At 48.7% G+C, this 115,343-nt stretch carries 94 protein-coding genes, 2 tRNA genes, 1 rRNA gene, 1 pseudogene and 1 riboswitch (1 of these 99 running past the window's edge); of the genes and pseudogenes, 36 read left to right on the forward strand and 62 right to left on the reverse strand.

The window, feature by feature from the left end:
- Positions 1-95 (reverse strand): 16S ribosomal RNA (locus tag NXS08_RS05685); the annotation flags it as partial.
- Between the two features lie 672 nt (positions 96-767).
- Here NXS08_RS05685 and NXS08_RS05690 point away from each other — a divergent pair.
- Positions 768-2,264 carry a DUF1846 domain-containing protein gene (locus tag NXS08_RS05690; protein WP_259138318.1) on the forward strand — a complete coding sequence of 499 codons (1,497 nt, stop codon included), beginning with the start codon at positions 768-770 and terminating at the stop codon, positions 2,262-2,264.
- Positions 2,265-2,512: 248 nt separating this feature from the next.
- Here the strand turns inward: NXS08_RS05690 and NXS08_RS05695 are convergent, their stop codons facing one another.
- From NXS08_RS05695 to NXS08_RS05705, 3 genes are all read right to left on the reverse strand, one after another.
- Positions 2,513-3,604, reverse strand: coding sequence for a hypothetical protein (locus NXS08_RS05695; protein WP_259138320.1), 1,092 nt, complete (start codon positions 3,602-3,604; stop codon positions 2,513-2,515).
- 86 nt (positions 3,605-3,690) lie between these two features.
- Entirely contained in the window at positions 3,691-4,356 is a 666-nt protein-coding gene (locus NXS08_RS05700) for a GNAT family N-acetyltransferase (protein ID WP_259138322.1), read from the reverse strand.
- Between the two features lie 15 nt (positions 4,357-4,371).
- Positions 4,372-5,310 carry a UTP--glucose-1-phosphate uridylyltransferase gene (locus NXS08_RS05705; RefSeq protein ID WP_259138325.1) on the reverse strand — a complete coding sequence of 313 codons (939 nt, stop codon included), beginning with the start codon at positions 5,308-5,310 and terminating at the stop codon, positions 4,372-4,374.
- Positions 5,311-5,339: 29 nt separating this feature from the next.
- On the opposite strand from NXS08_RS05705, the gene NXS08_RS05710 reads away from it, so the two are divergent.
- The 3 genes from NXS08_RS05710 to mscL all read left to right on the forward strand — a co-directional run bounded on the left by NXS08_RS05710 (position 5,340) and on the right by mscL (position 7,109).
- The gene (locus tag NXS08_RS05710) at positions 5,340-5,879 is read left to right on the forward strand and encodes a 5-formyltetrahydrofolate cyclo-ligase (protein WP_259138328.1); all 540 of its coding nucleotides are present in this window, start codon (positions 5,340-5,342) and stop codon (positions 5,877-5,879) included.
- A gap of 90 nt (positions 5,880-5,969) precedes the next feature.
- Positions 5,970-6,635, forward strand: a complete 666-nt coding sequence (locus tag NXS08_RS05715) for an SAF domain-containing protein (RefSeq protein ID WP_259138331.1) — start codon at positions 5,970-5,972, stop codon at positions 6,633-6,635.
- A gap of 60 nt (positions 6,636-6,695) precedes the next feature.
- The gene (gene mscL, locus NXS08_RS05720) at positions 6,696-7,109 is read left to right on the forward strand and encodes a large conductance mechanosensitive channel protein MscL (RefSeq protein WP_259138335.1); all 414 of its coding nucleotides are present in this window, start codon (positions 6,696-6,698) and stop codon (positions 7,107-7,109) included.
- A gap of 162 nt (positions 7,110-7,271) precedes the next feature.
- Here the strand turns inward: mscL and NXS08_RS05725 are convergent, their stop codons facing one another.
- Both NXS08_RS05725 and NXS08_RS05730 read right to left on the reverse strand, forming a co-directional pair.
- On the reverse strand, positions 7,272-7,466 hold the full coding sequence (locus NXS08_RS05725; protein ID WP_259138337.1) for a hypothetical protein: 195 nt from the start codon (positions 7,464-7,466) through the stop codon (positions 7,272-7,274).
- Positions 7,467-7,510: 44 nt separating this feature from the next.
- Positions 7,511-11,761: a prevent-host-death family protein gene (locus NXS08_RS05730; protein WP_259138340.1), complete on the reverse strand. Its 4,251-nt coding sequence runs from the start codon at positions 11,759-11,761 to the stop codon at positions 7,511-7,513.
- 331 nt (positions 11,762-12,092) lie between these two features.
- On the opposite strand from NXS08_RS05730, the gene NXS08_RS05735 reads away from it, so the two are divergent.
- Positions 12,093-12,473, forward strand: coding sequence for a phage holin family protein (locus NXS08_RS05735; protein WP_259138342.1), 381 nt, complete (start codon positions 12,093-12,095; stop codon positions 12,471-12,473).
- A gap of 93 nt (positions 12,474-12,566) precedes the next feature.
- Here the strand turns inward: NXS08_RS05735 and NXS08_RS05740 are convergent, their stop codons facing one another.
- From NXS08_RS05740 to NXS08_RS05825, 18 genes and pseudogenes are all read right to left on the reverse strand, one after another.
- Positions 12,567-14,372 (reverse strand): hypothetical protein, encoded by a 1,806-nt coding sequence (locus tag NXS08_RS05740; protein ID WP_259138344.1) that lies wholly within the window; start codon positions 14,370-14,372, stop codon positions 12,567-12,569.
- Positions 14,369-14,626: a hypothetical protein gene (locus tag NXS08_RS05745; RefSeq protein WP_259138346.1), complete on the reverse strand. Its 258-nt coding sequence runs from the start codon at positions 14,624-14,626 to the stop codon at positions 14,369-14,371. The genes NXS08_RS05740 and NXS08_RS05745 overlap by 4 nt, the downstream gene beginning before the upstream one ends.
- A gap of 275 nt (positions 14,627-14,901) precedes the next feature.
- Positions 14,902-16,374, reverse strand: coding sequence for an adenylosuccinate lyase (gene purB, locus NXS08_RS05750; RefSeq protein ID WP_259138349.1), 1,473 nt, complete (start codon positions 16,372-16,374; stop codon positions 14,902-14,904).
- Between the two features lie 231 nt (positions 16,375-16,605).
- Positions 16,606-17,514 carry a carbohydrate ABC transporter permease gene (locus NXS08_RS05755; protein ID WP_259138352.1) on the reverse strand — a complete coding sequence of 303 codons (909 nt, stop codon included), beginning with the start codon at positions 17,512-17,514 and terminating at the stop codon, positions 16,606-16,608.
- Positions 17,504-18,442 (reverse strand): carbohydrate ABC transporter permease, encoded by a 939-nt coding sequence (locus NXS08_RS05760; protein WP_259138355.1) that lies wholly within the window; start codon positions 18,440-18,442, stop codon positions 17,504-17,506. The genes NXS08_RS05755 and NXS08_RS05760 overlap by 11 nt, the downstream gene beginning before the upstream one ends.
- Positions 18,443-18,555: 113 nt before the next feature.
- Positions 18,556-19,881, reverse strand: coding sequence for an ABC transporter substrate-binding protein (locus tag NXS08_RS05765; protein WP_259138357.1), 1,326 nt, complete (start codon positions 19,879-19,881; stop codon positions 18,556-18,558).
- 980 nt (positions 19,882-20,861) lie between these two features.
- Entirely contained in the window at positions 20,862-21,254 is a 393-nt protein-coding gene (locus NXS08_RS05770) for a hypothetical protein (RefSeq protein WP_259138359.1), read from the reverse strand.
- A 199-nt stretch (positions 21,255-21,453) separates the two neighbouring features.
- Positions 21,454-21,638, reverse strand: a pseudogene (locus NXS08_RS05775) (terminase); the annotation flags it as partial.
- 611 nt (positions 21,639-22,249) lie between these two features.
- Positions 22,250-22,429 (reverse strand): hypothetical protein, encoded by a 180-nt coding sequence (locus NXS08_RS05780; RefSeq protein ID WP_259138361.1) that lies wholly within the window; start codon positions 22,427-22,429, stop codon positions 22,250-22,252.
- A gap of 141 nt (positions 22,430-22,570) precedes the next feature.
- Entirely contained in the window at positions 22,571-23,224 is a 654-nt protein-coding gene (locus NXS08_RS05785; protein WP_259138364.1) for a hypothetical protein, read from the reverse strand.
- On the reverse strand, positions 23,190-23,969 hold the full coding sequence (locus NXS08_RS05790) for a hypothetical protein (protein ID WP_259138366.1): 780 nt from the start codon (positions 23,967-23,969) through the stop codon (positions 23,190-23,192). The genes NXS08_RS05785 and NXS08_RS05790 overlap by 35 nt, the downstream gene beginning before the upstream one ends.
- Positions 23,970-24,238: 269 nt before the next feature.
- The gene (locus NXS08_RS05795) at positions 24,239-24,418 is read right to left on the reverse strand and encodes an HNH endonuclease (RefSeq protein ID WP_259138553.1); all 180 of its coding nucleotides are present in this window, start codon (positions 24,416-24,418) and stop codon (positions 24,239-24,241) included.
- A gap of 165 nt (positions 24,419-24,583) precedes the next feature.
- Positions 24,584-24,659 (reverse strand) — tRNA-Thr (locus tag NXS08_RS05800).
- Positions 24,660-24,756: 97 nt separating this feature from the next.
- Positions 24,757-26,355, reverse strand: coding sequence for an alpha/beta hydrolase (locus NXS08_RS05805; RefSeq protein WP_259138368.1), 1,599 nt, complete (start codon positions 26,353-26,355; stop codon positions 24,757-24,759).
- Positions 26,356-26,374: 19 nt separating this feature from the next.
- Positions 26,375-27,532, reverse strand: a complete 1,158-nt coding sequence (locus NXS08_RS05810) for a DNA polymerase III subunit delta' (protein ID WP_259138371.1) — start codon at positions 27,530-27,532, stop codon at positions 26,375-26,377.
- 42 nt (positions 27,533-27,574) lie between these two features.
- A complete protein-coding gene (gene tmk, locus NXS08_RS05815; protein WP_259138373.1) occupies positions 27,575-28,234 on the reverse strand; it encodes a dTMP kinase in 660 nt (219 codons plus the stop codon).
- Between the two features lie 13 nt (positions 28,235-28,247).
- Positions 28,248-31,040: a type I DNA topoisomerase gene (gene topA / locus NXS08_RS05820; protein ID WP_259138376.1), complete on the reverse strand. Its 2,793-nt coding sequence runs from the start codon at positions 31,038-31,040 to the stop codon at positions 28,248-28,250.
- Positions 31,041-31,094: 54 nt separating this feature from the next.
- Positions 31,095-32,708, reverse strand: a complete 1,614-nt coding sequence (locus NXS08_RS05825; RefSeq protein ID WP_259138378.1) for a class I SAM-dependent methyltransferase — start codon at positions 32,706-32,708, stop codon at positions 31,095-31,097.
- A 212-nt stretch (positions 32,709-32,920) separates the two neighbouring features.
- Here NXS08_RS05825 and NXS08_RS05830 point away from each other — a divergent pair, with 212 nt between their 5' ends.
- Both NXS08_RS05830 and NXS08_RS05835 read left to right on the forward strand, forming a co-directional pair.
- Positions 32,921-33,544, forward strand: coding sequence for a superoxide dismutase (locus NXS08_RS05830; protein WP_259138380.1), 624 nt, complete (start codon positions 32,921-32,923; stop codon positions 33,542-33,544).
- Between the two features lie 278 nt (positions 33,545-33,822).
- Positions 33,823-34,161: a YjgN family protein gene (locus NXS08_RS05835; protein WP_259138382.1), complete on the forward strand. Its 339-nt coding sequence runs from the start codon at positions 33,823-33,825 to the stop codon at positions 34,159-34,161.
- Between the two features lie 150 nt (positions 34,162-34,311).
- Here the strand turns inward: NXS08_RS05835 and NXS08_RS05840 are convergent.
- Together NXS08_RS05840 and tadA are read right to left on the reverse strand one after the other, a co-directional pair.
- A tRNA-Ser gene (locus tag NXS08_RS05840) sits at positions 34,312-34,397 on the reverse strand.
- A 43-nt stretch (positions 34,398-34,440) separates the two neighbouring features.
- Positions 34,441-34,908, reverse strand: a complete 468-nt coding sequence (gene tadA / locus NXS08_RS05845) for a tRNA adenosine(34) deaminase TadA (RefSeq protein WP_259138384.1) — start codon at positions 34,906-34,908, stop codon at positions 34,441-34,443.
- Positions 34,909-34,985: 77 nt separating this feature from the next.
- Here tadA and upp point away from each other — a divergent pair, with 77 nt between their 5' ends.
- Complete coding sequence (gene upp, locus NXS08_RS05850; protein WP_259138386.1) at positions 34,986-35,624, forward strand: uracil phosphoribosyltransferase; 639 nt, start codon at positions 34,986-34,988, stop codon at positions 35,622-35,624.
- A 127-nt stretch (positions 35,625-35,751) separates the two neighbouring features.
- Here upp and NXS08_RS05855 read toward each other — a convergent pair whose 3' ends face one another.
- The 3 genes from NXS08_RS05855 to NXS08_RS05865 form a co-directional block, all read right to left on the reverse strand.
- Positions 35,752-36,594 (reverse strand): MetQ/NlpA family ABC transporter substrate-binding protein, encoded by an 843-nt coding sequence (locus NXS08_RS05855; protein WP_259138389.1) that lies wholly within the window; start codon positions 36,592-36,594, stop codon positions 35,752-35,754.
- A 174-nt stretch (positions 36,595-36,768) separates the two neighbouring features.
- Positions 36,769-37,473, reverse strand: coding sequence for a methionine ABC transporter permease (locus NXS08_RS05860; RefSeq protein WP_259138391.1), 705 nt, complete (start codon positions 37,471-37,473; stop codon positions 36,769-36,771).
- Positions 37,470-38,468 carry a methionine ABC transporter ATP-binding protein gene (locus tag NXS08_RS05865; protein WP_259138395.1) on the reverse strand — a complete coding sequence of 333 codons (999 nt, stop codon included), beginning with the start codon at positions 38,466-38,468 and terminating at the stop codon, positions 37,470-37,472. The genes NXS08_RS05860 and NXS08_RS05865 overlap by 4 nt, the downstream gene beginning before the upstream one ends.
- Positions 38,469-38,688: 220 nt before the next feature.
- Here NXS08_RS05865 and gluQRS point away from each other — a divergent pair, with 220 nt between their 5' ends.
- Positions 38,689-39,600, forward strand: a complete 912-nt coding sequence (gluQRS, locus tag NXS08_RS05870; RefSeq protein WP_259138397.1) for a tRNA glutamyl-Q(34) synthetase GluQRS — start codon at positions 38,689-38,691, stop codon at positions 39,598-39,600.
- 219 nt (positions 39,601-39,819) lie between these two features.
- Here the strand turns inward: gluQRS and NXS08_RS05875 are convergent, their stop codons facing one another.
- The 10 genes from NXS08_RS05875 to NXS08_RS05920 all read right to left on the reverse strand — a co-directional run bounded on the left by NXS08_RS05875 (position 39,820) and on the right by NXS08_RS05920 (position 52,285).
- Positions 39,820-41,241, reverse strand: a complete 1,422-nt coding sequence (locus NXS08_RS05875; RefSeq protein ID WP_259138399.1) for an MFS transporter — start codon at positions 41,239-41,241, stop codon at positions 39,820-39,822.
- Between the two features lie 68 nt (positions 41,242-41,309).
- The gene (locus NXS08_RS05880; protein ID WP_259138401.1) at positions 41,310-42,422 is read right to left on the reverse strand and encodes an ABC transporter ATP-binding protein; all 1,113 of its coding nucleotides are present in this window, start codon (positions 42,420-42,422) and stop codon (positions 41,310-41,312) included.
- Positions 42,415-44,163: an iron ABC transporter permease gene (locus tag NXS08_RS05885; protein WP_259138403.1), complete on the reverse strand. Its 1,749-nt coding sequence runs from the start codon at positions 44,161-44,163 to the stop codon at positions 42,415-42,417. The genes NXS08_RS05880 and NXS08_RS05885 overlap by 8 nt, the downstream gene beginning before the upstream one ends.
- Before the next feature lie 10 nt (positions 44,164-44,173).
- Positions 44,174-45,241, reverse strand: a complete 1,068-nt coding sequence (locus NXS08_RS05890) for a thiamine ABC transporter substrate binding subunit (protein ID WP_259138405.1) — start codon at positions 45,239-45,241, stop codon at positions 44,174-44,176.
- A gap of 134 nt (positions 45,242-45,375) precedes the next feature.
- Positions 45,376-45,503: riboswitch (TPP riboswitch) on the reverse strand.
- Positions 45,504-45,581: 78 nt separating this feature from the next.
- Positions 45,582-46,910, reverse strand: a complete 1,329-nt coding sequence (locus tag NXS08_RS05895; protein ID WP_259138407.1) for an ABC transporter permease — start codon at positions 46,908-46,910, stop codon at positions 45,582-45,584.
- Positions 46,910-47,749: an ABC transporter ATP-binding protein gene (locus NXS08_RS05900; RefSeq protein WP_259138410.1), complete on the reverse strand. Its 840-nt coding sequence runs from the start codon at positions 47,747-47,749 to the stop codon at positions 46,910-46,912. The genes NXS08_RS05895 and NXS08_RS05900 overlap by 1 nt, the downstream gene beginning before the upstream one ends.
- Positions 47,750-48,073: 324 nt before the next feature.
- Positions 48,074-48,334, reverse strand: a complete 261-nt coding sequence (locus NXS08_RS05905) for a DUF4235 domain-containing protein (RefSeq protein ID WP_259138413.1) — start codon at positions 48,332-48,334, stop codon at positions 48,074-48,076.
- 122 nt (positions 48,335-48,456) lie between these two features.
- Positions 48,457-49,347 carry a sugar ABC transporter permease gene (locus NXS08_RS05910; RefSeq protein WP_259138415.1) on the reverse strand — a complete coding sequence of 297 codons (891 nt, stop codon included), beginning with the start codon at positions 49,345-49,347 and terminating at the stop codon, positions 48,457-48,459.
- Complete coding sequence (locus tag NXS08_RS05915) at positions 49,347-50,951, reverse strand: ABC transporter permease subunit (protein ID WP_259138419.1); 1,605 nt, start codon at positions 50,949-50,951, stop codon at positions 49,347-49,349. Before NXS08_RS05915 ends, NXS08_RS05910 begins: the two co-directional genes overlap by 1 nt.
- 95 nt (positions 50,952-51,046) lie before the next feature.
- Positions 51,047-52,285, reverse strand: coding sequence for a maltose ABC transporter substrate-binding protein (locus tag NXS08_RS05920; RefSeq protein ID WP_259138422.1), 1,239 nt, complete (start codon positions 52,283-52,285; stop codon positions 51,047-51,049).
- Positions 52,286-52,642: 357 nt separating this feature from the next.
- On the opposite strand from NXS08_RS05920, the gene NXS08_RS05925 reads away from it, so the two are divergent.
- Together NXS08_RS05925 and NXS08_RS05930 are read left to right on the forward strand one after the other, a co-directional pair.
- Positions 52,643-53,650 (forward strand): LacI family DNA-binding transcriptional regulator, encoded by a 1,008-nt coding sequence (locus NXS08_RS05925; protein WP_259138426.1) that lies wholly within the window; start codon positions 52,643-52,645, stop codon positions 53,648-53,650.
- 29 nt (positions 53,651-53,679) lie between these two features.
- Positions 53,680-55,419 carry a glycoside hydrolase family 13 protein gene (locus NXS08_RS05930; RefSeq protein WP_259138429.1) on the forward strand — a complete coding sequence of 580 codons (1,740 nt, stop codon included), beginning with the start codon at positions 53,680-53,682 and terminating at the stop codon, positions 55,417-55,419.
- On the opposite strand, the gene NXS08_RS05935 is transcribed toward NXS08_RS05930, so the two are convergent.
- From NXS08_RS05935 to NXS08_RS05990, 12 genes are all read right to left on the reverse strand, one after another.
- Complete coding sequence (locus NXS08_RS05935; protein WP_259138432.1) at positions 55,411-55,830, reverse strand: sterol carrier family protein; 420 nt, start codon at positions 55,828-55,830, stop codon at positions 55,411-55,413. The genes NXS08_RS05930 and NXS08_RS05935 overlap by 9 nt on opposite strands.
- 24 nt (positions 55,831-55,854) lie before the next feature.
- Positions 55,855-57,192 (reverse strand): NADP-specific glutamate dehydrogenase, encoded by a 1,338-nt coding sequence (gene gdhA, locus NXS08_RS05940; RefSeq protein WP_259138434.1) that lies wholly within the window; start codon positions 57,190-57,192, stop codon positions 55,855-55,857.
- A gap of 169 nt (positions 57,193-57,361) precedes the next feature.
- Positions 57,362-59,716, reverse strand: a complete 2,355-nt coding sequence (gene purL, locus NXS08_RS05945) for a phosphoribosylformylglycinamidine synthase subunit PurL (protein ID WP_259138555.1) — start codon at positions 59,714-59,716, stop codon at positions 57,362-57,364.
- A gap of 140 nt (positions 59,717-59,856) precedes the next feature.
- A complete protein-coding gene (gene purQ, locus NXS08_RS05950; RefSeq protein WP_259138437.1) occupies positions 59,857-60,552 on the reverse strand; it encodes a phosphoribosylformylglycinamidine synthase subunit PurQ in 696 nt (231 codons plus the stop codon).
- Positions 60,549-60,806: a phosphoribosylformylglycinamidine synthase subunit PurS gene (locus tag NXS08_RS05955; RefSeq protein ID WP_259138440.1), complete on the reverse strand. Its 258-nt coding sequence runs from the start codon at positions 60,804-60,806 to the stop codon at positions 60,549-60,551. Before NXS08_RS05955 ends, purQ begins: the two co-directional genes overlap by 4 nt.
- A gap of 174 nt (positions 60,807-60,980) precedes the next feature.
- The gene (locus tag NXS08_RS05960; RefSeq protein WP_259138443.1) at positions 60,981-62,948 is read right to left on the reverse strand and encodes a G5 domain-containing protein; all 1,968 of its coding nucleotides are present in this window, start codon (positions 62,946-62,948) and stop codon (positions 60,981-60,983) included.
- 419 nt (positions 62,949-63,367) lie between these two features.
- Positions 63,368-65,200 (reverse strand): phosphoenolpyruvate carboxykinase (GTP), encoded by a 1,833-nt coding sequence (locus NXS08_RS05965; RefSeq protein ID WP_259138446.1) that lies wholly within the window; start codon positions 65,198-65,200, stop codon positions 63,368-63,370.
- Between the two features lie 285 nt (positions 65,201-65,485).
- Complete coding sequence (locus tag NXS08_RS05970) at positions 65,486-66,355, reverse strand: anchored repeat-type ABC transporter permease subunit (RefSeq protein WP_259138449.1); 870 nt, start codon at positions 66,353-66,355, stop codon at positions 65,486-65,488.
- A complete protein-coding gene (locus NXS08_RS05975; RefSeq protein WP_259138452.1) occupies positions 66,352-67,101 on the reverse strand; it encodes an anchored repeat-type ABC transporter ATP-binding subunit in 750 nt (249 codons plus the stop codon). Before NXS08_RS05975 ends, NXS08_RS05970 begins: the two co-directional genes overlap by 4 nt.
- Positions 67,098-68,153: a choice-of-anchor M domain-containing protein gene (locus NXS08_RS05980; RefSeq protein WP_259138455.1), complete on the reverse strand. Its 1,056-nt coding sequence runs from the start codon at positions 68,151-68,153 to the stop codon at positions 67,098-67,100. The genes NXS08_RS05975 and NXS08_RS05980 overlap by 4 nt, the downstream gene beginning before the upstream one ends.
- A complete protein-coding gene (locus NXS08_RS05985) occupies positions 68,153-69,733 on the reverse strand; it encodes an anchored repeat ABC transporter, substrate-binding protein (protein ID WP_259138458.1) in 1,581 nt (526 codons plus the stop codon). The genes NXS08_RS05980 and NXS08_RS05985 overlap by 1 nt, the downstream gene beginning before the upstream one ends.
- Before the next feature lie 343 nt (positions 69,734-70,076).
- A complete protein-coding gene (locus tag NXS08_RS05990; protein ID WP_259138461.1) occupies positions 70,077-71,363 on the reverse strand; it encodes an adenylosuccinate synthase in 1,287 nt (428 codons plus the stop codon).
- A 450-nt stretch (positions 71,364-71,813) separates the two neighbouring features.
- Here NXS08_RS05990 and NXS08_RS05995 point away from each other — a divergent pair, with 450 nt between their 5' ends.
- From NXS08_RS05995 to NXS08_RS06020, 6 genes are all read left to right on the forward strand, one after another.
- On the forward strand, positions 71,814-72,497 hold the full coding sequence (locus NXS08_RS05995; protein ID WP_259138463.1) for a DUF6318 family protein: 684 nt from the start codon (positions 71,814-71,816) through the stop codon (positions 72,495-72,497).
- The gene (locus NXS08_RS06000) at positions 72,494-73,300 is read left to right on the forward strand and encodes a hypothetical protein (RefSeq protein WP_259138465.1); all 807 of its coding nucleotides are present in this window, start codon (positions 72,494-72,496) and stop codon (positions 73,298-73,300) included. Before NXS08_RS05995 ends, NXS08_RS06000 begins: the two co-directional genes overlap by 4 nt.
- Positions 73,301-73,375: 75 nt before the next feature.
- A complete protein-coding gene (locus NXS08_RS06005; RefSeq protein WP_259138467.1) occupies positions 73,376-74,059 on the forward strand; it encodes a DUF6318 family protein in 684 nt (227 codons plus the stop codon).
- 35 nt (positions 74,060-74,094) lie between these two features.
- The gene (locus tag NXS08_RS06010; protein WP_259138468.1) at positions 74,095-74,778 is read left to right on the forward strand and encodes a DUF6318 family protein; all 684 of its coding nucleotides are present in this window, start codon (positions 74,095-74,097) and stop codon (positions 74,776-74,778) included.
- A 35-nt stretch (positions 74,779-74,813) separates the two neighbouring features.
- Positions 74,814-75,500 (forward strand): DUF6318 family protein, encoded by a 687-nt coding sequence (locus NXS08_RS06015; protein WP_259138469.1) that lies wholly within the window; start codon positions 74,814-74,816, stop codon positions 75,498-75,500.
- 87 nt (positions 75,501-75,587) lie between these two features.
- Positions 75,588-76,271, forward strand: a complete 684-nt coding sequence (locus tag NXS08_RS06020) for a DUF6318 family protein (protein WP_259138470.1) — start codon at positions 75,588-75,590, stop codon at positions 76,269-76,271.
- 463 nt (positions 76,272-76,734) lie between these two features.
- Here the strand turns inward: NXS08_RS06020 and NXS08_RS06025 are convergent, their stop codons facing one another.
- Together NXS08_RS06025 and putP are read right to left on the reverse strand one after the other, a co-directional pair.
- Entirely contained in the window at positions 76,735-80,322 is a 3,588-nt protein-coding gene (locus NXS08_RS06025) for a bifunctional proline dehydrogenase/L-glutamate gamma-semialdehyde dehydrogenase (protein ID WP_259138471.1), read from the reverse strand.
- A gap of 285 nt (positions 80,323-80,607) precedes the next feature.
- Positions 80,608-82,101 (reverse strand): sodium/proline symporter PutP, encoded by a 1,494-nt coding sequence (putP, locus tag NXS08_RS06030; RefSeq protein WP_259138472.1) that lies wholly within the window; start codon positions 82,099-82,101, stop codon positions 80,608-80,610.
- Positions 82,102-82,580: 479 nt separating this feature from the next.
- Between putP and rlmB the strand changes: the two genes are divergently transcribed.
- Both rlmB and NXS08_RS06040 read left to right on the forward strand, forming a co-directional pair.
- On the forward strand, positions 82,581-83,561 hold the full coding sequence (gene rlmB, locus NXS08_RS06035; RefSeq protein WP_259138473.1) for a 23S rRNA (guanosine(2251)-2'-O)-methyltransferase RlmB: 981 nt from the start codon (positions 82,581-82,583) through the stop codon (positions 83,559-83,561).
- 227 nt (positions 83,562-83,788) lie between these two features.
- Positions 83,789-84,721, forward strand: a complete 933-nt coding sequence (locus NXS08_RS06040; protein WP_259138474.1) for an endonuclease domain-containing protein — start codon at positions 83,789-83,791, stop codon at positions 84,719-84,721.
- A 47-nt stretch (positions 84,722-84,768) separates the two neighbouring features.
- Here the strand turns inward: NXS08_RS06040 and cysS are convergent, their stop codons facing one another.
- Complete coding sequence (gene cysS / locus NXS08_RS06045; protein WP_259138475.1) at positions 84,769-86,229, reverse strand: cysteine--tRNA ligase; 1,461 nt, start codon at positions 86,227-86,229, stop codon at positions 84,769-84,771.
- Between the two features lie 254 nt (positions 86,230-86,483).
- Here cysS and ispF point away from each other — a divergent pair, with 254 nt between their 5' ends.
- Positions 86,484-86,972 carry a 2-C-methyl-D-erythritol 2,4-cyclodiphosphate synthase gene (ispF, locus tag NXS08_RS06050; RefSeq protein ID WP_259138477.1) on the forward strand — a complete coding sequence of 163 codons (489 nt, stop codon included), beginning with the start codon at positions 86,484-86,486 and terminating at the stop codon, positions 86,970-86,972.
- A gap of 147 nt (positions 86,973-87,119) precedes the next feature.
- Here the strand turns inward: ispF and NXS08_RS06055 are convergent, their stop codons facing one another.
- The 4 genes from NXS08_RS06055 to NXS08_RS06070 form a co-directional block, all read right to left on the reverse strand.
- Entirely contained in the window at positions 87,120-88,502 is a 1,383-nt protein-coding gene (locus NXS08_RS06055; protein ID WP_259138479.1) for an MFS transporter, read from the reverse strand.
- Between the two features lie 162 nt (positions 88,503-88,664).
- Entirely contained in the window at positions 88,665-89,402 is a 738-nt protein-coding gene (gene ispD / locus NXS08_RS06060) for a 2-C-methyl-D-erythritol 4-phosphate cytidylyltransferase (protein ID WP_259138481.1), read from the reverse strand.
- A 6-nt stretch (positions 89,403-89,408) separates the two neighbouring features.
- The gene (locus NXS08_RS06065) at positions 89,409-89,927 is read right to left on the reverse strand and encodes a CarD family transcriptional regulator (RefSeq protein ID WP_259138483.1); all 519 of its coding nucleotides are present in this window, start codon (positions 89,925-89,927) and stop codon (positions 89,409-89,411) included.
- 245 nt (positions 89,928-90,172) lie between these two features.
- Positions 90,173-90,907 carry a phosphoglyceromutase gene (locus tag NXS08_RS06070; RefSeq protein ID WP_259138485.1) on the reverse strand — a complete coding sequence of 245 codons (735 nt, stop codon included), beginning with the start codon at positions 90,905-90,907 and terminating at the stop codon, positions 90,173-90,175.
- A 473-nt stretch (positions 90,908-91,380) separates the two neighbouring features.
- On the opposite strand from NXS08_RS06070, the gene NXS08_RS06075 reads away from it, so the two are divergent.
- From NXS08_RS06075 to NXS08_RS06085, 3 genes are all read left to right on the forward strand, one after another.
- Positions 91,381-92,652: a YibE/F family protein gene (locus tag NXS08_RS06075; protein WP_259138488.1), complete on the forward strand. Its 1,272-nt coding sequence runs from the start codon at positions 91,381-91,383 to the stop codon at positions 92,650-92,652.
- 43 nt (positions 92,653-92,695) lie between these two features.
- Positions 92,696-92,929 carry a heavy-metal-associated domain-containing protein gene (locus NXS08_RS06080; RefSeq protein WP_259138490.1) on the forward strand — a complete coding sequence of 78 codons (234 nt, stop codon included), beginning with the start codon at positions 92,696-92,698 and terminating at the stop codon, positions 92,927-92,929.
- A 285-nt stretch (positions 92,930-93,214) separates the two neighbouring features.
- Entirely contained in the window at positions 93,215-95,668 is a 2,454-nt protein-coding gene (locus NXS08_RS06085) for a heavy metal translocating P-type ATPase (RefSeq protein ID WP_259138493.1), read from the forward strand.
- A gap of 191 nt (positions 95,669-95,859) precedes the next feature.
- Here NXS08_RS06085 and NXS08_RS06090 read toward each other — a convergent pair whose 3' ends face one another.
- Entirely contained in the window at positions 95,860-96,519 is a 660-nt protein-coding gene (locus tag NXS08_RS06090) for a DedA family protein (protein ID WP_259138557.1), read from the reverse strand.
- 336 nt (positions 96,520-96,855) lie between these two features.
- Here NXS08_RS06090 and NXS08_RS06095 point away from each other — a divergent pair, with 336 nt between their 5' ends.
- The 3 genes from NXS08_RS06095 (at position 96,856) to NXS08_RS06105 (ending at position 99,415) form a co-directional block, all read left to right on the forward strand.
- Positions 96,856-97,689, forward strand: coding sequence for a DsbA family protein (locus NXS08_RS06095; RefSeq protein WP_259138496.1), 834 nt, complete (start codon positions 96,856-96,858; stop codon positions 97,687-97,689).
- Positions 97,689-98,582, forward strand: a complete 894-nt coding sequence (locus NXS08_RS06100) for a cytochrome c biogenesis CcdA family protein (protein ID WP_259138559.1) — start codon at positions 97,689-97,691, stop codon at positions 98,580-98,582. The genes NXS08_RS06095 and NXS08_RS06100 overlap by 1 nt, the downstream gene beginning before the upstream one ends.
- 62 nt (positions 98,583-98,644) lie before the next feature.
- Complete coding sequence (locus NXS08_RS06105) at positions 98,645-99,415, forward strand: hypothetical protein (protein WP_259138498.1); 771 nt, start codon at positions 98,645-98,647, stop codon at positions 99,413-99,415.
- A gap of 172 nt (positions 99,416-99,587) precedes the next feature.
- Here the strand turns inward: NXS08_RS06105 and brnQ are convergent, their stop codons facing one another.
- From brnQ to NXS08_RS06120, 3 genes are all read right to left on the reverse strand, one after another.
- Positions 99,588-100,937, reverse strand: coding sequence for a branched-chain amino acid transport system II carrier protein (gene brnQ, locus NXS08_RS06110; RefSeq protein WP_259138501.1), 1,350 nt, complete (start codon positions 100,935-100,937; stop codon positions 99,588-99,590).
- Positions 100,938-101,028: 91 nt separating this feature from the next.
- Entirely contained in the window at positions 101,029-101,907 is an 879-nt protein-coding gene (locus NXS08_RS06115; RefSeq protein ID WP_259138503.1) for a class I SAM-dependent methyltransferase, read from the reverse strand.
- Between the two features lie 22 nt (positions 101,908-101,929).
- Positions 101,930-104,641 carry an alpha-1,6-glucosidase domain-containing protein gene (locus NXS08_RS06120; protein WP_259138505.1) on the reverse strand — a complete coding sequence of 904 codons (2,712 nt, stop codon included), beginning with the start codon at positions 104,639-104,641 and terminating at the stop codon, positions 101,930-101,932.
- 735 nt (positions 104,642-105,376) lie between these two features.
- On the opposite strand from NXS08_RS06120, the gene NXS08_RS06125 reads away from it, so the two are divergent.
- The 10 genes from NXS08_RS06125 to NXS08_RS06170 all read left to right on the forward strand — a co-directional run.
- The gene (locus NXS08_RS06125) at positions 105,377-107,026 is read left to right on the forward strand and encodes an L-lactate permease (protein WP_259138507.1); all 1,650 of its coding nucleotides are present in this window, start codon (positions 105,377-105,379) and stop codon (positions 107,024-107,026) included.
- 107 nt (positions 107,027-107,133) lie between these two features.
- Positions 107,134-107,922: a (Fe-S)-binding protein gene (locus NXS08_RS06130; RefSeq protein ID WP_259138509.1), complete on the forward strand. Its 789-nt coding sequence runs from the start codon at positions 107,134-107,136 to the stop codon at positions 107,920-107,922.
- Positions 107,922-109,463 (forward strand): LutB/LldF family L-lactate oxidation iron-sulfur protein, encoded by a 1,542-nt coding sequence (locus NXS08_RS06135; protein ID WP_259138562.1) that lies wholly within the window; start codon positions 107,922-107,924, stop codon positions 109,461-109,463. The genes NXS08_RS06130 and NXS08_RS06135 overlap by 1 nt, the downstream gene beginning before the upstream one ends.
- The gene (locus tag NXS08_RS06140) at positions 109,463-110,128 is read left to right on the forward strand and encodes a lactate utilization protein C (RefSeq protein WP_259138511.1); all 666 of its coding nucleotides are present in this window, start codon (positions 109,463-109,465) and stop codon (positions 110,126-110,128) included. Before NXS08_RS06135 ends, NXS08_RS06140 begins: the two co-directional genes overlap by 1 nt.
- A 337-nt stretch (positions 110,129-110,465) precedes the next feature.
- Positions 110,466-111,938 (forward strand): NAD(P)/FAD-dependent oxidoreductase, encoded by a 1,473-nt coding sequence (locus NXS08_RS06145; protein WP_259138513.1) that lies wholly within the window; start codon positions 110,466-110,468, stop codon positions 111,936-111,938.
- A gap of 5 nt (positions 111,939-111,943) precedes the next feature.
- A complete protein-coding gene (locus NXS08_RS06150) occupies positions 111,944-112,120 on the forward strand; it encodes a hypothetical protein (protein ID WP_259138515.1) in 177 nt (58 codons plus the stop codon).
- A 134-nt stretch (positions 112,121-112,254) separates the two neighbouring features.
- The gene (locus tag NXS08_RS06155) at positions 112,255-113,250 is read left to right on the forward strand and encodes a stage II sporulation protein M (protein ID WP_259138517.1); all 996 of its coding nucleotides are present in this window, start codon (positions 112,255-112,257) and stop codon (positions 113,248-113,250) included.
- A gap of 171 nt (positions 113,251-113,421) precedes the next feature.
- Positions 113,422-114,426 (forward strand): efflux RND transporter periplasmic adaptor subunit, encoded by a 1,005-nt coding sequence (locus tag NXS08_RS06160; RefSeq protein WP_259138519.1) that lies wholly within the window; start codon positions 113,422-113,424, stop codon positions 114,424-114,426.
- Positions 114,423-115,190, forward strand: coding sequence for an ABC transporter ATP-binding protein (locus NXS08_RS06165; RefSeq protein ID WP_259138521.1), 768 nt, complete (start codon positions 114,423-114,425; stop codon positions 115,188-115,190). Before NXS08_RS06160 ends, NXS08_RS06165 begins: the two co-directional genes overlap by 4 nt.
- Positions 115,183-115,343 carry the start of an ABC transporter permease gene (locus NXS08_RS06170; RefSeq protein WP_259138523.1) on the forward strand. It continues 1,315 nt past the right edge of the window, so only the first 161 of its 1,476 coding nucleotides appear in the window; its start codon is at positions 115,183-115,185; its stop codon lies beyond the right edge, outside the window. The genes NXS08_RS06165 and NXS08_RS06170 overlap by 8 nt, the downstream gene beginning before the upstream one ends.

Genomic DNA, 115,343 nt, shown 5'->3' on the forward strand with positions numbered 1-115,343 from the left:
AACAAAGCAAAAAGCCCCATCAGATCCCGTTCGACTTGCATGTGTTAAGCACGCCGCCAGCGTTCGTCCTGAGCCAGGATCAAACTCTCCAAACAAAAACATGTCCAGAAAAAACCCCCCACAAAAAGAAGGAGGCAAAATCCCAACCAAAAAAACAAAAACAAAACAAAAAAGCGTAAAACAACAAAAAGTACACTATCAAGTTCTCAAACAACACCCACACAACCAAGCCACCCCCACACCCAAAAACAGGCACAAAAGCAACCCAGAAGGATCAGCCGCCAAACCAGATTGACTGCCCGGCGGAACATATTTAACTCTACTCTCATCCCCCTTTAGAAAACAAATCCACACAACGTGAACACCACCACACCCCACACAAACCCCCAAACCACAACCAAAAACCACCCCCAACAACCCACACCAAAAACCAGCTCGGCGAGTTACGCTCCTGCATGGTGTCGCACTGACTATTACCGACCTTGGGGGCGTAATCCATGCAAAAGTGACACACTACACGGCGCTTTTTGGGTGTAGAAACTTCCCCCTCGCCCCGCCGGAGGATTAAGATTGCTAAGTTAAAGGATATAGACGGTCAGCCCGGTGCCTTTCGGTTACTTAAGCAGAACGCTAACCGAAACTCCTGCCGGACTTTCTGCCTGACTTACCCACTTGGGAAGTCACCAACTGAAGTTCTTTCGGACGTAGCTTCCCATCACGGGAAGCCCACCCCTTTTTCGCTCTGAAAATACAACCCGAAGGAAGTCATGTTTCCAAATCGCCCCGGTTTTGATCCGCACCGCTATATTGAACTGCAGTCAGCACAGATTAACGCTCGGCGTAAACAGCTCGGCGGAAAACTCTACTTAGAAATGGGTGGCAAACTTTTCGACGACTTCCATGCCAGCCGCGTATTGCCTGGTTTCACGCCCGACAATAAAATCGCCATGCTTGAAACACTTAAAGATGAGCTTGAAATTTTAGTGGTTATCAACGCTAAAGATTTAGAACGTAAGAAAGTGCGCGCTGACCTTGGAATTCCCTATGAAGAGGACGCTTTGCGTCTGATTGACCGTTATCGTGAACGCGGTTTCTTGGTTGAACACGTGGTGCTCAGCCAGTGTGAGAGTGGAAATAAAGCGGCAGTTGAGTTCCGTAAGCGTTTAAAGCGTTTGGGACTGAAAGTTTCCCGCCACTACAGCATTAAAGGCTATCCGACTAACACAGATTTGATTGTCTCCCCAGCGGGTTTTGGGAAGAACGAGTGGGCGCAGACAACTCGAGATCTGGTGATTGTTACTGCACCGGGGCCAGGGTCGGGGAAGTTGGCAACTTGTTTATCGCAGATTTATTTGGATCGTCAGCAGGGAATTCCTGCCGGTTATGCGAAGTTTGAGACTTTCCCAATTTGGAATCTGCCGTTGGATCACCCGGTGAATTTAGCTTATGAAGCTGCTACTGCTGATTTGGATGATGTTAATCTGATTGACCCGCATCATTTGCGTGCTTACGGCGAGCAGGTGGTTAATTACAATCGCGATGTGGAAGTTTTCCCGCTTTTGGCGATTTTATTGGAAAGGGTTGCGGGAAGCGCCCCTTATAAGTCCCCTACTGATATGGGGGTGAATATGGCTGGTAATGCAATCATTGACGATGAGGCGTGCCGAGAAGCTAGCCGTCAAGAGGTTATCCGCCGCTATTACAAGGCTTTAGTAGAGGAAGCTGCGGGCGAATTGGATTCTCATTTGTCTGATTCGATCGCTTTGATTATGACGAAGTTGGGGATTACGACTGCTAACCGCGCAGTGGTGCAGCCGGCTTTGGATTTAGCGAAGACAACCGGCCAGCCTGCGGCGGCTTTGCAGCTTAATGATGGGCGGATTGTTACGGGGAAGACCTCTGATTTGCTGGGCTGTTCGGCTGCGGTGGTCTTGAATGCGTTGAAGTTGTTAGCGGGGATTGATCCTAATGTGACGCTGCTGGCGGCTTCTTCGATCGCGCCGATTCAGACGTTAAAGACTCAACATTTGGGGTCGCGTAATCCTCGTTTACATACGGATGAGGTTTTGATTGCGCTGTCGGTTTCTGCTGACACTGATCCGAATGCAAAAGCGGCGTTGGATCAGTTGCAGAATCTGCGTGGGTGTGAGGTGCATACTACGACGATTCTTGGTTCCGTAGATGAGGGGATTTTCCGTAACTTGGGTTGTTTGGTTACCTCTGAACCGGTTTTCGCGGTGAAGTCGCTCTACCGCAAACGCTGATTTGGCGGGTGTTTAGTTAGCATTTTCCCGAGGGCGGTTGGCGGACCTGTTTTAGTTCCCTATACAGATATAAGTATTTCCTTTGGGTAAAAGACTCTTTACTTACTTGGCGGAGCATAGCAACAAAAATAGTAGAACTATTGAGAAATAGAATAATAGGTGTGCGCGGGAATCTCAGTTCCCGCGCACACCTATTTATCTTTAAATGAGACTTTTATTTAGCTTTAGAAGCTACTTTTGCGCTGCATCTACTGCGCTCTGCGCACATCGAGGATTTGCTCTAAATTCAAAGCCTCCTGTGCGGCTTCATTCGCTACTTCAGCGCTGCTTCGCGCATTGACTGGCATATTGCGTGCCACTACTGGACGTTTTGGAGTTCCCACGGTAGGCATCATTCCTGTATCTGTAGCTACCGTACGGGGAGCATTTCGGCGACGCACCACGGAAGATTTGTGTACCAGTCCTGGAACGGCCAGTGAGTCGATCATATCCTGAGCAGCTGCAGAGGGAACTGTTGGTTTAGCTGACACGCCTTTAGCGCGAGTTCCAACTACTGCGTCTTGCACTGCCCTGTGGTTAGCTTCAGCTTCACTGATTTCAAGTTCCGCCTGCTTTGATAACACTGTTTCAGCTTTTTCTAAAGTGGGAACAGCTACTTCTGCCGGCAGGTCAATCTGTTGCCCCGCTAAAGTAATGGAACCGGTAACGATTTGCTCAGAGCGTGCGCGCGCAGCAGCTCGTTCTCGTTTTAAGGATTCTGCTTTTTCGTGGATTTTCTGAATCGCTGCTTCTTCAGCTGCAAACGCAGCATACGACTTTTGGTAGGCGATTCGTCCTGCAACTAGGGTCATTACCAAGGTGCTCGCCGGGAGAGCTAACCAGGCAGCTGAGAAAGTGCCTGTAAAGGCGGTGATTCCAAAGGCGACTAGCAGAGTTAATGAAATAGCTACGCTTAAAAATCGGCGTTTACCAGCGGTAGCTTCAGTAGCTAAACGTACTTTTCTGGCACTCACAACCTTTGCAAGTTGTTTTTGCGTGGACAGTGCTTTTGTCCCCCTACGCCCGGTAGGTGAAATGGTTTTTGTACGTTCCATCTCTTGACTCCGTTCCCCGGTAAATACATCTATTTTTGAGTGTGGCAGAAGTAGAGGTTGGGAGCGGGTAGACTCGCCGTAAACACGTGGGCAAGCTCGGGTCACATCAAGAACTGTTAAACCGTCAGAGAACCGATCTTCAACCGGATTATCAACACTATGCTGTTTAACGCTGATCAGGGCAGGCATAATATAGGCCGCTACCAGAGCCAGCGTTACTACGATAATCCATCCACTAAAGGTCACTCGCTAATTTTTTCACGAATTCCCCTGTATTTCAGGGAATTAGCAGGGCGTGTTAAAGAATGCTAATTCAAATACTTGACGATAGGTCACTCGAACCAGGTTTCCGCCCAGGCAGTATAAACTCGATGATCTCTCCACTGCCGGTCAATATAAAGATAGTTTTCGCGGACGCCCTCGAATTTAAATGGTAAAGAAGAGATTAAGTTTATCGAAGCAGTATTTTCAGGGCGGATATAAACGTCAATGCGGTGTAGTTTTAGTTCTAAGAAACAAAAATCTATCACTTCACGCACAGCGGTGCGCCCAATCCCTAAGCCGGTGTAGGCTTCAGCTAGCCAGTATCCCAAGGTGGCGCTTTGCGAAGCCCCTCTTTCAATATTCGTTAGGGAAACTACTCCAACCGGTTCGGTGTCCAGGTAAACCAGATAGTTGAGGGATTCACCTTTTACGAATTTCCAGTCTTGGATGCGCCTATATTGCGCTAAAGTGGGTACTTCTGCGGGATATTCCGGGGGTGGTTTAACTTCCCAAGGGGACAGCCAAGCGGTATTTTCTGCGTGCAGAGCGGCTACTTGCTGATGGAATGAACCTAAAACTGGTTGCATCCAAAGATATTTAACCGGATAACCGGGGTCTTTGATTTCTTCGGCCTCCACCGGGTTGGGGATTACTAGCTGATATTCTCGACTAGGTTTTCCCCAACCCTGGCGGGGTGCGAAGCCTAAGTTGATGAGGATTTTTTGGAACCACATTTAAGTGTTTGCGGTTTATTTGATGAGGCGCTGTTGGTTTTCTACTAGGTATTCGCGGAAAGCTGCTCCCAGTTCGGGGTGTTCTAAGCCGAGTTCTACCTGTGCTTGGAGGTAACCCAGTTTGTCGCCGGTGTCGAATCGGCGTCCGCGAACTACCACTCCGTAGACTCCGCCGCCTTCTTCTTTTGGCACGTCAATGAGTTTACGGAAGGCGTCAGTTAGTTGGATTTCTCCGCCGCGCCCAGCTGGGAGGGTTTCGAGGATTTCGAAGATCTTTGGGTCAAATACGTAGCGTCCCACGGTGGCGTATTTTGAGAGGACGTTTTCAATCGCTGGTTTTTCTACTACATCAGTTAGCTCGAAGAGATCTCCGGCAGGAACTGCTTCAATACCTAAGTCGGCGGGTGATAGTTCATTGACGGAAGCTGATCCGTAAGCGGTTGCTTGTTCAGGAGTTACTTCCAAAAGGGCAACTACGGAACCGCCAAGTTTTTCTTGTACTGCGATCATCTTTTCTAAGATTGGGTCTTCGGGGTGGAAAAGATCATCTGGGAGGAGCACTGCAAATGGCTGGTTGCCAACGTGCTGCGCAGCTTGGTATACCGCATGGCCGAGGCCTTTAGGGTGCCCCTGGCGCACGGTATGCATCCGCGCAAGTTCCTGATAGCGGTTAATGGAAGCCAAGATTGTTTCTTTACCAGAGTTAGCCAGAGCCATTTCCAATTCTGGTTGCGCGTCGAAGTGGTCTTCTAATGCGTGCTTTGCGCTGGAAGTGATGATTAGCAGGTCGGTTAATCCGGCGCTGGTGGCTTCTTCAGCTACGTATTCAATAGCTGGCTTGTCTACTACTGGCAGCATTTCTTTAGGTACTGCTTTGGTAGCTGGTAGGAAACGGGTGCCGCGCCCTGCTGCGGGAACCACGGCGTGTTTGATTTTCTTATTTTCTTCTCTCATCTTTCTAGGTTATATGACAAACTGAAGTTATGAGTGTGTTTCCCAGTAAGCAAGTTGCCCGCGCACATTTTCGTAAGCTCCGCCCCCAGGTTGGTTTTTCTAAAAACGGTTCGGAAGCAGTGGCAGAGTTCTTGCGAACACATTTTAAGGGGGATTTGCGTCAGCTAAGGTTGGCTTCTTACCAGCCTTTGCCGGGCGAGTTAAACATTTCTGAGTTCAACCAAAGTTTCGCTGGTAAGCTATTTTTTCCCCATTATGACCCGCGCTCAGGGATTTCAAAAGCTCCGGTTTTCACTTCTGAAAAGGAGTTTTCTTTTACCCCGCAACAGCTGGTTTTAGATATGATTTTGGTTCCCGCGTTGGCAATGGAGCCTACTGGAGCACGTTTAGGCCAAGGCGGTGGCTGGTATGATCGCGCCTTAGTTGGGTTGTGTGAGGCGAACCCGCAGCTGATTACAGTTGGGTGCGTACCCTCTGATTTTTTGGTTCCAGTGGGGACTTTGCCGGTGGAGTCGCATGATTTTGTTTTAGATTATTTACTTACCGAGGGCGGTTTGGTTTCCGCTTAGCTTGTCCCCAACCGGTTTAGTCCGATTACTTTTCCACATTTTTCCGAGGGCGGTTGGGGTAACTGATACTTTATTCTTCAAGCTAAGCTCATGAGAGCATTTTCTAAACCACCTAAAGTAGCCGACCAAAAAGATCCTGCCGTGCCCCTTAGAATCATTGAAGCGTTTCATAATTTCTTCGGACGGTTCTCTCATTTTCTACTGGTTGGATTCTTCGCGTTTACTGCTTTTATCTTTTTCCTACTACTTTTTTCTACCCCAACGACGCGAGTTTTGGTGAGTACAGAGGATTTAGCTGCCGGTCAGTTAATTACTGAAAAGGACTTAACTGTCACCCTCTGGGAAGGTAACGTTCCACCGGATGCAGTAAATGAAATTACAAGCGCAGTAAATAAGCGTCTTTTAGTTGATTTACCTGCAAATACTCCGCTGCGAGAAGCCTATTTTCAAAGCGGCGACCCTACTGCGGAAGCAAATCGAAGTAGGCTTACCCTGCCTATTACTGCTCCGGTAGCACAGTTGCTAACCACCGGAGATCATATCGATATTTACCTTCCGAAATTATGTGCTGACGAAATGCAAACTTGCGCACCCCAAAGAATCGCACATGATGTAATTGTCATCCAAGTGTTAAAGAACGGGGACCACAACTATAGTAACACTGAAGCGGCTCTGATCTTAGATGTCATTAAAACTGACATTCCTCACCTAATTGGAGTAGCCGATACCTCACTTTTAAAATACATACTCATTTAACAATTTAGTTAAACTTAAAAAGTATTATCAATACACTATCAAAATAGATTGAAGGAAAAAATGTTAGAAGGTTTCAAGAAATTTATTCTACGTGGAAACGTAGTTGATCTGGCGGTTGGTCTGGTTATTGGCGCCGCTTTCGCAGGAATCACCACTGCCTTGGTTGAAAAAGTAATCAACCCATTCATTGCTGGTTTAGTTGGACAGCCATCATTCGATAACGTCCTAGCTTTCCAGTTCGGACTATTTGGAGATAAAGCTACCATTCAGTTCGGTGCGCTTTTAACCGCAATTGTTAATTTCATTCTTGTAGCTGCAGCCATCTACTTCCTGGTTGTTGCCCCAATGAATAAGATTGCTGAAAAGCGTGCTGCAAAAGAAGCTGCCGAAGCTCCTGCAGAAGCTGCTCCAACTGCTGAAGAACAACTACTTGCTGAAATCCGTGACCTTTTGGCTTCACAACAAAATAAGTAGTCTGCCAACAGTAGCTAACAAAATATGAAACTTGCGAAATAAGTAATTGCAAAATAAGTGATTGCAAAATAGCTTACTCGCAAAACATATTTAAATAGTGGTGGGGGGAATCCAAAAAGGATTCCCCCCACCACTATTAGTTTCACTTAAACTATCCCTACATCACCAATGCGGAGGGACCTCAGCTTGAATCTGTTTATCTCTTCCCGAAAGAGGTGGCTCTACCTGCGGTTCTTGACTAATTTGCCTTACCGAAACAGCGTCCCAAGCAATCGCTTCACCGGCAGAAGCAATCTCTTTATCTGCATCTGAGATAACCACTACTCTGCGAGGAGTTTTCTTCCGTTCCTGCTTCACTTGCTCACCTTGCTTCAGCGGTAGTCACGCCCGTCAGTTAATCGCTACTTTTCTAAAGAGGACAGACTGCGTTGCGCCACATTGTTTAACACAGCTTCAACCTGTGTTCCTGTCTGCGGAAGTTCCAGATGATGGATTAGTTCCTTTACCAAATCCGCTGTTTCTCTTTCAACTCCATCAGAAAGAATCCACTTAGCAATATCATCTAACTGTTCATCAGAGTAGGCAGCTAAAGGAAGCCCCACAGCAACCGCTGGACGTACCTTACGTGGCTTACCTTCCACCGGCTGCCAAACTTCTTCAGTTACTTCTGAGGCAACTTCTAAAACTTCAGACTCAGCCACTGGAACTTCAATTCCAGAAACTTCACTCTCACCAGCAACTACCTCAAGTTCAGCTTCACCAGTTTTCTGCGCACCAGGTTCCTGAAGCTGATTTTCCTGCGGCGTTTCATTTTTCTGCGGTTCAGCATCATCTAAGGTTTCCCTAGCGTCAGATTCTGCTGTTTCAGTTTCAGTAGCGCCCTCGGAAAGATCTGCTTCTGGCTCTCCAACTGCAACCCCAGCAGCCTCAGCTTGCTCAACGAAAGCTGCTGCTAAAGCCGGATCAGCTGCCAAGCGTTCATCAACTGCGTCCAGCACCAGCTCAACAATTGCATCTGCTTCTTTTTGCGGATCGATAAATACCGCCATAGAAAGCTCGGTGCGGCTCTTCCACCCGTGCTTTTCAAGCAGGGCGGGCCAGTAACGATCTCGGCGACGCAGCGACGCTTCATTTACGTAAACTGTGTCATCTGTGGAAATCGCCACCAGTAATTCGCCCGGAATAAAGGGGTGTCCCACTGCCAGCGGAACTCGCAACGCCCCTTCACCACCGACGTTAGGAATCACCTGCAAACCGGTAGAGTAAAGACGCTCAGCTAAATCAATCAAAAGCTGATCAGGTTCAGCCTGCACCACCTGCCACTGCATCGGGCCAGAATCTGCCGCTGCGTCAGCCATTTCCAGTAAATCCAAAAGCATAAGCGCCCCGGGAACGGAAAAACGCGACCGGTCAAACTCATCAGCTTTAACTGAAGAAACAATATGCAGATCGTCGCGGGCTACAGAAAGTAAAGTCGCTAAGAAATCTTGCCCGCCCGCTTGAGAGATACCGCCAAAGTTATGCAATACCCGCCCATGCGGAGTTTTCGCATAACCCAAAGCAAAAATAACCTTATCTCTTTGCTTCCCCTGCACCGTATCCGGATGCAAAATCACAAACGGTTCCGCCACGTCACCGCGGAAGAAATCAGCTAACGCCGGAGAAGTCATCATCACGGTACGCAAACGTTCCCGAATTCGCTGCGCGTGAATCCGGTTAGCAGCAACTACCGCTAAAGAACGCTCAGGGGACATCAAGCCATGTTCCAGCACCAAATCAACAACTGTTTCAACTTCCACTGCGGTTGATTCAATGCACTGGGCGTCCGGAGCTGGCATACCACGGCCATCTACAAAGGAAACCGAAAGTTTCGATCCTAAACGCGGTACCGGCACAGACTGGATAGTGTGGCGCACTCCGTAAGTACGGCACAGCTGGCTCACCTGCCCATTGACTCGCAATGGCGCAGGCATAATCTGCAACTGGGTTAATACCAGCTGTAGTTTCGTCACCGTGTCAGAAGTAACCGCACAATCAGCGGTAACCACTACCTGACGAGCGCGCGCCAGTAAAGGAATAATCTCTACCAGAGGAAGATCCTCAACTGAATCAATCACCAGTAAATCAATGCGATCTTGGAGCGTGTATAAAGCAGGGATTAACGCCGGAGAAGAAATAGCTATCGGGAACAGGTCGCGCACCAGCTGCGAACCACGATATACCCGCGAGATATTCTGCTCCGTGACAACCCCATCAGCTAAGGCTTTACGCAGCTGTCCTTCTTCAGCGTGATACTGAACTAAAACCTCGGCGCGGTTACGACGAATCGCATCAGATGCCAACGCCGCTAAGGACTCCACCTGAGCTTGGTCTAAACGACGGAACTCCACGATCTGGTCTTGCAACTTAGCAGGATCAAAACCACCCAAAGATGGCATATTCGCCAGCATTACACCCAAAGCAGAAGCCCACCAAGCCAACTCTAACTCTGGTTCAATCAAAGACGTCGGCACACACCGAGAACGCATATCTTTAATGAAAGCGTCCAACCCAAAGCCATGTAGCTTTTTCAAAATCTCTAACCGGCTTGGAATCTGAGCAGCTCCCCCCGGATCTTGCGATAAGCGAGTCAATAGTAGCCCCAACTCGCTCACGTCCATCCGCGTTAAGTTGCCATGCGCGGTTGCTAACGTAGGGTTCAGCTTCTCTAAGATAGTTCTTACCTGCGTGGCCTCAGCCAACATTTCATTTAGATTCGCAGGAACTTTCGGCCAACCGCCTGCTTCACAATGGCGGCGCCACACTTCACGTTGCTTCTGCACCTTCTTTAATTCGCCATGTAAATCTTCCACATAGCGACCGGGGCGCAACATATCCTGAGCCTGTTTCACCAGACGGATCCGCTGCGAACGCTGCATTTCTGCCCCGTTATCTCTGCGCCACTGTTTCGACGCAGTAGCGCGCACCATATCCGCTACTTCACGTTCAAAAATAACCGGTTGGAAAACATCTAACGCGTCACGTACACCGTGTAGCATTCGCAGCTGTTCTTCCCACTGCACGAAAGTGGTAGCTACTTGCAAACCAGTCTGGCCTGCAGTTGAGCTCATATTCACTCGCATCGTCGGAAGTTTATCTTTAACCAGCGTATTAATCCGCTCCAGCACCTTAGTTACCTGCTCCGGCGCAGAAATCACTGCCCCGAACCAAGCATCTACAGAATCAGAGACTTGGAAAATACCAGCTTCAGCTGCTTCAAGTAAAGCATTGCGAGCCACTTCATCCGTATCATTAGCCAGCTTCGTTAAAGTGTCAGCTGAAAAACGCACGGAAGTACGCGGCCCAGGACGCGTAGAAGTTAAATCAGTTAAAACCTGCAGAGCATCATAAGCTGAAACTTCCCAAGCCGGGTGGGGCTGATGCAAATCAGCCGTATATTTTTCTAACGCTTCCCTAATCTGACGTAGCTGTTCACGTTGCGCCTCAATCAGCGCCCGATCAGCCCAAACCGCGTCATCAGCAAAAACCTCTTGTAAAGAACTGTAAAGAGCACCGGCAGCTTTATTGGAAGCATCTACTCTTGCTACCGCGTGAGTTAGCCCTTGGGCTGCAAAATACTCCCACAATTGCACTGTCCGACGCCGATTAGCTGAAATATAAAGGGAACTCTTCCCATTCACCGCAGCCGCAGTCAAAACGGAAGCTACCGTAGGGGTAGGATCAGCACCACCACTGGTATCTAAAATCGCGTTCAATCCCGTTGCGATAGCTTCCACATTATCTAACTGTTCTGGAAGCTGATCGCCAATCCCAATTTCTGCCCAGGGATCGCGGTCACGTGGATTTGGTTCAGGAGCGTCCTCGGGAAGATTCTGCAGCGTGGCGGGGTCTTCTGCCAACCCACGAATAATTGGTGAATGCTGCAAAGCTGCCGCGTCTGCCAATTCTCCGATTAGGCTCTGAGCCGGATGTAAAAACTGTGCAATCTCAATGAACTCAGTGTAAGTAAAATCTGCCAGCACCTGTCCCAGCGCAGATTTTAAACTATGCAAAACTGGCTCAGGGTAGAATCCCTGCTTTGAGCGGGTGGAAGCCACCAGCTGTGCCTCATTGAGATCTCTACCAGTGGCTCGCACCGCACGTAAGATTTCCGGCGCTACCTGCACTTCACCCACCAGCTGAACAGTAACTTCACCGTTGGTATCGAAAGCTAAATTAACGGGACGGTAAAGTAAGGGGGACTCAAAAACCGTGTCATTTTCAGTCCAAGTAGCCAATCCCCATGCCAAATGAATAGCTGAAACGCCTCTACTAATCGCCGTATCCAAAGAGGTCGTATAAACCAGGCGAGCGCTTTCTTCGGCTCTTTCCAACTGCCTTTTGTCACGGATTAAAGAACTTAGGCGGGTTTCTCGCTCTGCATAAAGTTTAGCTAAACCACTTGGATGCGCTCCGGTCATGGTTAAGCGAGCAGGCAGAGATTTTAAATCCAGCCGAGTGCGCTGCACCAGCTCAGCCTGCCAATCTGCTACTGCCTTTACAAAGTTCCGGCTGTTAAAAACCAGTTCTTCAGTTCCTGCGGCTTCAGTAGCAGCCACTTCCTGCGTCTCATCGGACACAGATTTTGCACGTGAGAAAAAATTAGATACCACATTCCAAGGCTAGCAACTTTTCTGGATTTTCCCGCCTGGGCACGGCGAAACACCCAGTTTTTCTCAGCGCTGCTATGATTCCTCTTCCCGAGGGCGCCACCCACCTGTTTTGCGCCCATGCTTTGAACGAGTTCGGCGTGTTACGCTCCGCGGGTTGGTGCCACCCACCTGTTTTGTGCCCATGCTTTGAACGAGTTCGGCGTGTTACGCTCCGCGGGTTGGTGCCACCCACCTGTTTTCTGCCCCATGCTTTGAACCCATTTTTCGAGGACGCTATAAACTCTGCCTATTTCCGGAAGAAAAATGGCTTTCCTTTGCTTAAACTTAAAGTATGAAGTTTTTATTAAAGCTATTAGGCACGTCCATCGGAGTTTGGGTCGCAACCTTAGTTGTTCCCAACCTGCATATTACCGATAACACCTCGACTGAAAAAACCATTATGTCAGTGGTCATCTTTGCACTGGCACTGACTATAGTGAACTCATTTATCCGCCCGATCGTGAAGTTCATTTCGATACCGCTTTATATTCTCACTCTGGGAATCTTCTCATTAATCGTCAATGCTTTAATGTTCATGTTAGCTAGTTGGATTTCTACCCACACACAAACCGGCATTGTTGTAGAAACCTTCTGGGCCGCTCTATTTGGCGCTTTAATCACCTCAGTGATTAGCTGGATTCTCTACGAAGTACTTGAGCGAGAAAACAAATAACCCATACTTATCTTTACAGGGGGAGCCTAAGCGGCTCCCCCTGTTTTATTCTTCACCCACTCGGGACTTATATTCTTCACCCACCCGGGACTTTTATTCTTCACCCACCCGGGACACTTGAAAACGGTATACGTACCCTTTTGTGTGCTCATCAATCCTCAATCTTGCTAACCTCTCCTGATTATGCTCAGCAATCCGTGGATCATCATTTAACTCTAAGCGACGCAACGCTTGTAAATAACCAGTTAAATCATGATTAACATAGGCAGCCGCTCCACTTGCTTCCACAGTTTCCTCCGTTGGCCTCCCCGCCACAGAATAAGTAAGCCAATTATTTTTCACCGGATTATCCGCAGCATCCAAATTTGGCGTAGGATCATTCAAATGCTCGAAAGACAGCACCCGAATAGAATCCGGAATCTTAAACCTAGAAATCGGAGCCCCCGCCGAAACTACACTAACCACCTCATATTTACTTAAAATCTCAGAATTAACACTCAAAGCCGCACTTTCCAATCCAGCTTGAGAATGCCCCACAAACTCAATCCGATCACCCGGTTTTGCTCCCGCTCTTTCTAAAGCAACCATTACTGCCGCTTCCTGATCACTCCGAACCCCTCCTAAAGCCGCAAAATTCGTACTCATATCCTGAGGGTTGCTTGACCCAGGTAGCCACTCTTGCGTCCCGTACATCACCACAGAAAATGAAGTTCCTTTACGCCCTCGGAAATAACTAGCTGAAGCTGAATTCGACTCATATCGAATAATCTCAATCTCCCCCGCCCGCCGTTTGCCGTCTGCATCAGGCCGCGCCAAAGGAGCCAGCGGAGTATTCTTCAAAGTATTAATCCGCTCCATTAAATCCGAAATAGCCAAAGGCGCACTAATCTTATCCACCACCGGCGCACTCACCTGCCCCACCTTTGCAAGCCCAGACCCGTTAGCATTGCGCAACATCTCCTGAATACTCAAATCCGAAAAGTTAATTTCTTCTCGATTCAAAACCACCGAATGATGGGTAAAAGGCACCGCCGACACCGCTTCAATTTTCAAATTCGGCAGGTAAATACCCTGATTTTTCTCAGACATCTTATAAATGTTAAACAGTGAAGCCGCGCTACTTTTTAATCTATCTTGCCTATTTTTCCCCTTCCGACGAAAGTGTAAATTACCCTCGTGTAGCGCCCTCGTAAAATTCTTAAAAGAGTTCTCAGAAGATAAATCATTCAACGAAAAGAACAAATAGGTACCTACCCCCGGCAGGATTTTACTCCGCAAATGGACAACCTTAATCTTAGGTTTCAGATCCTTATAAGCTGATTTAGCTAAATACAGGTAAAAAAGGGCAAGATCAACCGTCTCTATTTCATCACTTATATTATTTTCCGCCCACTTCACTCCGGATTTAGTTAAATTACCTAATGAACGATTAGGCAGATTTAGAGGAAAACTATTAGAAGAAAACGGAAACAAAGCTGCAATGGATTCTTCCTTTTCTCCGTATAGTTGCCCCGCGTGGCGCAGTAAAGCCTCCAGGTCTTGCGTTTTATCAACCATTGACAGTAAAGCTAACTGCACTGCGCTAACCGTATCTTGAATTGCTCCTGTAAGCTGATCCACCGGATAAATAATCTGTTCTAAAACCCAGTAAAGGCTCTTAACTTTTTCACAAATATCCTGATAGGCTCCGGCTGCATAAAACAAACTTCTACTATCAACCGCTAGCGGTGGTTCAACTAAAATCGCCGAATATCTAAAGTCCGCCTCATTAGTGTTTTCCATAGACGGAAGATAGTATTGCGGATTATCCGATGGAGGTATCTTCCCAAAGTCATCTAAAGGATTCCTTATCAACAAGGGATCAAAGTAGCTATTCTCTGTAGGGATCGGTGTGCTCATAGTCCACCGCCTAAAGCTGTGGCTAGATTAACCTGGATTTGTTTTTCTAATGCGGCAATCTGAAAAATCGCTTCAGCACTTTGCTCGATTACCGTCTTATACTGTGCTTCTAAAGCTATTCGGGTTTGTTTTGCTTCTTCACTGGCTCTGCCTTCCCACTGCCAGTCGATGGTAGTGCTCTGCCAATAGATGTTCTCTAGTTCTTGGGCGACGCCTACCATAATTTGGGAAACTGGTTTTCCAAAAATACTCATGTAAGTAAACTAGCGAGGATTCTCAGCTTTCAATTTTTTCCAAGTATTTTCCTGTGGGTAAAACACGCAGAAAAATACTTGGGGACAAGTTTAACCACCGAGTGAATACCTAAAGAAAAGTTCAACCACCCCACAAACAAACAAACCCCCCTAAAAATTATCGGAGCGTAACACGCCGAGATGAATATCTACGGCGTGTTACGCTCCGAGGAAGAAGAGTTACTTCACAGGTAACGCAAAGCCCTAACTGGGGTACTTTCTAACTCAGGAAATCTCTAGCTGGGCTGAGTCTCTAACTTTGGGAGATTCTCCAACAGTTGCGGGGCTATTCCGATGTATGTTCCGGGAGTAAGTGCCACCAGTCGCGCTTCATATTCAGCAGGAATCTTCAGGGAAATAATAAACTCCCGCAGCTGTTCTTCAGTTACCCGATTACCGCGCGTGAGTTCTTTCAAACGCTCATAGGGGTTTTCCATTCCCGTCGCACCCGCAATGGAAGCAACCCGCATAGTTTGTTGGATTGCTTCACCCAGCACTTCCCAATTTTCATCTAAATCAGCTGCCATTTTCGCCGCGTCAAAATCAACTCCTGCAAGCCCCTTCCGCAAATTATCCAACGCCAGATACGAGTGTCCTAAAGCAGAGCCAACATTTCGTTGTGTTGAAGAATCAGTCAAATCACGTTGCATTCTGGAAGTCACCAAAGTTTGCGCCAAAACATCTAGCAGAGCACAAGAAATTTCCAGGTTCGCTTCCGCATTTTCAAAACGAATCGGATTTACCTTATGCGGCATAGTAGATGAACCGGTAGAACCTTGAGCAGCCAAGTTCTGATGGAAGAAACCCAGGGAAATATAAGTCCAGGCATCGGTGGCAAAGTTATGGGCAATTCGATTAAACCTGGCTACGTCAGCGTAAAGTTCAGCCTGCCAATCGTGGGATTCAATCTGGGTGGTGAGTGGATTCCACTGTAATCCCAATACATCCACTACAAATGAACGAGAGATTTCCCGCCAATCAACCTGTGGCAACGCGGTCACATGGGCTGAGAAAGTGCCGGTAGCTCCGTTGATTTTCCCAAGGTATTCGGTGGTGGCCACTCGCTTTAATTGTCGCCCCAATCGATGCGCAAAAACTGCAAGTTCTTTCCCTAAAGTAGTTGGGGTGGCAGGCTGCCCGTGAGTGCGCGATAGCATCGGAATTTGCGCTGCCTGCGTGGCACGTTCGCGTAAATCGTTTACAAATGCGGTGGCCAGAGGAAGCCAGGATTGTTCTACCGCAGATTTAATGATCAGGGCATAGGCAAGATTGTTAATATCTTCTGAAGTGCAGAAAATGTGGACTACTTCGTGCAGGCTTGGCAATACGCTTCCGGGAAGAGCATCGGTTGCCGCGTCTAGTTTTTCTTTTAGATAGTATTCGACTGCTTTTACGTCGTGGCGAGTTTCAGCTTCGATTTCCGCTAAGGCTGCTACTGCTGCGCCGTCAAATTCTGCGGTGATTGCACGCAAGTAGGTGCGGTCAGCTTCGGTTAGTTCTGGCGCTCCGGGGAGGACTTTTTTGTCTAGTAGATGGATTAGCCATTCAACTTCAACAAAAACACGAGCCCGGTTAAGGCTCGCTTCAGAAAGGTGGTTTACAAGTGGTGCCACTACGCTGCGGTAACGGCCATCTAATGCCCCCAGAGCAATATGTGGTTCAACAGCAGATAAGTCAATAGCGCCTACAGGCGGAAAGGTTTCACTCATGTTTTTAGTTTCGCATATTCGTTTCGTTGGTGAAATAAAGTACGTTCTTTGAGACAGCGTATCTTTACCCCTATCGGCGGAGCGTAACACGCCGAGATGAATATCTACGGCGTGTTACGCTTTGCCAAATGAGAGGCGGAAGATGGGCGTGCGAAAACGCCCTCGAGAATCTTCCCGAGGGCGCTTTTTTAGCTAACTGAAAATACTAACTACATATTCTGTTAGCGTAAACTATCCTTTCACTGAGCCAGCTGCTAGACCAGATTGCCAGTAGCGTTGTAAGCCCAAGAAAAGTACGATAAGTGGAACCACACCCAAAAGCGCGCCCAGCATGACCGCTCCACGTTCGGGACCGAAGTAAGACATCATGCCGTATAGCCCCAAGGTAACTGGTTTCAGCTCTTCTGAGTTCAACATAACCTGTGGAAGTAAGAAGTTATTCCAGGTAGCTACGAAGATGAATAGGAAGATAGTTACCATTGCGGGAGCTAAGATTCGCAATACCATGGTGAAGAAGATACGCGCTTCCCCTGCACCATCAATACGTGCGGCTTCAATCAATTCGGTGGGAACTGAGGTTTGCGCGTAAACTCTGCCTAAGAATACGCCGAAGGGACTGATTGAAGACGGAATGATAATTGCCCAAACCGTGTTGGTGATACCGATGTTATTGAAAATCAAGTACAGCGGAATAGTTAGTAGTGCGGCGGGCATCAGCAAACCGGACATGATTAGGCTAAGGGTGAAAACTTTACCGGGGAACACGAACTTTGCCAGCGCGTATCCGGCTGCTACTGACATGAGCGTACCTAAAACACCGGCAACGGTGGAATACAGTAGGGAGTTCCACACGTATAGCCAGAAGTTGTTGTTAGTCCATGCCAGGAGGGTTTCGTAGTTCGTTGACCAGTTGAGAGTGTCAAACCAGAGTCCGTTAGTTCGGGTGAGTTGCTCGTTCGTTTTTGAAGAAGCGATCACTACCCAGTAGATCGGGAAGATGAAGTAGAACAGCACCATAAGTAGTACGCCGGCGGTGATCCAACGGGCTGCGGCCGAGGGCGCTACCGAGCGTACCGGGTAGCCTTCTTTGGAAGGGCGGTAGGTGGTGCCATCTGGAAGTGTTTTCAGTTTAGAGGTCATTTCCGTTCACCTTCCGATCTGTTATTGCGTAAATGACTGCCAAAGTACCTGCAATCAGCGCGATCATTATGGAAACGGCTGAGCCAGGACCTGTGCCGCTTGGTGAGAGCTTACCGTTTAGGGTGTTGTAAGCGATCTGCATGGGCATGTAGTCCAGTTCCATCCAAGTGTTGATTACGGCCATCACAGTTGGTTCTGAGTACAGCTGGATTGTGCCAATAATTGACAGGAGGACGGTTAAGAGGGCGGCGCCGCGAACCATTGGGATCTTGATCTTAGTGACGATTTGGAATCCGGAGGCTCCGTCTAAACGTGCTGCTTCTGAGAGGTCATTCGGGATAGCTTGCAGTGCAGCTAGGAAAATCAACATGTTGTAGCCGGTGTAGGTCCATGTGGTCATATTCGCCATTGAAGCTAGAACCATATTGCGGTGGAAGAAGTCTGCTTCGATACCGAGGTAACGTAGACCATCTACTAGTGGTGAAATTTCCTTCGTGTAGAGGTAAACCCAAACCATGGCGGCAACGATGCCGGGGATGGCGAAAGGAAGGAAGTATCCTAGGCGGAAAACAGTTACGCGCCGTACCAGGTATGAATCTAGGATGAGAGCTAGGATTAATGCAGAAATGATCATGATGGGGACTTGGATTGCGGTGTAGATCAATACACGGCCTACCCCCACCCAGAAGCGGCTGTCTCCGGCGATATTCTTGTAATTTTCGAAAGCTACGAATTCGTCTACGGTATTTCCTCCTCCGTATAGGCCACCTCCGGCGGCGACTTGTTGGAAGAATGAAGCGTAGATTGAGGTGGCGATTGGAAGTAGGAATACCAGGGCGAAGCCTAGGACAAAGGGCAGCATGAACAGCCAACCGGTGATGGCGTCACGCCGTTCTCGGTTACCTGTCTTTTTTGTTATAGCTGACATAGTTGTTCCTAAATTTTTAAGGTTTTTACGTGTTTGGGGGGCATTCGAGGATTCGAATGCCCCCCAATTCTAGAAGAAGTTTGTCACTTCAACTATTGAGTTAAAGCTCGTTATCATTCGGATACTGGGAGCTTCAGATCCTTTAGAACCTTAACGGATTCGTCTTGGGCTACCTTGAAGATGTCGATAACCTTTGCTTTGCCTTCAGCAACTTCTGCTGCTTTAGCGTTCATCTGGTTAGCAACTGCGGAGTAGCCTGGGATGTATCCGAAGTCAGCGTTCAAGGTGTCGTTTGCTTGGGAAAGTACGGTGTAGACTTCCTGTCCACCGAACTGACGCTTTGCCTTTTCTGGGGTAGCTACGTCACCCTTAGCTGCGATAACTAGACCTTGAGAAGCTAGGTCGTTGTTCTGGGTGTTGAACCAGTTGTTGAATTCCATTGCTTCAGCAACGTTTGCACAGCCCTTCATAACTGCTACGCCGGAGCCACCGTCTGGGCCGGTCTTTACGCCTTCACCGAAGTCAGGGAGTAGAGCTACCTTCCAGGTGCCTTCCTTATCTTCTGGAACAACGGAATCCAAGAAGAAGCCTGCTTCCCAAGCTGGGCCGATGTTACCGATTAGTTTCTTGTCCTTTAGAGCTGCTTCGTATTCAGGTACCCAGCGTCCAACTACCAGAGCGGACTTGTTGTCGATCATTTCTTGCCAGAAGGAAGCTACTACTTCAGATCCGCGGTTTACAGCGTTTACTTTCCACTTGCCGTCAGTTGCGGTGTACCATGGTTCACCTAAAGCTGCGGACTGAGCGGATAGCCAGTAGCCTGCTTCGTCTGGTTCGAAGGCCAGAATGTACTTGCCCTGTTCAGAGGCTTTCTTTGCTGCGGCTTTGAGTTCATCTAAAGTCTTTGGAACTTCAATGCCCAGAGCTTTGAATTCTGCTTCATCGTAGTAGTAAACCAGTGGGCCGGTGTCCTGTGGTAGACCTACTACTGCGCCACCTACGCTCATTTGACCGTATGCGTTTGAGAAGTTCGCCTTGTACTTTTCAGCTTCTACAGTTACGTCTTCGAGCATGTTCTTGACGAATGCGGTGGGGACTTCACCGTAGCCGAGCTGTGCTAAACATGGAGCGGTTCCGGCTTTTACGTCGGCTTCGAGCTTGGTGAACATTTCGCCAGCTTTACCGTCGAACTTAGTAGCCTTAACCTGCACATCTGGGTGTTCTGCGTTCCAGCGCTTTACGATTTCTTCGACCTTTACCATTCCGTCGCCGTCTGGGAGACGGTGTAAGTATTCGATGGTTACAGGTTCGGTCTTCTTATCAGCACTTGGTTTATCGGCTGGCTTTTCAGCGGTTCCGCCACAAGCAGCAAGACCTAGAGATGCAACTGAAGCAAAAGCTACCATTGCTAGTGCTTTATTACGGCGTACAGATGCCATATTTTATTCCTCTCCTTCGAGTTCCAGAATGCGAAATTCTGATTACTTCTATATGATAACGCGCAACTTAGATAGTTTCTACCCTCTTTTAGGCAAATGATTAGTAACAATTAGATAACAGCAGAGCTTCACAAAATGACTACGAGCATCAATAACTGACTCGGGGAAAACTTCTACGAGGGCGAACCAGTTTCCTATTAGTTTCTTCAAAGTTGCACTGGATATGAACTACTGAAGTTAGTCCGAGGCCTCCTCATTTGCAGCAGGCGTTTTCCCTTATTTACCAAAGAAAGAGTCGAATCAATATGCGGATGGTTAAGCGAGTTTAGGTCTGGGCGAATCACTTTGTTGCGATGGTTTATCGGACTTCACCCCCTATTGGTGGCGCCTAATGCTTCAGGCCAGGTTCGGCGCTTCCTGCCTCAGACTCGGCTACCCTGATTGATTCAAACCTACGAATGATTCAACTCTGCGATTGATTCAACTCTGCGATTGATTCAGCCCCACGAAGCGGATGCTCAAACATGAACGATTGCCACACCAGAGTATTTGGCAAGCGTGGTAGAGGTGCTATGGGTATCGCGTTTGACTACTTCTATCGAAACCGAAGTCTCTTATAGTGTGTGTTATCAGGGAAGTTTTCAGCATTATCGCTTTAAGACGCAATTGAACTATTTTCTAGCCCAAGACCACATAACTTTTCCAACACAGGTTGAGGTAACTTTCAACCCAAAAGAAATCGAGGTAAATCCCCTAGTCAAAGTCAGGTTACTCCCCAAGCCCGATTTTTACGCTCCTGAAGCAAAAATTTTAGGGCACTGACAAATTCCATCAAAATAAGCACCTTAGTGGATGTTTAGTCACCTATTTGGATACAAAGCTCTAGGTGGATGCCGAATACAGATAGATGGCATAAAACGACCAAGAGCAAGCGCAAGTGTTCATACTCCAAGCCATAAGATAACCATAATTTACGTTATCTACCTCAGTTTTGAGCTCTTAATCGCCTCTTTCCATTCACGCCCCGACACGCCGCGATACTCCAAATATTCAGAGATTAATCGTTTCCTCTCTGTATGCAACCACAGTTGAATACCACCCGGAATTCCAAGTACAACAAGATCATTCTCATCTAACTCACTAATGGGATACGAAAAAGCAAAACCAGTAGGAGTAAACTTTTTCCCTCTGAATTGATACTGCAAAATTTCGAAGTATCCCTCATTAAAATTACATGCATAAATAGTTCCATCTGGATCTAGAATAACTTCATCGGCTTTCGGTAAATCAATAGACCTCAGAATAGAATCAGTCCCGAGACTACTCGCTCCCATCGAAGTCAGCAGCAATACATCTGAGTCTGAAATCGCCACAGGCTTCTGTCTGTACGCGAGTATTTCATCCTCAATTGAACTTAGTCTATAAGTGATCGGGAATGACAACTTAATTCCCAAGTTCAATCACATCAGCGAACATGTCAAGGTTCGAACGCGAATGTAGCACAACGATAGCTTGCCGGTTTTGCTCAGTAAGCGAACGGCTCAAATTAACGAGTTCTTCCCGTTCTTGCGCAGGCATGACTTCGCCAGCCAATACCGCCCCCTCACCAACATCAGCGCCAGTAAAATCAAAACATCCTCAAGCGGGTCATGCAACCTGGTAGCTGGCGCGCCTTTAGCGAGCTTTTCACTGAGCGGATCAGGCTTCACGCCAGCCCGAACACGCCGCCCACCACGATTCGTACCGTCTTTAGCCATGGTTTCTCCTGACTATTATGGTGAAATAAAGATGTGAAACACGCAAAGTTACTGCTACAAGAGGCCTTAACTTAACTTGAAAAGCGTTTGTCGCCTCGTGATCTCCAGGTACTGAAATTTGTGCTTCTTTTTGTTGCTCTGGCGGCCGTCATTAGTTGGCTAAACGCAAACCGCGATGCGATTTTTATCGAACCCAGCGCTGAGATCGGTCTTTTAAGGGTATATGTGTGTGGTTCTTCTTGGCTCTATCATCCATTGCGGGAATATTGAATGTGGTGGGCTATGCCCTGATTGCGACTCGCAAGCTTTTCGCCACGCTTAACATGAGCATCATTATCTTATTGACCACGCTCTCGGCAGGAGCAAGCACAGGCCTCGGTTAGGAGGACGTCTAGTGTATTACCTCCACCCAGGCAGGGTCATTCACTTTCTCTACCCCGTTATTGTGTCAGTCGCAACCGTACTCACGCGATACTTCGGGTTTAGGAGGAAGGGGCAGTTGGGTGCGGCAGAAAAATACCCCCTCCGCCACACCCAACTAGACCGTGCGTCTCTAGTGTGAGCGAGCCAGTAGGTAGCCCGCCAAGGCATTACAGCAGGCTTGGCGCTCTTCACCAGTGGAGTCCCCCAGCAAGTTCGAGTAATCCAACCCACCAAAGGCCTGTGCCGGAACCGTTCATGGCATTCCAGATACTGAAAGCTAGCAAGTCTTGGGAGGAGCAGTCCAAACCATCTGCTTCAAAGGCTGTGTAGCGGTTCTGAACGATAATCTGACTATAGTGCGAGTTCATTGCATCAGAAAGTGCGTGCAGATCTGTTGGTGGATTTCTCTGTAGTCTCTTACTTAGCAAGATTGCGTCGGCATCATCACACATGTCAGTGAAGTTGCATCACACTTGAAAATACGAGCTGGTTAAGACTATCGATAAAAGTTAGTACGGCAGATGATCTGGAATGGAGTCAGTTGGCGAAATAGGGAACACGTCACCGAACTCATGGGCCAAGACTGTAGCCAGTCTGTGTTCACACGAAACATAAATTCGATCTCCGTAAATTGGTTGAGTCACCACACACGAAACCGAGTCATCAAAAAGTATAGAAGGTAAGTGTTCTTGCAATAAAGTTCCCAATTGCGCTGACGGAACCTTAATCATAGAATATGGTTCAGGTCTAAGGAACGCTGAATCTTCTGGACCCATAATATTAGCTCGACTTTGCTGTTCAGCATATCCACCCCAAAAAATTCCAGTCCAGGAAGAACTACCAGAAAAATTTGACAATACAGCAGCTAGCTTAGATGCATATTGACTATTAGGAATCTGTCCCTCCGGATAATAAATACCTTCAGCACCACAATTCTGGAATGTTTTTTGAGTTAAGCAATGACCAGGGGCAGAGATTTTATATCTAGACGCTAGAGTTTTCCAAGTAATCTCTCCATCGTCGGTTGCTAAGGGCAATAAAACAACTATTCGTGCACCAAAACCGTTAAAAACCAAATCTGAAACAAGTCCGGAGCTATACTCATTTGCTCTCGATGCCAGTTGTGGGTTAATTGTCTGTAAAAACAAAGGCGTAGTTTGCATGATTCACAGGATTCCCTTCAGCAACCCGATCCCAACCATTAGCATTAGGGTACTGAATCGTTACAGTAACATATTTTGATTTTTCCGTGACAGGAACGACTAGCTCCAAACCTGAATTAGCCCTCTTCCAATCAACCCGAAATTGCGCTCCGTACTCCAGATAGGTGTATCCTTCAAGCTCGACCGTTTCTGTGTTATTAATTCTTTCACATTCTCGAACCAAGGTATGATAAGGAGACACAGTTTCATTCATTCGGATCAATAACTCATCGGCCCCTTCCGTGCGTTTCACACTCCGAATACCTTCGCTGGTTGGCGGCGCATCAGCCGTGCGCAACTGCCCCCTAGAGACCCAATAAAACTCAATAGGAAACAATACGCTTCCACTAACCAACAGTTCTGGCGTAGAATCTCTTTCCACCCTCCAGCGTATAATGGTTTGAAAATCCCCAGTAAATGTACGTGCCCGTCCCACTGCAAGTCCAATGAGGATGCGCATCATAGCTAGTGTACTTATTTGACGTAGTTGAACTATCGCTTGCAAGCGCCTGATATCAGTACCACCTCTAGTGGCAGACAAATCTGTCGTTTTTAAAGCAGTTTCTGCTGGTGCAACTTCCATTAATTCACTAACCGATACAATCGTATCATCGTCCTTGAAAGGCTCTACGGTCTCATTTGTTATTCCTAAAATACCTAGCGTTGCTGATAGTGCAACCACAAGGATAGGCTTTGATAGAAACATTTCTAGCTTCTTTGCAGAAATTTAGTGTTGACATACTCCATTCTACAAGAAGAGCTTTATAAGATAATGAGGTAAATTTAGATTCTTCTTGATTTTGTCAAATGAATGCTAGATGCAAGGCTAGCTTTTGGTCAATACCCTGTTTGATTCGCTGTTTTGTGCACGGTGGGCCCCGCCCGCTGAGGAACCCAACCCTTGTAGAGATCCGAAGCCCCCTACCCCCTCAAACAAAACCACACAACAGGAAAGTCGAAACCTTGAATAGTTGGCTAAAACAGGTATTCGTAAGTCTTTGGTCTCCAGCGATCCCCATCACGGACGGTCTTTGCTGAGTGACACGACTTGCACAACGCCTGTAAGTTCGATGTGTCGTGGGTCCCGCCCAGCACGGTAGTCCTTGGCTTCGGTTTGTTCAACGTAGAAGCGGTCGCAGACCTGGTTGACCGCATCTTCCTGAGAGCCGCCACAGCAGCCGCCCGACGAACATCGCACCTACTTTTAGACAACCTCCGCGAACTCTACCAACCGCCAGAAACCCGCGGTAAGAAGCAAAAACACCCATCCTGATACGCTGCCCGATCGCGCCAGGCGTTGTATCAAAATGAGCGTCTTAGTGGAGCCACCTGTGGGAATCGAACCCACGACCTATTCTTTACGAGGGAATTGCTCTACCGACTGAGCTAAGGTGGCGGCACCTGCAGTTAAAGACTGAAATCTAAAACTTTAGGCACGTCTACAACTGTAACGAATGAAAGCTACAGGAGCAAATATTAAATCAGCTTGAGGTTTACTTCTCACATCGCAGGTCTTTTGCAGGAAGCACATTTTCTAAGAAGTAGTTATCAACAGCGTCAGTTACGCATTTGGAAGCTAACCTACGATAGGCCCCGTGATCCCAACTCTCAACCGTGATTAGCTGCGCTGATTCAAGCTGATCAGCTAAGCTAACTGACCACTTATAAGGGGTAGCCGGATCGTACGTATTTCCAATTACTAATACCGGTGGGGCACCTGCTCCCTTAACAGTACGACGAGTATCTCTCGATGGGATCATCGATGCGCTTAGCATTGCTGAGCTACCCGCAAACTGATCTCCAACTAAAGGATACTTTGCCTTTAATTCTTCAGCCTGCTTGAGCCAGTCAGCTTCAGTACCTACCGGCACGTAATCAAGATAATTTACTACTTGGAATGCATCAAAAGAGTTTGTCTTATAGGTTCCGTTAGTGCGTCGCTCATTGAGCAAGTCTGAAATGTTAAGCAATACAGTACCGTTATTCTTCAATTTCGCTTCAACAATGCCTTCAGAAATGAACTGGTAGAAATCTTCTGAGTACATTCCCCCCATAACAGCGCTGCGAAGCAGTGAGCCTGTTAAGGGACGATTCGGATCGTGAGTTGGAATCGGAGTTTTATCAACTGCCTCTATCCAGGCTTTGAAATCTTCAGCTTGTTTCGGTCCGCGGAAAGGGAATTCTTCATTGTTCAGCTCACTACTTTCTAAAAAGTGACGCATAGACTTTTCAAAGCCTTCTGCCTGACCTTCCGCAATTCCTTCTGCTGTTAAAGCAGTATCAACTGCACTGTCCAAAACAATGTGATCGACCCGATTTCGGAACGTATCAGTGTATAAGGCTCCAATAACAGTTCCGTAAGAGTAACCAAAGTAATTGAGTTTCTCTTGTCTTAACGCAGCCCGAGCAATGTCAAAATCGGATACTACCGAGTTAGTGTCGATATTTTTTGCTAACTCACCAGAGTTATCTAAACATTTTTTGGTATATTCAGCTATCTGTTGCTGCGCAAAATCCGCCTCATCGACGCCCTCGGGAATGTCTTCGCCGGAACGCTGCTTATCGATTTCTTCCGGGGTTAAACACTTAACTGGGGTGGATGCTCCCACTCCGCGAGGATCCATCGCTATCAAGTCGTATTTTTTCAACAGTTTAATAGTAAAGCTCCCTGTAGCCACGTCATCTAAACCAGAAATAGCTGAACCACCTGGTCCACCTGGGTTATAGAAAAGTGGGATCTTAACCTCACCGTCACTCGAATAGCGAACCAACTGCAGTTTAATCGTTTCTCCCGCTGGCTTATTGTAATCCAACGGGACTTCTAGCTGCGCGCAAGTGTAGTTTGGGGTTTCAACTCTGCCGTCAGTAATATCCATTACCAACCCATTATCGACACAAGAATTCCAAGTAATCGTCTGGTCGTAAAACTTTTGCAATTCCGGAAGAGGAGCTTTTTCAGCTGTATTTTGACCGTCGGAACTGGGAGTCAGCGAGCTGTCTGCCGGACTTTTCAGACCTATGGCTCCACAAGCTGAAAGAAACAAACTTGCGGCTAAAAGGCCACTTGCCCCTACTAACATTCTTTGTTTCACAAAAATTCCTCTCCGTATTTCACTGAATCAGTTCAACAGCTAAAGCTTCAAAGATTAGATTTACTGAAGTATTTGATTGCAGACGTTTCCGCGCTATTTCAATCGCATTAACCTTACGATAAGTATCTTGTAAGGTAGAGCTTAGGGCAACAGCTACCAGAAGATCCTGGTAGCCCTGGTTGATCGGCGGGTGATTAACACCAGCTTGCATTACTACTACGTCTCTGAAAAAGCTCAGTAGATTAACTAAAAGCTGATCCAAAGGATCCTTAACTGCCCGCACTGCGCGGCGTTTTTGTTCCTCTTGTAGCTGAGTTAATTGTGAGCGCATTGCCGGAGGCACTTTTTCACGGTCGGTTAATCCCAAAATACGTTTTAGTTCGGCTTCTTCGCGGGCGTTACGAGTTGCCAGTTCTTCTTCTACCTGCTGCTTATTTTCTTTCAGCATTTCTTCAACGTAGAAGATGGCTTCTCCTACGTTTTCTATCTGCAACAGGTCGGCAAGCTGCTGGTAACGTTGTTCTACCCGCCCTTCTTCGGTAATCAACCGGTGGGCAATACCAATGTGAGACTGTGCTAAAGAAGCCGCTTGGTAAGCTGTTTCCCATTCCACCGCGTGTTTTCGCATCAGCAGTTGGGCTACGTCTTTAACTGGGGGGACCCGTAAATTTACCTGCCGGCATCTGGATCGAATTGTGGTGATTAAGTCCTCGGGGCTGGGAGCGCACAGTACCCAAACGGTGCGTGCGGGAGGTTCTTCAATGGCTTTCAAAAGTAGGTTGGAAGTGCGTTCAACCATGCGGTCTGCGTCTTCTAATAGAATTACTCGCCATTTCCCGCGGCTGGGTGCGGTTTGCGCAGCGTGCATAAAACTGCGGACTTCTTCCACGCTGATAATTGATTTTTCGGTGGCAAAGTCGGTTACGTCCGGGTGCGTTTTCGCCCAAACTTGCCGACAATCTTCACAGTTTCCGCAACCATTTTCAGTGGGGTGACTACACTGTAGGGCGGCTACAAATGCACGGGCCGCCACAGAGCGTCCCGAACCGGGCGGGCCGGTAATCAGCCAAGCATGGGTCATGGCGCGTTGGCTTTGCGGGTTACGCGCTGCTTGGGCGGCTGCTTGCAAAACACCTACTGCCTGCTCTTGCCCTACGACTTCTGCCCAGCTACTCATTTTTCCCCACTTAAAAGACTTCTCTCCGTCTTAGTTTACGCTTTAAAGTTTCTCGGGGCTGAGATATGCTTCTTTCTTCCCGAGGGCGGTGCTAATAACTCTTTGAATTTCGGTTTGTACCTGCGCGATCGACTGACCGGCGTCAATAATGTGGAAGCGGTTTGGTTCCGCGGCAGCTAATTGCAGGTATTGTTCCCGAACTTTAAGATGAAAATCGTTTGGTTCTTCTTCAATCCGATCGCTAGCTCCCTGCCTGCGGCGCATACTTAGCTTTGGTTCAATATCTAACAGGAAAGTAATTTCTGGGATTAGCCCTTGGGTGGCCCAGAGGTTTAGTTCTCTAACTTCTGCGGTGCCAAGTTTTCGGGCGGCGCCTTGATAGGCGATTGATGAATCAAAGTAGCGGTCTTGAACTACCACTTTCCCTGCTTCTAAAGCTGGGCGGACTTTCCGTGCCACATGGTAGGCGCGGTCAGCTAAATATAAGGATAGTTCGCAACGCGGATCCATATCTTTTGGACCGTGTAAGATCAGCTCACGAAGTTTCTTTCCCAGCTCAGTTCCTCCCGGTTCACGGGTGATAACTGGGGTGTAACCACGTTCAACTAACCACTTGCTAGTAAGTTCAATTTGCGTGGTTTTACCGCTGGCTTCGCCGCCTTCGAAAGTTATATAAAGACCGGGCGCTTGCCTTAGTTCCATCGCTCTTCAACTCCTAGCTTTCTTTAGCAGCAGCTTTTTTCGCTGTAGTTTTCTTTGCTACAGGCTTTTTCGCGGTGGTTTTCTTCGCCGCCGGCTTTTTTGCCGTAGTTTTCTTAGCTGTGGTTTTCTTCGCTGTAGTTTTCCGCTTTACCGGCCCTTTAGCACGCTTTTCCGCTAAAAGTTCATAGGCGCGTTCTGCTGTAATTGTCTCTACAGTTTCCGAACGTGGCACAGTAATATTAGTTACCCCATCAGTAATGTAAGGGCCAAAACGCCCATCTTTAATGGTAACTTTCTTACCTGATTCCGGATCTAAGTCAAACTCACGCAAAGGCGGTTTCGCAGCTGCTCGCCCCCGCACCTTAGGTTGCGCTAAGATCTCTAACGCCGCTTCTAAAGTGAGTGTGAAAATCTGTTCTTCAGATTCCAGTGAGCGCGAATCTGTACCGTGTTTTAGGTACGGCCCAAACCGACCATTTTGAGTGGTGATTTCTGTACCGGTTTCAGGGTGAGTCCCTAAAACTCGCGGTAATGCTAACAGTTGCAAAGCTTCGTCTAAAGTAATAGTTGCTAAGTCCATGGACTTAAATAAAGAACCAGTACGCGGCTTTACTTTAGCGGCACGTTTCTTCGGTTTTTCTTCACCCTCATTTACTTCTGGCTCAGGAATAATTTCGGTAACGTATGGGCCAAAGCGTCCTGCTAAAGCTTGGATTTGATAGCCGGTAGCCGGATCTGTTCCTAAAATTCGCCCATCATTTTCGGCGGCAACGAAAAGTTCCTCAGCCTTTGCAAGATCTAACTCATCTGGAGCTATCTCTACCGGAATATTGGCTCGCTTACCGTCCTCGCGCTCTAAATATGGACCGAACTTACCAACTCGCACAGTTATCCCGCCACCCAAATCTAATGAGTTGATGGCGCGCGCATCAATGTCACCTAAAGACTCAACTGTTTCCCGCAGTCCTTGCCCCACGGTAACTTGCGGAGCAGTATCATTTATTCCCAGATAGAAGCTTCGTAGCCATTCCACCCGGTCAGTTTCTCCCGTTGCAATCCGGTCCAGGTCCGCTTCCATAGAAGCAGTAAAGTCGTAGTCTACTAACCGCCCCAAGTTTTCTTCCAAAAGACGAACCACAGAAAATGCTAACCAAGTGGGAACCAGAGCCTGGCCACGTTTATTCACATAACCGCGGTCTACGATCACTGAAATAGTTGCCGCATAGGTGGAAGGCCGACCAATTCCGCGTTCTTCCATTGCTTTAACTAAAGATGCTTCCGTATAGCGTGGAGGGGGTGTAGTTTGATGTCCAGCGGCAGTAGCTTCATGTACTTCAACTACATCGCCTACCGCTAGTTTCGGCAAACGTTGTTCTTCGTTCGCCTCGTCGTAACGGGAAGCGTCCTTACTTTCTTCATAGGCAGCTAAGAAACCTCGGTGGGAAATAACGGTTCCGGATAAGGTCGCATTCACGTGTACACTGGCTTGTTCCAAAGTTTTTTGGATCGCTTCACTGGCAATGTCCATCCCTAAACGCAAGGTATCAGTAGTTCCGGTTGCGTCAGTCATTTGTGAAGCCAGGGTGCGCTTCCAAATCAAATCGTAAAGTGCCAGCTGTGAAGCGTTCAGTTCTCCGGCTACCTGGTCGGGGGTGCGGAAGTGGTCGCCAGCTGGGCGGATAGCTTCGTGGGCTTCCTGGGCTCCCTTAGATTTTTTCGCGTAGGCGCGCGGAGTTTTAGGGATAAAGTCTTTCCCAAATAGGGCTTCTGCTTGGGTGCGGGCTGCCCGCGTAGCTTCTTGTGAAAGTGCCGTAGAGTCTGTACGCATATAGGTGATGTAACCGTTTTCGTACAAGAACTGCGCGGTACGCATAGTGTCGCGGGCATTCCACTTTAATTTACGCCCAGCTTCTTGCTGCAAAGTCGATGTGGTGAAAGGCGCTGCCGGGCGGCGCGTATAAGGTTTTTGCTCTACCCCTTCTACAAAAGCACTTTCTTTAGGTAAAGCGCTAATTGTTTCCGCCACTGCCACTGCAGCGGTTTCATCTAAATGAAGTACGTCTGCGTTTAGTTTTCCATCGTCAGTGAAATCTCTCCCCTGAGCGATTCGCATTCCGTTAATATGCGTTGCTTTTGCAGTGAAATCAGTGTTTTCAGCGTTAAAGTCGATTTCTAAGTCCCAGTAGGCGGCACTCACGTGGCGCATACGTTCTCTTTCACGCTCTACAACTAAACGGGTTGCCACTGACTGAACTCGTCCCGCTGACAGACCGGCAGCTACTTTGCGCCACAGCACCGGAGAAACCTCATACCCTACTAAACGGTCTAAGATTCGACGAGTTTCCTGCGCATCAACTAAAGACGCGTTAATCTCCCGCGTATTCTCTAACGCCCTACCGATAGCTTCTTTAGTGATTTCATGAAAGACCATGCGTTTTACGGGTACTTTAGGCTTTAACACTTGCAGTAAATGCCATGCGATAGCCTCACCCTCACGGTCCTCATCAGTTGCCAGGTAGAGTTCGTCAGCTTCTTTAAGGTGCTTCTTTAGTTCAGTGACTACCTTTTTCTTTTCGGGACTTACTACGTAGTAGGCGTCGAAACTATCTTCAACATCTACCGCGAACTTTCCGTAAGGTCCTTTTTTCATGGTAGCCGGCAGTTCAGAAGGCTGCGGCAAATCGCGGATATGCCCTACTGAGGCTTTGACGGTGTACTCCGAGCCAAGATAGTTAGCAATAGTCTTTACCTTGGCGGGGGATTCCACGATCACGAGCTTTTTCGCCACCGCTATTCCTTCTTTCATTGTTTAATAATTCTGCTAATAATATACGGCATGCTCCAAGATACACAATAACAGTCATTTAGCCCTGAACAACATTCCAGCCAAAATCACCTGTGGTAGTTGCCCGTACACGGCTGTTTCCACTACCGCGTGTTCCACTCCGGTAATGACACTAATCGCAGTGACAATCTGGCCGATATTTAATTCCCCATCACACGCCCCTAAAGCGGCAGCTAAGTGCGTATTTAGCTGAATTCTCTGCCCAAACCCATCCCCTTGAGTAGCTATGATTATCTGCGGATCAGGTTCACCCGGCAGGTAGTGGCGCTCTTCGCGTACGTCCTCGGCACGGATAAAGAAATCAGTATTGCGAATCTCTAATTTATTTTCTGCCAGCTCTTCTAGCACCCGTTTAATATACGAACCGTGCGCAGAAATGCCGGTGGAGATTTCACTGAACTCAAAATGTGTGGGATTCGTAGCTTCCGCTGGCTTCACTAACGCAACCAGCCCTAAGCCGATGGCTTCAACTTTGCGAGCAGCAAAATCACTTACCCAATTAATGTAGTCAGTCTCGTAATCTATCTGACTGCGCATCCAAGCGGGTGCGTTATCGCGTAACCACATCTGCACGTACTGGTGCGGGGTGAGCTTTTCGCGTTGCACTACCCAGGCGGTGACTGGTTGAGAGGTGAGCCACTGCCGCGGATGTATTTCCGAGGTTTTCCCCTGCGGAATCTCCCAGTTTCCCAACATGATGGCAACCCCGTTGGGGCGCAAGCGGGTGGCAGCTCCTTGGATCACCTGTTCTAAGAGTGTGTCCGCGGGCAAGCCCCCATCACGGTATTCCAACACGCCGGTTTCACGCAAACTAGCTGGAGTAATCACAAACGGCGGGTTAGAGAGGATCAGGTCAAAATCTCCCTCTACCGGTTCAAATAGGGAACCTTGAATAACCTGCATCGGCACTTGATTTAAGGTGGCATTAAAACGCGCTATCTGCACGGCTCGCGCGGAAATGTCGGTAGCAATCACTTCGTCGGCGTGTAAAGCCGCGTACATGCCGATAATCCCACAGCCAGTTCCCAAGTCTAAAACTCGCTTCACCTGCCCTCTTGGGGTGGCTTGTAAAAGCGTGCGAGTTGCCCCGCCGATTCCTAAGACATGGTCTTTTTCCACTGGTTTTCCAGTTACCGAGGACGGAAAGTCAGACGCAATCCACCAGTTAAACTGCTGCTCATTAAACTCAACGCGATGGGGTTCAAGTTTCACTTTCGCCCACACCTGATTAGCTTCTTGACAGAGCAAACCTACCGAAACTAAATCGTCAATAGTTACTTTATGAAGGATTTGCGCTAACCACTGTGCTTCGACGGCTTCACCTAAAAGGAAAAGTAAACTGAAGACGCTAAGTTGCTCAACAGTTTGTTTTTCTTCTTCAGTAGCTACGGTTTGCCCGCCTCCGCTGGCTTGGCGTACCGCGTGTAGTAAGGCAACGCGCTGTTCTTGCTGATAGGCTTCGTAGGCTTCTTGTGAAAATACTTCCACCAGGTTTTCCACTGTGTAAACAGAAAGTTCTTCTCTTAGTAAGGGAATAAGCTCGTCAGCTAATTGCAGTTCAGTAGGTATTTGCGTCATAACTACTAAATGTAGGCGGGACACCGGTAGGGTGCAATACTCTGGGCGCATTTGTGGATTCTTACCTAATTTCTTTGCAATTGTGAGGCAGTTTTTCCGCCCTCGGGAAAATTTGTAAATAAGTGAAATGCACCTAATATATTCGTCACAAATCACCACTTGGGAATTTTCGCGCTAAGGTGGAACTGTTGGACGACTTTAGTCCCACCTGACCACTTCCGTTACTTTCCGAAAGATAAGTAACAAAACTCCAAGGAGCAAACATGGCTGTTTACACCCTGCCTGAACTGGGCTACGACTACGGCGCGTTGGAACCACATATTTCCGCGCGCATCATGGAACTACACCACTCTAAGCACCACGCTGCATATGTTGCGGGCGCAAACTTGGCTTTAGAAAAGCTGGAAGCTGCTCGTGAAGCTGGCGACCATGCTGCCATCAACCTGCACGAAAAGAACCTGGCTTTCAACCTGGGCGGTCACTCCAACCACTCAGTTTTCTGGTCTAACATGACCGGCGCGGGGGCTTCCCGTCCAGCAGGAGAACTGGCTGCTGCTATTGACGAATTCTTTGGTTCATTTGAAAAATTCCAAGCTCAGTTCGCTGCTGCCGCTCTGGGGATTCAAGGTTCCGGCTGGGCCGTGTTAGCTTGGGATACTCTGGGTCAGCGTCTGGTTACCTTCCAGCTATTCGACCAGCAGGGTAACATTCCTGTGGGTACTGTTCCATTGCTCATGCTAGATATGTGGGAACACGCTTTCTACTTGGATTACGTAAACGTAAAGGGAGACTACGTAAACGCCTGGTGGAACGTAGTTGACTGGGCAAACGTAGCAGCTCGTTTCGATGCAGCTCGTTCCACTTTCGGTGGCCTAATCACCCTGTGATTTAACGTTCACCCGCCGGTTTGCCCCAGCAATCCGGCGGGTTTTCGCTACCCAACAACCTCCCCGGAGCGTAACACGCCGAGATAACCTCCCAACTTCCCCTCCCGGAGCGTAACACGCCGAGATAACTTCCCCACTCCCCCGGAGCGTAACACGCCGAGATAACCTCCCCGAAACAAAACAACACAGATTCAACTCACCATTAAACTCACCTTGAGATTCCTCAGTAACGCACATACGATAATAGAGATTTCCCAAAACAACCTAAGGAAAATAAAATGACAAACCCAGCATTCGCATACACTGACCCACACGCATATCCCTCATATTTCGACGGAGGCCTGCTCCAACTAATCGGTTGGCGAATCCTAGGTTTTTTAATCACCATTCTCACTCTGGGAATCGCTTTCCCCTGGGCATTTTGCATGATTTACTCTTGGGAAGCCTCCCACACCGTCATCAACGGCAGACGCCTAAGATTCAACGGAACCGGCGGACAATTATTTGGCAACTGGATTAAATGGCTCCTACTCACCATCATCACCCTTGGAATCTACAGCTTCTGGGTAGAAATTAAAATCCGCCAGTGGAAAGTAAAACACACCCACTTCGCCTAAACCATCTTCCGAAAACAACCGCAAAAAATACGGAAACTTCCGGCACCGCCCTCGGAAAAATAAAAACTCATAAAAATAGGGTCATACAAAACAACCCACAATAAGATTTACCCCGGGTCTTACAAACCATAAGACCCGGGGTAAATAATGCGGTGACGGAGGGATTTGAACCCTCGGTGGCTATTAACCACACAACATTTCGAGTGTTGCACCTTCGGCCGCTCGGACACGTCACCAAAATCCTGTACCAAAAGTACAGAACACTAATCCAGTCTACACTCAACGTTTAGCTAAGAAAAACCGGCGCAACTGTGTTTCACATTCCACTTCCAACACACCCCCATAAACTTCCACCTGATGATTCACCCGCGGATCACGCACCACATCCCGCAAAGACCCACAAGCCCCGAAAGCCGGATCCCACGCTCCAAACACCACCCGCCCCACGCGAGCAGAAACCAAAGCCCCCGCACACATCGTACAAGGCTCCAACGTCACCACTAAAGTACAGTCCGAAAACCTCCACCGCTGCAACTTCTGCGCAGCCTCTCTTAAAACGTTAATTTCCGCGTGCCCCGTAGGATCACACTGGGCTTCACGAGTATTAAAACCAGACGCAATTACCTCACCGCCCTCGGAAATAAGTAATGCACCCACCGGCACATCACCCGCCTGCTCTGCCAACGCAGCCAACTCCATCGCCCGCCGCATCCAAAGCTCATAATCCTTTTTCACCGAAAAACTCATACTGCCAGCCTAACCCAAATCGAAAACAATCCGCGCGGAACTTACACGAACGCGACCAAAAACGGTATTTTAGAAGTATGCGTTTACACATTGCTAATCACCCACTTATTGATCACAAACTCACGGTGCTGCGCGACGAGCGCACACCCTCCCCAGTCTTTCGCCAACTAGCTGACGAACTGGTAACCCTACTAACCTACGAGGCAACTCGCGATATTGCAGTCGAAGATTTCCCCATCAAGACTCCGGTAACCGAAACTATCGGTAAACGTATTGCTGAACCTCGCCCAATAGTAATCCCGATTCTACGCGCCGGCCTCGGCATGTTAGAAGGAATGACCCGGATGCTCCCCACTGCTGAAGTGGGATTCCTGGGGATGAAGCGCGACGAAAATACGCTTGCCATCGAAACTTACGCTAACCGCCTACCTGACGACCTATCCGGACGGCAGTGTTTCATTCTTGACCCAATGCTTGCCACCGGACACACCATGGTAGCTGCCATTGACTACCTGCTTGAACGCGGCGCAAAAGAAGTCACCTGCCTGTGCCTGCTCGCCGCTCCAGAAGGACTAAAAACAGTTGAAGAATTCGTAGGCGACCGCGCAGACGTAAATATCGTCACCGCCGCAGTTGATGAACGCCTCAATGAACACTCTTACATTGTCCCCGGCTTAGGAGACGCTGGCGATCGCCTCTACGGCATTGTTGACTAACCTCCGCACCCTCTAAAACGTAATAAACTAAGTCTCCCGCTACAACCGAAACTGTAGCGGGAGACTTAACTATTTACTTTTGATCGGCACCCGCCTGGTTAAACCCAGGTGACAAAAGCTCGCAAGATTAGAATACGGGGATTACTGAACCGTCAGTCCAAGTCTTCTTAATGTATTCGCGAACTTCGTCAGAGTGCAAAAGCTCTTCGAGCTTCTTAATAGCTTCATTTCCGTCATCTTCAGTACGCCATACCAGCAGGTTCGCAGCTGGGTTATTTTCGGTAGGTTCACCCACAATCGCATCCTTACTGAAAGACAATCCACCTTCTTGCGCGTAGTTACCGTTAATCACGGCTGCGTCCACATCTGGCAAAGAACGCACCAGCTGCGCCCCTTCAACTTCTTTCCACTCAAAGTTCTTCAGCTTCTTCACAGTGAAAATATTGATGTCGCCTTCTTTAGGTACTTCAACTAAGCCAACTGATTCCAGCAGGCGCAGAGCACGTGCCTGGTTTACAGTGTCGGCAATAATACCGATTGTGCCGCCCTCGGGCAGGTCCTTAACGTCCTTAATCTTCGCGGAGTACAAGCCCAGCGGTTCTAGGTGAACGCCCTTACCAGGAGTTCCCTTCAAGCCCAGCTTCGGCCCCTGGTCTTCCAAGTAAGGCACGGTTTGGAAGTAGTTAGCGTCCAGTTCCCCGGATTTGAGAGCTTCGTTTGGAATCACATAGTCAGAGTATTCGATGATTTCTAGGTCGATACCGTGTTTTGCTGCCAGGTTTTCGTCAATGAACTTCAAAATATCTGCGTGAGGTGAGGGGGATGCACCAACTTTCAAAGTCACAACTGCGTCTTTCTTTTCAGCTGCTGGCTCCTGGCTCTGCGGGGCGGCTCCCCCACAAGCTGAGAGAGTTAGCGCGGTGAGTGCAGCGATGGAGAGGAACTGGGTGCGAGTGATTTTGATAGTCATGTTTTTTCCTTAACTAAACTTAAAATGATTTTTTCTTGCAATTTGGTGGGTTATTGCTGGCTTTTAAGCTGGTTTTTGGCGCAGTTAGGGAGTTTAGTTTCCTTTTGCTTTTCTGAATTTTCCCGAGGGCGCCGTTTAAGCTCTCAGTTTTGGGCTAACCCGACTGGTAGTTGCTCAGCGGTGGTCTACCAGTCGGCTGATCATATCGCCGATCATCTGCATGATTTGGACGATGACAACCACTGCGATTACTGAGACCGCCATGACGGTGGGCATGAAGCGGGTGTAACCGTAGTTGATAGCTAACTGACCTAGGCCGCCGGCACCGATGGTACCTGCCATTGCCGAGTACCCTAAGAGGCTGATTGCCAAAACGGTGACTGATTGCACCAGGGACGGCAGGGATTCACGGATTTGAATGTCAAACATGATTCCCAGGCGGGTTGCGCCCATCATGCGGGCTGCTTCAATCTTCCCGGGGTCTACTGAACGGACGTTAGTTTCTACTAGCCGCGCGAAGAATGGTACTGCGCTGATAGTGAGGGGTACTAACGCGGCGTGCCATCCCAGTGTGGTTCCCATGATGAAACGTGTTAGTGGGATGATTGCGACGATGAGGATAATAAAGGGGATTGAACGCCCAATATTTAATGCCACCGAAAGAATCTGGTTTACCACTTTGTTAGGGGTTAAACCGTCTTTTGCGGTAGAAACTGCTAGTAGCCCCAGGGGGGCGCCAATGATGACGGTAATAATCGTTGAGATTACTGTCATTAGCAGGGTTTCTACAATTGCTTTGGTGAAAGTTTCGTTGAGAACTTTAAGTTCTGTTGGGTCGATTGCACTTAAGAAATTTTGTGCCAGTTCGAAGATGCTCATCGGCGCACCTCCGCGTGGAATCCGCGGGTGCGGAAGGCTTCGATCACGTTTTTTGCTTCTTCATTTTGTACAGTTAAAGCTAGTCGCCCTACTTGAATGTTGGGTAGGGATTCGAATGTTCCCGCGGCTACGTCTGCGCCCATTGCTGAGGCGATTGAGAGTAGTTGTGCGCCGGTGGGAATCCCTGGGTGTGAGGTGAAAGCGGTGTCTACGATTACGTATCCGTCTGCGCAGACGTGGTTTTCGATTGCTGGGAGGGGCACCAGTTCGTGGGCCAGCCGTGAGCTGGGGTCGGCAACGACCTCGGCAATTTTTCCACTTTCGATTACTTGACCGTGTTCCAGTAGGGATACGGAGTCACAGATTAAGCGAACTACTTCCATTTCGTGAGTGATGATAATGATGGTCACTCCGAAGCGTTCACGAATGTCTTTTAAGAGGGCCAGTACTTGCCGGGTGGTTTCTGAGTCCAGGGCGGAAGTAGGTTCGTCACATAGCAGTACGGAGGGGTTTGCTGCCAGGGCGCGGGCGATTCCTACGCGTTGGCGTTGTCCTCCGGATAGTTGCGAGGGGTAAGATTTTTCGCGTCCGCGTAGGCCTACTACGGCGAGTAGTTCTGCGGCTTTTTCACGGGCGGTTTGCTTGTTTTCTCCGGCAACGCGTAGTGGGTAGGCAACGTTGTCCAGGGCGGTGCGGGAGTCGAAAAGGTTTGCTGCTTGGAATACCATGCCGATGCGGCGGCGTTGGCGACGCAGTTCATTTTCGGAAAGGAGGGATAGGTTTTCGCCTCCGAGGAGGATTTCTCCTTCAGTTGGTTTTTCGAGGGCGGTTAGGCAACGAATCAGAGTTGATTTGCCTGCTCCGGATTGTCCGACTATGCCGTGGATGGATCCGGCTTCGATTTCTAGGCTGACGTTTTTTAGGGCCAGAACGTCGGCTCCGCCGCGAATGGTGTAGCGTTTAGAGACATTGGTTAGTTTGATGTCTGCACTCATGGGAGCCTCCTTTCTAGCTAGTTCGTTTGAAGCCTTGACCAGTCTACGTCTTATTTTTTTACCACGCGAAATTGTGTCCAGATTTTGAGAATTTCATGCCCGCCATTCAATACTGACGGGGTTGTAGGCGCGGAATACCAGCATTTTCAGCGTTCCTACAGCTGGCTAACAATACAACGAAAAGTGGACTAAAGCCCGCCAGTTTTGCCAAACTTAACCTATGAGCATCGTTCAAAAAGCAGGTCGCTTTGCCCCCAGCCCCTCAGGGGATATGCATATCGGGAACCTGCGCACCGCCACTTTAGCTTGGATCTGGGCACGCCAAACCGGCAGGAATTTCGTTATCCGGATTGAAGATATTGACCGAGTTAAACCAGGTGCAGCTGAACGCCAACTAGCTGACTTAAAAACTATCGGCATAACTTGGGATCAGGAACCTCTTTTTCAATCAACTCGCCACAGCGCTCACCTAGCAGCAATTGAGACTTTAAACTCAAAAGGTTTGCTATTTGAGTGTTTTTGCTCACGGAAAGAGATTGCTGAAGCGTCCTCGGCCCCACATTCTCGCCCCGGCTTTTACCCCGGCACCTGCGCGCAACTTTCTGCAGCTGAACGCGCCGAAAAACGCGCGATTTTAGCGGCAGTAGGGCGAAAACCGGCTTTGCGACTGCGCCCGCAGGTGGCGGAATGGACAGTGCAAGATGAACTTTTTGGTGAGGTGACTGAGCAGATTGACCAAGTAGTTTTGCAACGCGGTGACGGCACGTTAGCTTATAACCTGGTGGTAGTTGTTGATGACGCGTGGCAGCAGGTGGATCAGGTTGTGCGCGCCGATGATTTACTTTTTTCGGCGCCCGCGCAGTCATATATTGCTCATGAGTTAGGGTACGCGCCGTTTACCTATGCGCATGTGCCGTTAGTGTTGGCTCCTTCAGGAGCGCGTTTAGCAAAGCGTGATGGGGCGGTAACTTTACAAGACCTCTTAGCCCAGGGGTGGAGCGTTTCTCAAGTAGTTTCAAAAATCTCAGCTTCATTAGGGTATGAGGCGTCAAATTTAATGGAACTTTTAGAAATTTTCGACCGTCAAGATTTCATTCGCAAACCCTGGGTTTTCACGCCACCAACCTCTTAACCCAAATCCCCAAAGCGTAACACGCCGCACCAATTTCATCCGAGCGTAACACGCCGAGATCACGCGCCACTATCCCCGGAGCGTAACACGCCGAGATCAAAATCCATTTTTAATACACCCAAAAAATCAGTTCAGCAAGTTACGCTCCGCAAAATGAATCCGGCGAGTTACGCTCCGGCAAAAAAGGGCAACATCAAATCGGCGAGTTACGCTCCGAAATTAGGGGCGGGCAGAACGCCCTCGGGAAAAATCTAAGTACGCAAGCAACGCCGCAAAACTCACAAAACCAGCCGTCGCAGCAAAAACCAAAAGCACCGCCACCCCAGGTGACCAAATCGCTGAAACCGTGAAATACAAGCCCGTCAGCAAAGCCGAACCAATCGACGTGCCAATCCGCTCAGTAGTCTGCTTAAACCCGCCAGCAGTACCCCCCGAGCTCAAAGGAACATCTTCCATACTCAACGTCTGATTCGTAGAACCAAAAACGCCCTGCCCAAAGCCCATCAGCGCCAACGCAAGCAACAGCCACCAAACAGACTGCTCAAAGAAAATAATCCCCGCCATAACCACAATGACAAATAAAACACCCGCAATAACAGTAAACAAAGCAACTAAAGAAATTGCCTTCCCCCACTGCGAAACCTTCAACGCCCCCCACCGAGACCCCACGGCAGATAACAGCGCATTTGGCAGCCCCAAAGTGCCCGCGACCAACGCGGAATGCCCCAGCTCATTTTGCACAAAAATCGCCAGCACCACAAACATCGTGGGTGCTCCCATAAAATAGCTAGCGGCAGTCACCGTGCCCACCAAAAATGAACGAATCCGCAGAAGTGACAAATCCACCATCGGTTCCTTACCAACGGTCGGCAAATATTTCTCCCACTTCAGCCAAAGTACAAAAACGGCTGCTGCGGCCACCAGCATAAGCGGAAGCCACCACGAAAAAGTGCGGAAAGTAAACGGAATCAGAGTGAGTACAATCCCGCTTAAAAGCAAAACCGCGCCGAAATAATCCAGCCCCCACAAGCTGGCAGCTGCTTCACTTACAGGCTCTCCACCGTTTTCCTTCGGCAGCCAAAAATACCCGAGGGCGATCCCCAAAACCCCCAGGGGAAGATTAATGAAAAAGATATAACGCCACCCATTTTCAACGCCAATTCCAGAGATTAACGCTCCGGCAACAACCGGCCCTAAGGCTACGGAAAAAGAAACCACCATTCCGAAAAGCCCAAATGCTAGTGCGCGTTCCCTACCTTGGAAATGCTGTTGGATCATGCCGATGATTTGTGGCGAGTACATTCCCGCACCCATTCCTTGGATAACGCGAGCAATGTTTAAAAAGAACGCGGTGGGAGCTAACCCACTTAGCAAAGAACCTGTTACGAAGGCGATTAACCCCAGTATGAATATTTTTCGCCGAGAGAAGATGTCACCTAGTCTTCCGGCTGGAACTAAAGTCATGCCCACAACCAGCGGGTAGCCGGAAAGAATCCATTGTAATTGCGCGTCTGAAGCGTGAATACCTGTGGCAATGGAAGATAGGGCAATGTTCACTGAAGAAACGGCAATCAGTGACATTGCCAGGGGCACTAATAGTGTGCTGAGGATGCGTTTTTTCTTGCGTGAAATAGATTCCATGTTGCCTGTAAGTGGTTGTTTTGTCGCCTACCCCTCATTATCTGACTCTCTGTCATCACTTGCTAGGGTTATTTAGCTGCGGTGACTAAACAGACATTTTCTTGTTTAACTTTTAAACAAACCTCTGCTGGTATTGATTCCCACACTTCTAAGGGCGCTTCCACCTTAAATGAGTTCGCCAAAATCTGTCCGGTTTCACCTTGTAAGGCTACTTCTAGCTCAGTAACGCCCTGCCCAATCCTGGCATTCAATACTTTGGCGCGTACAAATGAACTCGGCGTGTTACGCTCCGCATGGGCTTTGGCGTGCTCACATGAACTCGGCGTGTTACGCTCCGCGAAAGTGAAGGTAGCTGGCGCGCAAGCTACGAATACTTCTGACACTGAAACGTTCTGCTCCTGCGCAAAATTGGCTAACGCCCCGCCCTTGAGAAAGGGGAAAAGCCCCTCGCCAACCGCTATATCTGCAGGAATAAGCGGAGCGAAACCTAAAAACTCAGCTACTTCCACGTACTGTGGGTGCTGCCAAATCTCCCGCGGGGAAGCATCTCTTAAAATCTTTCCGGCGTGCATCACGATAATACGATCCGCCACCGCGAGCGCCTCTTGCTGGTCATGCGTTACGTAGATGGCGCTCACTCCCTGCTCTTTAACGACTTTGCGGATTTCCGCCGAAAGTTGTTCTCTTAAAGCCCGGTCTAAAGCCGAAAGTGGCTCGTCTAGAAGCAGTAGCCGAGGGCGGGGTGCCAACGCCCGTGCTAAGGCAACCCGCTGCTGCTGACCTCCCGAAAGGGTACTGATCCGGCGGTTTTCGTAGCCGGATAACCCCACTAAGCTAAGTAGCTCTTGGACTCTGGCGCGTTTAGTGGCTTTAGATTCTCCGGCTAATCCAAACTCGATATTTCCCTGTACTGAGCGGTGTCCAAATAATTGTCCGTCTTGAAACATTAGTCCGAAATGGCGTTTGTGTACTGGGATGGGACGCAAATCTTCTTGGGCAAATTGCAGCGTTCCTGTAGAGGTTTCTAAACCGGCAATGGCGCGCAGTAAAGATGATTTGCCTGATCCTGAAGCGCCTAGCAGGGCAACGATCTGCCCCTGGGGGACTTGTAAATCAACGTGTTTTACAGCGTGAAATGTTCCGTAGTGAACGTTCAGGTCTGCTAAGAATAAGCTACTCACCTTTAACCTTCCTTTCACTTTGAGATGATAAGCTGCGTGGAAATGAGATCGGCGTGTTACGCTCCGGGGAGGGGGAATGGGGGTGGGAGCGGTCGAACCAGGCTTCGGCAGCTACCAGTAGCCCAGCTGCCACTAGAGCTAGAATCACGGAAGCAGCTAGGGCCATTCCCTGCTCTGCTGCCCCGGGTTTACTTACTAGCCGGTAGATTACCAACGGCAACGTTGGTTCTGCGCTGCGCGCTACAAAGGAAGTGGCTCCGAATTCCCCTAAAGACATAGCGCTGCTAAACGCGGCTGCTAGGACGATTGATCGGCTTACTAAGGGAAACTCAACTGCCGTTAAAACCCGCATCCAAGATGCTCCTAGAACTTGCGCTACTTCTAGTTGGCGGCGGTCTATCTGCTCTAATACGGGAGTAACTATGCGCACCACTAAAGGCACTGCCACCATTGCTTGGGCTAAGGGTACCAACCACCAGGAGCTGCGAAAATCTAAGGGGGGTTCATCTAAGGCAATTAGAAACCCAAACCCCACTGTGACCGCAGAAACTCCTAACGGGAGGGCAAAAAGTACGTCTAAACCTGAAAGCCCCCAGTTTAGAATTTTCTGCCGCGGACGCCGCGAAAGCACAATCGCTACTAAAACACCCACCAGCAGGGCGATCAGCATAGCTACAAAAGCTATTAGTAGAGAGCGTCCCAACGCGTAAATTGCCGGTTCTTTTAGCACGCGCACTGCGTTAGCTGCGAATAAGTCAGTGTAGTTGGAAAATGTCCACTGTCCTTTCCGGTGTAGTGAAGCTAGAATCAGATTTCCCAGGGGTAAAAGCAACAGCACCCCCACTACTATTGCGGTGAAAGCTACTGCCGGTAAATCGTTTTTGGAAACTGGGCGGGCAGGCACATCTACTCTGAGTTTTTGAGTTTTTGCTGCGTACGCTTGGGCTCTTTTTACAACCCACAGTGAAAGCCCAATCACTCCTAACTGCACGATCGAAAGCACTGCGGCTGAGCGCAGATCTAAAAGCCCGGTGGTTAGGAAATAGATTTCAGTTTCTACAGTGGAAATGGAAGTTCCTGAAAGAATCAAAACTAAGGCGAATGAAGTGGCGCAAAAGAGAAATATTAAAGCTCCTGCGGCGCTGATTGCCGGTAAGAGACGCGGCAGAGTTACCGTGAAAAATACTCGCCCTGTGGTTCCTCCCAAGGTTCGGGCTGCTTCTTCCATGCGTGGGTCTAACCGCACCCATAGGTTACCAATCGTGCGAACTGCTAAAGAATAGTTGAAGAAAACCATACCGATTACCACCGCGGTAGCAGTTCCGTCTAATGCTAAGAAGTTAAGTAAACCGCCCTCGGCAAAGAGGGTGCGGAAAGCAACTCCGACTACCACCGATGGTAAAACGAAAGGTACTGCCACTAAGCCACGGATCAGACTGCGCCCGGGGAAAGATAGTCGGTAAAGTACCCAGGCGCCCGGCACTGCCAGTAACAGTGAGATAAGCGTTGCCAGGGTGGAAAGAGAAATGGTGAAGCGGATTGCCCGCCAAACTCGGGGTTTAGCTAGCACTTCTGGAAAGCCGCTTAAATCCCACTGCCCGGCTTCATTAACAAAACCGCGTAAGATCAGTGACGCAGTTGGGTAGAGGAAGAAGATAGTTAAAAAGACGACGGGCACACCTACTGCCACTGTCACCGCTAGAAATAGCGAGACTCGTTCAAGTGGGTGTGCCCGTCGCATAGAATCTGCCTTACTTAACCATCAGTTCAGACCATTCTTCTAACCATTTTGCTTGATTTTCAGAAATAGTCTTTGCGTCTAAAGTAAATGGTTTATCAGCTAACTTACCAAATTTTGCCAGTGGTTCAGGTAGTTTAGCTTCTGGGTTTACTGGGTGCACGTAGTTATTCGCTACGAATACTTCTTGAGTTGTGGCTTTTTGCATGAATTTAACGAAAGCAACTGCACCGGCTGGGTTTTTTGCGTTCTGTAACGCTCCCACGTACTCTGCTTGTCTAAAGCAGGTCTTTGGGAGGCTGAGGATTGCTGATTCAGTGCCCTGGTCATTAACTGCCCAGGCGGGGGAGGATCCGTAGGAAACCATGAGGGGACGGTCGCCTTTTCCTTCTCCGGCTGAGAAGTCTGTGTTGAAGGCGTCAGACCAGCCTTTAGTTAGTTTCACCCCGTTTTCTTTTAAGCCGTTCCAGTAGTCTTTCCATCCTGAATCGTATTTTGCGATGGTTGCCATGAAGAAGGCTAGCCCCGGAGTTGATGAGGTGGGGTTCATTGCGACCAGTAGGTCTTTATATTTGGGGTCTTTTAGGTCGTCTAAAGTGGCGGGGATTTCCAGTCCTTTGGCTTTAAACCAAGCTGGGTCGGCGTTGATGCAGACGTCGCTTTGGTTAAAGGGGATTAACGCGGGGGCGTCAGCAATCATGAGGGCTTTTTCTGCGTCGGATACTTCCAGGCTTTCGGTTGAGAATACTTTTTCTTTAATGGCCCGGTAGGCGCTGATGGAGTCGATTCCAAAGGCTACGTCCCCTTCGGGGTTTTCTTTGGTGAGTACTAGTTTGTTGGTTAGTTCCCCGCCGGAGCCGATTTGGAGTAGTTCTAGTTTGTAGCCGGTTTCTTTTTCAAATTCGGCTTTTAGTTCGTCTGTAAATTCCAGTGAGTCGTAGGCAAGTACTTTGACTACTTCACTTGTTTTTTCCGGATTTTTTCCGGTGTCTGCGGTGGGCTTTTCAGGGTGTGTTCCGCAAGCTGCCAGAAGAATCACGCTGGTTGCAAAGACTGCCAGCGTGGAAATCATTTTTTTCATTATTTTTCCCTTGGGTTAGTCGCGCAGCTTTCTTTAAGTTTTCCGAGGACGCCTGGTTACGTTCCCTGGTTTTGTCTTAGGTACTTCGGTGTGCGCGACGAGTTTACGGTTGTAAACGATAGGAACGTATAGAACGTATTTGAGACTCGACTTCCTTCGACGGTGCTAACCGTATCAGGTTCGAGGGTCTGCGCTAAGCGCACTCTCAGCGGATTTATTTGCCTGTGTTGAGGCATTGTTCACCGCTCCCCTGTCGCAGAATTTATTCTACCCTCGACCTTTCCAGGGGGCAACGAGCCTGCCCGGGTTGAAAGGTCGAGGGTATTTGAGGGGCGTGTGGTTATATGGTTGTTTTCCTTTCAAGGAGGCGCGCTATTTCTGCGGCGGTTAAGACCATTAGTAAAGCCAGGGCGCTGCAGAGGATTACTGCTGCTACTGCCAGCAGATAGTTTCCTACGGTCATTAGTGGAGCAGAAAATGCTAATCCTAAGATGGTGGCGCCGCCAATAATCATCACTGCAGGGTAGCCTACTTCATATCGGCGAGAACGTAGCCAGTAGCCTCTGGGGGCACCCATTTTTTCTAGTGCTTTTCGTTGCGAGGCCGAGTCTAATGCGCGGATCGCTTGTTGCATGGCGGTGGACATGGCTGCTAACACGCTGGAAATCAGCATAGTTAAGATAATTCCGGTAGAGATGTCAGCTAGAATAATGAGTTCTTCTGGGCGAACATTTTCTTTGGCGGAGATAGAGTAGAGGCTGTAAAAGGCGGGGAGGGTCACCCCAACTATGAAAGAGACAAAGCCCAGGGCGCCAAAGGAACGCCACACTGCTTTAGGGTTTGCTGCCAGGCGGCGTCCGGCTAAAACGCCCTCGGCAGATTTGGCTTGGCGGGCAATGATTTTACCCAGAATCGTCACTGCGGCAACGCCCAACAAGTTCAGTAGCATTATGCTACCGGCTAAGAAGAAGATGATGATTGTTAAACCAACTGCAATTCCTGCCTGCAGAGTCATCGGGGCAAGGATGAACCAGGATCCGAAGAAAATAGCTGCCAGGATAAGGCTCCATTTGTTGATTCTAGAGACATTATTTTGCCGGATGACTCCCAGGGGAGTAATCGCAACTTGTTGCATGGCGATTAGGGCGGAAAAGCCGGTTAGAATTAGCATTCCCAGTCCCGCTAAGAGCAGGGGAAGGATTCCCATCCACATTTCTGAAGGGGAGATTGGTTCGGCTTGGAATGAGATTAAAGTCCAGATGGGGAGAGTCCCCAAGTAGAGGAAGCTCCCTAAGATTATCCCTAAAGTTGTTTGGTAGAGGGTGTCTATTACGGCAGCTCCGCGGGCAATCGCGGGGGTGATTCCGATTAGTCTGAGGGTTGCTAGGGTGCGGGCTTTACGTGTTAAACCCAGTCTGGAGGCGGCAGCTCCCATGGAAAGGGCGGGGATGATCAGGAGGGTTGCAGCGAAAAAGGCCAGCGCCAGGTGGGGTCCGGTTTCCATAAATTCGTTGCTGGGGTGCGCATTACGATTTTGGAACATGAGTACGCCACTGATTACGGCCAGGAGCACTGCGTGTGGGAGGGCAATCGCGATGATTGTCAGTGTTGAAGTTACTTTATCGCGGGAGCGGCGGAGGGTAGAGACAGCTATCTGCAGTGGTTTCATTAGTTTTCCTCTGCTTTTTCTGCGGTTTCGTAAGGTGTTGCATAGTTAGCTGTGCTGGCGGTGGCGGGGGTGGCTGCACTTGTGTTTGGGTGGGTGCTTTTGTTTTCCGAGGGCGCCATGGAGGTGCGGGAAACTACTGATTCGATCTTTCCGTCGCACATGTGGATGGTGTGCTGAAGCCAGCTGGCCACGCCTTTATCGTGTGTTACTACCACCAGGGTTGCGCCGGTTTGAGCGGTGGCTTGAGTGAGTACCTGCATTACTTCTGCGCTGGTTGCTTGGTCTAAAGAACCGGTTGGTTCATCTGCGAAAACTACCTGCGGGTTAGTGACCAGGGCGCGGGCGATAGCTACGCGTTGGGCTTGTCCGCCTGAGAGTTGTCCGGGTAGATACTTGCCACTACCGGCAAGTCCCAGGGACGCTAATTGGGTGTCAGCTTTTTGTAAAGCCTGTTTCTTAGGTACGCCCAAGAGCATCAGTGGAAGAGCGACGTTTTCAGCGTTGGTTAGTTCTGGAAGAAGTTGTCCATCTTGAAAGACAAATCCGAAACGTCTTAAACGGAGAGTGGACAGGTCAGTTTCTTTCATGCCTGCCAGTTCTTGCCCTTCAATGCGGATTGAACCGGCAGTGGGGGTGAGAATTCCTGCGGTTGTGTGTAAAAGAGTGGTTTTGCCGCAGCCTGAGGGCCCCATGATGGCTACTTGTGAGCTGCGCGCAATGTGGAGGGTGACTTCATTCAATGCAGGTACTATTACGCCTTCGCGCTGATAGTGTTTGGTCAGTCCGCGCAGGTAGATTCCGGTGTTGTAGTTAGATTCTTGATTTACGTTTAGATTCATATTTCTAGTGTGCGCTTTAACAAGTTATGTTGCCTATGAGGGGATTCCCTGGTTGTGCCCTGATTTTTCTCCTGATTAGCCTCAGGTTTTCCCCGATACACCGTTCTTTATCTGATAAGCATCTTTTGCCGGATAAACGCCTTTATCCGCTTAGCACTTTTTATCAGGTAGGTGTCTTTTCAAGTAGGCGTCTTTTCAAGTAGGCGTCTTTTCAGATAGGTGTCTTTTTCAGGTAAGTGCCTTTGCAGGTAGTTGCCTTCTGCTGTACTAAGCAAGTAGGGGGATACTCTATTTGAGTATCCCCCTACTTATAAAGGTTTTCGTTTAGGCAGTTTGTGTGCGGGCTTCGCGTTTAGCAATAACTTTCTTAGTTCCGCGAATCACGTAGCGGCGCACTAAAGTTAGGGCCACTGCGGAAACTGCTGCAAAAACGAGCATTTCCAATAGTTCTACGGTTTCTTCATCTTCTTTAGCAGGCGAAGGGCGCCCGGTTACCAGTTCCCAACCTTTGTCTATGATTTTGTCGGTTACAAAACCAGCTCCGGCTACGGATCCAAGTGAAATCAGTTTATTTGTTACATCCATAACTAATACTCTATCTCAGTTAAGAAGCTTACTGGGGGATTTCTTTTGTTCACTTCCAAATTTATGTTTGCACCGTGGAACTACTGTTCCACGGTGCAAACATAGCTAAGCGGGCTTTACGTTTAGCCTTTCACGGATCCACCCGTTAAACCTGCCACAATGTACTTTTGGAGGAACAGGAAGAGTGTGAGGATCGGCAATGAGGCGATTACCGCTCCGGCGGTGAACCAATCCCAGTGCTTTTCGTTACCACCCACCCATTTGTTCATCCCAATTGCGATGGTCCAGTTATTGTCTCCAGTGAGGATAACTGAGGCTAAAAGGAAGTCGTTAAAGGCGGCGATGAATGACAAAAGTGCAACCACTGCCAGGATTGGCGTTACCAAAGGCATGATAATGGTCCAATAGATCGTGGCGTGTGAAGCACCGTCAATACGAGCGGCCTCATCGAGTTCCATCGGGATAGAGTTGAAAGTACCGTACATGAGGAAGGTATTTGCCCCCAGGGCACCACCTAGATATACGGCAATCAACGCGTACTTAGAGTTTAAGCCTAAAGCGGGAACAATATCCCCTAAGGTTACTAACAGCGAGAAGATCGCTACGAATGCTAGTAACTGTGGGAACATTTGGATAACCATCAGGCTTAAGAGTGAGCCCTTACGCCCTTTGAATCGGTAGCGTGAGAAAGCGAAAGCTGCTGCTGCGCCCATAATCACGGTGCCGATAGAGGTAATAATCCCGATTTGGAGGGTATTTAAAAACCAGGTCCAGAACTTAGTTTGTTCTCCCAGTTCGCGGAAGTTCTCAAACGAGATTGCTGAAAACAAGCTATTGGAAGAAGAAAGTGTTGTGCCGGTGGCTGGGTTTAAAGCAGCTGAGAAAACGTAAAGAATCGGGAAAATAGAGTAGATTACGGCAAGAACGCCCACTACGTGACGGAACCCGATTTCTCTAAACCAGTTTCCCCAGGTTTTCTTATTGTCTGTTGGTGCTACAGTTTTGGTGCTCATCATTGGGCTCCTTCAATCGACTTGGAACGCTTGAAGCTAATCATCGAAACTGTGCCGACGATAATGAAGATCATGATGGACATAGCAGATGCTAAACCGTAGTCGCGCGCTGCTTTACCAGATAGACCTGCTACCGAGTAAACCATCGAAATCAAAATGTCTGTGTGTCCCACTGGAACGGAAGCATCCTTAAAGGCTGGCCCGCCGTTGGTCAACATGTAAATCAAGTTAAAGTTGTTGAAGTTGAAGGCGAAGGACGCAATCAACAGCGGGGAAACTTGAATCATCAGCTGCGGCATAGTGACGTAACGCCAAATTTGGAAGCCGGTTGCCCCGTCAATCTTGGCAGCTTCATTCAACTCTGAAGGGATTGATTGAAGTGCTCCAGTACAGATTAGGAACATGTAGGGGAAGCCCATCCAAAGATTCACAAACAGTACTGCACCTTTAGCCAACCAAGGGTCAGTTAGCCAAGGAATTTCTGCTCCACCGAAGAAAACCTGGTTGAAGAAACCGTACTTTGCATTCAGCATACCGGCAAAGAGGAAGGCTGACATGAATGCTGGGAACGCATAGGGCATCAGCATTAAAGTACGGTAGATTTTGCGTCCTCCCATACGAGAGTCATTCATAACTAACGCTAAAATCATTCCCAGTAAGAAAGTAGTGATTACGGAAAGGAACGCGAAAGCCACTGTCCAAAGAAGAACTTTGAAAAATGGGGTGGAGTAACGAGAGTCAGAGAAAGCTCGTTTGAAGTTATCAAGCCCTACCCAGATTTGGTAGCCGGTATCTAACCGTTCGCCGTCTTCAGCGACATAGAAACCAACTGTGTCATCAGCGGTGTAGACTTTCCCCGTCTTCAAGTCGGTGAGGGAGTAGTTTTCCTTATCAAAAGTCATAGTTGATTCGAAAACATAACCGGTTGAAGCATTTTGCGTACCGATTAAACCGTCTTTCGGATCGTCAGTAAGCGGAACTCGCAAAGCAATCACTTCTGCTTGGCGCTCCCCCAGTTTCCCAACGTTTACGATTTCCCAACCGGGAACTTCAGTAAGAATATTTCCAGCGCGTTTTACGCCCTCGACTTTTTGGAATGGCTCTTTAGCCGTACCAACTTTAACATCATCGCCGTCAATGATTGCAAAACCGAACTCACCGTTGCTTTCCACAATGGTGAGGGGGTATTCAGCAGTTCCTTCTACCCGATCAACTCTTTGTCGTAAGAGGGACTGTGCGGCAGAGTCTTTGTCCAGCAGGTGGCGGTCGCCGTAGTTAGTGAAAGCAATGTAGCCGGTGTACCCCATAACAAACACCTGGAAGATGAGGAGGAATACCAGGCCTGGTGCCATGTATTTCAATGCCAAGGTTCGGGGTGAGAAGTACACGTAATCAACTAGGAGCAAAATCGTTAAAGAGGCTCCGAAAATAATCCAAGATTGAGAAGTGTAGGCAGAGACAATAATGTAAACACCGAGGGCGTTTACTAATGCCATTAAGAACAGTTTAATGAAGAAACCAGCTGACCACATGGTGGCGGGTGAGTCGCCGGTGGCCGGTTTATTCTTTGTAGACCGTGAGGTTTGGTCAGTTTTTACACTCATATTTCCTCGCTTCGTTGCGTAAGGATAAATAAAGAACATGGCGTGTAGCCAGCAGTTTTCTGCTGACTACACGCCATTTTAGTCGCTAAACACGGTTACTTAGATGATTTTGCGATATCGGCTTCGATATCAGCAACCATCTTTTCCCAAGTAGCTTTTGGATCTTCACCGTTGATGATAGCTGCTTCAGTCTTACCCCAGAAGCCCCATACCTGTCCCATTGCTGGGATGGATGGCATCAATACAGAGCCTTCAGCAACTTTACCGAATGCTGCGGTGATTGGGTCAGAAGCTGCTTCTGCAGCTTCCTTTAGAGCTGGCTGGCGGTTACCGGCTTCGTAGATGGCTACCTGAACTTCTTTGGTACCAATGTAGTCGGTGAGGAACTGCGCTGCCAGCAGGGAGTTCTTTGACTTAGAGGATACGTAGAAGCCCTGTACGCCTACGAATGGCTGTGCTGGCTGACCACCTGCGGATGGGATTGGGTCGATGGCAACTTCAATGCCTGACTTTTTGATGTCGCCAATCATCCAAGGGCCACCAATGATGTATGGTGCATCGCCGTTACGGAATGCTTCCAAAGCGATGTCGTAAGTGATAGCGGTATCAAGGTAGCCGGTACCGGTCTTACCATTTGCTTTGAGCCATTCAGCGAACTTAACACCGTTGTCTCCACCTAAGCCCAGCTTGTTGGTGTAGCCGTTAGCATCAGATTCAAATACTGGTGCGCCGAAAGAAGTCTGGAAAGCGTAGTAGTTGTAGCCGTCACCTTCTTCACCAGTGGGGATTACGAATGGGTACTTGGTGTTAGCTGCCTTGCCCTTTGCAACGAATTCGTCGAAGGTAGCTGGAGTGGAGTCTGCTAGCTTAGTGTTACGAATAACTGCTAGGTTTTCAATCGCGTAAGGCAGACCGTAGGTCTTTCCATCGTAGGTGAATGCCTGGACGGAAATATCAGCAAAGCCGCTTGCCTTGTCGCCAAGTTCCAGTGGAGCTACGGTTCCGTTAGCTACGAAAGTTCCCAACCAGTCGTGTGCGCCAACAGTGATGTCTGGACCTTCACCGTTAGATACCTGGGTTTGGAATTCGTCTTTAATCTTGCCGAAGTCTTTAACTACTACGGAAACTTTGTTGCCGGTAGCTTCTTCGTACTTCTTAGCAACCCCTTCGATAACTTCCTTACGGTTGTCATCTACCCAGATGGTTAGAGCTACTTCGCCAGTGCCCTTATTGTCTGGCTCGCTTGTTTTATCGTTAGTAGCGGTTGTTCCACCACAGGCGGCTAGGCCCAGGCTGAGAACAGCTGCAGTTGCAAATACAATGCCGCGTCGCATTTCATCTCCTCATCAGTTTATGTTTTTGTTTCATTCAGTCAGCTTCAACGCTTGCAGAATGTCGAGAATAATTTAGTAACTTCCGCGGAGTTTTGCAACACCTTTCAGAAGTTTATTCTTTCGTATTTTATTATATCCTTATTTTTCGTTGAAATATCGCAATTTACGTGGGTTGCTTTTTGGTAACGATCAACACGAGTTTTAAAATTCCTGTAAGATTTTACATGGGTTAGCGGAAGTTACCTTTCAGCAAAGATGTTGTTGGCAACTTAAGAACACATTTGATTTTCACACTTTATAAAGTCGTTTCTTTCACCGCTTAAGTTACTTTAGAATGCTCATTTCAGGAGTCAGATAATGACAAATCGGATTAGCTTAGCGAAACTCGCTAAGCAAGCTGGCGTTTCGACCGCCACAGTATCGCGCGTATTGAACGGTAAAGATGTGGTGGCGCCAGAAACTCGGCAAGCAGTTCTCACCGCCATTGATCTGCTCGGATACGAACGTCCTGAAAAGCTCCGTCGCCGCCCCACTCGGTTAATCGGTTTAATCATTCCCGAATTATCTAACCCAGTCTTCCCACTTTTTGCACAATACTTAGAAAATGCTCTAACGTCGCACGGTTACACTCCGATTCTATGTACGCAACGCGCCGGAGGAGTAACTGAAGACACGCACGTGCAGCTACTTTTAGATCATGGGATTAACGGACTAATTTTCGTTTCCGGCTTACACGCAGATTTGGAAGCTAACCCGCAGCGCTACCAAAAACTGATTGAACAAAAAGTTCCCTTCGTAACTGTCAATGGTTCTAATCCGGTGATTAAAGCCCCAGATTTTTCTTTAGATGATGCTTTAACTATGCGCCAAGCAATCCGCCATCTGCGCAGTTTAGGGCACAGTCAGATTGGCCTGGCAGTAGGTCCTTCTCGGTTCGTCCCCGTTTCGCGTAAAACCGCTAGTTTTAAAGCAGAAATGCAAAGACTTTTCCCCACTCAGCCAGTTCACGTCACCAACACTCTATTCACTCTCGAGGGCGGACAGGCCGCAACTCAAAAACTATTAGATTATGGTTGCACCGCGATTATCTACGGTTCTGACATTATGGCTTTAGGTGGAATACAGTACTGTCAGGCAAATGGGGTGAGTGTTCCTGATGATTTATCGATTATCGGTTTTGACGACACTCCCCTAATTCGGTTCACCTCACCGTCTTTAACTACTTTCCGCCATCCCTTACAAGAAATGTCACAAATGGCTGTTTCCACCCTAAATGACATGATTAACGGGGTTGATTTAGAACCTCATTCGATGACTTTCCAATCAGAACTTTTCGTACGCGAATCCACGTCCACTTTGGCGTGAACTAACTTTAGGATTACTAAGGAGCAAAAGTGCCTTTTGAAAACGCAGTTTTACTACACCGCCCCACCCAAAGTTCACAGTGGTGGCGTTCTGCAGTCATCTATCAAATCTACCCGCGTTCCTACGCGTCCGCCGGAGTGGGAACTCAACCAGGGGTAGGTGATTTACCTGGGATCACCCAGCGTTTAGACCATATTGCAGAACTGGGTGCAGACGCTATTTGGCTTTCTCCTTTCTACGTTTCCCCACAAAAAGACGGTGGATACGACGTTTCTAACTATCGGGACGTCGATCCTCTTTTCGGTACGTTAGCTGACGCAGACGCGCTTTTAACCAAAGCGAAAGAACTGGGATTAAAAGTCATTGTCGATTTAGTTCCCAACCACACTTCAGATCAACATCAGTGGTTCCAGGACGCTTTAGCAGCTGGAATCGGTTCTGCCGAGCGAGAACGGTATATTTTCCGCCCCGGAACTGGGGAAAATGGAGAGCTTCCCCCCAACGACTGGGAATCGATTTTCGGTTCAATCGCTTGGACTCGAGTATGTGACAGAGCTGACGCACCTGGTTCAGCTTGGGAAAATGACCCCAGCTGGTATCTGCATCTTTTTGATTCTTCCCAGCCCGATCTAAACTGGGAACACCCCGAAGTGCGGGAAGAATTCCACGATATCCTCCGCTTCTGGCTCTCCCGAGGCGTTGCCGGTTTCAGAGTTGATGTGGCGCACGGCCTGGTAAAAGACCCCACTTTACCGAACTGGCAGTTCCACTGGAAAATGGTTGACGGTGGCTCCGCTTCCGCATCCGATGTGCCTCCCCCACCCATGTGGAATCTGGAGGGCGTTCATGAAATCTACCGCGAATGGCGGAAAGTTCTAGACGAGTTCGATACAGAGCGTATCTTAGTTGCCGAAGCCTGGGTTTCTCCCGAACGGGGAATTGCAAAGTACGTGCGCGCAGATGAAATGAATCAATCGTTCAACTTTGATTTTCTCTGTTGTGAGTGGGAGCCAACGGCCCTGCGAGAAGTAATCAGTAAGTCTTTAGCGGCTATGGATCAGGTGGGCGCCCCCACTACCTGGGTTTTATCTAACCACGACGTGGTCCGAGCTGCTTCACGGATGGGGCTTTCTAAAACTGGTAAAGGCCCCAATGGGATTCGTTCCTTTGAAGAACAACCCAATCAGCCACTCGCCTTACGCCGCGCCAAAGCCGCACACGCCCTCATGTTGGCACTCCCCGGCTCAGCCTACATTTATCAAGGAGAAGAGTTAGGTTTACCAGAACACACTATGCTTCCTGATTCCGTGCGGCAAGACCCTGCTTTCTTCCGCACTCAGCAGGCAGAAGCAGGTCGGGACGGGTGCCGAGTGCCACTACCGTGGGAGGCAAATGCCCCTGGTTTCGGGTTTAGTCCCACCGGAGACACCTGGCTTCCGCAACCATTATTTTGGGAAGATCTGGCAATAGACCGCCAGCTCAACGACCCCAATTCGCATCTGAGTTGGTATCGGCATATGCTGCAGTTACGTAAGCGCCTGCAGTTAGCCGAGGGCGGTTTGCTAGACGTAACTGGTTTCGCAGATTTAGCGGGCTTCGGATTAGCCTATGTGAATCAAAGCTCCTACGGTGAAGTAGTAGTCGCCACGACTTTCACAGAACCGACAGTGATTTCCTCGAAATGGCAAGTTCTCTTTAGTTCCGCAGATCTAATTACCACCTCAGGTGGTTTAGAAGTTCCTGCCGATACGACCGTGTGGTTAAAGTAGGGGAAACAGGTGGCCGATTTCGGCTCTTTCACCAGAGGCTTCCACCTGCAATGGTTTTCCAGAACTACCGATAATTTTTCGTTTAGGGTTGGTATCGCCCTCGAGAATTTCCTGCCAAGTGTATTTTCCAGCTGCTAAGGCAACGAAAGTTTCCATACTCATTTCCACCACAGCTGGGGGTGTGCCTCGCCGGTGTACAGTTCCACCCAGGATTTGCACTGCCCCTGCCGGGGGAACGCGAACTTCAACTGCGCGCCCAGGAGCTAGCCGCGCTAACTCTTGTAGCCCCCAACGCACCGCAGTTTTCCATTCTCTTGAAGTGCAAGTCTGCGCTGGAATCTCACCGTTAAGCACAGCTAAACCAGCTTTAAGCGCAGCTAAACCAACTTCGTCGCTAATCTGTTTTGCCACTAGAATCTTTCCTTAAAACTAAGGTCAGATTACTCCGTGATCCAACATCGCGTCAGCAACGCGGGTAAATCCAGTAATATTTGCACCCAGCACATAGTTACCTGGTTCACCGTATTCCTCAGCAGTAGCTAAACAGTCATCGTGAATACTCTGCATGATGGCAGTTAGTTCTGCTTCAGCGCGGGCAAAAGTCCACTTCGCACGGGAAGCATTTTGTTGCATTTCCAAAGCGGAAGTAGCTACCCCGCCGGCATTAGCGGCTTTTCCGGGAGCATACAGAATCTTCGAGCTTTGGAAAAGTTCCACCGCTTCCGGAGTGGACGGCATATTTGCGCCCTCGGAAACTACTTGGCAACCGTTTTGCAGCAAAGTCCGCGCCTGCACGCCGTTAAGCTCATTTTGGGTGGCACACGGTAAAGCAATCTCAGCCGGAACATCCCAGACGCTTCCTTCCGCAGAGAAAACTGCCCCCTGTCGGCGAGTAGCATAGTCAGAAACGCGGCCTCTTTCAACTTCTTTAATCTGCTTTAACAGCTCTAAATCAATCCCCTGCGGGTCATAAACCCAGCCGGAAGAATCAGAAATCGTAATCGGTAAAGCGCCCAGCTGCTGAGCTTTTTCAATCGCATAAGTAGCTACATTTCCAGACCCAGAAACTAAAACACGCTTACCTTCAAGGTCTTCTCCACGAGTTTTCAACATCGATTGGGCAAACAGTACCGTACCGTAACCGGTAGCTTCGGTACGCACTAAAGAACCACCCCAACCAAGTTTCTTCCCGGTTAAAACTCCGGACTCAAAGTGGTTAGTCAGCCGCTTATACTGTCCGAATAGGTAACCAACCTCGCGGCCACCTACCCCAATGTCACCGGCTGGCACGTCAGTACCCGCCCCAATGTGGCGAAATAATTCCGTCATAAAGGACTGGCAAAAACGCATAATTTCATTATCGGACTTGCCGTGCGGATCAAAATCGGAACCGCCCTTACCGCCGCCAATTCCCTGCCCGGTAAGCGCATTTTTAAAGATCTGCTCAAAGCCAAGGAATTTAACGATATTAGCGTTCACGGAACGGTGGAAACGAATCCCTCCCTTATAGGGGCCTAAAGCGGAAGAGAACTGCACGCGGAACCCGCGATTTACCTGTACCCGACCGGCATCATCTACCCAGGGAACGCGGAACATGATGAGGCGTTCTGGTTCAACTAGTCTTTCAAGTAAAGCGTGATCAGCGTATTTCGGATGTTTTTCCAACGCTGGTGTGAGAGATTCAAGCACTTCGTGGACTGCCTGCAAGAACTCAGGTTCACCTGGGTTCCGACGAACTACCTCTGCAAAAACCTCTTCAACCCGGTTAGTCATATATGTTCTCCTGTAGATTCCGTTTTACGCATTTTCCTTTAAGTGAACTTTGCTCTCTCACTGCAAAAGCTCCTCTATAAGTAAACCGCATCAGGAACTCTTTGGGAAATGCTCGTAAAACGGAATCTACTATTATGCTTATCCTAAAGGCCTTGTTTTCACCCAGAAATCAGAAATATTTTGGTAAAACTGCAGCCATTTCTGCTTGCAATTCTGAGACCCGTAATACCAGGGGACCTACTTCTCCGGGTTCACCAAAGCTAGCCACAGTAGCCTCTGGAGCCCCCAAAAGTTCCGGATCAAAATTCGCTGCATCTCCTAAAGAGTCAGCTCCGGCGATAGTAAGTAAAGTTCCGCCTGCTACCCCAATGCGGTAGCAGGAAACCCCCTCAGCTTCACAAGCTGCTAAGACAGCTTGGTGAGCGCCCTCGGGAGCCGCCACAATGGCGCGTCCTTGGGTTTCAGAAAAGAGTGCCACGAAATCTGAAATCTCGTTATCACGCACCAGGGCAGAAATATCTACCGAAGCGCCAATTCCTGCGCGAGTACAGGCTTCCACAAGGGCTTGGACTAAGCCCCCATCGGAAATGTCATGAGCTGCGGAAATCAGTGGCTCTCCATCAGGACCATCTTGGTTAATCAGGGCGCGCAAAACGTTTCCTAAAGCAACTTCTTTCGCGAAATCAACTACCGGAGGATGCCCTCCTAAGTGACCGTGAACTTCCCGTGCCCACGCGGAACCATCTAACTCATCCTGCGTACTTCCCAGCACATAAATCGCCAGGCCTTCTGAGAACCATCCCGCCGGGCGGGTGCGGCGCACATCTGCAATCACTCCCAGGACACCCACTACCGGAGTGGGGTTAATAGAGGAGTCAATCAACCCCTTTTCTTTACCAGAAGAATTGTATAGGGACACGTTTCCGCCAGTTACGGGAATTCCCAGAGTTTGACAGCCGTCTGCTAAACCGGTCATTGCGGTGACCAGCTGCCACATGGCGTCCGGGTCTTCTGGATTTCCAAAGTTTAAGCAGTCGGTAACTGCCCTTGGCTCTGCCCCGGAAATACATACGTTCCGGTAGGCTTCAGCCAGGGCCTGTTGCGCACCCACATAAGGGTCTAGCTTGCAGTACCAGCCGTTCGCGTCAGTTGCAATCGAAATTCCCAGGTTAGTAGTTTCATCTACCCGCACTACCCCAGCATCATCAGGCTGAGCAGAAGCCGTGTTTCCACGCACGTAGCGGTCATACTGGTCAGTTACCCAGTTTTTCGCTGCCTGGTTCGGGCTATTTAACATGGCAACTACTTGTTCTTTAATTTCTTTTCGATTGCTCGGACGCGCCAGTTTCGACGAGTCGTGAATCTGAAGCTCATCTAACCACAGGGGCCGCGCGTAGGGACGATCATAAACTGGGCCATCATGTGCCACAGTTTTTGGATCTACGTCTACAATTCGTTCTCCGTAGTGGTCAATTGTCAAACGTCCGTCACCGGTTACCGTTCCAATCACCGCAGCTTCAATATCCCATTTGCGCATGATTTCCATGAAGCGTTCCAGATTTTCTGGAGTAACTACCGCCATCATCCGTTCTTGGGATTCAGACATGAGAATTTCACCGGCGGTGAGAGTCTCATCGCGTAACAGCACTTTTTCAAGATCTACGTGCATACCAGAGTTACCATTTGACGCCAGTTCAGAGGTGGCGCAAGAGATACCGGCAGCACCCAGGTCTTGAATGCCTTCCACCACGCCTGCGTCAAAGAGTTCTAAACAGGCCTCAATCAGCACTTTTTCCATAAATGGGTCGCCCACTTGTACTGAGGGGCGTTTGGTGGGCATTCCGTCTTCAAAAGATTCAGAAGCCAAAATGGAAGCGCCCCCAATACCGTCACCACCGGTGCGAGCCCCAAAGAGAACTACTTGATTCCCAACGCCCTCGGCGTTAGCAAGGTGAATGTTCTCATGGCGCATAACTCCCACGCACAGGGCGTTTACCAGCGGGTTGCCCTGGTAGGACGGGTCGAAGTCGGTTTCTCCACCAATATTCGGTAGTCCCAGGCAGTTTCCATATCCGCCTACCCCAGCGACTACGCCGTGAACAACTCGCGCGGTATCAGGATGTTTCGGATCGCCAAAACGAAGCTGATCCATAACTGCGATGGGGCGAGCTCCCATAGAGATAATGTCGCGGACAATCCCCCCAACGCCGGTGGCTGCTCCTTGGTAGGGTTCTACAAAGGAAGGGTGGTTGTGAGATTCTACTTTGAAAGTAGCGGCCCAACCGTCGCCAATATCAACTACTCCAGCATTTTGGCCGATCCCCACCATCAGATGTTTTTTCATTTCCGGGGTGGTTTTCTTTCCAAACTGTTCACTAAGGTGTTTTTTGGAGGACTTGTATGAGCAGTGTTCGGACCACATTACCGAGTACATGGCCAGTTCTGCGTTAGTGGGGCGGCGGCCCAATAGTTTGACGATAGATTCATATTCGTCGGCTTTGAGCCCCAGTTCTTGCCAGGGCATTTCTTTGTCGGGGGTGGCAGCTGCGTCGGCGATCGTATCTGGGTGTTCGCGCACGTTTGTTCCTTATTTTAGGTTGGTCTTGGATAGCTGATTTTCTTTTCGAGGGCGCTTTATAGCGTAGTTTTCTAAACAGACGTTGGTTAGCTTAAGAGGGAGCTAAGCGCAGATTGGAAAATCCGCAGGCCGTCTATTCCGCCATGCGCTTGATTTGCTGTTTGGGGACCAAATCCTGTTTCTACAGCGTGTTCTGGGTGTGGCATTAAGCCAACGATATTTCCAGCGGCATTTGAGATTCCAGCTATGTCTTGTAAGGAGCCGTTCGGATTGAAATCTACGTAGCGGAAAACTACCTGTCCTTCGCCTTCTAAACGAGCTAGCAGTTCATCGTCTGCAACATAGCAGCCTTCCCCATTTTTGAGGGGGATAGTGATTTCTTCACCAACTGTAAAAAGATTTGACCAGGCGGTTTGATTATTTTCAACTCGCAATTTCTGGTCTCTGCAAATAAATTTCTGGTGGTTGTTGCGGATTAAAGCTCCGGGTAATAGGTTTGCTTCACATAGGATTTGGAAGCCATTACAGATTCCCAGAACGGGAAGCCCTTTATTTGCTTCTGCGATAAGCGTGTCCATTACTGGAGAAAATCGGGCAATTGCTCCGCAACGCAGGTAGTCTCCGTAAGAGAATCCGCCGGCTAGGACTACTGCGTCTACTCCGTGAAGGTCGGGGTCTTTGTGCCAAAGTTGGATGGGTTCAGCTCCGGCTTGGCGGACTGCGCGGGAAGCGTCTTGATCATCTAGGGTTCCGGGAAAGGTTACTACGCCTACGCGAGTCACTGTTTTTCCTCCGCAACCTCAACGCGGACAACTGCTTCAATATTTGGGTTAGCAAGTAGTTCTTCTGCAGCGTGACGAGCTTGTTCTAAGTGTGTTTCGGTAACAGCACCGGCAACATCAAGGTAGAAGCATTTGCCTTGGCGAACGGAAGTGAAAGCTGTTGCACCCACACGTGGGAGGACGCTCATTACCGCTTTACCTTGGGGATCGAGAATTTCTGGTTTTGGCATTACTTCAACGATGATACGACCCATGTTTTACTCCTCGTTGGGGTGGATTTAGCGGGGACGTTTACATTAAAAGTAGTTGGTGAACTACTTACTTATAGGGTAAGTAATTTCGATTTTGCTTGCGTTACCTGTCCAGTTATCGAACCGTTTTATTTCAATACGATAAACTCTGCTTAAGTTACCGGTATTTTCTTCGCTTTATGGTTTTGGTAGACGTTTGCGGAACAGTCTTAAGGTAAGCAGAGTAACTCCCCCCAGGGCAGTAACCGTAGTGACAATTAGTAATCCAACTATCTGCGATCCGGTATTTACTAAAGGCGCTTCCGCAGTGGCAACAACCAGTTGGGGAACATCTTTTTTGTGCTTCTTATTTCCGTTTGCAGGTTTCTTCTCTGGAATCACAACTTGTTTCCGCTTTTTCTTTTCGATACTAGCGGTAGATCCTGCTTCTGCTGCTTTAGGGATTGAGGGCTTTGAAATTACGTAAACCCCCAGCTGGCTAGAACTTGCTGCCTCTACAGTTTCTCCCGTTGCGGTGAGTTCTGTTTCTTGAATCCCGGCTTCAGTTTTTTTCGCTAAAAGCGCATTTTCTGGAAGTAGTTGATTATTTCCTTTAAGGGCGGATTCAATTTTTACGCCGCGGCGAATCACCGTGGGGATCATAGGTTTTACAATGGTACGCACTACCTGTAGTTCTCCGTATGGAACGTTCCCCAGGTAGTTTTGTACTGTCCGGATCTCTACCGTTCCGGGAGCGCCCTCGAAAAGAACTAGCACCTGCCCGCTTCCCAGTGTGGTGTCATCTTCGTAAACTGTTTCCACGGGAATAGTTTCAACTGCTACGCTAACAACTTCATTTGTTAGTAATAATGGTTTGGTTCCGCGCCGAATGACGCGGGGTTCCATTTTTTGAATGATTGTTTCAGAAACTACTTCGGGTTCACCAACTGGTTCGCCGTTTAGGTAGCGTTGTTTCAAAGTTACTTCTTTTTTCCCGTTAACACCGGCAGCTACTACCGTATCGTTACCTACGTAGGTTTCGGGGTCGTTTTCTTCAATGGTGGTGAAGGGAATCGTCTGCACTTCAACTTTGGTGACGTAGGTTGGAGTTGGGTTAGTTGAAGTAACTTGGTTTGTGAACTCAACTTGGGTAGCTGGTTTACCGGCTTTGCTGATCTGCACCTGTGGGCTAACCAGCAGGTAGCCTTCGTCATCTTTAGTTGCTTCTGATGGAGTTTCTGCTGGTCTGGCTACCTGTACTGTGAGTTGCACGGGTTCACTGTCGTATTTTATGTTCGCGTCATTGGCGGGGATTTGTTTTACTGTGAACTGATAGGTGCCGGGCTGGTTAAATTGCCATTTGCCCAGATCGATCTGCCCATCTACGCCGATTGAGATGGGGTCTTCGTTTATGATCGCAGACTGGATTGATCCGTTAATTACTTGGGGATTTTGGGAGGAAGCCTCTACTTTTACTTGGAATTTATCAGCTGGAATCGGCTGGTTTTGCTGCCCATCAGTCAGGTTCAGTTTGCCGATAAGATGGGTTTGCCAACGGTAGTTTTCAATATCTGTGGAGTATTGATTTTCAAAGCGGGGGGAATTTATTTTCTTTCCTGCTTTGGTGTAGGTAGAACTAACCGTGAATCTATTCGCGGCTTCATTTTGCGGGGCGATGACGATAGTTTGTTCAATTATGGTTTCGTCATAGCTGACGTATTTTTCAGCCTGAGGAATTTGCCGGTAGATGAGTTTGTAGGTACCTGGTTTAGTGAAGTCCAGGATTGGGAATGAAAAGGTTCCTTTTTGGTTGGCGATAAGTTTATCTGGAAGCCCGATTATTCCGTCTTGTGGGGATTCTTTAGCTAGGCTGACCTGTACGGCGAAGTCTGCGTCATTGGTTTTCTTGAACTTCGCGTTATCGTATACAAAAACTGGGATGCTGAGCGGTTTAAGGGAAGCGATAACTCTTTCGCTTGGTTTCGCTAGGGGCTCTATCGCGGGTTTTTGTTTGAGATTTTCAGAGCTGAGCGGACTGGTTTTAGGGTAGGCGGTTTCAGCAGCCTGTGCGGGGGACATGATTGTTCCCCCGAAAAGAAGTGTAGTTAAAGCAAAAAATGCCACGGCTTTCAATGCTTGGGTCTTTTGCTTAAAAAGAATCTGCATTGTGAATCCTGCTCTGATTTATGTTGCATTATTTGTGTTCTTATAATAGCAAAATATTGTTTAAGCAAACATCCCCCAGATTTTCTGTGAATTTCCCCCTCTCTTCTCCCCGGAGCGTAACACGCCGTGATGATTCTGTCCCCCTCCCCGGAGCGTAACACGCCGCAGTGATGAGCTTAGTGGAACTAAGCGAGTCATCACGGCGTGTTACGCTTTGCTAGTTTTTAAATTAACTCTGCGTGTTACGCTCCGGGGGGTGGAAGGCAGCGCCCTTGGAAATGTCATTGATTACGCCGCCATATAACCGGAAATAAAACTAAATGAACTATAAAGCCGAATCCTAATAAAAGAGGAAGGGCCCCCTCGCGGGAACCCTTCCTCTTTTATGAATATCTGAAACTAAAACTTCAGAAAATAACTTACTTAGTTTCTGCGATACGAGCGCGGAACTTAGCTAGTTCTTCGGTGATTTCAGCAGGAAGCTTGTCACCGAACTGCTTGAAGTATTCTTCAGTTTCGTCCATCTCAGCTGCCCAAGCGTCTGGGCAAATGTAGAATAGCTTCTTCCAGGTTTCTTCAGAGAAGTCCAAGCCTTCCAAGTTGAAGTCTTCGAACTTGGGGTAACGACCGGTTACACCGTCGATAGCTTCAACTTCACCAGCAGCGCGACGAACGATCCAGTCTAGAACACGGGAGTTCTCGCCGTATCCTGGCCACAGCCAGTTACCGTCTTCGTCCTTACGGAACCAGTTAACCTGGTAGATCTTCGGGAACTTGTCGCCCAGCTTAGCAGCCATTTCAATCCAGTGACCCCAGTAGTCAGCCATGTGGTAACCACAGAATGGGAGCATTGCGAATGGGTCGTGACGCAGGGAGCCTGCCTTCACGTCGGTTGCTGCAGCGGTTACTTCAGAAGCTACGGAAGCGCCGATGAATACACCGTGGTTAGCGGAGTATGCTTCTGCTACCAGTGGAACGTTGGTAGCGCGACGGCCACCGAACAAGATCGCATCAACTGCAACACCCTGAGGTGCTTCCCAGTCTTCGCAGATGATTGGGCACTGAGAAGCTGGAACGGTGAAGCGGGAGTTAGGGTGTGCTGCCTTTTCGCCAGATTCTGGAGTCCAGTCATTGCCGTGCCAGTCAATCAGGTGAGCTGGGGTTTCTCCGTCAATGCCTTCCCACCAAACGTCACCGTCGTCGGTTAGTGCAACGTTGGTGAAAATGGAGTTAGCCTTCATGGTTTCCATTGCCATTGGGTTGGTGGAGTAAGAGGTACCTGGAGCAACACCGAAGAAGCCTGCTTCTGGGTTGATTGCGTATAGGCGTCCGTCTGGTCCTGGACGCATCCAAGCGATATCGTCACCAACGGTTTCAACCTTGTAGCCTGGGATGGTTGGTTCCAACATAGCCAGGTTGGTCTTACCACAAGCGGATGGGAATGCTGCGGTTACGTGGAACTGCTTGCCGGTCTTTTCTTCGGTCAGACGCAGGATGAGCATGTGTTCTGCCATCCAGCCGTCACGACGTGCCATGGTGGAAGCAATACGCAAAGCGAAGCACTTCTTACCTAGCAGAGCGTTACCGCCGTATCCGGATCCGAAGGACCAGATTTCGTTGGTCTCAGGGAAGTGAGTGATGTACTTTTCATCGTTGCATGGCCAGTTGTCATCAACTTCGCCTTCAGCCAATGGAACACCCACGGAGTGTACTGCAGGAACCCAGGTTGCACCTTCGTTAATGAGATCCATAGCAGCAGAACCCATGCGGGTCATGATACGCATGTTGCAAACAACGTATGGGGAGTCGGTGATTTCAATACCGAGCTGGGAGATTGGACCACCCAAAGGACCCATGGAGAAAGGAATAACGTACATGGTACGTCCCTTCATGGAACCTGCGAATACGCGGTTCAGGGTTTCCTTCATTTCTTTTGGATCTGCCCAGTGGTTGGTTGGGCCTGCATCTTCTTCCTTTTCGGAGCAGATGAAGGTACGGGATTCAACGCGAGCTACGTCAGATGGCTTGGAGCGAGCCAAGAAAGAGTTAGGGCGCTTTTCTTCGTTCAGCTTGGTGAACATACCACTTTCAACCATTAGGTTGGTGAGGCGGTCCCATTCTTCCTGTGAGCCATCAGAGAATTCGACGCGATCTGGGGTAGTTAGTTCTGCAATCTTTGCAACCCATTCAATTACGTCTGCTGGTGCATTGGACGGAGCAACTGCTTTGATGTCCTCTAGCGTTACGGTCATACTTTCGCCTCCTGCGGCTTAGTTTAACTTCCTGGATGCTTTTTGCACCCAATGGTTCTTGTCCTCCCCGTGTTCTTCCACGGTTAGTCACGTTCTTAATTATCACCTATTAGACCGGAGAATTTCCAGGCGGGAAGTCCCATTATTTTTTAGATTTTTGGATATTTTTCGGTTTACCGAAATTTCAGCATTATTTCCCTTAACACTGCCGCTATCTCAGCACAACAATTTCCCAGCACAACAAGCTCCCGCAAGACAGTCCCTTGTCTCAGCTTACGAAAAATCTCAGGCGGACTCGCTTTGACGATTATGCAACCACACCAAAAGCCCTTGTTTGGGTGAAAAAAGCCAAGCAAGGAAAAAACTCGCGGTCACTACCATCACAATCATCGCACCCGTGGGAACATCAAGTGACCAAGAAAGGTAAAGCCCTAAGAAAGAAGCCACCCCACCAATCACTGCCGAAAGCGCCATCATAACTCCCAGACGGTCAGTTAGCATTCGCGCCGCCGCAGCCGGTGTCACTAAAAGCGCTAAAACCAAGATATTTCCAATCGTACGCACCGAAATAACCACCGCAGCAGTAACCATTAAATAAAGCACCAGGTCCAGCCAAAGAACCGGAAGCCGCTGTGCTCGCGCAGTTTCCCGATCCAACGAAACAGTCACCAGTTCTTTGTGCAGCATTAAAAGTACCGCAATCACCACGAAACCCACCACGGCAACTAAAACAATGTCCGAATCAGGTACGCCGGTGATAGACCCAAAGAGGAAAGATGTGAGCGAAGCCGTGTAACCACGAGTTTGACTAATGATAATCAGCCCCAAAGCAAACGCAAATGCAAAGAAAATGCCAATCACCGTATCTTCTTTAACTCGCCGGTTTTGACTGACTAATGTCACCAAAACGGCGATAATTACTCCGGCAACCGCCCCCCCTAAAAGCATGGAGCCTTGCAGGACAAAAGCAATCGCAATCCCTGGGAAAACCGCGTGTGCCACCGCGTCACCAATAAATGCCATTCCGCGTAACACTACGTGGGCGCCTACCACACCGCAAACGGTTGCGGACATTACGGCGATTAGCAGCGCCTTAGGGAGGAAAGCGAGGGCGGGGTTAGTGAGGTCTTGGAAAAAATCCCAAATCGAAATCATGCTTTTACTCCCACAGTACGCAATAGGGGGGATCCGGCTTTAACGGAAAAAGTTTGCATCCAAAGGTGCGGGTCAGCCAGTTCTGCTCCGGTTCCAGTGGCAATTACAGTTTTGTTTAGAAGGATCAGCCGGTGGCAGACATCGATTGCTGACCCCAAATCGTGAGTGCTCATCAGCAATGACGTACCTTCGTTTGCAAGGGCTTCGAAAAGTTCTAATAGCAGTTCTTGGCTGGGCATATCCAGTCCTGTGAATGGCTCATCTAACAGCAAGATAGCCGGGTTGGTTGCCAGCGCCCTCGCTAAGAGAACTCGTTGCCGCTGCCCTCCTGACAGCTCCCCTACCGGCCGGCGCGCCAAGTCAGCCATTTTAACTTTTTCGAGGGCGTTAAATACCGCCTCATAGTCAGTTGTTTTCGGTTGCCGCAGCCAACCGATTTGCCGAGTCCGCCCAGTCATCACGACTCCTTGCACGTCAATGGGAAAATCCCACGCGAACTCGTGTCTTTGGGGGACGTAGCCGATCAGATCTAAGGCTTTATTTCCGGTTAAACCATTTACTTTAATTTGTCCGCTGCGAACGGGGATTAATCCTAAGATGGAACGCAGTAAAGTTGTTTTTCCGGCGCCGTTTGGCCCAATTAGCCCCACGAAGCTACCTTTTTCAACGGTGAAAGTCACCTCATTTAAGACGTTGCGTTTCCCCAGGTCAGTGTTTACCTCCGCAACTTCTAAAGCGTAAGTCATGATTGGCTTTCCTTCTGAGCGGGATCCGCAGTTGGTGCAAAATCAGCTGCAGTTTCTTCACCGAGGGCGCTATTGAAGCTAGTTTCTTTTACGGAACTGGCTGAAATAGCAGCTTTTTGAGCTTTTTTACCGCGGATTAAGAAGAACATAATCAACGCTAATATGATTGCTCCCACGATTAGTGAGCCGTAGACTACATTATTTACGATTGAGGACGTTTCTAACGCGTGGTCGATTTTTACGCCCTCGGCTGGGGAACCTGGTTGCGTATTCGACTGTTCACCCGCTGCTGCCAGCTCTTTTGTTTCGTCCCACTGGGCAGAAAAAGCTGAAGCTGTTTCAGTTTCTCCGACTGCGAAACGTAAAACTCCGTCTGCCTGTAGTTCGCGTCCATCTTTTGTAGTTCCTTTTACGCGTAGTTTCACCAAATGCACTCCAGGCTCGGTAAACACCCAGTTTGCGTGAGTATGAGTCAATAAATCGACCCAAATCGCTTGAGTTTCAGCTTTTGCGGAAGTCCAAAGTACCTGTGGTTCACCAAACCCGCCGGCTTGTAGAAAAACTGTGAACTGTCCGGGTCCTTGGTGTCCTAAATACTCGAAGGTGATTCCCCGGTCGAAAGTTTCCACTACTTTTGGTGACTGGGTATTCCACCCCAGCCAAGGGACGTTTGCAACTTGAGTTTGCGGTAGTGCCCACACGGTTTCACCTGCTTTTTTCCCAGTGAAGTCGTATGCACCGCCCTCGGGAAGTACCTGTTCAGCCGGCTGCCCAACGGTGAAAACCACGTCACTTAACTGCCGCCAAACCGGGGATTCCGAAGTGTCATCACGCGCCATAAACTCCAGCTTATTCGCGTCACTGGGCTGGAAAATGGGGCCTAAATCAATGTGTCCGGCACCCAAAGTGGTCTGTTGCCCGGCGGGGGCTACCATTTCCGAATCGGTGACGGTTTGATCCAAGTTGGGATCTTTCACAGTTGCCAATGCCGGGCCTGCGTTGAAAATCAAGCCGACTATCAAAGCGAGGCTGAGCTTTTGCCAGAACTTCATTATTTTCCCTCATTTCCCGTTAAACACTGGTGCAGACTGTCTGCGTTAAAACGCATAAGTTTAATGTATGAATCGACTTTTTCGTCGAAAGTGTCTCCGTAAATTGTGCAGATTTGTACGTCTAAACGCTGCGCAACTTGGGTTAGGTTATTTGCGCGCATACTTAGGTTTGGTTCTAAAAAGACTGCTTTAACCTGTAGGTTTTGGAGCGTCCTGGTTAGGGCTATCAGGTCGCGTGCGGACGGTTCAATTGCTGGGTTTGGGGTAACGAAACCTGCGATATGCAGGTTGTAGGCTGCCCCCAGGTAACCGTAGCCGTCATGGGTGGTTACTAAATGGCGGTTTTGTGGTGGAATGTCGGTGATTTTTTCGCGCATATAGGTGTCCAGCTCATTTAGTTCCACGATGTAGGCTTGCGCGTTTTCTGAGTAGATTCGTGCGCCGGCTGGGTCTTTTTTGATTAGTTCGTCGCGGATTAGTTCTACGTATGCGATCACGTTTGAGACGTTATGCCACAGGTGTGGGTCTATTTCTCCGTGGACGTGTTTGCCCAGGACTGCTTGGGGAAGTAGGTAGGTTTCTTCGCCGGCTTTTCCAAGAAAACGGAATTGGGGTTCGCCGGGGATGCGTTGTAGGGATTTGTTTGGTACGGCTATTACAGTGGTTTCGGGGTCGTAGGTGGCCGCAGAAGAATGTGGTATACCGGCTTGTTGGTCGGTTGAGTCACCCTCGATAACTATTCTTCCCTGCTCCAAATTCACAGTAATATCTTGGTGCCCGTGGTCTAAAACCGTGGTTTTTCCTGGGATACCGTGCGCATTAACTCCCACCGCGAAAGTTACGGTGGCACTGCCGATAGTTTTCGTTTTCCCGAGGGCGTCAGCAGAAAGTTCTGCCTTAAAATCAACCTGGTAGATTCCCGGAGCACTAAAAGCCCAGCTCATATGAGTGTGCGCATCTGCCGGTAAGATAGCGGTGTCATTTTTGTAGTTGTCGTTTGCTTGAAATCCGTCTTTTGAGTTGAAGTAGATTTCAGCTTGCCCGAAGGTAGAAGTTAGAAAGCCCGCCATTTGAGGTTTTTGCATAGTGGGCGCAGGTTTTTCTTCCGCTCCCACAGAGTTTTCAGAAGTTATTTGATTTACGCGCATCCCGGTGGCACTTAATTTCACGTCTGTTTGCTTGTTTGCGCCCAGGTTTGCGCCATTTCCGCGTACTCGCAGCCCAAGCCAGATAGTGTCCAGGCTGACATTTTCTACCAGGGGAATGTAGTTTATTCCGTAGCTGCTGGCATTTTCTGCCAGGTGGATTACTTCTGTTTCGGGGCGAGTGTTGGTTTCGATTGTGCGCATGAAGGCATTGTCCTCAAGCAGCAACCCATTTGTAAAAGCAATATCTGCGTTAGCGATATTGCGTACGTCTCGTAGCGTTGGCTCATAAGAGTGCGGGTCTGCTCCGGGGGGCATCAGCGAGGTGACTCGGGCTCTGCCTTTAGTAACGTTCTCTACCAGGTCAGCAACTATCGCAGTAGAGGTCACCACATCCACGACACCGTCATCTCTTTGCGGGAGCGCAGTTTGCATACAAGCACTAGTCGTTAAACTAGCCACCAAGAGCAGACTTCCTAAAAGGGTGCGTTTAGATTTCATGTGCAACATACGGTACGTGGTTGTGGGTTCGAGTGTTTCTAACTATCCCACCTTAATGAAAATGATTCCCAAAATCAATATAGCCTATTTTTCGGAGCGTAACTCGCCGTAGATATTCATCTCGGCGAGTTACGCTCCGCGAAAAAAGAAAGGTAAATTAAACCCCCACCCGACTCAAAATCAATCAGGTTAATACCCCGCCCTCGGAAAAATCCAGCACCCCACGGCAAAAGCAAAACAGCACCCAAACAGGGTGCTGCCTCACTTCACACAAAACTCAGCGCAAGAACTCATGCCGCACAATCGCAGCTTCCCGCCCAGGACCCACCCCAATGACAGAAACTCGCACTTTAGAAACCTCTTCCAAAAACTCAATATAACGCTGCGCATTAACCGGCAACTGCGAAAACTCCCGCACCTGCGAAATATCCTCACTCCAACCCGGCAAATACTCATAAATCGGTTTCGCATGGTGGAAAGAAGTCTGATCCATCGGCATCTCATCAAAACGCACGCCATCAACCTCATAAGCCACACAAACCGGAATCTGCTCATAACCAGTCAGAACATCCAGCTTCGTAACCACCAAATCAGTCAAACCATTCACACGAGTCGCATAACGACCCACCACCGCATCAAACCAACCAGTCCGCCGCGGACGCCCAGTAGTCACCCCAAATTCGCCTCCACGAGCACGCAATTCCTCGCCCTCGTCACCAAACAACTCGGTAGGGAACGGCCCCTCACCCACACGAGTAGTGTAAGCCTTAGTCACCCCCACAACCGCATCAATCCGAGTTGGCCCCACGCCAGCTCCAGTACAAGCACCCCCCGCAGTTGCGTTAGATGACGTAACAAAAGGATAAGTACCATGGTCAATATCCAACATAGTTGCCTGACCAGCTTCAAAAAGAACAACTTTGCCTTCATCTAAAGCACTATTAACCTCTAAAGAACAGTCCACTACCATAGGGCGGATCCGCTCAGCATAAGCTAAAAGCTCTTGCACAATATCATCAACCGCAACCGCAGCCTTATTAAAAACTTTCGTGAAAAGATGGTTCTTATTCGTTAAAGCACCTTCAATTTTCTGCCGCAAAATAGACTCATCAAATAAATCCTGAACTCGCAAGCCAATCCGATTCATCTTATCCGCATAAGTAGGGCCAATCCCACGGCCAGTAGTTCCTAACTGACGTTTTCCGAGGAATTTCTCAGTCACCCGGTCCATCATCCGATTATACGAAGGGATCAGGTGGGCATTCGCTGAAAGACGTAGTTTAGAAGTATCCTGCCCGCGAGCTTCCAATTCGTCAATTTCTTGGAAAAGTACTTCCAAATCAACTACCACTCCGTTGCCAATAATCGGAGTTACCCCCGTTGAGAGAATTCCGGCAGGTAATAGATGCAGAGCATATTTTTCGCCATCAACTACAACAGTGTGTCCAGCGTTGTTTCCACCATTAAATTTCACTACCAGGTCTACGTCTGCTCCAATTTGGTCGGTGGCTTTTCCTTTGCCCTCGTCCCCCCATTGGCACCCTACGACAATCACGGCTGGCATATTATTTTCCTCCGATTGGCTTTCACCAAAATTATTTTTTACTACGTTTCAGCTCAGCTTTTCGCTAAATTGCAGTGCAGAAATATGGAGTTTCTACTTTCAAGATTCTACCGGTTATTCACTTAGGTTGCTATGGTCGCCAACTTAACGTCCAGGGTTTGAAATCGACTAGGGACCTGCAAAAAATCGTGTAACCAGCTTTCTCGAGGGCGTTTAAGCAGACGTCTCCGGTTTGGCAGAAACTTACAAAACAATCTTTGGGTGATGATTGGGTAATCGTTGTAGTAGATTCAAAGGTTGTCTAATGAGTAATCCACAGGCTATTGATTATGCACTTTGAGGATTGATTTTTTGGTATTGTTCTAACAGAGACTTTTCCATCACCACAGGTTTATCCCCTCAATCAGTATGCCTATGTAACTAAACAACTATTTTGGTTTTGGAGAAGTTATGTCTACTCGTAAGCTCCCCTTACTCATTGCTATCAGCTTAATGTTTGCCCCTGCCCTGGCTGCTTGTGCGAACGATACCACTCCGTCAGAACAGGCTCCGCAGGCTATGAGCGATAACAAACCCACTGAAACAGAGGCGAAAAACGAACCCGCAGCCGACGAAAACGGATTAATCCCCACCGACGACCCAAACGTTTTCAAAGCCACTAAAATACTCCCCCGACCACCCGAATCAGCCCAGTACCCTAAACCGGAGTATCCCGCCCTCGGATACGAAAATAGTATTTACGGTGCCGAAGCAGTAGCAATCTACTTCGAAGACATGGTTGTTCACGCATATAGCACCGGCGATACCACAGACTTCGAAGCAATATGTACTTCCGCAGCAGAGTGGTGCCGTCGTCAGCTCAAAGGAGTTAAGAAAGTAACTGAAACAGACACCTGGTACAAGTTCGAAAATGCTCCGGAAGTTACCGTCACCGGATACGGAGTAGTACCTGATGACGGCCCAGGCGAATACTCAATCCGCATGGAAACATTAATCCCGGCAAGTACATATTTTAACTCACAAAAAATGACATTCTCAAAACACCCCCAGGACAAAGTGCTACGTCATATTTTCTTAAGTTATCAAGATGGCCGCTGGGTAATCGTCGATTTAGGCTCAGAGGTCATACCATGAGCTTTAAGAACCTTCTTCGTAAAGCACTTTTCTCAACTGTTCTCATTAGTATTTTCTTGTTTTCTGAGACTATTCCCGGCCACGCAAACACTGAACACGAAGATTATTATGTTGGAAAATATATTTTCCGTAGTCCACACGGCACTTTTTACATTAACGCTATAGATAAAATCATTATAGATAACGGTAACGGCAAGTATATGGAAATCTACTCTACGGGGATAGCGGAATTCGATACGCTCGCACCCGGTTGTAGTTCCATTGCAGGTTCGGTTCCTGTGGTCCACCACTGCCATAAGGCAGCTAAAACACAGGGTTCTCAAGGTGAAGCTGGGGCAAGTGATGAAACCGTACATTCTGAACCCAATCCTCTTGAGGTAGCTTTAACAACTATCGAGAATGTTTCCCCGCAACCAGCTCCGTTAAATATTCAACCTCCTAAAGGTTGGACGCTGACAAACGTAGAAACTATTTTCTATCTAACCAATACCACTCAAAGACAAACTATCGAAACAGAATTAGGGGCAGCAACCCTAACTTGGAACGCAGCCTCATTCACGTTTAACTTTGGTGATCAAACTCAACATAGAACTTACACTAACCCAGGTGCTCCCTATCCGAAGCACACAATCACCCACGTGTACAAGCAAACTAAAAACTTCACTCCTACTGTCACCATAAGTTGGAACGCTGAGCTCAATATTGCTGGGCAGACCTTCATTTTCAAACATGCTCACCAAACTCAATCCAGTCAGCATTTAGAAGTCTATAAGACGGAAGTAAAGTTAAAAACTAACGAGTAAGTTAGCGACTAAAAGTGTTCATAACAAAACTTACACAATAGCTTCGTAACTCAATCAGATCTATATGGAGTCCCCATGTCTGCCCCGAAACTACATCTATTAATCGCTTTCAGTCTGATATTTGTCCCTGCCCTGACTGCTTGTGCAAACGACACCACTCCGTCAGAACAGGCTCCGCAAGCTACAATCGATAACAAACCCGCTGAAACAGAGACAAAAAACGAACCCGCAGCCAATGAAAACGGATTAATCCCCACCGACGACCCTAATGTTTTCAAAGCCACTAAAATAGTTCCCCGACCACCAGAATCAGCCCAGTACCCTAAACCGGAGTATCCTGCCCTCGGATACGAAAATAGTATTTACGGCGCCGAAGCAGTAGCAATCTACTTCGAAGACATGGTTGTCCACGCATACAGCACCGGCGATACCACAGACTTCGAAGCAATATGTACTTCAACAGCAGAATGGTGCCGAGAACAACTTCTCGGCGTTAAAGAAGTAACTGAAACAGACACCTGGTACAAGTTCGAAAACGCCCCGGAAGTTACCGTCACCGGATACGCAGTAGTAACCGACGGCGGCCCAGGCGAATACTCAATCCGCATGGAATCAACCCTACCTAACTACACAAAATTCAATCCAAAAAAGATGAAATATACCAAGTACCCTAATCGCAAAGTCTTACGTCGTATTTTCTTAAGTTATCAAGATGGCCGCTGGGTAATCGTCGATTTAGGCTCGGAAATAATCGGATAAGAAATCTACTTTATATTTATGGTTTTGGAGAAGTTATGTCTACTCGTAAGCTCCCCTTACTCATTGCTATCAGCTTAATGTTTGCCCCTGCCCTGGCTGCTTGTGCAAACGACACTACTTCGCAGGAACAGGCTCCGCAGGCTACAAGCGATAACAAACCCACTGAAACAGAGACAAAAAACGAACCCGCAGCAGACGAAAACGGATTAATCCCCACCGACGACCCTAATGTTTTCAAAGCCACCAAAATAGTTCCCCGACCACCCGAATCAGCACAGTACCCTAAACCGGAATACCCCGCCCTCGGATACGAAAATAGTATTTACGGCGCCGAAGCAGTAGCAATCTACTTCGAAGACATGGTTGTCCACGCATACAGCACCGGCGATACCACAGACTTCGAAGCAATATGTACTTCAACAGCAGAATGGTGCCGAGAACAACTTCTCGGCGTTAAGAAAGTGACTGAAACAGACACCTGGTACAAATTCGAAAATGCTCCGGAAGTTACCGTCACCGGATACGCAGTAGTAACCGACGGCGGTCCAGGTGAATACTCAATCCGCATGGAATCAACCCTACCTAACTACACATATTTCAATTCAAAAAAGATGACCTTGACAAAGTATCCGAAGGGTAAGGTTTTACGTCGTGTTTTCTTAAGTTATCAAGATGGCCGCTGGGTAATCGTCGATGTAGGTTCGGAGATAATCGAATAAGAAATCTACTTTATATTTATGGTTTTGGAGAAGTTATGTCTAACCTTAAGATCTTATTACTCTTCGTTGTAAGTATGATACTTTCACCTATTTTGGTAGCTTGTGCGAACGACACTACTCCGTCAGAACAGGCTCCGCAAGCTACAAGCGATAACAAACCCAGTGAAACAGAGACAAAAAACAAACCCGCAGCAGACGAAAACGGATTAATCCCCACCGACGACCCTAATGTTTTCAAAGCCACCAAAATAGTTCCCCGACCACCCGAATCCGATCAATATCCTAAACCGGAATACCCCGCCCTCGGAAATGAAAATAATCTTAATGGTGCCAAAGCTGTGGCAGTCTACGTCGAAGACCTCGTTACATACGCATATTCCACAGGTGACACCACAGACTTAGAACTTGTTTGTAGCACCCGATCAAGCTGGTGCGCAGATAACATCGAGGGCGCTAAAAAAGTAGCAAAAGGCAGTATTTGGTACCGTTTTAATAAAGCCCCCACAGTCACTGCAACCGGATACCTAGAAGTTCCAAAAGAGCATAATCAAGGCGAATACTCAATCCGCATAGAAACACAGATCTGGGGATACACATATTTCAGTACCACCAAAATGGAACTTGCTAAATACGCGAGCAAAAAACTCTTACGTCACATAAACCTAAGCTTCTTAAACGGTCGCTGGGTTATCGTATCAGTAGATTCAGAAAGAATAGAATGACGATCGATTGCCATTTAACATCTCAACTGATTTTTCCTATCACCGTGTTTAAGAAACGGCAGCACTAGTTTTAGTTTTGGAGAAGTTATGTCTAACCTTAAGATCTTATTACTCTTCGTTGTAAGTATGATACTTTCACCTATTTTGGTAGCTTGTGCGAACGATACCACTCCGTCAGAACAGGCTCCGCAAGCTACAAGCGATAACAAACCCAGTGAAACAGAGGCGAAAAACGAACCCGCAGCAGACGAAAACGGATTAATCCCCACCGACGACCCTAATGTTTTCAAAGCCACCAAAATAGTTCCCCGACCACCCGAATCCGGTCAATATCCTAAACCGGAATACCCCGCCCTCGGATACGAAAATAGTATTTACGGTGCCGAAGCAGTAGCAATCTACTTCGAGGACCTATTACTATACGCATACAGCACCGGCGACTACGCAGATTTTGAAACCGTATGCACCTCAACAGCAGAATGGTGCCGCGACCAACTTATCGGTGTTAAGAAAGTAACTGAAACAGACACCTGGTACAAATTCGAAAACGCTCCGGAAGTTACCGTCACCGGATACGCAGTAGTAACCGACGGCGGCCCAGGCGAATACTCAATCCGCATGGAAACACTGCTCCCTGCGAGTACATATTTTAACTCACAAAAGATGACATTCTCAAAACACCCCCAAGACAAAGTCCTACGTCGCATTTTCTTAAGTTATCAAGATGGCCGCTGGGTAATCGTCGATTTAGGCTCGGAGATAATACAGTAATCCTAAAATGTATTTCCGTTTTCGTTTCTCTGTGTCGGGCTTATTAGCACTCCGAGTACAACTCACGAAAATACGCCCTAAAGCAGTCCCAAGATTGCAAAATAAAGCACTTTAGAATACCCATATTTCAATCAAAAACGCCCATTTATACGCTGACTTTCACATAGAAAACCGGCAAAAGCCGGTTACTAACAGCACGAAACAAGCAATTTAATCACTAATCTTCCTCCGCTCCTCTCGGAGCGTAACACGCCGCACCCATTTTTCAACCCACCTAGACATGAAGCTTAACGGGGAAATACAGCTGTTTTACAGAAAAGACGTGCCCACCGGTTTCCCAGGTGGGCACGTCTTCGGCGTGTTACGCTCCGCTATTGGAAAACAACACTCTTTCAGTGAAGACACTTCCGTATTGTTGAGCGCTTACTTCTTATAAAGCAAAACTACTTTCTAACTTTTATTCTCAGACTTCAAGGTTTGCGGTATCCCATCTGTCTGCCAAAACTTCAGCAGAAAGTGGAGTGCGATTACCAAAACGATGGTTTGTAATCGAAACTGCCTGTTCATGAACGAAGGGGAGAATTTCAATTCTCGAAGCGTCAGTAACCGGATCATCGAAAATAGCAATATCGATGCTACCACCCACAGCTCGACGCAAAGCATCCCCGTTCTCACCAACTAGGCGAACGCGTTCACCTAAATAGTGATTTTCAAGCAAACTACGCTGGAACTGAGCTTCGTTTTCTACAGTTGTCTCTACTCCGAACTTGTTAAGCAAAGCCACCAAATTCGTTGGCAGGTAGTCGCTTGAAGAAACGATTAACGCCACGTCATCAAATCCGCCACCATTTAAGAAACGAGCAAACGCTTCATTATCGTCAGCGAAGAAAGCAAAAGCACCTACTGACAAACCGGCAGACAGCACACGGAAGATTTCAAACTTGGTAGAGTCCTTTCCAAAACGGACGGTAGTTTCCGCAGGTAGGTAACGCAAAATATTACGTTCCACAGGAATATCACTTGGATCATGCAGTTCATCGAACACCTTTGCGGTAACGTAAGCATCATGCTTAACGACCTGCAAAAGATGATTGAAATCTTCCTCATCCAAATGTTCTTTAGCTACTTCAAGTAAGCCAACATACTGAGACTTTAACTGAACACTCTCTCCAGCAGGGATTGGTTCCAACTGAGTATTTTCGAAAGTTCCAAATCCGAACAGATAGTTCGGGCCGCCTGCTTTAGCGCCCTCACCAACAACTGAACGCTTCCAACCACCAAATGGTTGGCGCTGCACAATTGCCCCGGTAATCCCACGGTTCACGTAAACGTTACCGGCTTCAACATTATTTAACCAAAGGTTAATTTCTTCCGCATCCAAAGAATGCAAACCTGCAGTTAAACCATAGTCCGTCATATTCTGTAAGAAAATGGCTTCCTCTAAAGTATCAACCCGCATGATTCCCAGCAGTGGACCGAAATATTCAGTCAAGTGGAACTCTGAACCAGCTTCCACTCCGGCACGCACCCCTGGGCTCCACAAGCGACCAGTTTCATCCAACTGCTTAGGTTCAATCACCCAACGTTGTCCAGGTTCCAGCGTGGTAAGTCCGCGCATAAGTTTCTCACCCGGTTTCACAGACAGTGGCCCCATCTGTACTGAAAGATCATCTGCCCAACCGATATTTAGAGACTTAACTGCGTCAATTAGCTGATTGCGAACACGCTTAGAAAAACCTGCCGAGCCCACCAAAATTACGTTAGAACAGGCAGAACACTTTTGTCCGGCGTGCCCGAAAGCCGAGTTCACAATATCTTTAACAGCTAGATCTAAGTCTGCTGATGGAGTAACGATAATCGAATTCTTCCCTGATGTTTCTGCCATCAGTTTCATAGTCGGATCCCAAGAACGGAACAACTCGGCTGTTTCCGCACCACCGGTGAGAACTACCCGTTCAACCCGCTTATCAGTTACCAGTTCTTTACCAAGTTCACGTTCGCCAACATTAACTAATCCCAGAACATCTGCAGGTACGCCAGCTGCCCACAGACATTCAGCAATCACCGCACCACAACGTTTTGAAACAGAAGCCGGTTTAAGGATTACACCAGAACCGGCTGCTAAAGCAGCCAATACCCCGCCCGCAGGAATAGCCAAAGGGAAGTTCCATGGTGGGGTAATCAAAGTGATTCCCACCGGTTTGAAGTTAGCCCCATTTACTTTCTCTAGTTCTAAGGCTTGTTCTGCATAGTAGTGGGCAAAATCAGCTGCTTCTGATACTTCCACGTCAGCTTGGTCAAGTCCCTTACCAAGCTCAGACCCGGCGACCTCGATCAGATCTGCGCGGCGACGCGCAATCTCCACACCGGCACGGTGCAGGACATCTGCCCGCTCCGCAGCTGTTTTAGCTGCCCAAGTACGGGCTCCCAGCTCAATCTTGCGAATGAACTGGTCCAGTTCTTCAGCATTGTTAATTTCAGCTTCCTGGGCAGTTTCAACCCCCAAAGTAGAACTTGGGATACGGGCTGCGATCTGCTGTGCCCACGCTAAGTTAGCTTCAAGAGAAGGGTCAGAGTCAGCAATATTTTCAAATACCCACTGCCCATTTTCGTCTTGCACCTCAGCGGTGAGGGACTCAGTTGTTTCCGTCTGACGATTTTGTTTCCGGTTTGCTCCGACGCGGGAGTCGCCTTCAGTTTCTAACTGTTCCACCGCGTTTAAGAAACGTTCTTTTTCTTTTTCGAAAGAAGCTACGTTTGTGCCGATATCGAAAATCGACGCCATGAAGTTTTCGTCCGCTGAGTTTTCCTCCAGACGACGCACTAAGTAGGCTATCGCCACGTCGTATTCGTCTGGGTGTACCACTGGAACGTAAAGTAGAAGGCTGCCAATGTCTTCACGGACAGCTGACGCCTGCTGAGTTGCCATGCCTGAGAGCATTTCAATTTCCACGCCGGCAGTTACGCCGCGGTCTAATGCCATTTCCCAGGCAGTTGCTACTGTGAACAGGTTGTGACCGGCAACGCCAATCCGAATGTTTTCAATATTTTCTGGTTGCAGCGACCAATCAAGAATCCGCAGGTAGTTTGCGTCTGTTGCCTGTTTCGATTCCCAGGTGGTTAAAGACCAGCCGTGCATGAGCGCATCGACTCGTTCCATGGCGAGGTTGGCGCCCTTAACAACCCGAACTTTAATGGCTGCACCACCGCGAGCGCGTCGTTGCCGCGCCCAGGCTTGTAGGTCTTTCATAGAGTCCAGGGTGTCTGGCAGGTAGGCTTGGAGGACGATACCGGCTTCTAATCCGAGGAGTTCTTCCCGGTCTAGGATTTTCTTGAATACGTCAATGGTGATGTTGAGATCACGGTATTCTTCCATGTCCAGGTTGATGAACTTGTTTTTTCCGGAGGCGGCGGCGTACTGGTAGAGCGGGAGGAGTTGTTCTACTGCGTGGTCAACTACCTGCTGGTATCCCCAGGCGTTGTGTGGTCCGGTTACGGCGGATACTTTTAATGATACGTAGTCAACATCGTCACGTTTTAAGAGTTTAAGTGTGTCGTTTAGGCGGCGGGCAGCTTCTTTTTCTCCCAGGACTGCTTCGCCTAGTAGGTTCATGTTTAGGCGGCTACCGTTGGCGCGGAGGCGTTGGATTGCCGGCCCAAGTTTTGCGTCGGTTACGTCTACAACCAGGTCGCCAACTAGCGTGGCAAATACTTTACGGGCGGCTGGTACGGATAGTTTAGGAACGTGTTTTCCGAGGACGCCACCAACCAGTGCGGGAGTGCGGAGGTACCAGGGGAGGAATTCTGGGTTTTGTGCTCCGATTTTTGCTAGGTGTTCTGCGGCTACTTCTTTATCCTCAGGTCGGACGACTCCGTCTACGAATGCTACCGTGTAGTCGAGGCCTCCGGGCGCTTCCAACACGTTGGCGAGTAGCTTGGCAGCTTGTTCCATCGGGTATTTGTTAGAGGCATCTGCCCAGCGTCGAGCTCGTGATAGGGCGCGTTCAGCAATTTCTTTGAAATTAGCAAGCGCTGCGTTGGACTCGCTCATGATGTTCCTTTCAGATTGGTTGGATTTCCAAGGCCATTCTTGGGAATGAACCCACACTGGCAATAGCCTTTATTTTACAGTTCTTTGTGTTGAGATTCTTATTATTTCGTGGCTGAGATTTTTAGTGGTCACTAGGTGGACGTTTCTGACTGAAAATCGGAGCGTAACATTCCCAACTTATTCATGTCGGCGTGTTACGCTCCGATTTTCAATTTGTTTTCACCTCAACTTCAGTGTTGATTTTGAAATAAAAACGGTTTGTTTGTAATAAAACGGTTTAGGGTTTTACTTTTTCATTAGTTCTAATGATTCGTCGAATTCTCTTTCGATTTCTTCATTTGGCTGCCAGGTGAGAATCGAAACGATCATCGCTACGGCGAAGTTGATGATGAATCCGGGGAGGATTTCATACATTTCGAAGATTCCTCCTGAGAGGCTCCGCCAGATACCGACAGTTACCGCGCCTGAGACCATTCCGGCAATCGCTCCCCAGGTGGTGAGTTTGCGCCAGTATAGGGCCAGTATGACGGTTGGGCCGAAGGAGGCTCCGAAGCCCGCCCAGGCAAATGCGACCAGTGATAGGATGGTGTCATTTCTTACCCAGGCGAGGAAAGCTGCGAAGACTGAAACTCCACCTACTGCAATACGCCCTAGGAGAATCCCATCATTTTCGCGAAGTTCTTTCTTGCTGAAAGCTTTGTAAATGTCTTCGACGATAGCTGATGATGTTACTAGCAGCTGGGAGGAGATGGTTGACATGATGGCTGCCAAGATGGCGGCGAGCATTAGTCCGGCGATTAGCGGGTGGAACAGGAGTTGCCCCAGGGTGATGAAGACTGCTTCTGGGTTGGGTAGTTGGCCAGTATCGTGGCGGTATACCGCGATTCCGACGAGGGCGGTTGTGCCGGCACCGAGGACGGAAAGGAGCATCCAGCCAATGCCGATACGGCGTGCCGCTTTGGCTTCTGCAGGCGAACGTAGTGCCATGAAACGCACGATGATGTGCGGCTGTCCAAAGTAGCCTAAGCCCCAAGCCATTGCTGAGATAATCCCGAAAATTGTGGCTCCTAAAGCTGCTTCTCTGGGGCCGAGGACGGAGGTTAGGTCTGCATTGACTGAGTTGATTTGGTTGAAGAGTTCTACGGGACCGCCCACGTGCATGATGCCGACGATGGGTACCATGATCAGGGCGATTAACATCATGAGGCCTTGGACCACGTCAGTCCAAGATACTGCTAAGAATCCGCCTACGAGAGTGTATAAAACTGTAATTCCAGCTACCAGGACCATGCCGAGGTTGTAGTTCATTCCGAAGGAGGATTCGAAGAATACGCCGCCGGATACCATTCCGGAAGATACGTAGAAGGTGAAGAAAACCATGATGATAATACCCGCGACGATGCGGATTAGGTTTGTTGAGTCTCTTAGTCTGGAGCCAAGGAATGATGGGATGGTAATCGAGTTGGAAGATACTTGGGAGTAGGCGCGTAAGCGGGGGGCTACTAGTTTCCAGTTCAGCCATGCGCCGATGGTTAGGCCCACTGCGATCCAACCTTCGATTAGTCCAGCGGAATAGATGGCGCCGGGTAGTCCTAGTAGGAGCCAGCCTGACATGTCTGATGCGCCGGCAGAAAGTGCTGCTACGCCTGGGCCGAGTTGGCGTCCACCGAGCATGTAGTCATCAAGATCGTTAGTTCGGTTGTATGCGAAAAGTCCAATCATGATCATAGCTACGAGGTAGATCACCATCGCGCCAGCTTGGTAGGTTGTTGCTTCCATTCGGGGGAACCTCCTTTGGTTTCCTCATTTGGTTAAATAGGTGAAACAGTCCGCAAACTTTGTTTTAACGTTATTTTCGGTACTGATGTGAGAGTATCTGGGATTTACTTTCATTACCTACAGTTTACTCTTTAAATAAACACTCTGTTACTAATTCGTTATTTTTGCTGGGACTTTATGCACTTTTTGAGGCTTTTTAATCAACTTCAATCCTCCCTTTGTCCACCAAATCCCCTCCGAAGCGCCCTCCCCCTCCGAAGCGTAACACGCCGAGAAGATTCACTTCGGCGTGTTACGCTCCGCCCTCGGGAAGAAAACTCTGCCGCCACCACCCAAGTGACCCCCTCCCCACTGGAAAATTTATCCAACCCAGACGGTGAGAAACCTTGCAAACGTAGCCTTGCAGACAAGAAGAAGCAAACAGAACGGTAAAATGAAGCTAGAATCGATTTTTAAACGCAAATTAGGAAGATCATAAAATGGCTGGAAATGACGGCGCGCGACGCCCCACTCCCAAAAGAAAAAAAGGACCCCTAAAAGGCACCGGCGGACACTCCCGTCGAGCCCTGCGTCCCAAAGGCCCCACTCCCAAAGCTGAAGACCGCGTCTACCACGTAGCCCACAAACGCAAAGTCGCAAAAGAAATAGCCGAAAAAAAGAAAGCCCAAGCAGACGCATACCGCAACCGCACTTCCATTAAAATCTCCGCCGGAAACGAACTTATCGTCGGACGCAACGCCGTATTTGAAGCAGTCGATGCCGGCATAGAAATTGTCCGCGTATTCCTTGCCGGAAACGCATTAGATGAACGAATCGGCAAAGTTATCCGCACGGCAACTGCCCTGGGCGCCCCAATTCTTGAAGTTTCTAAACTAGACTTAGAAAACGCTTCCGGAGAAGCTGCCCACCAATCAGTAGGCATCGAAGTTCCAGGTTACGAATACTATTGCGCGCAAGACCTCTTAGATCGCGCCGCTGAAAACCATGAAATTCCGCTGATTGTCGCCCTCGATCAAGTAACTGACCCACATAATTTAGGTGCGGTAATGCGCTCTGGCGCGGCTTTTGGTGCCACCGGCGTACTCATCTCTGAACGGCGCTCCGCTTCGGTTAATGCCACCGTTTGGAAAGTCTCTGCCGGAGCTGCCGCCCAGGTGCCTGTAGCTAAAGAAACCAACCTGGTGCGCGCCCTCAAAGAGTTAAAGGAAGCAGGCTGTTTCATCGTTGGCCTAGATGGAAACGGGGACGTTTCCCTACGGTCATTAGAACTGGCTACTGCCCCACTGGTAATCGTCACCGGAGCGGAAGGTAAGGGCCTCTCGCGCCTGGTTCGTGAGACTTGTGACCAGATTGTTTCCATTCCAATTTCTGCAAAAATGGAATCTTTAAACGCCGCGGTTGCTACCGGCATCACTCTTTACGAGGTCGCTTCCAAACGTGCAGAAGCCCTAAGAGCTTAAATTATTTTCATCACCTAAAGCGTAACTCGCCGTAGTCGATCGACTCGGCGAGTTACGCTTTAAACACGTTAAATTGCCTTCAAAACACCAAGTCGGCGTGTTACGCTCCGCGAAAGAGAATCACCAGCCGGAAAAACCCTGTCCCCAGCTAAAGGAAACTCCTGTTTTTCCACAGAAAAACTCTGCAGCGGTAGCCTACACCAGAGTAAGCTTGCAATTTTTAGTTTATGAAAACCCACGCTTTAAATCGCTCAACTTCCGCCACGCAAAACCCGGCCCCCTCATGTGCAGAAAATCCGCGTCTTTCCCACCAACCCTCTTTAGTTCACGCTCCCAGTAAAATACTGCAACACACTAAAGAAGTCATGCACCGCACCCGCTCTACGGTAGCTCTCACCCTCTACCCGGCGAGTCTCCTGTATGAGCTTCCCAGCTGGAATCTTCCCCAAGAAATCAACGTCTTATACTTTAAGCAAAGAACCTTCAGCAAAACTAAAGTAGGGCGCGACAAGTTCGGAAATGGTATTACGGTACGAAGATATTTTCGTAACTTTCCACCCGAAGCAGTAACCGTAATCGACAAGCAACCCATTTTACGTTTGGAATGGCTACTTCTAGATTTCCTACTTCTGAAAAACCCATATAACGCGCTGGTAACAGCAAACGCTATCTTGCGGAAACTAGTGGGAGCAAGTCGCGAAAATAGTCAGGCACAACAGTTACTCACCCAACGATATTTAACGTATTTTGAAGCCCTCACCCGTAAATATATTAGTAGCTACTACCAGCAGCGCGTGCTACGCAGAATCAGACTGCTAAACCCTCTGAGTGAATCGCCTTTAGAATCTGTAATCGAAGTTGCCATCCGCCAGCTTAAATACCGCACTTATAAAACCCAAGCACCGATCCCTCTGCCACACACAACTTTCTACACAGACGGGTTACTTCCGCGGTTAAAAGTTGTAGTTGAAGCTGATGGAGAGATTAAACGCCGCGCGGATCCAGAGCTAGTCCGCCAACGTTCCCGCGAGCGCCTCATAAAATCACTGGGCTATAGAATCATTCGTTTCAGCGCGGACGAATGTTGGGATCGGCATTTGCTGGAAAATATCTGCCGCAAGTTGGCAAAGCGCCCACCGGTTCACTTACATAAAATATAGTCCGAGGGCGCCCTCTGACCTCTCCGTAAAGCTCAGGGTTTAAAGGATCACGCTAAATGCCAGCGAGCCCCTTCGGGGGAATCTTCAACTATAATCCCCGCAGCCGTTAAACGATCTCTTAAATCATCGGCTTTAGCCCAATCTTTTTCAGCGCGGGCTTGAGCGCGTTCAGCTATCACTGCGGTTACTAAATGATCTAAAGCCTGTTGCATTTGCCCTTCGCCTTGCATATTTCCAAATACGAAAGGAGCCCACTGAGCAGAACCAGGATCCAACCCTAAGATCGCTAACATAGCGCGGACATCCCAAAGTGCTTGGTACATACGTTCAAAATCCGACGCAGAAATAGCTGAATTTCCGGCTTTTAAATGCTCGTAGATGACAGCTAAAGCACCTGCAACGTTTAGATCATCATCCATTGCCTGGCAAAATGCTTCAGGTAATGGATGGCTTGCAAGGGCGTCCTCGGGAATCTCAGGAAGCTGCTGTTGCTGCGCCAACTGCGTGGCTCGGGTAACAAAACCAGCGAAACGTTCCCAGGTAGCTTGGGCAGCTGCAATAGTTTCTTCGCCGTATTCCACGGTGGACCTGTGGTGCACTGTTCCCAACGCGAATCTGAGGACTGGGGCGGGCACGGTTTCTAAAATATCGGCAACTAGCAGCGAGTTACCTAAAGATTTAGACATTTTTTCACCTTTTAAGGTGACCCACGCATTATGCACCCACATTTGGGCGAAGCCCCAGCCTGCGCCGTGGGATTGTGCCTGTTCATTTTCGTGGTGTGGGAAGCGCAGGTCAATCCCCCCACCGTGGATATCGAATGTCTCCCCCAGGTAGCGTTCTGACATGGCGGAACATTCTAAATGCCAGCCGGGACGTCCTTTCCCCCAGGGGGATTCCCACGCTGCGGTAGTCGGTTCAGTGGGTTTCCACGCTTTCCAAAGCGCAAAATCTCGGGGGTCTTTCTTCCCAGCTTCGGTTGCTGCGTCGATTTGCGATTCGTCTTCAGTGGTGCGCATATTTGCTAGTTCTTGACGAGTTAAAGAACCGTAGTCGTCCAGAGAATGCACATCAAAATAAACGTTACCTTGCCCATCTGCGTAGGCGTGGCCGCGTTCCATGAGGCGTTCGATCAGGTGTAGTTGGTCGGTTATGTGCGCGGTTGCGCGAGGTTCAAAAGTGGGTGGGAGCAGACCCAATGCTTCGTATGCGGCGGCGAACTCGCGTTCAAATTTCGCTGCCCATGCCCACCACGGCTGGTTCGCTTCGGCTGATTTGCGTAAAATTTTGTCGTCGATATCGGTGATATTGCGAATGTAGGTGACCTCTATCCCGTTGTATTTTAACCAACGGATTAATGTGTCAAAAGCTACTGCTGAACGCATATGTCCAATGTGGGGACTGCCTTGTACAGTTGCACCGCAGAGGTATATTCCCACGTGTCCTGGTTTAACTGGTTTTAAAGGTTCGACAGTGCGAGTAGCTGAATTATATAGATGGAGGTTCACTCTTCCAGGTTAGCTGATTTTTAGCGTGAAGTTCTACCTCTGCGAGGTTTCTTGTAGCTGTTTTCCCGTTCCCTAACTCTCTTTCGCGGAGCGTAACACGCCGAGTTCATTTAACTGCACTCCTCACTATAGTCACTATCTGCGGAGCGTAACACGCCGTTTACAGTATATTCGGCGTGTTACGCTCGCGGGTTTAGGTAAGGTGGGGACTTGCTCCAGTACTTTTTCGGCATATCGTGTCATAAAATCTTGTTATGACTACTTTTCCTGAACTACGCACGGGCATTGGTACCGATGTTCACGCTTTTGCTGCTGCCGATTCTGGCAAAGAAATGTGGTTGGCCTGCTTACAATGGCCAAATGAAGTTGGTTTAGAGGGACACTCTGACGCTGACGTGGTGGCGCACGCCTGTTGTGATGCCTTATTTGCTGCTGCTGGCCTGGGTGATTTAGGCACACATTTTGGGACTTCCCGCCCCGAGTGGGCGGGGGCTTCGGGAGAAGCTTTACTGAAAGAAACTTTACGAATCATTTCCGAGGACGGTTGGAAAGTCCTTTCAGTTTCAGTGCAGGTAATCGGAAACCGTCCGCGAATTGGTGCTCGACGTGTGGAAGCCCAACAGCGTTTAACAGAGATTATTGGCGCGCCCGTTAACTTTGGTGCTTCAACGACTGATCATCTGGGGTTTGCTGGTCGCGGTGAAGGGTTGCTGGGGATTGCTACTGCCTTATTAGCTCGCTAACTAAACTCTCCTTCGCGGAGCGTAACACGCCGAGAAGATTTTCTTCGGCGTGTTACGCTCCGAAAATTAAGAGGGGATTACCTGACGCAGTTTGCGACTGGTAATCCCCTCTTTTAAGGTTGGTAGTTTTGCGGTTATCGTTAGCTTTTATTTACCGTCAAAGGAGTTTAGGTGAGCGTGTTTTTCTTTGACGGGAATAAGCATGAGCATCCCCACTAGCAGGATTGAAATAATTCCTAAGATGCCAAAATGTGCGGACTGTTGCCCGGGGCTTACGTAGTTTAATCCGATAGTTACGAAAAGACCGTACATTGCGGGAGCTAGGAAGGAAACTGCGCGCCCAGTGGTGGCATATAATCCGAAGACTTCTCCTTCTCTGCCTTCGGGAATAACTCTGCCGAGGAATGATCTGGAAGCGGATTGGGCGGGTCCTACGAATCCTGCCAAAGTTAAGCCTGCTATCCAGAAAACTGTTTTTCCTTCACTGTGGAAGAAGAAAACGATTAGTCCCATGCAGATCATTACGAATAAAGAAATCATGATGGTTTTCTTCGGGCCAATCCCGTCATCTACCCATCCGAAGATAATCGTAACTGCTGCTGCTACAACATTAGACGCTACGGCGAAAAGAATAATTTCTGAGTCAGAAAACGCAAAGGTTACTTTAGCTAAGATCGCCCCGTAGGTGAAAACTCCCGCCAGTCCGTCACGGAAAATCGCGGAAGCGAAAAGGAAAAATAGGGTATGGGGGGCTTCTTTATAAAGCCGTTTTACGGTTTTTACAAGGTGACGGTAGGATTCGACGATAGTTTCTGGAGCCTCCTCCTCATGCCCTTCAAGTTTACGTCCCGGTATCGCGAAAATTACTGGTAGCGCAGAGAGCCCAAACCAGAAAGCGGCAATCACCATGGCGGCTCGCACGTGCATTCCGTCATCTTTGGGGAATGGGAAAAGCGGATTATCTCCTAGGAAAAGGATTAGCAGAAGGAAAAGCAGAACGATGCCCCCCAGGTAGCCTGCAGCCCAGCCGATACCGGATACTCGCCCCATATTTTCAGGGGTGGAGATGCGTCCAAGCATAGCGTTGTAGTTTACCGAGGCAAACTCGAAGAAGATATTTCCAGCTGAGAGCAGAATAATCCCCAGCCAAAGAGCGCCTTGCATTCCAAAAGTTGAGCCGGGGCGGACAAAGAACATTCCCAATAAGGCTGCGAAAACCACGAGGGAATTCGCTCCCAGCCAGAAAGTGCCTTTGCCTTTCCTGTCTGCGCGTTGTCCACTGATTGGAGCGGTGAGAGCAATGATGATACCTGCGATGGTTAAACCCCAGGAGAGTTTAATAGAGGATTCTGAGGGATCTCCGAAAAGGCTTGAAACCAGGTAGGTGGAGAACACGAAAGTGGTTGCTACCGCGTTGAATGCGGCAGATCCCCAGTCCCAGATTGCCCACGAGAGAATGGTTTTATTCAGGAGTTTGCCTTTTTTCGGTTCCTTCTGAGAATTTTTGTCAGTATTTATTACTGCACTCATCATTTGTCCTTCAACTTTTCAATGACAATGCTTTTCTAAATTTACCTAACAAACGTCTTTTACCGGTTATTAAAAGCCGTTATGAAAAACTTTCCGCCTAGTTTCGACATTTTCTCGCCGGATAGTTGTCGTTTCTTCCCGAGGGCGGTTTCTGTAACTTTCCTATCCGCTGGAAGGGTTAAGAGTGACTAGACTTCGAGCAATTTCCAGATCAAAAGGAGTAGTAATTTTTAAACTAAATTCACTGCCGGCTACCAGTGCCACTGGTTCATTTACTAGTTGCATTAGTGAAGCATCGTCAGTGAATTCGCCTGTTTGGTTTGCCTGCGCTTTTTGGTGTGCCCTTAGGATAGTTTGGTATTTGAATCCCTGAGGAGTTTGTACGGCACGCAAAGTGGAACGGTCTGGAGTTTCCCCTGCCCATTCGCCTGTTTGATTCACAACTTTAGTGAGCGTATCCACTACGGGAAGAACGGGGATTACCGCGTTTACTTCCTCTAACTTGTCGCTTATTCGATCGATTACTTCAGTTGGCATGAGGCAGCGTGCCGCATCGTGAATTAGTACTTTTGCTTGGGGGATAACTTTTGTGATGGCTAGTTTTTCGGCTAGTTTTTCTATCCCAAGTAAACCTTGGTATACACTCGCTTGTCTGGAGGGACCACCCTTTACTACCAGCACTTGGGGGGCGCCCTCGAAAATCTTTTCAAACTGAGAAAAAATCTCCCTGTCAGCCGGAGCGGTAACTACCACCCCTGCCACCTGCGGGTGCTGTGTGAAAGTTTTAACCGCTCGTTCAACTAGGCTAATTCCATTCAAACAAACCAGGGCTTTGGGCTGTGAATAACCTAATCTGCTTCCTGAACCCGCTGCTGTAACTACCGCAAAGATATTTTTCACGAACACCTATTTGTCACTTTCTGATGCTGGCATACCAGAGTGTGGATTTTCTAAAATCTCATCTAAACAGATTTCTGCTTGCGCATGATCAACACCTTTTGCAAGCACCACTTCAGAAGCCAGAATCTGCCGAGCTTTAACAAGCATTCGTTTTTCACCTGCGGATAAACCGCGAGACGCTTCGCGACGAGTCAAATCCCGCACCACCTCAGCAATACTTTTAATATCCCCCGAAGCTATCTTCTCTTGATTTTGCTTATAACGGCGCGACCACACTGCCGGTTCGTCATCAGTTTCTTCGTGTAAGATATCGACAACCGCTTGAAACCCAGTCTCATCAACAACATCTCGAGCGCCGACTAAATCAACATTTTCAGCGGGTACTTGAATCGTGAGATCCCCTTGGAGAACTCGTAAAGTTAAATAAGTCCGTTTTTCTCCCTTGAACTCACGAACGTCAATCGCTTCAATCCTTGCAGCGCCATGGTGCGGATAAACAATTGTTTCACCAACTCGTAAGGTCATGATGACCTCCTGACATTTGACATGACCTTCTTCAGTTTATCAGTTGCCCCATATTCGCATTACTGTTTACGCGAAGCGTAACTCGCCGGATTCATTTTCTTCGGCGAGTTACGCTCCGCGATAAACTATCGCTACCTAAAATCTTGCCCGGACAATCTGTCCTCTATAAGTGTTTGAAATAGATCGGTGGGGCACTCAAAACGAGTGCCCCACCGACAAGATATTTACAGTTTAACTACCAGATTTTATTTACCCTGATTAGCTACGGCGTCGATCTTTGCCTGCGCATCTGGATCTAGGTATGTGCCGCCCTTCTTGATTGGCACCAGGTTTTCGTCCAGTTCGTAAAGCAATGGGATACCGGTGGGAATATTAACACCCACAATGTCATCGTCTGAGATACCATCCAAGTGCTTTACAATCGCCCGTAAAGAGTTACCGTGCGCAGCAATCATAACGGTTTTGCCGCTCTTAATAACTGGAACAATGGTTTCTTCCCAGTAGGGAAGCATACGAGCCAACACGTCTTTGAGGCATTCAGTTGCAGGGATTGGTTCGCCTGCGTAACGAGGATCGGCGTCTTGGGAGAATTCGGAACCAAGCTCGATTGCTGGTGGTGGCACGTCGTAGGAACGGCGCCAGAGCATGAACTGTTCGTCTCCGTACTGGTCGCGGATTTCTTTCTTATCTTTTCCTTGCAACGCACCGTAGTGACGTTCGTTTAGACGCCAGTCGCGGTGAACTGGAATCCAGTGTCGGTCGCAAGCATCCAATGCTAGGTTTGCGGTCATAATCGCACGGCGCAACATGGAGGTGAAGAGAACTTCAGGCAGGATGCCTTCCTTCTTCAGAAGTTCACCACCGTGGGTTGCTTCTTCTCGTCCCAGATCAGAAAGTGGAACGTCTACCCAACCGGTGAATAGGTTTAGAGCGTTCCATTCGGATTGTCCGTGACGTAACAGTACCAGCTTGTAAGTCATGAGGATTCCTCTCAAATGCGGATTTTCTTTGGGTTCCGTTTTGACCCGTATGGTTCTATTGTAGTGGATTTTGCGGCAATAAGAACGGGACATTTGGCCAGGTTAGTTGCGTTGGGTTCGCAATTTTTCCGAGGGCGGTCAAAATCAATTCGGCGTGTTACGCTCGCGGTTTTGGAAAGGGTTTACTCCGCCCTCGCTGTATTTATGTATGTGAGGCAACCTTATTTACTGTATGCCCTGTGCCCTTAATGTTTTCTCCCCAGCTTTCTTTTCCTTTGCGGGCTGCGCTTCTTGCCAAGGTAACTTTCCAGCAAACTCTTCCCGTACCAAGGTAACTTTTTCGGAGCGTAACACGCCGAGTTTACGACTGAAGTTAAACTTGGTTCTTTTGCACTGGGATTTTCGACAGGTTCCGCTAACTTTTCTTCTTTTCAAAGGGCACAGAAAATACAGTTATTGCTAAAGTTGTATGCATGACGCATTCACACCAGCATGGCGCAATCGACCTTCCGCAACAGCACCTTCGGCGGATCCGAGTTATTTTGACTGCCCTGGTAGTTCCGCTAGCGGTACTCACGTTGATTGGCATGGTTTGGCTGTGGCCCTCCAGCGAGAATTCTCCAGTTGGCAGTATTCCTCCCTTTTCGGAAGGAACTACAGTTACCAAAGCTAAAGTAACTAGCTTAGATGTGGATAATTGTCAGTTAGATTCAGCCGGTAATCCTTCCACAGAGCAGCCCACTTTACCCGGGTACACAACGATCCCAAACTCTGATCGTTTAGTTCCTTCTGCTCTTTGTGCGCAGATTTTAGAAGGACCATCTAATGGTTTAGAAGTACAGCTACAGGTTGCCCCAGAGAAATTTTCAGCCATTTCAGTGGGAGACACCATCACCGTTTTACGCACAGAAACTGGGGGGACACAAGGAGTTATCCATGTTTTTTGGGATATGGAACGCACCAGCCCACTGTTGATTCTTTTTGGTATTTACCTGATCTTAGTGGTTGTAGTAGCTCGGCTTCGTGGTTTAGCTGCGATTGCTGGTTTAACTGCGTCGATTTTGATTCTCGTTTATTTTGTGATGCCAGCTTTAATGGAAGGTAAGTCTGCCCTCCTGGTGACTTTAAGCGGCGTTTCGGCAATGCTATTTGCTTCTGTTTACTTTGCGCATGGGATTTCCATTCGGACAACCACCGCATTATTAGGAACTTTCGGGGGAATGGCTTTAACCGTTTTCCTTGCCTTTTGGCAGGTTGATGCCGTTCATCTTTCGGGTGGATCAACTGAAGAGTCTCGTTTAATTTTTGGATTCCTCCCAGAGGTTTCTCTACAGTCATTACTTATTTGCGGGATTGTGATTGCCGCTTTAGGGGCTTTAAATGATGTCACGATTACACAAGCATCCACCGTGTGGGAATTGCACGCAGCTAATCCTCTAATGGGGAAAACTAAGTTATTCTCTCACGCTATGCGTGTAGGACGCGATCATATTGCCTCAACTGTTTATACTTTGGCGTTCGCTTATGCAGGAACGGCGCTTCCTGCTTTGCTTTTAGCTCTGATGGTTAATCGTCCGCTTTTAGAGATCGCGGTAACTGCAGAGATAGCAGAAGAGATTGTACGTACGCTAATCGCTTCGATTGGTTTGATTATTTCTATTCCGCTTACTACTTTTATTGGTGCGTTACTGGTAGTTTTCACACAGGGACATCAAAAGGATCCGCAGCCATTAGCTAGCGAATAGTTTGAGTTTTCTCCATTTACATTTACTAAGAAAGGAAATCATTATGAGTACTTACAAGATTGAAGTTAAGGGGCTTACCTGTGGGCACTGCGTTGCTTCAGTAACTGAAGAATTGCAAGAAATTCCTGAGGTTTCTGCTGTGGAGGTAGCTTTAAATGCTGGTAAAGAAGCAGTTTCTGTTGCTTCGGTAACTACTTCTGCTGAAGTAAGTGAAGCTGCTTTTGCTAACGCAGTTGACGAGGCCGGTTATGAACTGGTTTCTGTTTCGGCTGACTGATCTTTATTTCTTTTAAACGGGTGGCCTCTTATTTTCGAGATTATCCGTTATTTTCTGTTTCTCCGCGGAGCGTAACACGCCGAGTTGGTTTACAGTCTTTTAGACAGCCAGCTTTTGGTTTTCTTTATTTTGATAATCACTTCGGCGTGTTACGCTCCGGGGATTTTGGAGATGTTGGCTTTTATTTTCCACTGGTATTGGAGCATTATGGGTACCTCTACTGAGAATCGTGCGGTTAAGCTGCGGAATCGTCTTTTTATTTCAAGTATTCTTACTTTTCCGGTCATGTTTATCTCAATGATTCCTGCTTTACAGTTTGCCGGCTGGCAGTGGGTGGTTGCAGTTTTGGCAACTCCGGTGGCAGTTTGGGGAGCTTATCCTTTCCACCGCGCAGCATTTCAAGCTGGCCGCCACGGTGGGTTCACGATGGATACGCTGGTTTCCCTGGGGGTAATTGCTGCGATGGGTTGGTCTTTGTGGGCACTGTTTTTCACTGAGGCGGGCACGTGGGGGCATGTGATGCATATGTCTTTCCTTCCGCAGAATACTTCTGGTCACCCCGAGTTGTATTTTGAAACTGCTGCGGTGGTGACAACTTTCCTGCTGGCTGGCAGATACGCGGAAAGTTACACTCGCGCGCAAGCTGGTGACGCTTTACGTACCCTGCTGGAGTTAGGGGCTAAGTCGGCGGTAAGGATTGAAGCTGATGATAGTTTAAGTGAAGTTCCTGCCCAAGAGCTGGCGGTCGGTGATTTGGTTTTAGTGCGTCCGGGCGAGAAAATTCCAGCTGATGGGGTGGTGGAATCTGGTTCCGCTGCAGTTGATACGTCTCTTTTAACGGGTGAGCCGCTCCCAGTTTTCGTTTCTCAAACGGATGCGGTGACCGGGGGGACGATTAACACTGATGGGGTATTAAAGGTACGCCTTACGAAAGTTGGCGCTGAGACAACTTTGGCGCAAATCGGTGAGTTGGTAACTGCCGCGCAGTTAGGGAAAGCTCCGGTACAGCGCCTTGCTGACCGAGTTTCGGGAGTTTTTGTTCCGGTTGTTTTGGTAATTTCTGCACTTACTTTGGCTGGCTGGCTGCTAGCGGGAGCTTCCACTCAAGCTGCGTTTACTGCTGCTGTGGCGGTGCTGGTGATTGCTTGCCCCTGCGCTTTGGGGTTGGCTACTCCCACTGCTTTACTGGTTGGCTCGGGACGAGCTTCTCAGCTGGGGATTGTGATTAAAGGCCCGGAGATTTTGGAATCGACGCGGCAGATTGACACGATTTTGTTGGATAAAACTGGGACGATTACCGCTGGCAAAATGCGGGTCGCTGAGTTCATTACAGCTTCGGATACTAATTTTTCCGAGGGCGGTGTGTCTGACTCTCAGTTCACTTCTTGGGCAGCTGCTGTTGAAGCTCAGTCATCTCACCCCATCGCTACTGCAATAGTGGATCATCACGCTTCCCTCTCCGCGGAGCGTAACACGCCGAGTACACAACCAGTTCCCGCGGAGCGTAACACGCCGAGTACACCACCAGCTGGCTTACCACCCGTTTCTGATTTCTTTAACCACGCTGGTTTTGGAGCCTCAGCAAACGTCCTAAATAAAAGGGTTTTTGTTGGCAGCGAAAAGTTCCTGGGCGACCTCGGCTTTGATTTAACTGCTTGGCAACCACGTCTGCAAACCGGATATGCAGAGGGGGCAACCGTAGTAGTTGTCGGCGCGATTGCGCAAACGGAACTTTCCCACCTCACCCCCAGCAGAGCAGCAAATACCCACCCTGAAGATTCTGCGCACACCAGCAGTCAAACTGCTATAGAAACTGGTGCAACACAATCAGAAAATGATGTTTCGCAACTCGTAGTAGAACTATCGGTTCAGGGGATGACCTGCGCGTCTTGTGTGCGCCGGGTAGAGAGGAAACTCGAAAAGCTCCCCGGCGTATCCGCACAAGTTAATCTGGCAACAGAAACAGCGCGCATTACATTGTCGAGCACACAGTTTACCGACCCGGCGAAAGAGTTAGCTGAAACTGTAGAAAAAGCCGGTTATGGGGCAAAGATCCTCTCCCAAACCGCCCTCGAGAAGAAAACTGAAAGCATTTTAGACCAATCCACGCCCACTCACCATGAGTGGGAAAATGCGGCGGCAATTTTGGAAACTGTGCCAGCTGCAGCTAAGCAGATTGTGGGAGTTTATTTGATTTCTGACCAGATTAAGCCCAGTAGCGCGCAAGCGGTAACGCAGTTGCGTGAGCTGGGGATCACGCCGATTATGCTCACTGGTGACAATCAGATTTCCGCGGAAAAAGTCGCTGCCCAGGTGGGGATTACGCAAGTTTTCGCGCAGGTTTTACCTGCTGAAAAACGCGATCATGTGGCTCGGTTACAAGCTGAAGGTAAAGTTGTGGCGATGGTTGGTGACGGCGTGAATGATGCGGCGGCGCTGGCTCAAGCTGGCGTGCAGGGGCTGGGAATCGCCATGGGGTCTGGCACGGACACGGCGATTGAGGCTTCCGATATTACTTTAATCCGCGCGGATTTAGCTAGTGTTCCTACGGCTATTCGGATTTCTCGAGCAACTTTGCGGGTCATTAAACAGAATCTTTTCTGGGCTTTTGCTTACAACGTGGCGGCGATTCCTCTGGCGGTGGCAGGTTTGCTTAATCCGATGATTGCGGGGGCGGCGATGGCTTGTTCTTCAGTGCTGGTGGTCTCTAACTCGCTGCGCCTGCGCCGGTTTAAATAGCCGTCACTTCTAAATTCCCGATCCTGCGGAAGCGTCTTTAATTTTTAGAAGCGTAACTCGCCGATTTCACTTGAGTCGGCGAGTTACGCTTCTGTAGTATTTGGGTTTGCTTTTCCTATTTCCCGAGGGCGTTCCGCTAACGTCTCCTATTCTTCGGAGCGTATCTTAACGGGTTAAATCAATTCGGCGTGTTACGCTCCGGGGGTAGAAGCCTGCTTAGCTCGGCGTTTATGGAGGAAGTATTCCACAAACATTGGAAGTACTGAAACAAAAACAATCAGGAAAATAATGGCACTTAGGTTATCGTGAATAAACGGAATCCCACCTAAGGCAGAGCCGATTAAAGTCAGTCCACCTCCCCACAGTAAGGCTCCGACTAAATTCCAAAGCGCAAATTTGGTGCGGTTATAGCCTGCTATGCCAGCAGCGATTGGCACGAAAGTGCGAACGAATGGAACGAAACGTCCCATCACCAGGGAACGTCCCCCGTAGTGTGCGAAGAAGTTTTCAGACTTCACCAGGTGCTCATTTTTTAAGAAGCGGGCGTCATCTGAAAAGAGTTTCCGCCCGAACTTTTCACCGATCCAGTAGCCAACTTGGGATCCAGCCATAGCGCAGGCAACGATAGTGAGAATCAAAACCCAGAGGTTTAATCCCAGCTGCGAGTGAAGTAAACCAGCGGAAAAGACCAGGGAGTCTCCGGGGAGAACGGGAAAAAGAACCCCAGATTCAATGAAAACAATTAAGGCGACGCCTAAGAGAACCCATTTCCCAAGGGCAAGTAGCAGAGTCTCAGGATTTTTAAACCACTCCAGTAAAGTGCTGAACCAATTGGAATCATTTCCTGTCATTGGTTGGCTCATTTCGGTTAAAAACGCTTCTGAAACTGTCGTTAGCAAGTTCTGGTCGTATATAACCGGCGCGTTTAGTTGAGCACTTACGTCTGTGGCTAGTTGCGTGGCTAAATCCAAGTACATTCTTTACTTGTGCCTTCCTATTTTTCTATCTTTTCCTTTGAACAGACTACTTTGTGTCTGCTCCAGACGCTAGCTTTAATTTCGCAACGTACCAAATTTCACAGCATTTGTAGGATTAACCAGTTTATTCCCATTTTCTAAAAACGTGAGTTTCTCTAAATTCTGCCTACTTCTAATGCATTTGGGTGAAAACTATGAAAATATCTTTTTATGGATTCAACTCGACGCATTCAAACATTGTTACTCGCCGTGGGCGGGGTATTAGTTCTAGTAATCGCTTTCTACATGGGTTTACATTTTGGTAAACAGCAGGCAAGCAGTTCTTCCGCAGGTACTGATTCTTCCAACAGTGCTTCGGATAATAAGGACGCTAAAAAAGATGCTAAGACTGAGACAAAAGGTGACGGTAAGCCCGTTGCCAACGCTGATTTAGTACCTGGACGTGATTACGCTCCCAGCCACACTGATCCGAAGATTTTGGAATTGGTGCGAGCAGAAGTTCACCGTAAAGCAGATGACCCACGTGCCATCGGGGATCCGAATGCGCCCGTAGTTTTGGTTTCATATGAAGATTTTGCTTGCCCAATGTGCGGTGTATACCACAGCAACACCCATGAAAAACTACTTAAATTAGTTGATGAAGGTAAGCTTCGAATCGAATTTCGTGACCTGGTAATCTTCCCTAACTACAACTCTCAACTTGCCCACCAAGGAGCCCGCGCTGCCGGCCAGCAAGGAAAATTCTGGGAGTTCACTAAGGAAGCTTTCGCCCTCACCGCTAATGGCGCGCACCCCCAATACACCAAAGAACTTATTTTAGATTTAGCTAAAAGAGCGGGTGTAGAAAATCTCTCCGCTTTTGAAAAGGCTTTTGAATCTGAAGAGATTGTTAATGGCGTGCAAGAAGAAACTCTGCATGCGCGTCAAAACCTGGGATTAACTGGCACACCATTTTTCATCGTTGGTGACGCAGTTGTTTCCGGAGCGCAGCCAACCGAATACTTCTTTAACACCATTGAACAGCAACTGATTGAAGCTAAGTGATGCACGTTTCGTACCTGATCGCTTTTGTTGGTGGGGCGCTCACCATATTTGCGCCCTGCGCAGCAATGCTACTGCCGTCTTTCTTCGCCTACGCTTTTTCTTCAACTCGGGTTATGTTGGCCCGTACTGGGGTTTTCGCGTTGGGAGTTATTTTAGCGCTCCTACCTTTTGGAGCGTTTGCCGGTACTTTCGGGCATTTCTTACGCGATAATTCTGCCACGGTTTCCTTAATTGCCGGTGCCGTAATCATCGTACTGGGGTTCATGCAAGCATTCAGCTTGACCTTCCCCGTCCCACAGTTTGCTTCTAAGTTAATGTCGCAAACTACTTCTGCCAGCACACCTGTTTCTAAAACAACAGCGACTGAAACAGGCGTTGGGGATACTGCAGATTCTGCGAACAATAAGGTTCCTTCAGCAATGGGCGTTTTCCTCTTAGGCTTAGGCTATGCTTTAGCCGGGGTTGGCTGTTCTGGCCCAATTTTAGGTGCAGTACTGGCTTACGGTTCCTTAGGAGGATCCGTTATTGATGGTATGTTACTGATGGTTTTCTATGGTCTGGGCATGGCAACACCAGTTGTCCTGTTAGCTTTACTGTGGGATTCGTTGAAGGTTAATCAGAAGGCTTTGTTGCGCCCTCGACCAGTGCAGATCTTTGGTCGCTGGACGACTGTTATGAACTTAATTTCCGGTCATATTTTTGTTGTCTTGGGCGCGATTTTGATGTTCTCGGGTGGGCAGTTAGACAATTTCTCTTTGCTCACCGGGGAGCAGCAAATCGAGTTGGAAAGCACCGTTGCGGCGGCTTTAGCTGCAGTTCCCGGCTGGCTTTTCATTGCTTTGTTTGCGGTTATCCTGGCTTTGTTGGGCTTGAAGTTTAAGTCCTCTAAGTAGTCTCAGAAAGTCATTTACCCACTATGATCCCCACCTTGCAACTTCGAGGTTTGCTCAGAGTTTTGGCAGAATTCACTGCGATTGTGAGCATTTCCTATACGGTTGCAATGGTGGGGGTTTTCTTGTCTCGTTCTTTAACGGATCACGATGTGCCTGCGCTGGCAAAGTTGCATGATCCTTTGGCGGCTTTAACTCAGGTGGCGATCCCGGCTTTAGTTTGTATTTTTATTACGAGGGCGGTGATTCATCGGCGTGAGTTGCAGCATGTTGTCTGGCAGGAACCTGAGTATGTTTCTCCTCGTTTAGGTGGTAAAGCTCCGGTAGTGGCTCCGCCGTTAGATACTTATGATGATTTATTTTTTGCCCCCGCTTTGTCTCATGAGCCGGATCCGCTAATTGAGATTGATATTCAACCGCGAGTTTCTCGGCTGTGGTGGCTGGTTGGTATGCTCACGGTTTTTGGGATCAGTATCGTTTTCTTAGTTTTTTTAACTAATCTGCAGGTTAGTTTAGATAGTGTTTTAGCGGGAACTTTCGCGGCGGCGGCTTTAGCGGTGGCGCAGGAGTATTTGCTGCGTGGCTTGATTGTGGCTGAGGTACGTCGCTTTACTAAAAGGCAGCGGTGGTCTCTTTTGGTTTCAACGGTGCTGACTTTCTTTTGGATGATTCCTATTTCTTTGACGGCTGCGACTCCCACGAATGTTTTGGTGGTGCTCTTGTTTGGCACGCTTTTAGCCGTGCCTGCTTTTGCATTGCGACGTATTTTCGCGTCATTATGGGCGCCGATTATCGGCCAGTTCCTCTTTTTCACAGCATTTTTGGTATTGCTTTAAACGCTTTTTAGCGTTACTGCGCTTTGTGTTTACTGCGTGTGTATATTTCCTTTTATTGTTTAGTTTTGTACCTAAACTTTCGCGGAGCGTAACACGCCGCTTTGATTAAAGTCGGCGTGTTACGCTCCGCGAATTTGTTATGTAGTTAGAAGTAATTTATTAAATCGGCGTGTTACGCTCCGGCGGGAAGTAGGCGTTTTTTATTTGCCTGATCCAGGGCTGCTCCGATTAGTAAACCTATGAACGCAGGAACTATCCAGGCGAAGGGACTGTTACCTAACGGCACGTACGCTCCATAAGTGTTTTCGTAGAATGTTGCGAAAGCTCTTGAGCCGAACATTTCTGATGCGTGTATGAGAGAGATTACGCCGGTCAGTAGGACCGATAGCTTATAAGCCCACTGGAACTCTAATGAAAATACTACGTCGATTAGTGAAACAATAAATAGCACAATCATAATCGGATACAGTAAGAGATTTACTGGAAGCACCAGTTTCAAAATCAAAGCTAAGCTGACGTTCGCCAGTAGGTATGAGATGAGCAAGTGAACTCCCATTACCTGTGAGTATGGAACTTTCGGCAGCAGTTCATTGAAGTAAGTAACTGAAGCGGTCAGTAAACCAACCACCGTTGTTAAGCAGGCAAGCAGCACAATCGCTCCGAAGAATACTTGCCCGAAGTCTCCAAAAACTGCTACTGCCGATGAAGAGAGGATCTGTGGCCCGTCGGCAGTTCCCACTACGTTCGTGTGGTGTCCTACGTATGCTAAACCAAGATAGATGGTCCCCAGGGCGATTCCGGCGATAACCCCTACCATTGCTACGCCACTCATCAGTTCTTTCTTAGTTTTGTACCCGTGGCTGCGCAGCACACCTAAAATTAGAGCGCCGAATAATAGTGAGCCGTTTGCGTCCATAGTGTAATAGCCTTGCAATAGGCCCGTTTCAAAAGGTGCGGTAGCGTATTTATCTACTGCAGGATCGGTACTACCAGGCTGGGAGATTAGGATCCCCACGATAAGGATTACCAGTAGGGTAAGCAAAGTTGGGGTAAGCCAAGTACCGATAATGTCGGTAAGTCTACCGGGGCGGAGCATTAAAGCAACTGCCATGCCGAAAAAGACCAGCATGTAAAGGGGCACAGTTAAAGCTGACTCCGCCGCTTGCGGGGAAATTTGCGCGATGATTGGTTTTGCAGCCATTTCAAAGCTGACGGCTGCGACTCGAGGAATCGCGTAAAGTACGCCGGTTACAAGGAAAATAAATACGGTAAGCAGCAGTCCGGGGATTTTCCCAATCCGTTCAGTTACTCCACTAACCCCATTTTCTGAGGTGGCTAAAGCTACCAGGGCCAGGATTGGAATAATCACTGCGGTAATGAACATTCCGGCCATTGCGATGGGAAGGTTTACTCCCGCATCTGCACCTAACATTACTGGGAAAATTAGGTTTCCCGCTCCAAAGTACATGGCAAAAAGTGCCAGACCGGTGACGACTATCATCGATAGTTTCTGTTTTGACATATTTAGTCCCTATTTAATTGCACTAATTCCGGTAGTTGGCGAATTAGTTTTCTGAACTCATGACTGTAGCAAACTTATTTAAAGTTTTCACTCATTTATTGGCTATCCAGGTAAGAGTGTAATAAGGAATACTCACTTTCTGGGTGGGTGAGTAACCTAAATGCTCATATAGATACCAGCGCAGATTCTCTTGCATTCTAGCTTGGTACTGCGGTGTCGCCTTCAGGTAGGCGGAACGGGTTCGCGCTAATCCGATGATTTGTTCACAGCTTAACTGAGTCTGGAATTTCACCTGGTGGAGTTTTGGTTTTTTAAATAGTTCCTCAGATTTTCCTTGTGGATAGCTTCCCTGCCCCGCATGGTAGTTGGCAGTTAGTTCCGGAGGGCGCTCAGCAGTTTGCACGTCTCCAGATCGCATAATCCTGGCGAGGCGTTTCACCCAGGGTACGCTCACGTCTAACTGATTGAAAATAATCGCTAGGTGTCCGCCTGCGCGCAGCACTCGAGCTGCTTCTTGCACGGTTTTTTCTACGTTCATCCAATGCCAGCACTGGGCGAAAACTAGAACATCTTGTGAAGCAGTTTCTAAACCGGTATTTTCACCACTTCCGCGTGTTACGCTCCAGTTGGAGAGGGTGGGGTGGGTTTGGGCTAGGTGAGTTTCACATTGAATGCGCATAGCTTCCGCGGGTTCAACCGCGACGATTTGCTTCACCAAGGGCGCAGCTTGGGCCGTGAAAATTCCGGTGCCCGCACCAATATCTGCGACTTCTAAAGAGGCTAGTTTTTCATGCTGTAGGTCGCTGATTTGCCAGTTAGTGCTGGTGGCGCCCTCGGGGATCTCTGTGTCACCAAGCAAAGCAGCCAGCACGCTACTAAAGGGGTAAGCGGGGCGAAGTTGCGCGTATTCGCCGGTGGCTAACTCGAATGCGTTGCGGGGCGCAGCTTGTGCCCAGGGATTTTCTTTCACCCTTTGAGTCTACCCCGCATTTTCACGCGGCATAGAGCACCGCCACAGTTAGAGCCGGCAGCGTCAGCTTTGCCACGCCCTTTTCCCAGCGAGTCTCCTTCACCCGCTCATCCACCGGGGATTTTGCCTGCAGTTCGTGAAGCTTGAAATCAATACCCTGCAGATCCGGATAAGTATTCACAGTTTCGTGCGGTAGCGGGTTAATAGCTACCAGCAGATGCTGCATCCGCGGATCAACTTGCTTCCCAACCGTGTCATCAACGTGCATAGCAATCACTGGGGAAACGTAGCCCACCCCCTGGTTGGGAAACTTAACTTTCTGGCAGATCAACTTGGCACTGCCCAAGCGCAAAAGGGGCAGAGCCGAGCGTAACTGCAGCAGTTCCAAAGCCAAGCCATGTGCTTTTTCGAGGGCGCTAGCAGACGCCACTAAAGCAGGATTACGTAAGAGGGGTCGCATCTTATCCCAATTGTGGTCTACCTGTTCATTGCGTTCCCACGCTGGCAGGCCCACTCCAAAATTGTGGCTTTGTTTTGTCCAGTCAATCGCGTTGAAATGGTCTCCTGAGTTATAGGAGTCTCGGTCTAATGATTTTGAGCGCAGTAAATCTGTGCCACCATGCCAAAAAGCTGGAGCTTGCCCTAAAGTTACGGGTGCCAGTTGAATCAGGTTATAGCGAACTCGCTCTTCCATTGGCGTAGCCTGGGGGAGTTTAATCACTGAAAGGTCGTAAAGTGTCTGATTATCGTGGGCATCTACGTAGTTAATTGTTTCAGCCGGTTCACTTGCGTAACCTACTATTTGTCCAAAGTCTTTTAAGGTTTCCCCGGTTTTCAACCCTTGGCTGGTTTCCCACTGATAGGTTTTTAAGTTCCCTACCATTCCTAAGCGGATCACGTCGGCTTTAGCTAAGAGCAGTGGTAGCTTACTTGCTTCAACTTGTGCTAACCCTGAGGCGTAACCGCGGGTGGGGTCAAAACCGGTGAAATGGTCTCCGATGATAGCGTCGCGGATCCGATCGTTAAAGGTACCTATTCCGGTTCCGTTTAACTGTCCTTGGGTAGCTTGATGAAAGCGCGCATTATCTGCTACTTCCCCAAAATTCCAGCCTTCTCCATAAAGGTGAATGTGCTCTCCGGCAATCCCATCTTTAGCTTCGGTAAGCGAAGCTAACGCAGTTTTTACCGCTCGCATATTTTCAGTGGAGTGGTGGCCCATTAGGTCGAAACGAAATCCGCTTATCTTATAGTGTTTAGCCCAGTGAACTACAGAATCAACCATGAGTTTTTCCATCATGATGTGTTCGGTAGCTAAGTTGGCGCAGCAGGTGGAGGTTTCTACCAGACCGTCCTCGGAAAACCGATGATAGTAGCCGGGAACTATCCGGTCCAGGAGGGCTTTTTCGTGTTGCCCACTGCGGTAAAGGTGATTGTAAACTTGGTCGGCTACTACGCGTAAACCGTGTTGCCCTGTATTTGCCAGGGCTTGTACCAGGCTTCGGAATTCTTTAACTTTCCCAGCGCTACTACTATCGGTTGCGTAAGAGCCTTCGGGGACTTGATAGTGGTGGGGGTCGTATCCCCAGTTATACCCATCTGTATCCGCAACGGCTGCAACCGCAGCTTGCGGAGCGGGGGAAGCCGGGTCGGTGAAAGCTGGGATCTGCGGTTGTGTCTGCGTTTCTCTTGGTTTCGGTAACGAAGCGATGTCGTAGGTGGGGAGCAGGTGAATACTGTTTACTCCCGCATTTGCAAGACGGGTTAAGTGCTGCATTCCAGCTGAGTTGGGGAGGGTGAAAGCCCGGTAGGTGCCTCGCCAGCTTGCGGGTACGCTTTGGTCGTGGATCGAAAAGTCTCGCACGTGGAGTTCGTAGATCATCTGGTCTACGGCACGCGGCAGAGTGGGAATTTTCAGCTGCTCCCATCCGGCTGGTTTTAGGTGTTCTGCTGTTAGGTCAAGGATTACGCTTCTGGTTGAGTTGTGGTTTAAACCCACCGAATACGGGTCAGTTACAAGGTTTGTAACTTCTTCGTTTAGTTGGGGTACAAAGACTTTAATTGCGTACCGGTAGGTGCAGTTTTTCCAGTTGGGGTTTCCAATGATTTTCCAGATTCCGGTTTCTGCTTCTAATTCCAGGGGGTATTCCGCGTAGTTTTTTGCGTTTGCTTCCGGCGTGTTTTCTGTGGGGCCGAGTTGGAGTTTTACTTCTGTGGCGGTGGGCGCCCAGATGCTGAGGGTGGGGGTTTCTTCGTTCCAGGTTATTCCGAGTGGTTTATTTTTTGCGTGGATGCCGTAGAGTGCGTCTATGATTCCGGGGATTTGGGTGCCGGTGAGTCCTAGGATTTTCCCGTTTTGTTGGGTGAGGACTTGGATTGCTTGGGTGAGGGCTTCAGTTCGGTTGAGTTTTGTGTCTGCGGGGATTTGGTAGATGGCGTGGTTTTGCAGGTGGGGCCACTTGGCGCGTTGGGTTTGGCTTAGGACGCTGGGAGTTAGTTTGATTAGCGTAGAGTTTTCGCCGGAAATATGTGTTTTTTCCAGTAGTTTTGCCACCTCGAGGGCGGTGGTGAGGGCTTTTTCGTTAATTAGGAGGTAGGTTTCAACACTGTCTGGTGGTTGATTTGCGAGTTGGTGTTTTGAGATAGCCAGGGTATCTGCGTCAATCCACTGGGCGCGAGCTAAGTTAAGTCCTGCCAAGGCAGGAGGGGTAGATTCCACGGCTTTTACTTTCTTCATTTTAGGATTTCTTTTGTAAGCATATCTTTTGTTGTTTCCCAGTGTAAGCGCTATTGTCTTGCCACTTCTCCCCCACCCCGGGTTCCTCTTTCCTCGGAGCGTAACACGCCGAGTTCATATTCCCGTCTCATTTTGCGCTCCGGGCTTATTTTGCACGGAGCGTAATACGCCGAGCTAACGCCGTTTCACCTATTCACCGGAGCGTAACTCGCCGAGATTATGAAAACTTACTTGTGTTTATGTGCAGTTAAGTAGGTGCGGGAAGTTTTCTGTATCGTTTTTCTTCCACTAGGTGGGTTGCACGAATTCGGCGTGTTACGCTCCGCGGGGTGGGGTGCACGAATTCGGCGTGTTACGCTCCGCGGGGTTGGTTGCACGAATTCGGCGTGTTACGCTCCGCTAGGTGGGTTGCACGAATTCGGCGTGTTACGCTCCGCGGGGTTGGTTGCACGAATTCGGCGTGTTACGCTCCGCGGGGTGGGGTGCACGAATTCGGCGTGTTACGCTCCGCGGGGTGGGAGTGTGCTCAAGCGTGTCCTTAGACCTATTTAGAAAAGATTTCCATGCGCTAATAGGTACTTACATAACGATGAGAAAAGCCTGAAATTTCAAGAAAAACTCAGGCTCAAAAGATACTTCAAGCCACAAGTGCTAACTTATTGGCATCAAAATGCAGTTTTGTTACCAAAAACTGCTCAACACCGTTTATCAAAATCATATACAAAAGGACGTATCTTGCTAGCAACGACGACGTTTACAGCAGGCAGTCACCTAATCGGCGACTCCCTCTTCCTTTCTGCTTTAGCAGGCCTACTGCCACTGGTAGTTTTCTTTGTACTCCTGGGAGTTTTCGGCGTGAAAACTCACTGGTGTGCGATCATTTCCCTGGGCGTTTCACTCCTAGTTGCTGTTTTAGGCTTCCAAATGCCCCTTACCTACGCACTTTTGGCAGGTACACAGGGGGCGGGACTTGGCTTCATGCCAATCCTTTACATCATCATCGCTGCCGTTTGGTTATACAACTTAACGGAACGTTCCGGACGCGCCGCTGATGTGCGCACCGCCTTTAATATCGTAGGTAAAGGCGACCAACGAGTTTTAGCGCTGCTAATCGGTTTTTCTTTCTGCGGTCTTTTGGAAGGTTTAGCTGGCTTTGGCGCTCCTGTAGCGATTGTGGCAGCTATCTTAGTTACCGTAGGTTTTGAACCCATTAAAGCCGCAATGCTCACCATCGTGGGTAACGCGATTAACGTCGGTTATGGGGCTATGGCTATTCCGGTTACTTCCGCCGCAAAATCGGTGGATCTGGAACCAACTGTTGTAGCTAGCTGGATGGGTCATATCACCCCCTTTATCGCTGCTTTTATTCCCCTGATTCTGCTGCTAATCGCTGACGGCGTTCGCGGTCTAAAACAGCTTTGGCCCGCTGCTCTTTTAGTAGGTGCAGTCACCGCTGGAGGTCACTACTGGGCAACGAACTATTTCTCTTACGAATTAACTGCGGTGATCTCCTCCCTGCTGGGCTTTGCTTCGATTGCTTTGCTGATGCAGATTTGGACCCCAACTACTCCCGCTGATGTGCAAGCTGAACAGGCAAAAGGTTTAACTATTTCACGCGCCACTTTAGCGCTAATGCCCTACTGGCTGGTGGTAATTGTCTTTGGGGTAGCAAAACTATGGACTTTCGGAGTTGATTTGCCCGCTTTATTAAAGACCACTGACATTCGGTTCGGCTGGCCTGGCTTACACGGCAATTTGGTAACTGAAACTGGCGAACCTATTTCGGGAACTATCTTCACCTTGCAGACTTTAGCTTCTCCGGGAACACTAATCGTCTTTACCGCACTGATTGTGTCCTTGGTTTACGGTTTAACTTCCTCAGGTGGAAAGTTCCCCTTCAGTTTCACGCAGGGGCTTGGCCTGCTGTTCACCACGATTTACAGCTTGCGAATCGCTATCTTAACGATTGCTACCATCATGGCGTTGGCGTTCGTAATGAACTTCTCTGGGCAGACGGGCACGATCGGCTTGTGGATGGCTGGCGTGGGAACTACTTTCGTTTTCCTCTCTCCGATCCTGGGTTGGATTGGCACTGCTGTTACCGGTTCTGCTACTTCTGCTGGTGCGCTTTTCGCTAACTTGCAGTACACGGCGGCGGGACAGATTGGCGCTGACCCGAACTTGCTGGTGGGCACGAACGCTGTGGGTGGCGGCCTCGGGAAGATTGTTTCCCCGCAGAACTTAGCGATTGCGTCCGGGGCGATTGGTAAAGAGGGTGCCGAGCCTGAGCTGCTGCGCAAAGCCGGCCCGATTTCGCTGGGCTTGCTGGTAGTGCTGTGTTTGCTGGTGGGGACTACTTCCCTACTTTTCCCGCTGGGCTCCTAGCTTTGGTTGAGTTTTCGGCGCTTTCCGAGGGCGTTGTTTGGAACTCTACTTTCATTTTTTCGTATTTATTTTTAGTTAGATTGTTTTAAGAGAAAGGATATTGACTCATGAAAATTGCATTATTTGCAACCTGTATCTCTGATGTCATGTTTCCGCAGGCTCCGCAGGCAACTGTGCATTTGCTGCGCCGTTTGGGGCATGAAGTGGTATTTCCTGAGCAGCAAGGATGCTGCGGGCAAATGCACATTAACACGGGATACTATCCTGAAGCGATGCCTTTGATTGAGAATCACGTGCGTACTTTTGAGCCAGTTTTAGATGGCGAGTGGGATGCGATTGTGGTTCCTTCGGGTTCTTGTACTGGTTCGCTGCGTCATCAGCAAGAGATTGTGGCTAAACAGCAGGGTAATGATCCTTTGGCACAAAAAGCGCGGGCAATTGCGGCGAAAACTTATGAGCTTTCAGAGTTTTTAGTAAACGTGTTGGGTACTGATGATGTGGGGGCTTATTTCCCTCACCGCGTTACCTATCATCCGACTTGCCACTCGATGCGGATTGCTAAGGTGGGGGATGCTCCTTACCGCCTGCTTAAGAATGTGGGTGGGATTGATTTTGTGGAGCTGCCGGAAGAGGAATCTTGCTGTGGTTTCGGAGGAACTTTCGCGTTAAAGAACTCTGATGTTTCTACGGCTATGTTGGCTCAGAAAATGGCTAATGTTATTTCCACTAAGGCTGAGATTTTAGTTGCTGGTGACTATTCTTGTCTGATGCATATTGGGGGCGGGTTGTCGCGGAATCGTTCGGGCGTGCGCGTTATGCATTTGGCTGAAGTTTTAGCGCCTACTCAGGACGAACCTTGGTTCCCACCGGAAACGACTACGAAGGTTGGTGCATGATGTTAAAGGGGTTTTTCACTAAAGAACAAAAAACTTCAGCCCATACTGAGGCAGAGTTAGGGTGGTCTCCGGGGGCGGAGATTCCGGCTGACCCGTTGCGTTGGGGTAAGTTTTTCGCTGATTCAGCTAAGGAACAGCTTCCGAAGACTCAGCTGCGTCGGAATATTCGCCGAGCCACGATGACTATTCGTAATAAGCGGGCGCTGCGTGTAGCGGAAATGCCTGACTGGGAGAATCTGCGGGAGTCAGCTTCGGCAATTAAGCAGCGGGTGCAAGCTAACCTGCCTGCTTTGTTGGAGCAGTTTGAAGCGAATGTGACTGCCCGTGGCGGGGTTGTTCACTGGGCGCGTGACGGTGAGGAAGCCTGCCAGATTGTCCATGAGTTGTTGGTACAGCAGGGGGTAGATGAGGCCGTTAAGGTTAAGTCTATGGTGACTCAGGAAATTAACTTGAATGAGTACCTGTTAGAAAGAGGCATTTCCCTGTGGGAAACTGACTTAGCTGAGTTGATTGTGCAGTTGGGTGAGGATATGCCTTCTCATATTGTGGTTCCTGCTTTGCACCGTAACCGCGCGGAAGTTCGAGCGATTTTCCAGGCGAAGATGCCGTCTGTTCCCGATAATTTAACTACTGAGCCGCGTACTTTAACGATGGCTGCTCGCGCTCATTTGCGTAAGAAGTTCCTTACTTCTAAGGTGGCTATTTCGGGTGCGAATATGGCGGTTGCTGAGTCTGGGACGCTTTACGTTTACGAGTCTGAGGGTAATGGGCGTATGTGTCTGACTCTGCCTCAGACGCTGATAACTATTATGGGGATTGAAAAGCTGATCCCAACCTATCAGGATTTGGAAGTGTTCGCGCAGCTGTTGGGCCGTTCGGCAACTGGTGAGCGAATGAATCCTTATACTTCAGGTTGGACTGGGGTAACTCCTGGAGATGGCCCTCAAGAGTTCCATTTGATTTTGCTGGATAATGGTCGCACTAAGGTTTTGGCGGATAAGGTTGGTCATGAAGCGCTTTCTTGTATTCGCTGCGGGGCTTGTCTGAATATTTGCCCGGTGTATGAGCAGGTTGGTGGGCACGCTTATAACTCGGTTTATCCTGGTCCGATTGGGATTTGTTTAACACCGCAGTTAAAGGAAGCTACTGATCATAAGGATCCTGATTCTACTTTGCCGTTTGCTTGTTCTTTATGTAATGCCTGTGCGGATGCTTGTCCGGTTCACATTGATTTACCGGGGATTATTGTTGATCGTCGGCGTGCTTATCAGGATGCGAACCGCGGGGGGATTCCTAATCTGTGGGATATTTCCATGAAGGCGGCTTCTGTGGTGATGTCTTCTGGTAAGAATATGGAGTTGGCTGGTAAGGCGGCTTCTAAGGGGCGTTTATTTGGGGGGAAGTCCCGGCGGATTGGCCATATTCCGCTTCCGATTGCAAGTATTTGGACTGCTACTCACGATGTTCCTGCGCCTCCGGCTCAGTCTTTCCGCCAGTGGTGGGCTGATGAGGGGCACAGTCAAGGAAAGGATGTTCGCTGATGTCTACTCGGAGTGTTAAAGATTTGCAGGCGAAGGCAGAGATTTTGCGTCGGGTGCGGTTTGCGCTTGCGCAGAGTGAAATCACTGAGGTGGAGGTTCCGCGCGATTATATTTCTTCGTCTGAACATGCGCCTGGTTCTGCACCGGTTTTGGATGTTTTCGAGGACGCTTTAAATGACTATAAGGCTACGGTTTGGCGTACTGATTCCGCGGGGATCGCGAAAACTATGCGTCAGGCCTTAGATGGTTGTGCGTCGGTGGTTGTCCCTGCTGGTTTAGATGCGGATTGGCTGACTGAGTTAGCTGATTTGTCGGTGCGGGTTGATGAGTTTGAGGCGCAGCTTTCTCATGAGGAGCTTGATCAGACTGATGCGGTGATTACTGCTTCACGTTGTTCTGTTAGCCATACTGGCACGATCATTTTAGATGGTGAACCTGATCAGGGGCGTCGGGCGATTACTTTGGTTCCTGACCGCCATGTAGTAGTGGTTAAGGCTGACACGGTTTATCCTACGGTTCCGCAGGCTGTGGCGGTTTTGCAGGAGAATCCAACTCGGCCGACTACTTGGATTGCGGGGCCTTCGGCAACTTCGGATATTGAGTTAATCCGCGTTGACGGGGTGCATGGTCCTCGTAATTTGCAGGTGATTTTAGTAGTCGATTAAGAAGTTTAAGCTGTGTAAAGGCATACTTCTTATAGGTTTGGCTGCATATTTTAAGGGTTTGGCTGCGTCTTAGAGGCGCAGCCAAACCCTTCCCGGAGCGTAACACGCCGATTTAATTTCCCACCCCACACAGGCGAAGCGTAACTCGCCGAAGCTATTTTGGCGCCCTCGGAAATTTATGGATTTTCCACACGAAAACCAGCAGACTGCACCCCACCAGGCACGCTGGGACTTACGCCCTAAGAATTTACCTAAATTTTAGTTACATTTTGGAAATTCAGTGTTACTATAAAACTATGTGAAGACGATGAAGCTTCACTGTAATCTCCAAATCAGAATGGAAAATGCAATGGCACAAATCGTGATTTTAGGTGCAGGCATTGCAGGACACACGGCTGCGATGGTGCTGCAGAAAAAACTGAAACGCACTGAACACAAAGTCGTGGTGATCTCGCCGAAGCCAACTTGGAACTGGGTACCATCCAACATTTGGGTGGGAACTGGACGCATGAAACGCGAAAAAGTAATCTTCGAGCTGGCTCCGCTGTATAAGAAACTGGGAATCGAATTCCACCAAGCAGCCGCCACCGCTCTCTACCCAGAAGGTGACGCTGAAAATCCTCGCTCACAAGTTGAACTGGTTTACACAGACGCCACTCGTAACGGCGAAACTGCCCGCGTCGAGTTCGATTATCTAATCAACGCTACCGGACCTAAACTGAACTTCGCAGCAACCCCAGGTTTAGGACCCGATGAGGGCTACACGCAATCCGTGTGCACCGACTCGCACGCCGAAGAATGTTCCGCCGAATTCCTAAAAGCTGTAGAACGAATGAAAGCCGGCGAAAACTTACGGTTCGTGATCGGTACCGGAGCCGGAAATTGCACTTGCCAAGGTGCTGCTTTCGAGTTCACTTTCAACACCGAACATGAACTGCGCGAACACGGTGTGCGCGATAAAGCCGAGGTCGTTTACCTAACTAACGAACCCCAGTTAGGTGACTTAGGTGTAGGCGGCATGAAGTTCAAGCAAGACGGGTACATGACCAGTTCTCAACTGTGGACCGAATCCATTTTCCGCGAGCGCGGAGTTAAAGCAATCGTTGGGGCAGCCGTTAAGAATGTTGAAAAGAACTCGCTTACCTACGAAGATTCTGACGGTGAAATGCATAGCCTAGATTACGATTTTGCTATGCTTTTGCCACCTTTTACCGGCGTACCGATGAAGGCTTATAACCGGGCTGGGGAAGATATTTCGGCGACGGTCTTTAACCCAGCTGGTTTCATGAAGGTTGATGCGGATTACACGCAGAAGCCTTACGAGCAGTGGCGTGCTGTTGACTGGCCAAAGACTTACCAGAACCCCACCTATCCGAATATGTTTGCGGTTGGAATTGCGTTTGCTCCGCCTCACGGTATTTCTAAGCCGCATACCACTAAGAATGGAACTGTGATTGCTCCGGCTCCTCCGCGCACCGGGCAGCCTTCTGGGGTGATGGCAGCTAAGGTGGCTGAGTCGATTGTCGATTTACTGAAGAATCCTAATGCGAAGTTACATGAGGCTTCGATGGGCACTTTAGGGGCAGTTTGTGATGCTTCTACCGGAGCTAATATGCGTTCTGGTTCAGCCGCTGCCATCATGATGTATCCAATTATTCCTGATGAGACGGTTTACCCTGAGACTGGTCGCCACCCGACTTTGACTCGCGGTGAGTTGGGCTTGTTTGGACACTGGGTTAAAGTCATGCTTCATTACCTATTCATTTACAAAGCCAAGGGCAAGCCTGGCTGGAACCTGATTCCGGAGTGATCGCTATGGAAAACAAGTTATCTGTTGAGCAGTTAGATCCGAAAACGGCTAAGCGCATTATGGATGCTCCGTTGCCGACGAAGAAAACTCTCTTTCGCCGCCGGTGTATTCCGCTTCAGTTTGTGCGTTTCGTAGCGTTTAACTTGCGGACATTAAATATCGTGCGTTTGTCGGAGAAGTAATTTCGTTTCCGAGGGCGTTCGATTGATGCCTCTTTTGTGGTGGCGCGGCCACTTAGTTGCTGTTTTAATCAACTAAGTGGTCGCGTCTTTGTGTTTTTCAGTGAACCTCAATTTTTTAAGCTAATCTGGTATTTATGGACCTCGACGCATATGTTGCTACACATCAATCTACTTGGGCTGAGTTGGATGAGCTTTCTCGTAAGCCGCGGCTTAGTTCTGCTGAAGCGGATCGATTGGTGAAACTGTATCAGCAGACTACTACGCATTTATCGACGCTTCGTTCTCAAGCTCCTGATGCTACTTTGGTGATGTCGCTTTCGGCGGTGGTTTCCAGGTCTAGGCGAAAGTTGGGGTCTTCTTCAGAGTCGCTGTTACATTCTATTCAGCATTTTTTCTCTACTTCTTTTCCGGTTGAGCTTTATCGCCTGCGTTGGTGGTGGCTTTCGTTAATGATTGTTTCTTACCTGTATTCTGCGGCGATTGCTACTTGGGTTTATTTGCATCCTGAGTTACATGATTTGTTGGCCTCTCCTGCAGTTATTCGGAGTTTGGTTAATCATGATTTTGAAGCCTACTACAATGAGTATGCGCATAGTCATTTTGCGACTTCGGTGTGGGTTAATAATGCGTGGGTTTCTGCGCAGGCTGTTGCGATGGGGTTTACGGGTATTTATGTGCTTAACCTGCTACGTAAGAATATGCTTAATTTGGGGATAAATGCGGGGTTAATGATTTACTACGGTAAGGCTGGCTTGTTTTGGGGGCTGATTCTTCCGCATGGTTTGCTTGAATTGACTGCGGTTTTTGTAGCTTGCGGGGCGGGGCTTAGTTTGTTCTGGGCTTGGGTTCATCCGGGGGCGATGACTATGGCAGAGAGTTTTGCGCAGGCCGGTAGGCGGGTAATGGTTATTGTGCTTGGTTTAATTGCGGTGTTGGCAATAGCTGGTTTTATTGAAGGTTTTGTGACTCCTTCTTCGCTCCCTACCTTTGTGCGAGTGGGGATTGGGGTTGTCGCTTTTGGAGCGTTCTTATTTTACGCTTTGGTTTTGGGACGGAAGCGTTTTCTGGAGGGGGATTCTTCTGATGTGGCTGATTGGCAGCGGGCTGAAGTTTTGAAAGCTGCTGAATAAAGTAGGCTAATGATATATTAAAGACTTCTTCCCAAGTTAAGTAAAGAGTTTATAAACTCTGTGTTTTCGGGGTTTTTCAGGTTTTTTCGACTTTTTGTTCAGGGACTTTCCGAATAGGTTTTTCTTGGTCTGCCTAGTTAGACTAGAAAAAACAATTCTTGAGAGGCTCCTATGCAGACATCGACACGTAATATTATTTTTCAGTCTTTGAAGCTGGTTTTTTGGGCGATTATGGCGATTGCCTTAGTTAAAGTAGCTTTTTTCCCTAATCAGGAAGTAGCTGAGGAACTGTCCCCTCAGGGGGTTTTTGAATTACCTACGGTTACTGCTGAGTTGGGTGATATTGAGAATTCGATTGAGTTAAATGCTACGGTGGTACGCGATCAGTCGAAGGCTTTCAAATCGACTGAATCAGGTGTTGTGCAGACTATTTTCGTTAAAGATGGGGATACTGTTGAAGCTGGTGCTCCCGTTTTGCAGTTGATGAAAGTTACTGTGAAAGAAGTTCCCGGTCAGTCTTCGGTGGATGAAGAGGGGAATGTTATTCCGGGTGCTTCTGAACAGGTGGAGCAAAAGTCTTGGCATGATGTTTATGCACCTGCTTCAGGAATTTTACGTTTAGAGGCGTTGGTGGGTCAGCAGGTTGAGGTTGGTTCGCCGTTAGGTTCAATTGTGCCGGCTTCTTTCCATGCGCAGGTTTCTATTAACCCTGAGCAGCTTTATTCTTTGCAGGGGCTTCCTAATGTGGCGACGCTTGCGGTTAAAGATGGTCCGGCGCCTTTTGAATGCACTGATTTGCAAACTATTGTTAATGCCAGTGCTCCTAAAGAGGGGGAGCAAAGTAGCGGCCCGCAGATTCGTTGCAATATTCCAGCTGGGCAGACTGTATTCGAGGGCGTTAAGGGGAAGCTCCGGATTGCCGGTAGCTCTGTTAAGCAGGTAGTTATTGTCCCTACTTCAGCAGTGGAGGGTAGGTTTAGAGAAGGTGCTGTTTATCTTCCGGCGGAGGACGGTAAGTCTAAGCCCATTAAGAAAGTAGTGAAGCTGGGGATTTCTGATGGTAAGTTCATTGAAATTACTGAGGGTTTGCAAGCCGATGATGTGATCTTAGAGTTTGCTCCGCTTAATCAGGATGAAAAGCAGGATATAAATGGCCCCGAAAACTATGGGGGATGAGGTTGCTTAGTTTAAAAGAAGTTACCCGCACGGTAGTTCTCCCTAATCAATCTGAGCTTGCGATTTTAAAAGGTATTGATTTAGAGGTTAATGCCGGGGAGCAAGTGGCAATTGTGGGTCAGTCTGGCACTGGTAAGTCCACTTTGTTGAATATTATTGGGATGTTAGATTTACCTGATTCGGGTCAGTATCATTTCAATGGTTTAGATGTAGCCCAGTTAAGTGAAGCTCGTCGGGCGGCTTTGCGGGGTGATTCGTTCGGGTTTATTTTCCAGCAGTTTAACTTGATTATGAATCGCACTGCGATTAGTAACGTGGAAGTTCCACTTTTATATGCGTCCGATTCTCGTTTGTTGAAGCGTAAACATTTGGCTGCGGAAATGTTAGAGCGGGTGGGTTTAGGTGATCGTCTCTATTCTAATCCGGGTGAGTTTTCTGGTGGCGAGCAGCAGCGTGTGGCAATTGCGCGGGCTTTGGTGCGTCGCCCGAAAGTGATTTTAGCGGACGAACCTACCGGGGCTTTAGATTTGCGAACTGGCAAGTTGGTGATGGATTTATTAGAAGAGGTTGCGGCTGAGCAAAATGCTGCGCTGATTACGATTACGCATGATATGAGTGTGGCGGCGCGGGCGCAGACTGTTTACGAGATTATTGATGGTCGTTTGCAGAAAGTTACTGCTGATTCGGCGCTTAATCAAAAGTCTTTATCAGTTCATTCCGCTCAGCTAGATGACCAGCAGACGCTTGAGGTTGAAGATGTCTAAGTTACATTCAGATGAAGCTGTTTCCCCTAAGGATACTGAGATGCCTGGAGAGGGTGCTGCGCAGTCTGCGCCGGGTTCTTCTTCTAAAGGTGCGCGCCGGTTTTCTGGGTTTGTTTTCCTGGGGACTTTGTTTGAAGCGTGGGAAGAGTTGCT

It is taken from the genome of Gleimia sp. 6138-11-ORH1 (genome assembly GCF_024814355.1).
In the GTDB taxonomy this organism is placed as follows: domain Bacteria; phylum Actinomycetota; class Actinomycetes; order Actinomycetales; family Actinomycetaceae; genus Gleimia.

Bases quoted from the DNA above. Each gene is read 5' to 3' on its own strand.
- NXS08_RS05690 (WP_259138318.1), top strand. From the start codon at position 768: ATGTTTCCAAATCGCCCCGGTTTTGATCCGCACCGCTATATTGAACTG.
- NXS08_RS05700 (WP_259138322.1), bottom strand. From the start codon at position 4,356: ATGTGGTTCCAAAAAATCCTCATCAACTTAGGCTTCGCACCCCGCCAG.
- NXS08_RS05705 (WP_259138325.1), bottom strand. From the start codon at position 5,310: ATGAGAGAAGAAAATAAGAAAATCAAACACGCCGTGGTTCCCGCAGCA.
- NXS08_RS05710 (WP_259138328.1), top strand. From the start codon at position 5,340: ATGAGTGTGTTTCCCAGTAAGCAAGTTGCCCGCGCACATTTTCGTAAG.
- NXS08_RS05715 (WP_259138331.1), top strand. From the start codon at position 5,970: ATGAGAGCATTTTCTAAACCACCTAAAGTAGCCGACCAAAAAGATCCT.
- mscL (WP_259138335.1), top strand. From the start codon at position 6,696: ATGTTAGAAGGTTTCAAGAAATTTATTCTACGTGGAAACGTAGTTGAT.
- NXS08_RS05735 (WP_259138342.1), top strand. From the start codon at position 12,093: ATGAAGTTTTTATTAAAGCTATTAGGCACGTCCATCGGAGTTTGGGTC.
- NXS08_RS05740 (WP_259138344.1), bottom strand. From the start codon at position 14,372: ATGAGCACACCGATCCCTACAGAGAATAGCTACTTTGATCCCTTGTTG.
- NXS08_RS05745 (WP_259138346.1), bottom strand. From the start codon at position 14,626: ATGAGTATTTTTGGAAAACCAGTTTCCCAAATTATGGTAGGCGTCGCC.
- purB (WP_259138349.1), bottom strand. From the start codon at position 16,374: ATGAGTGAAACCTTTCCGCCTGTAGGCGCTATTGACTTATCTGCTGTT.
- NXS08_RS05755 (WP_259138352.1), bottom strand. From the start codon at position 17,514: ATGACCTCTAAACTGAAAACACTTCCAGATGGCACCACCTACCGCCCT.
- NXS08_RS05760 (WP_259138355.1), bottom strand. From the start codon at position 18,442: ATGTCAGCTATAACAAAAAAGACAGGTAACCGAGAACGGCGTGACGCC.
- NXS08_RS05765 (WP_259138357.1), bottom strand. From the start codon at position 19,881: ATGGCATCTGTACGCCGTAATAAAGCACTAGCAATGGTAGCTTTTGCT.
- NXS08_RS05780 (WP_259138361.1), bottom strand. From the start codon at position 22,429: ATGAACTCGCACTATAGTCAGATTATCGTTCAGAACCGCTACACAGCC.
- NXS08_RS05785 (WP_259138364.1), bottom strand. From the start codon at position 23,224: ATGCAAACTACGCCTTTGTTTTTACAGACAATTAACCCACAACTGGCA.
- NXS08_RS05790 (WP_259138366.1), bottom strand. From the start codon at position 23,969: ATGTTTCTATCAAAGCCTATCCTTGTGGTTGCACTATCAGCAACGCTA.
- NXS08_RS05795 (WP_259138553.1), bottom strand. From the start codon at position 24,418: ATGCGGTCAACCAGGTCTGCGACCGCTTCTACGTTGAACAAACCGAAG.
- NXS08_RS05810 (WP_259138371.1), bottom strand. From the start codon at position 27,532: ATGAGTAGCTGGGCAGAAGTCGTAGGGCAAGAGCAGGCAGTAGGTGTT.
- tmk (WP_259138373.1), bottom strand. From the start codon at position 28,234: ATGGAACTAAGGCAAGCGCCCGGTCTTTATATAACTTTCGAAGGCGGC.
- topA (WP_259138376.1), bottom strand. From the start codon at position 31,040: ATGAAAGAAGGAATAGCGGTGGCGAAAAAGCTCGTGATCGTGGAATCC.
- NXS08_RS05825 (WP_259138378.1), bottom strand. From the start codon at position 32,708: ATGCGCCCAGAGTATTGCACCCTACCGGTGTCCCGCCTACATTTAGTA.
- NXS08_RS05830 (WP_259138380.1), top strand. From the start codon at position 32,921: ATGGCTGTTTACACCCTGCCTGAACTGGGCTACGACTACGGCGCGTTG.
- NXS08_RS05835 (WP_259138382.1), top strand. From the start codon at position 33,823: ATGACAAACCCAGCATTCGCATACACTGACCCACACGCATATCCCTCA.
- tadA (WP_259138384.1), bottom strand. From the start codon at position 34,908: ATGAGTTTTTCGGTGAAAAAGGATTATGAGCTTTGGATGCGGCGGGCG.
- upp (WP_259138386.1), top strand. From the start codon at position 34,986: ATGCGTTTACACATTGCTAATCACCCACTTATTGATCACAAACTCACG.
- NXS08_RS05855 (WP_259138389.1), bottom strand. From the start codon at position 36,594: ATGACTATCAAAATCACTCGCACCCAGTTCCTCTCCATCGCTGCACTC.
- NXS08_RS05860 (WP_259138391.1), bottom strand. From the start codon at position 37,473: ATGAGCATCTTCGAACTGGCACAAAATTTCTTAAGTGCAATCGACCCA.
- NXS08_RS05865 (WP_259138395.1), bottom strand. From the start codon at position 38,468: ATGAGTGCAGACATCAAACTAACCAATGTCTCTAAACGCTACACCATT.
- gluQRS (WP_259138397.1), top strand. From the start codon at position 38,689: ATGAGCATCGTTCAAAAAGCAGGTCGCTTTGCCCCCAGCCCCTCAGGG.
- NXS08_RS05875 (WP_259138399.1), bottom strand. From the start codon at position 41,241: ATGGAATCTATTTCACGCAAGAAAAAACGCATCCTCAGCACACTATTA.
- NXS08_RS05885 (WP_259138403.1), bottom strand. From the start codon at position 44,163: ATGCGACGGGCACACCCACTTGAACGAGTCTCGCTATTTCTAGCGGTG.
- NXS08_RS05890 (WP_259138405.1), bottom strand. From the start codon at position 45,241: ATGAAAAAAATGATTTCCACGCTGGCAGTCTTTGCAACCAGCGTGATT.
- NXS08_RS05895 (WP_259138407.1), bottom strand. From the start codon at position 46,910: ATGAAACCACTGCAGATAGCTGTCTCTACCCTCCGCCGCTCCCGCGAT.
- NXS08_RS05900 (WP_259138410.1), bottom strand. From the start codon at position 47,749: ATGAATCTAAACGTAAATCAAGAATCTAACTACAACACCGGAATCTAC.
- NXS08_RS05905 (WP_259138413.1), bottom strand. From the start codon at position 48,334: ATGGATGTAACAAATAAACTGATTTCACTTGGATCCGTAGCCGGAGCT.
- NXS08_RS05910 (WP_259138415.1), bottom strand. From the start codon at position 49,347: ATGAGCACCAAAACTGTAGCACCAACAGACAATAAGAAAACCTGGGGA.
- NXS08_RS05915 (WP_259138419.1), bottom strand. From the start codon at position 50,951: ATGAGTGTAAAAACTGACCAAACCTCACGGTCTACAAAGAATAAACCG.
- NXS08_RS05920 (WP_259138422.1), bottom strand. From the start codon at position 52,285: ATGCGACGCGGCATTGTATTTGCAACTGCAGCTGTTCTCAGCCTGGGC.
- NXS08_RS05925 (WP_259138426.1), top strand. From the start codon at position 52,643: ATGACAAATCGGATTAGCTTAGCGAAACTCGCTAAGCAAGCTGGCGTT.
- gdhA (WP_259138434.1), bottom strand. From the start codon at position 57,192: ATGACTAACCGGGTTGAAGAGGTTTTTGCAGAGGTAGTTCGTCGGAAC.
- purL (WP_259138555.1), bottom strand. From the start codon at position 59,716: ATGCCCTGGCAAGAACTGGGGCTCAAAGCCGACGAATATGAATCTATC.
- NXS08_RS05955 (WP_259138440.1), bottom strand. From the start codon at position 60,806: ATGGGTCGTATCATCGTTGAAGTAATGCCAAAACCAGAAATTCTCGAT.
- NXS08_RS05960 (WP_259138443.1), bottom strand. From the start codon at position 62,948: ATGCAGATTCTTTTTAAGCAAAAGACCCAAGCATTGAAAGCCGTGGCA.
- NXS08_RS05965 (WP_259138446.1), bottom strand. From the start codon at position 65,200: ATGACCGTAACGCTAGAGGACATCAAAGCAGTTGCTCCGTCCAATGCA.
- NXS08_RS05970 (WP_259138449.1), bottom strand. From the start codon at position 66,355: ATGATTTCGATTTGGGATTTTTTCCAAGACCTCACTAACCCCGCCCTC.
- NXS08_RS05975 (WP_259138452.1), bottom strand. From the start codon at position 67,101: ATGACTTACGCTTTAGAAGTTGCGGAGGTAAACACTGACCTGGGGAAA.
- NXS08_RS05980 (WP_259138455.1), bottom strand. From the start codon at position 68,153: ATGAAGTTCTGGCAAAAGCTCAGCCTCGCTTTGATAGTCGGCTTGATT.
- NXS08_RS05985 (WP_259138458.1), bottom strand. From the start codon at position 69,733: ATGCAAACTGCGCTCCCGCAAAGAGATGACGGTGTCGTGGATGTGGTG.
- NXS08_RS05990 (WP_259138461.1), bottom strand. From the start codon at position 71,363: ATGCCAGCCGTGATTGTCGTAGGGTGCCAATGGGGGGACGAGGGCAAA.
- NXS08_RS05995 (WP_259138463.1), top strand. From the start codon at position 71,814: ATGTCTACTCGTAAGCTCCCCTTACTCATTGCTATCAGCTTAATGTTT.
- NXS08_RS06000 (WP_259138465.1), top strand. From the start codon at position 72,494: ATGAGCTTTAAGAACCTTCTTCGTAAAGCACTTTTCTCAACTGTTCTC.
- NXS08_RS06005 (WP_259138467.1), top strand. From the start codon at position 73,376: ATGTCTGCCCCGAAACTACATCTATTAATCGCTTTCAGTCTGATATTT.
- NXS08_RS06010 (WP_259138468.1), top strand. From the start codon at position 74,095: ATGTCTACTCGTAAGCTCCCCTTACTCATTGCTATCAGCTTAATGTTT.
- NXS08_RS06015 (WP_259138469.1), top strand. From the start codon at position 74,814: ATGTCTAACCTTAAGATCTTATTACTCTTCGTTGTAAGTATGATACTT.
- NXS08_RS06020 (WP_259138470.1), top strand. From the start codon at position 75,588: ATGTCTAACCTTAAGATCTTATTACTCTTCGTTGTAAGTATGATACTT.
- NXS08_RS06025 (WP_259138471.1), bottom strand. From the start codon at position 80,322: ATGAGCGAGTCCAACGCAGCGCTTGCTAATTTCAAAGAAATTGCTGAA.
- putP (WP_259138472.1), bottom strand. From the start codon at position 82,101: ATGGAAGCAACAACCTACCAAGCTGGCGCGATGGTGATCTACCTCGTA.
- rlmB (WP_259138473.1), top strand. From the start codon at position 82,581: ATGGCTGGAAATGACGGCGCGCGACGCCCCACTCCCAAAAGAAAAAAA.
- NXS08_RS06040 (WP_259138474.1), top strand. From the start codon at position 83,789: ATGAAAACCCACGCTTTAAATCGCTCAACTTCCGCCACGCAAAACCCG.
- ispF (WP_259138477.1), top strand. From the start codon at position 86,484: ATGACTACTTTTCCTGAACTACGCACGGGCATTGGTACCGATGTTCAC.
- NXS08_RS06055 (WP_259138479.1), bottom strand. From the start codon at position 88,502: ATGAGTGCAGTAATAAATACTGACAAAAATTCTCAGAAGGAACCGAAA.
- NXS08_RS06065 (WP_259138483.1), bottom strand. From the start codon at position 89,927: ATGACCTTACGAGTTGGTGAAACAATTGTTTATCCGCACCATGGCGCT.
- NXS08_RS06070 (WP_259138485.1), bottom strand. From the start codon at position 90,907: ATGACTTACAAGCTGGTACTGTTACGTCACGGACAATCCGAATGGAAC.
- NXS08_RS06075 (WP_259138488.1), top strand. From the start codon at position 91,381: ATGACGCATTCACACCAGCATGGCGCAATCGACCTTCCGCAACAGCAC.
- NXS08_RS06080 (WP_259138490.1), top strand. From the start codon at position 92,696: ATGAGTACTTACAAGATTGAAGTTAAGGGGCTTACCTGTGGGCACTGC.
- NXS08_RS06085 (WP_259138493.1), top strand. From the start codon at position 93,215: ATGTTTATCTCAATGATTCCTGCTTTACAGTTTGCCGGCTGGCAGTGG.
- NXS08_RS06090 (WP_259138557.1), bottom strand. From the start codon at position 96,519: ATGACAGGAAATGATTCCAATTGGTTCAGCACTTTACTGGAGTGGTTT.
- NXS08_RS06095 (WP_259138496.1), top strand. From the start codon at position 96,856: ATGGATTCAACTCGACGCATTCAAACATTGTTACTCGCCGTGGGCGGG.
- NXS08_RS06100 (WP_259138559.1), top strand. From the start codon at position 97,689: ATGCACGTTTCGTACCTGATCGCTTTTGTTGGTGGGGCGCTCACCATA.
- brnQ (WP_259138501.1), bottom strand. From the start codon at position 100,937: ATGTCAAAACAGAAACTATCGATGATAGTCGTCACCGGTCTGGCACTT.
- NXS08_RS06120 (WP_259138505.1), bottom strand. From the start codon at position 104,641: ATGAAGAAAGTAAAAGCCGTGGAATCTACCCCTCCTGCCTTGGCAGGA.
- NXS08_RS06130 (WP_259138509.1), top strand. From the start codon at position 107,134: ATGAAAATTGCATTATTTGCAACCTGTATCTCTGATGTCATGTTTCCG.
- NXS08_RS06135 (WP_259138562.1), top strand. From the start codon at position 107,922: ATGTTAAAGGGGTTTTTCACTAAAGAACAAAAAACTTCAGCCCATACT.
- NXS08_RS06140 (WP_259138511.1), top strand. From the start codon at position 109,463: ATGTCTACTCGGAGTGTTAAAGATTTGCAGGCGAAGGCAGAGATTTTG.
- NXS08_RS06145 (WP_259138513.1), top strand. From the start codon at position 110,466: ATGGAAAATGCAATGGCACAAATCGTGATTTTAGGTGCAGGCATTGCA.
- NXS08_RS06150 (WP_259138515.1), top strand. From the start codon at position 111,944: ATGGAAAACAAGTTATCTGTTGAGCAGTTAGATCCGAAAACGGCTAAG.
- NXS08_RS06155 (WP_259138517.1), top strand. From the start codon at position 112,255: ATGGACCTCGACGCATATGTTGCTACACATCAATCTACTTGGGCTGAG.
- NXS08_RS06160 (WP_259138519.1), top strand. From the start codon at position 113,422: ATGCAGACATCGACACGTAATATTATTTTTCAGTCTTTGAAGCTGGTT.
- NXS08_RS06165 (WP_259138521.1), top strand. From the start codon at position 114,423: ATGAGGTTGCTTAGTTTAAAAGAAGTTACCCGCACGGTAGTTCTCCCT.